The following is a 115,343-nucleotide window of genomic DNA, read 5'->3' on the forward strand; positions in this document are numbered from 1 at the left end:
TGATTGTTTTCGGAGGAGCATCTGTTGGAGGCTTTTTATTGGTCAGTGCTTTGAGTGAAAAATTGTTTTTCAAGGGATTAATGGGGAACTTTGAGGAAAAGGGAAGAGGCAGTAATGTAACGGAAGAAGAAATAAAGAAGGGATTTTCAAAGATAAGGCCTCAATATATGGCGGTATTTTCAAAAGAAATGAAAACACTTGTAAGAACTCCCATATACCTCTTTAATTCCATCGGCGGAGTTATAATAGTCCCTATAATTCTTGTAATGACTACCGCGATGGATAATGGAAACTCGTTAAAGGTATTAACGGTCTATGCACAAAAATTTTCTCATTATATAACATTGTTTGGAACGGGGCTTATAGTTTTTTTGGGGATTGCCAACAGCGTAGGGGCTACTACTTTTTCACGAGAAGGGAAAAACCTTTGGATAATAAGATCCGCTCCTTCAAAATACAGTGATCAAATAATTGGCAGATTGTTATCTTCTTTGATGGTACAGGCAATTGGTATTGTATGTTTAATTGTAGTTTTGCCGTTTTTAATCAAAATTAATTTGGAAAACATAATAGGGATTATTGCATTAGGGATGCTGGGAAGTATTCCGGTTACTCTTTTGGGAATGATTGTTGATATATTAAGGCCTCTTCTTGACTGGGATAATCCCCAGAAGGCCATGAAAGAAAATTTAAATGTGTTAATAGGCATGGGAATAGGAGCGTTATATATTTTAATAGTGGGTTTTTTAGTATATTTATTATTAAAGATAGATTTGAATATTTATTTAATATATCTTTTGATGGGCTTAATATTTTGTTTATCATCTTATTTTTTATTTAAAATTCTCACTAAATTAGTTGAAAGACAATTTATTAATTTAGAATAAAAGAAAAAGGTTGATAGAAAATTATAAAACTATCAACCTTTTATATCTATAACCCATAAGAAAATCATATTTTCCTTAACTTATTTATGTTTCAATAGGAGCTTTTTATTTGTGAGATTTTTTATAGTTTTCCTTAGCCTTTTCTATCATTGAAAAAGCTTCTTTTTTCCCTGCCCATCCGTTTATTTGAACTTCCTTTTTTTCTAAGTCCTTATAATGAGAGAAAAAGTGTTCGATTTCTTTTTTCAGGTGGCCATTTACGTCGTCTATAGTTTGAACATTTTCATATCTTGGGTCCCCTACAGGTACGGCAATTATTTTTTCGTCTCCTTCCCCTTGATCTATCATGAGAAGCATTCCGATAACTCTGCTTTCAATGGTACACCCCGGGAATGTGGGATAAGCCGTAAGAACCATTATATCAAGAGGATCTCCGTCATCTCCGAGAGTTTCAGGAATAAATCCGTATTCTGTCGGATAAAACATCGGAGAGTATAATGTTCTGTCTAAGAAAAATTCTCCTTTCTCCTTGTCATATTCATATTTGTTACTGCTCCCTCTCGGGATTTCAATAAAAGCTTTTACTGTATTTTCCATTTTAATTCACCTCTATTTAAATATTTAAAGTTTCTCTGCTCTTAATCGAGTGTTCCTTTCTTCTTCATCGGCAGGTTCATCCAACACTATATGGTGAGGGGTAGGCCGCCTATTTTCTCCTACAAAAACAAATGTTATAAATCCGTCTGAAAGAATATCGGAAGAATTATTTCTGGTTATTTTACAATAGACTGTGAAACTTGTCCGTTTGGCTCTGGCTATGTAAACTTCCATATTGATTACATTTCCCAGATCCGCGGGATGGGAAAAGGTAAGCCCGTGAATGTTTACACATAATATGCTTTCAGGTTTTTCTGTTTTTTTCGCGGCACATATAAAGCATGCTTCAACGAACCATTCTGCCATTCTTCCGGCAAACAGAGTACCGTGATGGTTTAAATCCTCAGATTTCACTAGATGAGCTACTTTAATTCTTTCCATAAATATTTTACCTCCCTTAAAATTAAAAGGTAATGAATTATACAACTTATTATAACACATTATCGTTAAGTCAAACTCTTTTTGTTTTCCATTTCCCGTTTTTGTATAATAATATGATTATGAGCATTTCCGATATATCCGTTACCATAAAACTTATCCATAAAAAAATTATAGGAAGTTGAAGCAAATTTGTAACTATAAAAAGCATGGGAACCTGAACCAGCCATCTGGATATAAAGCTTGAAATAAGATAAGGGATATTATAGCCTGAACCGGAAAAGGCCGAACTTATCCCCATAGATATTCCGCCGAATATTAAAGAAGGTATAATTATTCTTATCATCAATATCCCTATTTCTATTACATTTTTATCCGATATAAACAGTTTCATAATGTTTTCCGGAAATATTATGGCAACTACAGATACTAAAATCATCATTATTAAATTAAATTTAACAGAAAATTTTACGGTTTCTTCAGCTTTTTCCACACATTCCCCGCCGAGACATTGACCTATAATAGTACTTGAACTTATAGCTATCCCTGAGACAGGCATGAAACAAAAATTTAAAAGTTTTGCTCCTATTCCCATAGCGGCAACTGCATCAGTTCCATATAAAGATGCAAATTTAAGGGCGAGGACTCCGGCAAAATTTCGTGAGAAAATTTGAAGACCTGATGGAATTCCTATGGCTAACAATTTTTTATCGATATTCCAATCCAATTTAAATAAACCCTTAACTGAAATTTTAAGCTTTTTTTTACCCTTCAAAAGAATATAAAAGCCTAAAAGAAAAGCAATCGAAGTAGAAATAACGGTAGCAACGGCTGCTCCAAATACTCCCATATTTAATCCGGGTATTGAAGTTCCGGGAACAGTTTTAAACATGAGAAAAGGATCAAGTATTATATTTGTAACTGCTCCGACAATCATTATATACATTGGAGTTTTAGAATCTCCCAAGCACCTTAAAGCAGTATTTACAGAATAAGATGAGAAAGTTATGGGAAGAAAAAATATTCTTATATATCCAAAGTCCAATGCCGCCTTTATAACTATGTCGTCTTTGGTAAAATAGGAAAGTAGAGGTTTCAGGGATATTATCATTATACCTGCTGCTATGAATGCCACCAATGCTTTAAAGGTCAATGTTTGTTCTACAATTTTCTGAGTCTTTTTTTTGTTTCCCATTCCATAGCTTTGAGAAATAAGAGAAATGGAACTTGTCCCAATTATTTCATTCAATACTGTTACAAGTAAGAAAATTGTAGAGAATATAGTTATTCCCGCTACTGCAGAAGAGGATATTCTGCCTACCCACATCATATCTATGATATCATAAACATATTGTAGGAAATACCCTATCATTGTAGGAAAGGACAGCTTAAGCAAATTTTTTTTCAAGTCTCCCTCTAAAAGTTCACCGTTCTCCATATTTATACACCTCTTCGTGAAAATTTAGGCTTTCTAAATATACATCATAATATATTAGTAATGTTTTTACAATAGATTGAATGGATTTAACGCTGTATATAAAAATTAAAAATTTTTAATCTTTATATATAGAAAAAGTATGTAATATTAGTATAGAATAATAGTTAAGTATATGATAAGGAGGATTTATAATAGATGAAAATATTTATAAGTGCAGATATTGAAGGGACTACAGGAATTGCCCATTGGAGTGAAACGGAGAAGTCAGAGAAGGATTATCAATATTTTCAGGAACAGATGAACAGAGAAGTAAGAGCTGCCTGTGAAGGAGCTATAGAATCGGGGGCAAATGAGATATGGATAAAGGATGCTCATGATTCGGGAAGAAATATTGAACCGAATAAGATGCCGAGAAATGCAGACTTGAAAATCATAAGAGGCTGGTCCGGACATCCTCTTTCTATGATACAGGAACTAAATGAAACGTTTGATGCTATAATATTTACCGGATATCATTCCTGGGGGGGTTCGGACGGCAATCCTCTTGCTCATACCATGAACACCTCTTCCGTAAACATGATTAAAATAAACGGAGAATATTGCAGTGAATTTATGCTCCACGGTTATGGAGCTGCATATTTGAAGGTACCTGTGGCATTTTTGAGTGGAGATAAGGAATTATGCAGAGAAGTTAACAGAATAAATGAAAACATAGCAACTGTCGGAGTGAATGAAGGAGTTGGAAATTCATCCATCAGTATTCATCCGGACATGGCCGTTGAATTGATAAAGAAAGGAGTAAGCAAGTCCCTTAAAAAGGATTTGAGTAAGAATATTATTCAGCTTCCCGATAAATTTAAATTAGAGGTAGACTATACTACTCACGGGAAAGCTTATAAATCAAGTTTTTATCCGGGAGCAAGACTTGTTTCACCTAAAAAGGTAGTATTTGAAACTGAGGATTATTTTGAAATTATGAGAGCTGCAATGTTTATACTTTAGTACTTGTTTAGACTGTCTAAATATTGTACAATATAATACGTACATATTTAAATGGCAAAGGAGATTATTATGGCTGCGGAAATTGAAAGGGAAGAAAACAAAAGGATACGAAACAGAATACTTGCTATGATCATCCCTATCACTATTGAAAATATTCTCCAGATGATGACTGGTTTTGTTTCCATGGCAATGATAGGAAGAATAGATGCTATAGCAGTAGGGGCTTTGGGAATAAGCAATAGAATCACTCAAATAATATGGGCGCTGTTTAATGGAATAGCTACAGGGGTAACCGTGTTTGTTGCTCAGGCTTATGGTTCCAATAATAGGGAGAAGATAAAAAAAGTTGCAATACAATCGCTGATGGCATCTGTAATTTTAGTGGTGATACTTCAACAGATTATATTTTGGAATGCTTCAAATATTTTAAAAATTTTTGATCCCAACGACGTTCTTCTCCAAAATGGAACGATGTATTTAAAAATTTCATCTTGGGGTCTTCCCTTTATTACAATAGTATTGATTGTAGCGGGAATTCTTCATGGCGTAGGAAATACTAAAACTCCCATGCAAATAGTTCTTATCATGAATATAATGAATATATTTTTCAGTTATATTTTGATATTTGGGAAATTTGGAATTAGTCCTCTTAAATTGAAGGGAGCGGCCATTTCTATTGTGTTAGCTCAAATTATTGCTGCTTTTTTAGGAATTTGGGTATTGTTTGGGAAAGATGGAATTTTATCTAATCATTTTAATAAAAAGTCTTTTAAATTAGATAAAGAGGAAATCATTTCGATATACAAAGTAGGATTACCTACTTCTTTTGAGTCGATATTTTGGCAGATAGCTGCCATTATAATTACAAAGGCTATACTTACTTATGGGGAATCGGCTTTAGCAGCTTATCAATTAGGTCTTCAGGCAGAATCGATTTCCTATATGCCTGCAGCAGGATTTTCCGTAGCGGCTACTACTTTTATAGGTCAGACCTTGGGCTCGGGGGAAAAAGATTTGGGAAGAAAATATTTAAAACAGTTGGTAATAGGAACATCAATTATCACTATATTTACGGGAGGTACTTTAACGTTTTTCCCTCAGCTGATAATGAGACTTCTTACAAATAATAAAGAGCTTATCAGTATTGGAATCGGATATTTGGTAGCTATGGGAGTTGTCCAAATTCCTCAAAACATAGCAGGAGTATTAAACGGTGCTTTGAGAGGGGCAGGTTTTACAAGAGTACCCATGATTGTAGCAGGAGTCGGATTGTGGCTTATTAGAGTACCTTCAAGTCTGTTGGCGGCTTATTATTTTAAAACAAGTATTTCTGTTATTTGGATTATTATAGGTGTGGATATGTTCTTTAGATTTTTATTAAGTTTTATAATATATAAGACAAAAGATATTTATAATATGAATTTAATTATAAATAAATAATGAAATAACCTCAAACAGTTCTACAGTTTGGGGTTATTTTTGTGATATAATTTTGCTAAGAATTGAATTGGGAGGTATGTAAAATGTTGACATTGATAGAAGGTATTAAGTTGCTTTCTATGGGAAGTTCCAAAGAAATTATTAATGATACGAATATTTATATTCAGGATGACAAAATTGTTCATATCGGAGACCTAAAAAGGGAAATGAATCCTGACAGAATAATAGATGGGAAAGATAAATTAGCTATGCCCGGCCTTATAAATGCACATACTCATATATCCATGTCTCTTATGAGAAATTTTGCAGATGATTTACCCCTTCAAGAATGGCTGACTCAGAAAATATGGCCTGTAGAGTCTCATCTTACAGCAGAGGATGTATATTGGGGTGCAATGTTAAGTATTGTGGAAATGATTCAATCAGGGACTACTTGTTTTGCAGATATGTATTTCTTTATGGACGAAGTGGGAAGGGCAATAGAGGAAAGCGGAATAAGAGGGATGATTTCAAGAGGGATTACGGAAGAAGACGATGAAGAAAAAAACGAGGAAAAGATAAAGGATACAAGAAATCTTTATAATAATTGGAACGGTAAAGCCGACGGAAGGATAAAAGTATTTGTGGCACCTCATGCACCTTATACCTGCGGTATAGGATTTTTGGAGAAAGCCTTGAATTTGGCAAAAGAACTAAATACGGCAATACATATTCATCTTTCGGAGACAAAAAGAGAAGTGGACGACAGTTTAAGAATATATGGAAAATCTCCGATAAAACACGTATACGATATAGGTTTATTTGATGTGCCTATATTAGCTGCCCATTGCGTTCATGTTTCCCCAGAGGACATAGAAATCCTTAAAGAAAAGAATGTGAACGTAGTAAATAATCCCGGAAGTAATCTGAAGCTGGCAAGCGGATTTGCTCCGGTAGTTGACATGCTTAAGGCCGGTGTTAATGTGGCTTTGGGAACAGACGGATCTTCCAGTAACAATAATCTTAATATGTTTGAGGAAATTAATTTGGCTGCTATTATAAATAAGGGAATCACGGGAATTGCTACGGCAGTACCGGCGATAAAGGCAGTTGAAATGGCGACTGTAAATGGTGCTAAATCATTATTGTGGGAAAATGAAATAGGGACTATAGAAGCTGGGAAAAAGGCCGATATAATACTTATAGATATGGACAAACCCCATCTTTATCCCATACATGATATCATATCTTCTCTTGCCTATACAGTACAGGGATCAGATGTGGATACAGTAATAGTAAACGGAAAGGTTATAATGGAGAAAAGAGAAATGAAAACCATGGATGTAGAAAAGATAAAATATAATGCGGAGAAATCCGCTGAGAGTTTAATAAGGAGATAGAAGATTAATAAAGATAGCAGAGTATTTCTACTGTCTTTGTTAATAAATTAAGAATAATTGACAAAGTATTGACTACTGTATATTTAATGAAGGATTATGTCGATTTTTTAGTTTAAATGGGTAGTTATAATAAATAGTTATGTTTTTTATATTGCTTTCTTAATATATTAAAATGGTGGTGATAAAATTGCTTGATGTTTTAACTGAGATAAAAGGAGCAGAAGATACTGCTGATAAAATTGAGGCAGATGCTCAGTTGAATGCGAAGAAATTGATTAAGTCTACAGAAGAAAAAGCAGATGTAGAAATACAAAATGCAGTAAAGAAAGCTAAAACTATAGAAGAAGATATAATAAAAAGAAAGGAAGACGAAGGAAGAAGGGAGGCTGAAATCATACTAAAATCAGCAGAAGAGGAATGTAAAAAAATTAAAGAAATACAAGATGACAAAATTGAAAAAGCAGTATCTCTTGTAATTGAGAGGATAGTGAACGGCTATGGCAATAGTTAAAATGAAAAAGATAATAATAGCGGCACCGGAAAGTGATAAAGATAGTATGTTGAGTACAATTCAGTCTGAAAATTGTATTGAAATTGTAGATTTAAAAAGCAGTGTCGAGATTGAAGAATTAGATTATACTAAAAGCGGTAATACTGTAAGCCAAATAGAAGTTGATTTAAATAATATAAAGTTTACATATGATTTCCTTAAGCAGTACAATAAGAAGAAGCATGGAATTTTAGATAAAAAGGAAACATTAACGGAGAAAGAATTTAAACAATTAGGCAGTTCTTTAAGATGGAAGGATATATATTTGCAGTGTAAGGAAATAAAAGAAAAATTGGAATTAAATAAAAATGAAATTTCTAAATTATATTCTCTGATAGAACAATATACTCCGTGGATAAATTTAGATATAAATGATGAAAAACTTAAAGGTTTAAAGAAAATATCTTATTTTTGGGGAAGTATATCAAAAAAGTTTGAAAACCAGATGTATGATGAGTTGAAAAGTGAATTTAATGATATATACATTGAAAGAATTTCTGAAAAAGGGCAAAGCATAAATTTGTTTTTATTAGGATATAAGGATGATGAGCATAATATTTCAGATGTGCTGAAGAAATACGGTTTTACAAATAATAATTTAAATTTAAGTGATATGCCAAAAGATAAAATAAATGAATTCAATGAGAAGATACACAGCCTTGAGAACGAATGTCAGAAAATGAAAACTAAGGCTGAAAAATTAGCTGAGGATATCGGCTATATAGAGAAATTGTGCGATTATTTCAGCAGCAAATTGGACAAACAAAAAGTACTGTCAAATCTTATAGAAACAAAAAAGACTTTTATCCTTGAAGGATGGATTACCGAAAATAATTCGGAAAAAATGAAGTCATTTTTGAAATCTAAATATGAATATATATATATTGAGCTTAAAGATGTATCTGAAAGTGACAATCCGCCTATCAAATTAAAAAATAATTTTTTGGTAGAGCCTTTTGAGACCATCACATCCCTTTATGGACTTCCCAATTTTAGCGAGGTTGATCCTACTCCGGTTCTTACACCCTTTTATATGATATTTTTCGGAATGATGATGGCGGATATAGGATATGGACTGGTTATGATTGCTGCATCATTATTTATGCTAAAATTCATTGATATGGCAGATGGAATGAAAAAGATTGTAAAATTAATATTTTATTGTGGATTTCCTACAATCTTGTTTGGCTTTTTATATGGAAGTTTCTTTGGAGGTATAATTAGTTTAAAACCATTATGGGTTAGTCCGGTAGACAATACTGTAGAGGTACTGATAGCTTCTCTCGTTATGGGGATAATTCATATTTTTACGGGTTTGGGAGTTAAAGCATATATGCTTATCAAAGATAAAAAATACAAAGATGCTTTTTATGATGTTTTTTCTTGGTATGGTCTTATAATAGGGCTTATATGTATGCTTTTAAAGGTAGGAGGAAAATTTCCCAAGATATTGGCGGGAGTAAGTGCTTTAGTTCTTTTGTTAACTCAGGGCAGAAATAATAAGTCCATAGCAGGGAAATTCTTTGGTGGGCTATATGGTCTTTATGGTATAACGGGATATCTGGGAGATACTCTTTCTTATTCAAGGCTTTTAGCCTTAGGGCTTTCTTCAGGTCTTATAGGATGGGCTTTTAATATTCTTGTCGGGATGGTTGGAGGCAAGGGATTTGTTTCCATGATATTTGCGGCATTAATATTTATAATAGGGCATACTTTCAATATTTTGATAGGAGGTCTGGGGACCTTTGTTCATACATGCAGACTCCAGTATCTTGAATTTTTCGGAAAGTTTTATGAAGGCGGAGGCAAAGCTTTTTCACCTTTAAAATTCAATACAAAATATGTAAAAATTAAAACAGAATAATAAATAAGGAGGAACTATAATGAGCACATTAGTAAATTTTTTTCAGGAATTCGGAGGGGTATTATTGGCTTTGTTGGCGGCAGTTTTAGCTGCTTTAACATCGGGAATAGGTTCGGCTCGAGGAGTTGGCATCGTAGGGCAGGCATCCGCAGGATTGATTGCAGAGGAGCCGGAGAAATTTTCTAAAGCTCTTATACTTCAAGTTTTACCGGGTACTCAAGGATTTTATGGTTTTATTACAGCGTTAATTATTGTTTCCAGAATAGGTTTTCTTTCGGGAGAAGTACAAACATTAACTATTGGACAGGGTTTTTCATTTCTTTTGGCAGCACTTCCAGTAATATTTGTTGAATATAAGTCGGCAATCTACCAAGCTAATACGGCAGCATCAGGGGTGGAAATATTGGCGAAACAGCCGGAAAGGTTTTTTGATGCCGTAATATTTACCGTAATGGTTGAAACTTATGCGGTGCTTGCACTTATAGTATCTGTACTTATGATAGTTAATATAAATCTGTAAGGAGATATATAATATGGCTGAAATTGATAGCTTGAAAAATAGAATATTGAAGGAAAGCAAGGATAAGGCTGAGGCTAAGGAAAGGGAAGCAGAAGCTCAAGTTCGGGAAATGCTGAAAGAATCGGAAGAAAAAATACAGGTTATATTAAATGACGGAAAAATTAAAGGAGAAAAAGAAGGAGATGCATTAAAAAATAGAATAATTTCAAAAGCACACATGGACTACAAAAATATGATTCTTGAAGCGAAGCAGGAAGCCTTAGAGAAGATTTTTGAACTTGTTTTACAGAGAATTAAAGAAATGAATAAGGAAGATTATACTCATTTTTTGGAAAGACTTCTTATACATAATACGGAGACAGGAACAGAAGAGGTTATATTGTCCAAAAATGATGAAGAAGGAATAGATGCGGAACTGCTGAATAAGGTAAATAAAGAGCTTATTTCTCAGGGAAAAGAAGGAAAATTGATACTGAAAGGTTATAGAGATAGTATAAGTTCAGGGTTTATTCTTCAAAGAGACGGTATAGAAATTAACTGCTCTCCAAAGTCACAGCTCAGATTATTAAGGGACAACCTTGAAGAAGAATTAGTGGATATTCTTTTTAAATAAGTATACCTCTTAAGGAGGATTGTATAATGGATAATAGTATTTTTATTAATAGTATCAGCCATATGAGAGTTCTGGAAGCAAGGATGTTCAGCAAAGCAAAGCTTGATTCCTTAGTAGATTCAGAGGACTTTTCAGACTGTGTAAGGATGCTTCAGAATTCTTATTATGGGAAATATGTAAATATGATTTCTTATGAGAAAGGGTTAAAGTTAGCTGTTGAAGATTTCTATAAGGATATGTATAAGCTTTTTCCTTTAAGAGAAGTAGTGGATATAATGGCTGTAAAATATGACAATCACAATCTAAAGGCAATTATAAAGGGAGAAATTTATAAAAAAGATTTTCGGGATATGATTATTGATGCTGGGAGCATTCCTGTGGATGTTTTAATGAATGGAATAAAAAAGAGAAATTTTGCTGATATACCGGAAACAATTTCATTGATGATAGAAAGAATATTTGACAGTTATAATCATAAAAAAAATCCTCAGGATATTGATATGGAAATAGATAAAGAAATTTATAAATACATGTTTCAAATAGCTGAAAAAAGTGAGATGCCGTATCTTTTTGATTTTACTAAATGTTCGATAGATTTATCTAATATAAGAATGTTTATTAGAATAAAGGCCCAAGGGAAAGGAGAGGAATTTTTAAAGAGAGCTTTTATATATGGAGGAAAATTGAATTTAGATCTGTTTGTATCCTACATAAATGAGCCGCTAGTTAGATTTTCAGATAAGATCATGTATACTCCATATGGAAAATGGTCTGAAGGATGTATAAAAAAATATATCGAAACTAAAGACTTGTCATTAATAGATAAGTTCAGTGATGACTTCATGACTAATTATTTAAAGAAAGCAAAGCTGATAAGCTTTGGGCCGGAACCAATTATTGCATATATATTTGCAAAGGAAAATGAAATTAAGGCTGTGAGAATAATTTTAACAGGTAAAAAGAACGGTGTAGACCCGGATATTATAAAAGAAAGGCTGCGTGAAAGATATTATGTATAAGATAGGTGTCGTAGGCGAAAAGGATATAGTAACGGCTTTTCTTGCTCTTGGGATTACGATAAAGCCTGTGGAAAATTCCGGGGAAGCGGTAAAAGCTGTGAATAATATGGCGAAAGATGGATACGGACTGATATTTGTAACTGAAACTATGGCACAGAATATGAAAGAAACTATAGAAAGGTATAAAAGCGAGATGCTCCCTGGAATTATTCTTATACCAGGAGTTCAAGGAAGCCTTGGAATAGGTCTTGAGGCAATAAAAGACAATGTAGAAAAAGCAGTAGGAGTTGATATTTTAACAAAGAAAGAAGGTTGATGATTTGAGTAATGGAAGGGTTGTTAAAATTTCAGGGCCTCTGGTTATAGCAGAGGGAATGGATGGATCGAAGATGTTCGATGTTGTCAGAGTAGGGAAGGCAAAATTAATTGGTGAGATAATAGAGATGAGGGGAGATAAAGCATCCATACAAGTATATGAGGAAACTTCCGGTTTAAAACCGGGAGAAGACGTTGTATCCTCCGGTTATCCCCTTAGTGCAGAATTAGGGCCCGGCCTTATTGAAGGAATATTTGACGGGATACAAAGACCTCTTAGAGATATAGCTGAGATAGCAGGGAGTTTTATTTCAAGGGGAATAGATGTAGTATCCCTTGACAGAAATAAAAAATGGCATTTTCATCCTGTAAAAAAGCCGGGAGACCATGTGGTGCCGGGAGATGTTATAGGAACGGTACAGGAAACTTCAATAGTGGAGCATAAGATAATGATTCCCTATGGGATAGAAGGAGAGTTAGTTGAGATAAACGAAGGAGATTATACAATTATAGAGCCTGTCGGTAAGATCAGAGTTAAAAGCGGAGAAATAAAGGATGTTATAATGCTGCAGAAATGGCCTGTAAGGAAGGGAAGACCATATAAAAGCAAACTTGCACCTGAGGAGCCTATGATTACGGGACAGAGAATAATAGATACATTTTTTCCTGTAGCAAAGGGAGGAACTGCCTGCGTTCCGGGACCTTTCGGAAGCGGAAAAACCGTTGTTCAGCATCAGCTGGCGAAATGGGCAGATGCGGAAATAGTTGTTTATGTAGGCTGCGGTGAGAGGGGCAACGAGATGACGGATGTTCTGATGGAATTTCCGCAGCTTAAAGATCCTAAATCCGGAGAAGCATTGATGAAAAGGACGGTACTTATTGCCAATACTTCCAATATGCCTGTTGCTGCCCGTGAAGCTTCAATATATACGGCTATTACTATAGCTGAATATTTTAGAGATATGGGGTATTCTGTTGCTCTTATGGCAGATTCTACATCAAGATGGGCTGAGGCCCTTCGTGAGATGTCGGGGCGTCTTGAAGAGATGCCAGGTGAAGAAGGTTATCCTGCTTATTTGTCGTCGAGACTTGCCGAGTTTTATGAAAGAGCAGGTAAGGTTATATGTCTTGGAGATGATGACAGAAAGGGAGCATTGACTGTTGTGGGAGCAGTGTCTCCTCCTGGAGGAGATTTGTCTGAACCGGTAGTTCAAGCAACTCTGAAAATAGTTAAAGTGTTTTGGGGACTTGATTCTAATCTTGCCTATAAAAGACATTTTCCGGCTATAAATTGGCTTTTAAGCTATTCACTTTATCTTGATAAAATTGGTGAGTGCATAGAAAAATCAGGAGCCGAAGGATGGATGAAATTAACAAGGGATGCAATGAAGGTTCTTCATGAGGAATCGGAGCTAAATGAAATTGTTAGATTAGTCGGAATAGATTCACTGTCACAAGAGGATAAACATACTTTAGAATCGTCAAGATCTTTGAGAGAAGATTATCTTCATCAAAATGCCTTTGATGATATAGACACTTATACATCTATTAAAAAACAGTATAAAATATTAAAGCTGATAATGGACTTTTATTCTCTCGGACAAAAAGCTATCAAAAATGGAGTTCCTTTCGATAAAATTGCTTCTTTACCCATTAGAAATGAAATATCCAGAGCAAAATATATTCCAGAGAATAATATTGAAAAAATTGATGAAATGGATTTATCCCTCAGACAGGAAATAGAAGATTTGATGGAGGGGAGAGTATAAAATGGTTAAGGAATATAAAACAATAAAAGAAGTTGCAGGACCTTTGATGATTGTGGATATGGTAGAAGATGCGGCCTATGATGAGTTAGTTGAAATTGAAACCCAGTCGGGAGAAGTGAGAAGAGGGCGAGTTCTTGAAATAAATGGAAATAAAGCATTGATTCAGCTTTTTGAAAGTTCCATGGGAATAAATTTAAAGAACAGCAAAGTGAGATTTCTTGGGAAATCCCTTGAACTTGGAGTTTCCATAGATATGCTCGGAAGAATATTTGACGGCTTAGGCAGGCCAAAGGATGGAGGGCCTAAAATAATCCCTGACAAAAGAGTAGATGTTGAGGGAGAACCTATAAATCCGGTTTCAAGAGATTATCCTTCGGAATTTATACAAACGGGAATATCTGCAATAGATGGGTTAAATACATTGGTAAGAGGACAAAAACTTCCTATATTTTCAGGCTCGGGTCTTCCTCATTCTCGCCTTGCTGCTCAAATAGCAAGACAGGCAAAAGTTTTAGGTTCTGAAAGTGAATTTGCCGTTGTATTTGCAGCTATGGGAATAACATTTGAGGAAGCAAATTTTTTTATGGAAGATTTTAAGAAAACGGGAGCCATAAACAGGGCGGTTTTGTTTGTAAACCTTGCCGATGATCCTCCGATTGAAAGAATTGCAACTCCGAGAATGGCACTTACATGTGCAGAATATTTAGCATATGAAAAGGACATGCATGTTTTAGTTATAATGACAGATATGACAAATTATGCAGAGGCTTTAAGAGAAATTTCCGCAGCCAGAAAAGAAGTACCGGGAAGAAGAGGCTATCCGGGGTATCTATATACAGATCTTTCTACTTTGTATGAAAGGGCAGGAAGAATAATCGGGAAAAAAGGCTCAATAACTCAGATACCTATTCTTACGATGCCGGAAGATGACATAACCCATCCTATTCCGGATCTTACGGGGTATATAACGGAAGGACAGATAATATTAAGCCGTGAACTTTACAGAAAGGGAATTATACCTCCGGTTAATGTTCTTCCATCTCTTTCGAGGCTGAAAGATAAGGGTATAGGTAAAGGAAAAACAAGGGAGGATCATGCAGATACTATGAACCAATTATTTGCAGCTTATGCTCAAGGAAAGCAGTCTAAGGAGTTGGCTATAGTATTGGGAGAATCGGCTTTGTCTGATATGGATAAGATATATGCTAAATTTGCCGATGAATTTGAAAATAGATATGTTTCTCAGGGAGAATATGAGGAAAGAAGCATAGAAGAGACTTTAAACCTTGGATGGGAACTTCTCAGAATGATTCCTGTTTCAGAACTAAAGAGAATAAAAGATGAATATATAGAGAAGTATCTCCGAAAGGATGAGAAAGAATGAGATTGAATGTAAATCCGACAAGAATGGAACTTACTAACCTTAAAAAAAGGCTTAATGTAGCAGAGAAAGGCCATAAACTCTTAAAGGATAAACAAGACGAGCTTATGAAAAAATTTATTGATATGATCAGGCTGAACAATGACCTTAGAGTAAAGGTTGAAAATGAACTTTCTCAATCTTTGAAGGATTTCATGATGGCAAAAGCTGTTATGGGAACAGAAGTTCTTGAGGAATCCATAATGATTCCTATTGAAGAAATAAGCCTTGACATATCTAAGAAAAATATAATGGGTGTTAGTGTTCCTGAAATGAATTTTGTAAAAAAAGGTAAAGACAATTTTAGTATTTATCCCTATGGTTTTGTTCAGACTACCGGAGAACTGGATATGGCAATAAAAAAATTTTATGATATCCTTCCCTCTTTACTTCGATTGGCCGAAATAGAGAAATCATGCCAGCTTATGGCAGATGAAATCGAAAAGACAAGAAGAAGAGTCAACGCATTGGAATATATAATGATACCCCAATTAGAAGAAACTATAAAATATATAACTATGAAGTTGGAAGAAAATGAAAGAGGAAACATCGTAAGGCTTATGAAAGTTAAATTAATAATAGAAAATGAATAGTTTTGAAGGTAATTAAAAAGTAACTTTTGCTTTTTATTTAATATGGCGGAAGTTACTTTTTTTAGGTTGATATCGTATTGAGATGAAGTTTATTTGTGATATAATGGTTATAGTATGAGAATATTTCTATTCTTTGGGAGGAAAGAGGATTATGTTAAAGGCTATAATTGGTGGTACGGGAGTATATGATATAGGGGATAAAATGAGTGAAAAAGCTGTGTGGACTGAATATGGTGAAGTTTTAATAGATGTAGTGGAAGTTCAGGATGAGGAAATAGCTTTTTTAGCAAGGCATGGTAAAAATCATTCTGTTCCTCCTCACTTGATAAATTACAGGGCAAATATGAAGGCACTGAAAAAGGTCGGAGTAAAATATGTATATTCGACGGCAGCCGTAGGTTCAATGAATGAGAAATATAAACCGGGCAGCATAGTAGTAATTAAAGATTTTATGGATTTTACAAAATCGAGACCCTCTACTTTTTATGAAGGCAAAGAAAAGGGAGTAGTTCATGTCGATATGAGGGAACCCTACTGTAGAAATTTAATAAAACTTTTCTATGAGGAAGCAAAGAAAGAAAATCTTCCTATTGCTGGAGAAGGAGTTTATGTATGTACTGAAGGTCCGAGATTTGAAACCGCTAGTGAGATTAAAATGTATAAGTCCTTAGGAGGAGATGTAGTAGGTATGACTAATGTTCCGGAAGTAGTTTTGGCAAAGGAATTAGGAATGTGCTATAGTACTGTAGGGATTGTAACAAATTGGTGCAGCGGAATAGATAATCTTGATACGGCAATCCATGATATTTCTCAGGCAATAGGAGATAAGAAGGAAAAAATAACAAAGATATTTACAGAAATATTTAAAAGAGAATTGGATCAGGAAAACTGTAAATGTAATAAATCTTTTATTAGATTAAAATAGGTTTTCTCATCGGTTGCAAAAAATAAATTTAAAATATTTTTTGTTGAAAACATTATCCTCTGAAATATCACCTTGACTTTTTCATGGTAAAGAGATAAAATTAAAAAATATTTATTGAAATATGAATAAGGAGGATCAGCATGAAAGAGTTGAAGGGTGAAAAAGAAAATCAGATTGAAAATATCAGAAGAATTATTAAAGAAAAAGAGATCAGATTTATAGTTCTTCAAATTACAGATATTTTTGGAAAATCTAAAAAAGTCACTTTACCTTCCAGTCAATTGGATAAAATACTTGCTAATGAAGTCATGTTTGACGGTTCATCAATTGAAGGTTTTACCAGAATAGAAGAATCAGACATGTACTTATATCCTGATTTATCCACCTTTGTGGTACTTCCTTGGAAAACTCATGGAGGAGAAAATACTGCCCGTATAATATGTGATGTATATACTCCTCAGGGAGAACCATTTGTTGGCTGCCCAAGGCACGTTCTTAAGTCAGCTTTGAAAAAAGCAGAAGATATGGGATATGATTTTTATGTAGGACCTGAACCGGAATTTTATATATTTGGCTTGGATGAAAACGGAAATCCTATATTAGATAGTAATGATAAGGCAGGATATTTTGACATCGCCCCGTTAGATGAGGGAGAAGAAGTAAGGGAAGCTATAGTTCTTACTTTAGAAGGATTAGGCTTTGAAGTGGAAGCTTCTCATCATGAAGTAGGGCCGGGACAGCAAGAAATTGATTTTAAATATGCTGATGCCTTAACTACTGCAGACAGAATTACTACATTCAGATATGTGGTTAAAAAGGTAGCAGATGATTTAGGGCTCTTTGCCACCTTTATGCCGAAACCTGTGACAGGAATTGCGGGTTCGGGAATGCATTTAAATATGTCACTTTTTAAAAACGGAGAAAATATATTTTATGATAAAAACACAGAAGATCACATCAGTCAAGAAGCTCTCTATTTTTTAGGAGGAATTCTCAAACATGTTAAAGGATATCTGGCTATAACAAATCCTTTAATTAATTCTTACAAAAGGTTGGTTTCAGGATTTGAAGCTCCTGTCTATATAGCTTGGTCCGAAAGAAACAGAAGCCCGTTGGTTAGAATACCCGCAAAAAGAGGTTTGTCTACAAGATTTGAACTTAGATGTCCTGACCCTTCATGTAATCCCTACTTAGCTTTAGCAGCTGTTCTTACTGCTGGCCTTGACGGAATAAAGAATAAAATTGTTCCCCCTGCACCTATTAATGAAAATATCTATTCAATGAGTTCGAAGGAAAGAGAAGAAAAAGGAATAAAGTGCTTACCCAAAAATATTTTTGAAGCAATAGATGAGTTTTCAAAAGATGAATTAATAAAAGATGCATTGGGAGCGCATATAACTAATAAATATATTTCCGCTAAATTAAAGGAATGGGAAGAATACAGGCAGATAGTTCAGCCTTATGAGATTAAGGAATACCTTAAGGAATATTAATTAGCCCCTGATTGCCAAATTTTTAATAGATAAAAAATTAAGATAAGAATTAATTCTTATCTTAATTTTTTTTGTTTTAATGTTATTTCATATAGTACTACTGTTGCTGCAATAGCCACATTTAATGAATCACAGTCTCCGAACATGGGAATGGAAACGGAAGTATGATTTGTGCTGTACCATTCTTCCGATATACCGTATTTTTCGCTTCCCATTACTACTGCTATTCTTCCAGTGTAATTCGATTCGTAAAAATTTAAATTTCCTTTAGTATCTGTAAGGATTATCTTAAAATTATTTTTATTGAGCCATTTTATGGTTTCGTCGAAATTCGAGTCGATAACCGGTACCTTAAAAAAACTGCCCATACTGCTTCGTATAAGCTTAGGATGATTTAGCCGAATTTTTCTGTTAGTAAAAATTACTCCGTCTACATCGGTAGCATCTGCCGATCTTATTATAGTTCCTACGTTTCCCTGTATTTCCAATCCATCAAGGATGACCAAAGTGCTGTTATTTTTTAATGGAATGTCTTCTAAACTTTTAATGGGTAAATAACATACTGCAATGAGACCTTGAGAATTTACCTTTTCACTTATAGCTTCAAATACTTTCTTTGAAATTGCAAATATTTTTTGAGTACTTTCGGCATAGCTGTTAACTAATTCTTGGGCTTCTATGGTATATATTTCTTCAATGGATATTAAAAAATATTTTATTTTAATATTATATTTTTCAACCATGTTTAATTCCCATATTCCTTCTACAACACCTAATTTTTCGGGATTTGGTTTTGTGTTTTTATTCAGAGCCCTTATAATATTTATTATTCTATTGTTTTTGCCTATGAATTGAATTTTATTTCCGTATCTTTCTTTAAATATATTTTCTTTTTCTTCCAAAGTATAAGATTTTAAATCTGTAAAATGGTTCATATCATTTTCCTTTCATTAATATTTTTATATTCCATAGGAAAATCATAATTTCCTTAATATATTAATGCTTCAATAGAGGCCTTTTTTATGAGACTAAATTCCTATTTTTTTGATTTAATAAAAATTGTTTTTTGAATAAAATTCTTATATTCAGCTATAAAGGCATTTTTAAACCCTATTTAATAATATCATACATTCCGTAAAAATTTAACATCTAAAATACTTTTTAATTAATAGCCCTGTTTATAGTATAATTAAATTAAGGGGGTATGGAAATGATTTTAAAACAAATAAATATAGATGATGATATAATGGTAAAAAATAAAATTCCAATATTAATTGAAGATAAAAATTGGATTAAGCTATTCGAAGACGTAGATTGTATAGATATTCAAAAATTAAAAAAGAAACTTGAAGAGTCTTTAGAATCTGAAAGAAATTTATTTAAAGAAATAGATGATCTTCAATATAGAAAATCACAGATCATGAAGAAGATCCTTGAAGTGTCTAATGCGGTTAATAATAAAGAAGAATTTGAAGAAGTTGATAAATTGGATGATTATAAGGAAGAGATTTTATCAATTAATGAAAGGGCAGATGAATTATCTCTTGATTCCGAAGCGATTTCTAAAGAAATTGAGGAGATAAATTTTCAGCTTTTGAAATCTACAATAGAATATGGATATAATATTTTAAAACAGGAAAAAGAAAGATTTAATTTTTTAGTAGAGGAAATAGATAGAATGAGAGAAGAAACTAAAACCCTTATAAATGAAAAGTATGATCATGAAGAAAGAATAAATGGCATATATATATTTCTGCATAATATGTTGGGAAATGACGAAATAGAAAAATTAGATAAAAGAATATTAGATAGAGAGGGTTAATATGCTTATTAAAGTTATATTTTTGATACTATTGTTATTAGGAGTTTTAGAAATATTTTTTGGATTTTTTACGATGATAATTGAAAGATATATTCGAAAGAAAAAATTAGATGATAAATCAAAAGGAAAAATAAAGTTATTTTTTGTTTTAATATTTTTTATAGGAGTTATATATTTTCTGTTTCAGTTTGTTATAGTTATGGCTAATTTATTAGGAATAAATTTAGGCAAAAGATTTACCGACATATTCAGATAAAGGAGATATTAATTATGATCGTGAATGTTGGTACCGATATTGTAAAGGTGGAAAGAATAAAAAATATATTAGAAAGATATGATGAAAAATTTTTAAATAGGATTTTTACTAAAGAGGAAATAGAATATATCAGATACAAGAATAAAAGTTTTACTACTGTAAGCGGAATGTTTGCCGGAAAAGAAGCTGTATTAAAGGTCTTAGGCATAGGAATGGGGAAAATTTCATGGAAGGATATAGAAATAATTCATGATAAGAAAGGTAAACCGTCAGTCAGATTGAGAGGAAAGGGATATTCTATCTTTAGTGGAAAAACTATAGACAATATTCATATCAGCATAAGTCATGAGAAAGATTATGCTATAGCCTATGCTGTAGGAGAAAGAAATTCCTGCGGCGATGAAATTGTTGTTGATGAAAATATGATTTCTATATTACCTAAGAGAAAGAAGGATTCCTATAAAGGAAATTACGGAAGAGTAGGAGTGATAGGAGGAAGTTTGAAATATACCGGAGCTCCTTTTCTTTGCAGCAAATCTTCTTTAAAGACCGGAAGCGGATTGGTATATTCTATAGTTCCCAAATCAATAAGAGACATTCTTTCCGTTAAATTTACGGAAGAAATAGTAATTTCTGTTGAAGATGATAAAAAAGGATTTTTTAATTTGTCTTCAATGGATGAAATGTTAAATCAAATAAGTGAAATGGATGCTTTGGCTTTGGGACCGGGCATTGATCGAGACGAGGAAACAAAGGAAATGGTATTTGAAGTACTGAAAAACTTTAAAGGCCCTATAGTACTGGATGCAGATGGACTTTACTTTCTATCCTTTGATTTGGATGTTCTTTATGAAAGAAAAGGACCGACCGTTATTACACCCCATATGGGAGAATTTTCAAGGCTTATTAAACTCTCTCCGGAGGATATAAAACTTAACAAAATTAAGTATTCTAAAAATTTTTCTGCAAAATATAATGTAATAACTGTTCTTAAAGGGGTAAATACTATTGTTGCAAGTCCGCAAGGAAATGTTTATGTGAACAGAACAGGAAATCCGGGCATGGCTACAGCAGGAAGCGGAGATGTCTTGACGGGCATAATATTGAGTTTGTTAGGGCAAGGTATTGATGAGTTTCATAGTAGCATGTTGGGGGTATATGTTCATGGACTTTCGGGAGATCTTGCCAAATTATCAAAGGGAGAATACGGCATGACCGCAGGAGACATAATGAATAGTATACCTTCGATATTAAATATTATGGAAAAAAGGTTGGGATAATTTTAATGAAAAAATTATTTGTTGGTAGTATAATTATATTGATACTTTTACTACTTTTATTTAAGATACCAACAGATAAAGATAATTTGTATGAATTACAGAAGACCATCAATAATTTTGAAAATTACTCGACGATTTCAAACATTACAATAATGAATCAAAATAAGAAATCTACATATAAAATAGAAGAAACGTTTGTAAAACCGGATAAATTTAAATTGAAAATTATTGAGCCAAAAGAAACAAAAGGGTGTATAATTATATATAATGGAAATAGGCTTTTTCTAAATCAGCCTATTATAGGTCAGTCTATTTCTATTGATAAAGTGGATAGCCTGGATAAAGAACTTTTTATGGGAGATTTTTTTAGAAACTTAAACCTTTTGGAAGAATCACATATTACCCAGGAAACCATTGAGGATGAAAAGTATATAGTAATTAAAATTCCTATGATTAATAAGAGCGACTTGAGGTATTACCAAAAGGTATGGTTTAACATAAAGGATTTTACTCCTTATAAGCTGAATTTGCTGGATAAACATGATAATGTAAGCGTAGAGATACTATATGAGAATTTTTGTTATGATACTGTAATTGAAGAAGAATTTTGAGGAGGGAATCGTAAGATGAAAGAATTAGAAGAAACAAGGCCTGTATGGGCGGAGATAAATCTTGATAATTTAGCCCATAATATTAAAGAGGTGAGAAGATTAACTAAAAAAGGAACTATGGTTACTGCTGTAGTAAAGGCAAACGCTTATGGTCATGGGGCCGTTGAAGCTTCAGAGGTATTTTTAAATAACGGAGCAGACAGATTGGCTGTTGCAACTTTATCAGAAGGTATAGAATTAAGAAAAGCAGGGATAAAAGCTCCCATCCTTATATTGGGATATACTCCGGGTTCTCAAAATCATACGGCAATTGAATGGGATATTATACAAACGGTTTATAGTTATAAGGATGCAGAGAATATTTCTAAGGAAGCCAAAAAACTTGGGGAAAATGCCGTAATCCATATAAAAATTGATTCCGGTATGGGTAGAATCGGATTTCTTCCCAATGATGAAAGTGTTAAAGAGATAGAAAAAATATCTCATTTGCCTTATATTACAATGGAAGGAATATTTACTCATTTTGCAAAGGCAGACGAAAAGGATAAAAGCTCTGCAAGGGAACAATACAAAAAATTTAATTGGGTGATGGAAGAACTTGAGAAAAAGAAGATAAACATTCCCATAAAGCACGTATCCAATAGTGCTGCTATAATAGATCTGCCGGAATATAATCTTGATATGGTAAGAGCAGGAATAATTATATACGGTTTATCTCCGTCTAAAGAAGTAAACTTAAATAAAATTGATCTTAAACCTGCATTGACCTTAAAAGCCAAAATATCAAATGTAAAAACAGTCCCTGAAGGAACAGGAATAAGCTATGGGCAAATATTTGTGACAAAAAGAGAAAGTAAAATTGCTACTGTACCAATAGGATATGCCGATGGCTTTACAAGACTTTTAACAAATAAAGGAGAGGTTGGGATTAAAGGTAAAAGAGCTCCTATAGTAGGGAAGATATGCATGGACCAATGTATGATAGATGTAACGGATATAGATGATGTAAAAGTAGGGGACGAAGTGATACTATTTGGAGATGGGAGAGACAATTCTCCTCATACTGATGAAATAGCGGAGAAACTCGGCACTATAAATTATGAAATAGTGTGTATGGTAGGAAGACGTGTTCCCAGAGTATATATAAAAGATGGAGAAATAGTAAATATTGTAGATTATTTATTGGAATAATATAAATATATGGCTTACCGTTGACATGGCGAAGATAAAATAATATACTTATTTTAAGTGTATCTTGCGAGGGGATTATTTTGTAAGGCTTCAAAGCTTGGGGGTGCGATTAATAAATATGGCTGGGACTAAAAAAATTATGATAAGTTTACCTGATAGCTTATTGGAAGAAGTAGATTTTATAGTATCAATTGAAAAAAAGAATAGAAGTGAATTTGTACGAGAGGCTATGAAACTGTACATTAGGGAAAAGAGCAAAGTGGAAATAGAAGAGAAGTTAAAGAACGGATACAAAGAAATGAGTAAGATTAATTTGTCCATAGCTGAAATAGGTATGGAACAGGATATGAGAGAATTGTATGTTTACGAAGCAAAATTAACAGGGTGTGAACAATGGTGATTATAAAAAGAGGAGATATTTTTTATGCGGACTTAAGTCCGGTTATAGGTTCCGAACAAGGAGGGGTTCGGCCTGTTTTAGTAGTTCAAAATGATATTGGGAATAGATATAGCCCTACAATTATTATAGCTGCGATTACATCTCAAATAAATAAGGCTAAATTGCCTACACATGTGGAAATTAATGCGGAATATGGTCTTCCAAGAGATTCTGTAGTACTTTTAGAACAAATAAGAACTATAGATAAAAAAAGGCTTAGAGAAAAAATTGGAAGGTTCAGCGATGAAATGATGGTTAAGGTTGATGAGTGCATAAAAATAAGTTTAGGGTTAGTGGACCTTTGAAATAAGCATGAAAAAAAACATGCTTATTTTTTGATGTAATTTTTTGTTTTACATAATAGAAATGTATAGTATAATCAATAGAAGGAGGAATTTTTTTATGGAAAGAAAAACAAAAATAGATATATTTTTGTTAAGTGTATTGATATTAGCATTAGTGTTAGTATCTTTGGGGACAAGAAGTTTTTCGGAGCCGGGAACAGAAGAAGATCCGTTGGTTTCTCAAACATATGTAGAAAAGAGGATAGATCAGCTCAGATATTATATAGATGAAAAGGTATCAGGAAAGAATAAGTTAGAAATAGTAGAAGTAGAAGAAGGTCAATCAATAATAGGTAGTTCGGGGACAGAAATAATACTTAGAGGTGGAAAGGGTAAAGTTATAGCTGGGCAACTGGGAGGAATTTGTGATGTTACCGACGGAAAAGATCTTCAAATGGATGAAAACGTGCCTGCAAATCATATGATTCTTATACCAAGAGACGATGGGAGAGGAATATATGCAGCAGACAAATTGATTCTTATGGTTATGGGAGAATATGAAATCAAATAGATGAGAAGAGGGATTTAATTGGCGGAATTAAGACCTTACAAAATAGGAGACGAAGAAGGAATAGTCAAACTTTTTAATGAGGTATTTAATAAAAATAGAAATGTAGAATATTGGAAATGGGAATTCCTTAAAAACCCTTATGGACAAGGAGTAATGGCTTTGGAAGATGAAAATGGCCGAATAGTGGGACAATGTACTCTTCTTCCTTCCAAAATGCAGTTGGGAGGCAGAGAAGTTTTGGGAGGACAATCAATTGATGCCATGGTTCATAAGGATTTTAGAAGAAGGGGATACTATGAGCATATGGCATTTTATTCCTATGAATTGGGAATAAAAAGAGATATTAAATTTAGATACGGGTTTCCGAGTAAACCAGCTCTTCAGGGAATACTTGAAAAGCTGGGAGGAAGCTTGGTTTGTGATATTCCCCTATATATGGATGTATACAGGATAGATAATTTAATGGAGGACTTGATTAAAAATAAAATTTTAAGTAAAATATTAGCTGTACCTGCAATGCTCATGGTAAAAATATATAGAGGAAAAGTTATCAAAAGCAAAAATACTTATGAAATAGAAGAAATCACTTCTTTTGATAACAGATTTGATGAATTTTGGAAAGAGGTAAAAGATAAGTATCCTACAATGACTGCAAGAGAAAGTGTATTTTTAAATTGGAGAGTGAAGGACCATCCTACCATACCTTATAAGACTTTTGCAGCAGTCAAAGACGGCAATATTAAAGGATACATAATTTTTAAAGTTGAGGAAAAATTTGTCAGAGGAAAATATCCTTTAAAATTTGGGAGTATTGTAGACTTGGTTGGAGAAAATGAAGATGTTATAGTGTGCTTATATGAAAAGGCTAAAGAATATCTGAAAACTGACGGAGTTAATTTTACTGTATGCTGGATATTGAATGGGATGATATATGGAGAAACGATTAAAAAATTGGGATTTATTAAAACTAAAAGTACCATTCCCTTTGCAGTGAAAAATTTGACTGAAAATCATGAAATAGACCCTTATATCTTTGAAGAAAAAAATTGGTATTTAATGCCAATAGAATCGGATATATATTGAGGTGAGAATATGATAAAAAGAATAATAAAGATATTATTGAAATATCCCATTATCCTATTTAATAAAATTTATACTTATTATTATTATAAAAACAGTTCTAAAAATGATAATATTGATGTGGATGATATGTTTAAAAGAGGGAAAAATGTTCTTGTATTTTCACCTCATGTGGACGATGAGACGATAGGATTGGGAGGAGCCTTATTAAAGCATAAAGATAACTCTGATGAAGTATCTGTCGTATATATAACAGACGGGAGAGGAAGCACATCAGAATTTTCTGAAGACAGAACGATAGAACTGAGAAGAAAAGAAGGAGAAGAATTAAAGAAAGTTTTAAACATAAAGGAAATGTATTTTTTAAATGAAGAGGACGGACAAGTAGATTCAAATAAAATTGAATTAATCAATGAAATATGTGAAATACTTAATTCAGTTAAACCGGATATTATCTATACTCCATTTTTGATTGATGGGCATAGGGATCATGTAGAGACTACTAAATTACTTATAAATGCCTTGAGCAAAGAGGGAGGAAATTTTGAAAATATATATATGTATGAAGTTAACTGTCCTATTATGCCTGAAATTATAAACAGTATGAATATTATGGAAGATGATATATTTAAAAAGAAGGAAAAATTATTTTCAATATTTAAATCTCAATGGGCAATGGGTTTCGACGCCTTTATCCTTTTGAACCGGAGAAAAAAGCTTATATTAGATAAGGGAGCCGCGGCAGAAGTATTTGTTAAGGGAAATTATGAGGAAGTCAAAAAAATTAAAGAGTTTCTTGAAACAGAAAAATTTGATTGCAACAACTTTAGACAATTAAGTAGTGAATACAATCTTTTTTTATCATTTCGAAAGGGGAAAGCTTATAAAAAAAAGTACAGCCACGTAGTAAATGAATTTATTGAAAGAAAGGCAGTATCACAATAAGGAAATCAGAAGGGAGGAAAGCTCCATTGAGGAGCTGAAGAATAATGAAAGTACTTCATCTTATAAGCGGTGGAGACACTGGTGGGGCTAAAACTCATATTATATCTTTGCTTAAGGGTTTAGGGAAAAATATTGATGCCAAGGTTATTTGTTTCATAGAGGATACATTTTATGAAGACGGGTTAAAAGCAGGTATTAATATAGAAGTTTATAAGCAAAAAGAAAGATATGATTTAAGTGTAATTACAAGACTTGAAGAAGAGATTGAAAAGGAAAATTATGATATTATCCATTGCCATGGAGCAAGGGCCAATACTATCGGTATGCTTTTAAAGAGAAAAATTGATAAACCTTTTGTTACTACTATACATAGTGATTATAAATTGGATTTTAAAGACAATGTTTATAAAAGAATAGTGTATACGGCAATTAATTCTATTGCATTAAAAAAATTCGATTATTATATTGCCATTTCCAATAACTTTAAAAAAATGCTTATCGATAGAGGTTTTGATGAAAAAAAGATATTTATTGTCTATAATGGAATAGATTTAAATGAAAAAATAGAGTATGTTAATAAAAAAGAATTTCTTGAAAGATATAATATTTCAGGAGAGAATAAAATTTTAGTTGGAATAGCGGCAAGGCTTGATGCCGTAAAAGATCATGAAACCTTTATAAAAGGGGCCGCTGAAGTTTTGAAGAAGAGAGATGATGTTATATTTCTCATTGCAGGTGAGGGAAATGACCAAAAAGAGCTCGTCTCTTTGACGGAAAAATTGAATATATCGGATAAGGTATATTTTTTAGGATTTGTAAAGGATCAATATTCGTTTTTTAATGCAATTGATATTAATGTCCTTACTTCTTTAAGTGAAAGCTTTCCTTATGTAATATTAGAAGGAGCGAGGGTTAAGAAACCTGTAATAAGTACTAATGTAGGAGGTATAAAAGATTTGATAGAAAACGGATACAATGGTTTTCTTATCGATGTGGGAGATTATCGTGCTCTTTCAAAATATATACTTAATCTTTTGGAGGATAAGAGTATAATAAAAACTATGGGAGAAAATCTATATAATAGTGTAGAAGAAAAATTTTCTTCTGATAAAATGGTAAAAGATCATATTAAAACTTATAATGAAATTTTGAAAAACAGGAGGCAAAAATAATGAAGATAATAAATGAAAAGGGAAAATTATTTGGAATAATAAATATAATTGATTTGGTGGTAATAGTTGCTCTTGTATTATTAATAGTAGGCGGGGTTAAAAGATTTGTAACAACAAGGCCTGAAATGGTTTCGGATTCTAAAAAGGCAATTATAACGATAGAAGTTTCCGAAATAAGAACTCCTACAGTAGAGGGGCTTGTAGTTGGAGATCCTTTGTATCATTATGACAAGGGAACTTATCTTGGAAAGATAGTAGATAAAACCGTTGAGGATTACAGAGAACCTGTGGAAAGCGGAGACGGACGATGGGTTAATGCAGTGGTTCCCGACGAATATGTAGCGATACTTACTGTTGAAAGTGATGATGCAAAAGAAACACAGGATGCGGTAATAGCAGGAGGAGAACAGATTAGGATAGGTGCTCAGTACAGACTTAAAAATAAAAAAGTTGCGGTATTTGGGACTATTTTAGGTGTTGAAGTAAAATAGATTCTTAGGAGTGGTAATATGTACAGTAGTATATTTGTAGGCATACTTTCAAAGATATGGAACTTTATTAGAAAAAATTACGAATATAGTATATTAAAAAGAATTTTGAATTTTATAGGAAGAGGAATTAAAGCTTTATTTAAAGGTTCTGTATTTGCAGGTATTTTTATTTCAAACAGAAAGCTTATAGAGGAAAGCTTATTATATAAAATTTATAGGATATTTATAAAAGGCATTAATAAATTCATCGAGTTTATTAAGAAAATAGTTACTAAAGACAAGAAAGGAAGTATTATAAGTAATTGTTGTTCCGTGTTATTTAAAGATGATGTTTCTATAATAAATACTTTTTCCTTTTTCTTTATTTCCTTTGGAATATTTATTATTATAAATGATATGGTCAGAGGGAAATTTACAGGTAAATCCTATATTGTATCTTTTATTTTAATTATTTTTTCTTTAATGAGCTTAAAATTGGAAAAAAATTATAAAGAAATATTGGAAAACAGCTTTATGTTTAATTTTGTAAAAAATTTATTTTTAATAGATGAGGAAAGAGGGGAGAAATGGTGGTAGAAAAAATTCATAAAAAAGAACTAGTCCTCCCTATAGCTTTGGGAATAATTTTTTCTCTAATATATTTTGAATTGCCTTTGAAATATTTCGCCGCTTTATTTATGGGAACGGTAGTAGGAATATTGATACTTCATGATATAAAAATAGGAATATTTTTGGCTCCTCTTTTCATTCCATTTTTGCCTGATATGGCAGGATTGATTTATTTGATTTTCATTTTTGCTGCTTTTTTGTATAAAGGTACTTTTAAAAGAATAAATCCTTTAACTACGAATTCCATAGATACTCCTATTGCTCTTTTTGTTATTGCGATAACTATTTCGACTATTACAAGTTTAAATCCAATGGGAAGCTTCAGGGATTTTGCTATTCATATTTCTGCTATTGCTTTTGCTTTTACGGTAATGAATAGTATAGATAATAAAAAGGATTTGAATATATTATTAACGGTAATGGTATTTTCTGCAACTTTAATAGCCCTTTACGGATTTTATCAATATAAGGTAGGAGTCAAGATGGAGGATAAATGGCTGGATATGGCCAATAATCCGGGTGTAACCACTCGAATATTTTCCGTATTCGGTAACCCTAATATATTGGCGGAATATTTAATAATGTCTACGCCTGTATCTATAGGATTATTTTGGTATAATAAAAGGTTTTATAAAAAGGTCATGTTTTTAGTCACTTCTTTAATATTGATGCTGGCATTGATTTTGACTTTATCCAGAGGAGGTTGGCTCGGATTTGCCTTTGGAATGTTGGTGTTTGTTTTATTGGTGGAAAAGAGGCTTTTGCTTTTGCTGATTCCTCTAGGAATAGGAGGAGTATATTTACTTCCTGAAACGATAATGAACAGAATAATGAGTATAGGGAATTTAGCAGATTCATCCAATGCTTACAGAATTAAAATTTGGAAGATTGCTATTGATATTATAAAAGATTTTCCCATTGCCGGTGTAGGATTTGGCTATATTCCTTTTAAACAAGTTTTTGAAACTTATATAAGAACTATGCCTGCTTATCATGCCCATAATACATATCTTGAAACTTTGGCTGAAATGGGGATAGGAGGATTTATTATATTTATAATATTAATATTCATTTTGTACAAATATTCAATAAAGAAACTTATAGTAAATCAAAAGGATAGATATATCCGTACTGTGTCGGCAGGGGTTCTTTCAGGGCTGTCAGCTATATTGGCCCATGGAGCTGTGGAAAATGTCCTATATCTTCCTAAAATAATAATTACATTTTGGTTCTTAGTATCTTTTATTTTAGTACTCATGCGTATATCAGATAAATCTGTAGGATTAGATAGGTAAGAAGGAGAATATATATGAAAGCAGATAAGAAGGTACTTATTTCCGGATACTATGGATTTGATAATAGCGGAGATGACGCTATACTCAAAGCCATAGTAAAGGATTTTCAAAAAATGGATGATAAGGTGAAAATACTTGTTTTATCCAAGCGGCCGAGCCATACGGAGAAGATGTATGGAATAAAAGCTATAAACAGATTTCAAATTCATGATATTGTAAAGGAAATGAAAAATTGTGATCTGTTTATAAGCGGCGGCGGAAGTCTTCTTCAGGATGGAACAAGTACCAGATCTATTATATATTATCTGACTTTAATAAAGTTAGCGTTAATGAATAAAAAGCCCGTTATGATCTATGCCAATGGGATAGGGCCCATAAATAAGAAATTTAATAGAAACTTTACAAGGAAGATACTTGATAAGGTGGACTTGATAACCTTAAGAGATGAAGACTCTCGGTATTATTTAAAGGAATTGCAGGTAAAAAATCCAAATATATATGTGACTGCGGATCCGGTTTTTACCCTTGAGCCTTCCAACAATGAAAAGATAGAAAATATATTTAAAGCTGAAAAAATACCTTTAGACAAACCTCTCATAGGGGTATCCGTAAGAGAATGGAAAAGTGCGAAAAATTTAATTTCAAATATTTCTCAGGCCATAGAATATATGATAAAAAAATTTGGAGTTAATGTGGTACTCATACCTATGCATTACCCCGAGGATTTGGATATAAGCAAGAAAATTTATGAAAAAATTACGATAGAAGGTTGTTTTGTTGTATCCGAAAAATACAGCGTAGAGGATATTATGGGAATAATCAGGAGGTTGGATATGATTATTGCCATGAGGCTTCATTCTCTTATATATGCGGCTACTCAGAAGGTTCCCATGGTAGGATTGATTTATGATCCTAAAATAGAGGGCTTTTTAAAATTTATTGAAATGAAATACATGTGTAATGTAGAAAATGCAGAAGTAATAGAACTTTGTTCAATTATTGATAAAGCGTGGAACAATAAAGGTAATCTCAAAACCAAATTAAAAGAAAAAGAAGACGTATTTAAAGAAAAAGCTCTGGAAAATGTCTACATGGCATTAAGATTGATAAATGGTAGGTGATTTCATGGGGAAGATAAACATATTAGGAATAGGAGTGGATAATCTTACTTCAGAAGAAGTAGTGAAAAATATTAAAATCTTTCTAAAGGAAAACAAGCCTAAAATTATATATACTCCGAATACAGAAATGATAATGATGGCGCAAAAAGACAAGGAATTGATTAAAATAATAAATTCGGCGGATTTGGTTATTCCTGATGGGATAGGACTTATTTATGCTTCAAAGATAAAGAAAAATCCATTGAAGGAGAGAGTCACAGGATTTGATACATCCCTAAAAATGCTTGAAGTAGCAAATGAAGAAAAGTTAAAGGTTTTTCTTTTGGGAGGAAAAGAGGGAGTAGCCAAAGCTGCTGCTGAGAAAATAAAAGAAAGATATCCTCATTTATATATATCAGGTTACAATAATGGATATTTTAAGGGAGCTCATACAGGATTTCCGGGAAATGATGAAGAATTAGAGGTAATAAGGAAGATAAATGATTCTGAGCCGGACATCCTGTTTGTCGGTTTGGGAATACCTAAACAAGAGAAATGGATAAACTTATATAAAGACAAGCTTAAGTGTAAAGTGATTATAGGAAATGGAGGAACAATGGATATTATTGCAGGTAATTTAAAAAGAGCGCCGGAGGTATTCCAGAGATTAGGCTTGGAATGGTTCTACAGGCTTATTAAAGAACCATCGAGGATTAAAAGGCAGATAGTTCTTCCTCAATTTATATTAAAGGTTATTTTTAATAAGGATGCTGTAAAATAGGTAAGGAGATATGTATGGTATATATTGAAAAATGGTATAAAAAATTTATTTCATACTCAGGGATTACAATAGGTGTCGCTATAATGGCCGTATCATTAAATTTTTTCTTGGAGCCCAATACTATAGCTCCTGGTGGAGTTACAGGACTTGCCATTGTTATTAAGAAGATTACAGGCGCTCCGGTATATATCACAAATTTAGTTATTAATATTCCTTTATTTATATTAGGAATGTTGATGTTAGGAGGAATATTCGGAGCCAAGACTCTTTTTGCCACAATCGGTCTTTCGTTTTTTTTAAAAATTGTTCCTTATAAGGTTGTAACTACTGATTTGCTTTTATCATCAATATTTGGAGGAGTACTGATGGGAATAGGTCTGGGAATTGTATTCAGAGAAGGAGGAACAACAGGAGGTTCCGACTTAGCCGGTGCAATCCTTAATAAAAAATTCCCGGCTTTAAGTACTTCCGTATTTATGATGGTTATAGATACGTTGGTAGTAATAATTGCCGGTGTAGCGAATAAGAAAATAGAAGTTTCTCTTTACTCTATTATATCCTTATACGTAAGTGTTAAAGTAATAGATTTGATGCTGGAAGGATTCGGATATTTAAAGGGATTTATGATTATAACGGATAAACCTTTAGAAGTAAGTGAAACAATAATGGAAAGATTGAATAGAGGAGTGACTTTGTTTAAGGGAAAGGGTATGTATACTAAGGAGGAGAAGGATATACTTCTCTGTGTAGTAAACAGATCTCAGTTTGCTAAAATAAAAGAAATTGTTCTGGCCATTGATAGGGATGCGTTTATTATGATTACTGAGATGAATGAAGTTATAGGAGAAGGTTTTAAAGAGATAGAAAAAAAGTAGGAGGGATTTTATGGAAAATTATAACGAACTAAAGTCCGTTGCAAAAAAATTGAGAATTGACATTATTAAAATGCTGGAGAAATCAAAATCCGGCCATCCGGGAGGGTCTCTTTCGGCATGTGAAATATTGACGGCTTTGTATTTTAAAGAAATGAAAATAGATCCTAAAAACCCAAAATGGGAAGACAGGGATAGGTTTGTCCTTTCCAAAGGCCATGGTGCTCCCGTACTTTATGCAGCTTTAGCCGAGAGGGGATATTTTCCTAAGGAAGAGTTGATGCATTTGAGACAAATTAATTCAATGCTTCAGGGCCATCCGGATATGAAGGGTACTCCGGGAGTCGATATGACGACAGGCTCTTTAGGGCAAGGCTTTTCTGCAGCGGTAGGAATGGCATTGGCAGGTAAAATTGATAAAAAGAATTATAGAGTATATACTCTCATCGGAGACGGAGAATCTCAAGAGGGAATTATATGGGAGGCATCCATGTTTGCCAGCCATAACAAATTGGATAATCTGACTGCTTTTATGGATCACAACGGATTGCAGATTGACGGAAAAAACGATGAGGTAGTAAGAATAGAACCGATAGATGAAAAATTTAAAGCTTTTGGATGGAATGTTATAAATATTGACGGACATAATTTTGAAGAAATATTTTCTGCAATTGAAAAGTCAAAAAACACTAAAGGAAAACCTACAATGATTATAGCCAAAACGATAAAAGGAAAGGGAGTTTCCTTCATGGAAAATCAAGTAGGTTGGCATGGAAATGCTCCCGATAGAGAACAGGCAGAAAAAGCATTAATTGAACTTGGAGGTGAAATAGATGACTAAGGCAATGGCGACAAGAGATGCATACGGAGAAGCATTAAAAGAACTCGGAAAACTCAATAAAAATATAGTAGTCCTTGATGCGGATTTGTCTAAATCCACCAAGACTATAGTTTTTAAAGAAGAATTTCCGGAAAGATTTTTTGATGTGGGAATATCTGAACAAAATCTTATGGGAATTGCAGCAGGGTTATCGACCTGCGGGAAGATACCTTTTGCAAGTACCTTTGCTATGTTTGCGACAGGGAGAGCTTATGAGATAATCAGAAATTCAATTTGTTATCCCAAATTGAATGTAAAGATAGCGGCAACTCATGCAGGACTTACCGTAGGAGAAGATGGAGCAACTCATCAAGCTATAGAAGATTTAAGCCTTATGAGATCTATTCCTAATATGGTAGTATTGAATCCGGCTGACGGAGTGGAAGCCCGTCAGTGTATATTTAAAGCAGCGGAACATAAAGGGCCTGTATATATTAGACTGGGAAGAAGTAAAGTACCGACTATATTTGACGACAGTTATAAATTTGAAATAGGAAAAGGAGTAGAGCTTAAAAAAGGTAAGGATGTAACCATTATAGCTACGGGGATAATGGTAGAAAAAGCTTTGAAAGCCGGAGAAATGCTGGAGAAGGAAGGGATATCCACAAGAATAATTGATATTTCTACAATTAAACCTATAGATAAGGATATTATAATCAAGGCTGCGAAAGAAACCAAGAAAATAATTACTGCCGAAGAACACAGTATTATAGGGGGATTGGGCAGTGCAGTAGCTGAAGTTCTTTCTGAGAATTACCCTGTTTTATTGTCAAGAATAGGAGTGGAGGACACCTTCGGAGAATCCGGTACAGTAGATGATGTTCTTGAAAAATATGGGTTTACCGCAGAAAATATTTATAATAGAGTAAAGAAGATTATATAAGAACTTTAAATTTAACGGATAGATAATTATTAGTATGTTATCTATCTTTTTTTTTACATAAACCATTTCGATATAGAATAATATTATGGTAGAGATAAAGTGGAGGGGGTACAGGTGAAGAGAGCCATAGTTATTATTGGAATAATAGGGATAATCATATCAGGAATGATTTTTATTCCAAAATATTTGAATGAAGGTGATAAAAGAGTGAAATTCAAAGTTTTGAAATCTGATGAAGTTCCACAAAAGTTAGAAGATATCCTTCCTAAGTATTTAGTTCAGGAAAAAGCATTAAGCTGTAAAATTGGTGATGAGGTTTATGTTGTAGTAACAAGAGGTGAAAAGATGTCAGGAGGTTATAGTGTATTTATTGATAGAATTGAAAAAATCACAGATAGGAAAGGCACATCTGAGTTGATAGTATATGCCAAATATGTTGATCCAAAACCTGACGAAATGGTAACCCAATGTATAACTTATCCTTTTATTGTTGTTAAGACCAATATGGATGATATTCCTGACAGTATAAAATTGGAGGTGGAAAGAGAATAATAGGGCATATTTTGATTTAGCACCATAAATTGCTTAAAGGAAATAAACAATTTGTATAGAACCCTTATTGAGTTTTAAATTTTATCTGAAGGGAGAAATACAAATGAGAAAACTTAAAAAGAAGGTGGGCATAGTAATGTTGGCTTCAGTGGTGGGGCTGACATCTACATCTTTTGCTACACCTTATACTATTAAAGAAGGAGATTCCTTTTGGAAAGTAAGCCGGCAGTATAATGTAAGTTTAGAGGACATGCTTAAAGAAAATAAAGCTAATAAAAATACGGTGATATATCCGGGACAGATTATTCAGATTCCCGGCAAAGAAGAAGTTAAGATAAGCAGCAGAGGGGGAATAAAAAGAGATGTGCCGGATTTGACCGAATATACTGTGGTTGACGGAGATAATATTTGGGACATATGTAAAAAATACGGCGTTACTATAGAAAGCATTTTTGAGGCAAATAAAGGAATAGATGAGAATACAGTACTTAAAGTAGGGCAGAAATTAAACATAGCAAAACAAAATAAAGAACAACAGAACATAAGCGAAGGTTCCAAAAAAGATGAAACTAAAGTATCAAGTCAAAATGTCAATGAAAGTGTAGAGAAGCCATCCAACCAAAAAATTGATACGGAAGGAAAATATGGAGAGTATTTAGACTGGAGCAAAGTAGACGGGCTGATTCCAAGAGGTACAAAATTTAAGGTAATAGATTTTTATACAGGAAAATCTTTTATGGTTCAGAGGTCTGTAGGCAGCCTTCATGCGGATTGTGAAACCTTGTCTTTAGAAGATACAAATATAATGAAAGATATATGGGGAGGATTCAGTTGGGTAAGAAGACCTGTTCTTGTTCAAATAGGGGACAGGCTTATAGCCGCCAGTGCTACTGCTATGCCTCACGCAGGAAATGATAAAGCCGAGGGAGGAGCTTATACTACTTGGAGAAGCGGAGGATATGGAAAAGGGATAAATTTTGATTATGTAAAGGGTAATGGAATGGATGGACATTTTGATATTCATTTTTTGGGAAGTAAAAGACATATGGATGGACAAACAGATCCCCAGCATCAGCAATGTGTTAAAATTGCAGCAGGCTTGAATAAATAATAAAGTTGCTAAATAAATGATTTTAGTGTATCCTTGAAAGTAAAGAATACACTAAAATTGTTTTTAATCAGGATCTTTGCAGTTGATTAATTCTTTATTTGTAATTACATAATCTACAGGTAAATCATATTTTCCGGCTGGAACCTCAGGAATGATTTGGATATCAAAAGCAAGGCCTAACTTTATGGTATGAGAATCTAATTTTTCAAAAAATCTGTCGTAATATCCTCCTCCATATCCTATTCTATAGCCCTTCCTGTCAAAGGCAACAGCTGGGACTAATACTAAATCAATTTCTTTGGGAGATATTTCTCTTATGAATTCTTTTTTGGGAGTTAATATGTTATAAACCCCGTTTTCTAACTCTTTATCGAAATCGAATAGCTCAGAGATTATTAATTCTCTTGTTTTGGGAATAGAAATGGGAACTCCTATTCTTTTAGATAATTTTAATGAATATTTAATTATTTCTTTTGTTTCCACTTCATTCCTAAAATCAATATAAGCCATAATAAATTTGGAATTCTTATAGATGCCTGAATCATACAATCTTTCTTTGATTAATTTATTTTTTTCTTTTATATCGTCGGTGTTCATATTTCTTCTTTTTTCTAAAAGTTTTTTTCTGAGCAAAATTTTATCCAAAAATACCACTCCTCATAGTTTATTTATTGTTTCTTTTATATTATAATAATATCATTGTATGGATATATTTTGTTGAAAAAAATTATATAAAAATAAAGGAGTTATGAAATTTACATAGAAAGTATTAATATGTTGTATTTTAAATTTTAATTATAAATTATCTATGATATGTGCTAACAGAGGTGATATAGTGATTAGATTCGTTAATGCAAGCAAAACTTATGATAATGGAGTAAAGGCTTTATCAAATATAAATGTTAAGGTAGATAAAGGAGAGTTTGTTTTTATAGTGGGGCCAAGTGGTGCCGGAAAATCAACTTTGATTAAGCTCCTTTTAAAAGAAGAGGATTTGACTTCAGGAAGTGTATTTTTGAATGAGATGGATATAACGAAAGTGAAAAGCAGAAGAATCCCGTATATAAGAAGAACCATAGGGGTAGTTTTTCAGGATTTTAGAATTCTTCCCAATAAAACTGTGTATGAAAATATAGCTTTTGCTATGGAAATATTAGGTGCACATCCAAAGGAGATACGAAGGAGGGTACCTATGGTGTTAAGTATGGTTGATTTAAGCAATAAAGCAAATTGTTATCCCAATCAGTTGTCGGGAGGTGAACATCAGAGGGTTTCCATTGCAAGAGCAATAGTTAATAATCCGCCTGTACTTATTGCGGACGAGCCTACCGGAAATCTTGATCACGATACAGCATGGGGAATAATGGAAATATTTAAAGAAATCAATAGAAGAGGTACTACAGTTTTAATGGCTACTCATGCCAAGGAAATAGTTGATTTAATGAAAAAACGCGTAATAGCTCTTGAATCAGGAAGAATAGTAAGGGACGAAGAGAAGGGTGTGTATAACCATGAGACATCGCATATTTAAGAATATAGTCAAACAAGGTTTTCAGGGTATGTGGAGAAACAGAACAATGGGTTTGGCTTCCGTAGGCTCCATAACGGCAGTTCTTGTAATACTTGGTATGGTTCTTATTATTGTATTGAGTATAAATAATGTGGTAATTGAAACTAAGAATAAATTTGATGAGATACAGGTATTTTTAGATGATAATGCAGATGAGGAACAATTAACTAAAATTGAAAACCGTATTAAAGAAACAGATGGGGTAAATTCAGTAGTATTCCAATCTAAAGAACAAGCTTTAAATATAATGAAAAAAGAATGGGGAGACGAAGGGTATCTCCTTGAAGGACTGGAAGAAAATCCTCTTCCTAATTCTTACGTAATTCAATTGAAGGATATAAAATATGCTGATAACGTAGTGGACAAGATAAAAGGAATGAGCGGGATAGAGGAAATTAAATATTATAAGGATATTATAGATAAGATGTTGACTGTATCAAGGTATATAAAAATAGGCGGTATAGCAATAATTGCTATATTAATGTTTATTTCCGTATTTATTATCTCAAATACCATTAAAATTACTGTTGCAGCGAGAAGAAGGGAAATAAGCATTATGAAATATGTTGGAGCAACTAACGGATACATAAGAGGACCATTTATTATTGAAGGCATCCTTCTGGGAGTTGTAGGAGCCGGATTATCCATATTAATAGTCAATTTCGGGTACAAATATTTGTTTAAAGTAATAAACGAAAGGCTGTATATCATATTTACGGTATATTTAGTTTCTCCTTATGTTTTATTTCAGGATATAGTCATAATATTTCTTGCCATAGGTATAGGTATAGGGGTTCTGGGGAGCTTGTTATCACTTAAGAGATTTTTGGATGTATAACGGTAAGGAGGTAATTTGATGAAAAAAAGAATAATAGCTATACTTTTAATCGGAATTTTTCTATTTTCTTGTTCCGTATCCGGAGCGGAAAAATCCTTAAATGATTTAATGAAAGAAAGAGATAGTTTAAAGGAAAAAAGAGAAGAAAATCAAAAAAATATGAAAGAGACCAAAAAAAATATTAGCAATGTCGGTGAAGAAATAGCAGAGTTGGACAAGCAAATCAATGATGTAAGTAAAAAGTTAGGTGATGCTGAGGAAAATTTAACTAAAATAAATGCCGACATAGGAAAAGTTAAAAAACAATTAGAAAAATCCGAAAAAAACATTTCGGAAAAAACCGATACTTTTAATTCACGGCTTAGGGTGATGTATAAAAATGGTAATGTCGGATATTTGGAAGTTCTCCTTTCTTCGGCAAATATCAGAGATTTTCTTCAAAGAAAGGATATGATTCAGTCTATAGTAAACTATGATAAAAATCTTTTAAAGTATATGAAATCCCAAAGGGACATTATCCAAACAAGTAAAACAAAATTGGAAGCTCAGAGAGCCTCGGCAGAAGTTGTAAAAAATGAGATTAAATCCAATAAAAAAGACTTGGAACTTGCTTCAAGAAGCAAAGGGGATTTTATGAAAGAGTTAAGTTCAAATCTTGAAGCACAGAAGAAATTTGAAGAACAATGTGCGGAAGATGAAAAGAGAATTCAAGAGGAAATAAGCAAAAGGCAAGTAAAGACCGGTCCTTATTCGGGAGGAGTAATGGGTTGGCCTGTTCCTGGCCATTCAAAAATAAATTCTGGATTTGGATATAGGATACACCCTATTTATAATGTGAAAAAATTACATACTGGCATTGATATTCCTGCACCTACCGGGACTAAAGTAGTTGCGGCGGCAGATGGTACCGTTATTTTTGCCGGAAGTCTCGGAGGATATGGAAAGGCCGTAATGATTGATCACGGAGGAGGAATCGTTACTCTTTATGGACATAATTCATCTCTTCTGGTAAGCGAAGGAGAGGAAGTAAAGAAAGGTCAGGGAATTGCAAAGGCGGGAAATACAGGAACTGCAACAGGTTCTCATTGCCATTTTGAAGTTAGAGTAAACGGCAAGTATGTGGATCCTATACCTTATCTTAAGGGAAAATAATCATATAAATGAATTTCAAAAAGGCTTCTTTTAACATGTTGATGTTTCAGCAGAAGCCTTTTTTCATGTGTAAAAGATTATAATAGATTACGTATACTGTAAACATTTTTTGAAAAGTGGAAATGCTAATGGTATAATGTTTACATGAGTTTAATAAAATAGATTACATAATGTTTTATAGATAAGGTGGGAATACAGAATGTCTAAAAAGAAAAAAATTATAGGTATAATCCTCTTATTAGTGGTTACTAATGTGTTGACTTTTATTTTTTCCAATGTTTTATCTTTAACTTATGATAATAAAGTGATTCTTCCGAAGGACGAATACAATCAGTTGAGTGATATGTATAAGAAATATTCCAAGAATTTAGCTTTAGAGGATTTTATCAAAAAAAATTATTTAAAAAATGTAGATGAAGAGACTCTTGCTAACGGAGAATTAAAAGGAATGTTTCAATCTCTAAATGATCCCTATTCTACATATATGACAAAAGATGAGTTTGAAGATTTCACGGAACATACAAAGGGAATATACGGAGGAATAGGGGTAATAGTTACTCCGGGGGATGATAATTTAATTACAGTTGTGTCTCCTATAGATGGAACTCCGGGAGAAAAAGCAGGAATCAAAACGGGAGATAAAATAACTAAAGTAAATGGAAAAGAGTTTAATGCAGATACTATGGATCAAGCAGTAAAAGTTATGAAAGGAGATCCCGGAACAAAAGTAAATATAACGATAGTCAGAAAGGATAAAGAAGGAAACAACAAGGAAATGGATATAACTATAGTAAGAGAGGAAATAAGGCTTCAAACGGTAAGCTCGGATATTATCGAAGGCAATATAGGGTATATAAATATAACAAGTTTTGATGATTTGACTTATAAGGATTTTAAGAAAGAAATTAATGGTCTAATGGATAAAAATATTAAGGGGATAATATTGGACTTAAGAAATAATCCGGGAGGACTATTGGATGTATGTGTAGATATTGCAGACGAATTCTTAGATAAAGGTATTGTAGTATATACGCAAACTCGAGACGGGCAGAAAGAATATTTAAGATCTGATAATGATAAAATAGATCTTCCTTTGGTAGTTCTTGTTAATAAGGGAAGTGCCAGTGCATCTGAGATATTAGCCGGGGCTATAAAGGACAGAGGAAGAGGAACCTTAGTCGGAACAACTACTTTTGGGAAAGGGATAGTTCAGCGGATAAAACAACTTTCAGATGGCTCGGGATTTAAGCTAACAGTATCTCAGTATTTTACTCCGAAGGGAATTAACATTCATGGAGTGGGAATAAAACCTAATGTAGAAGTTGAACTTCCGGAGAATGTGGAAACGATAGGTGTGGAAAATTTGAAAAATGATACTCAGCTTCAAAAGGGATTAGAGATATTAAAGGGAAAAATAAATCAGTAGATGGTGTCAATAGGGGAGTTGCATATGTTTGAGCTGAAAGAAATATTTAAGTCTTCTTTATATACTGTACTTTCTTCTGTGAAATTACCGTTATATTGGATAGTTATAATAATAATATTTTTTCAGTATTATAAACAAAACAAAATAGAAAAAACAATATTAAAACAGTCTAAGCAGCCGTTATTTTTAAAAGTAGTATCATCGGCTGCTTTTGGCCTCTTTGGAGGAATCATAGGAAGCGTCATAATTATTCTTTTGAGGATTACTTTGAATCCTAAGGATTTTGAGATGATATTTTTGTTGGCATTGGTCCTTGCATTATTTCATCCAAGATTTTTATGTTTTTCTTATGGAGGAGGAATTATTTCTCTTATAAGTCTTATATTTGGATATCCTCATATCAACGTTGAAAATGTACTATCAATAGTTGCCGTTTTGCATATGGTAGAAAGTGTTTTAGTAATACTTGACGGGCAAAGTTCGAAGATTCCTATATTTATGGAAAGAAATGATCAGATAGTGGGAGGATTTTCAATGAGCAGATTTTGGCCGGTACCTTTCTCGGTATTTGTCAATGGATATGGAAATTTTCCTCTTATTACAATTGCGGCTTTGGGGTACGGAGATTATGCTTTAACGAAATATCCGTCTCAAAAGGTAAAAGAAACGGCAGGGCGGCTTTTCCTTTTCAGCTTTATTTTGCTTTTTCTTTCTCAAATATCTAAGAACAGTTTGCTGTTTAAATATATAGGTTCTGTTTTTTCTTTTTCTGCCCATGAATTTATAATCCAATGGGGAAGAAGAGAGGAAAGTAGGGGAATACCTATATTTAAGCCTTCCGAATTTGGAATAAAAATTTTATATGCTCTTCCTAAGGGAATAGGAAAAAAGATGAAGTTGAAAACCGGAGATGTTATTATTTCAATCAACGGCCATAAGATTTTATCAAGGGATGATTTAACCAGAGTTATGAGCCTATGTCCTAACTATATCCGGATGGAAGTATTTGATAGAAAAAGAGGAGTTGTTGTTAAAGAGTATAAGGATTATAAAAATCGAATAAAAAATCTGGGTATTTTTATCATACCTAAGGATCCGGAGTATGCCTTTGTGATGGAGGAGGGAGAACCCAGGATCAAAAAAATCATAAAAAAACTTATATTAAAAGAGAAAGAGAGAGAATATCTTAGAAGATAATTAGAGATGTATTTAAAAAGAGGCTTATTAGGCCTCTTTAATTTAATCCTATGTTGGATTTATTGAAATTGATAGAATATATGATATTCCTTTTGGATTCATTTATTGAAGGACTTAAATTTAAATATCCGGTATTTTGATTACTGTCATAGAATAAGTTATCTCCTACTATTTTGGCTATGGAAGTTTCGGAATAGTTATCCATATCCAATTTTACAAGAGTATAATCGTTATTATAAGTGTTTCTTGTTATAAGTACCAAATCGCTATTGTTGATCAGTAAATAATTTTTAATATCCAGCTGATCTTCCACAATCTTTGAATCCTTATTTAATGTGTAAGAACATAATATGTTGTTATCATTCTTCTGAATATTTTTTAAGTAAAGCACATCTTCTTTACCGGCAAAGTTGATGTTAAATCCCTCATCTATTTTTTTAAGATCTGATCCTTCTTTTGTAATGTAAATATTTTTGTTTAAATCTTTATCATCAAATTCCGTAAAGACAAAATATTCTCCGTTAAAATCGAAGCTTGATACATTTTTATTTATGGAAAACAGCCCTTCTGTTTTTCCCACATTCAATGTATACTTTGAAAATAGCGATGATTTTTCGGAACTGTTATTTACGAAGTAGAGGTGATTTTTATCTGCCCATTTCATCAGCCAAATGTGATACTGACCTGACGGAGTTATATTTTTTGATGATTTGTCATTTATATTGATTAAGTATATACTTGAATTTTCATTATGGTTTTCAATTAAGGACAGATTTTTATAATCCGGACTAAATTTAGCATCATATATTAAATTGGTTGTAGAAAAAATTTTTTCCTTTTCTTTAGTCTTAATATTATATAACCAAAGAATTTCATATTTTCTTTTGTCAATTAAAACTTCCTGCTTATAAAGAAGATATTTATTTTGGCTATAGTCAACAACAATTCCATCATCTATATAATCAGATATTACGTTTTTTTCAGAAGAAATTATTTCCCCTGTATCGGCATTTGCTTTAACTTTTAAATTTACAAGGGGAAGTTTGGAATTTTCTTTGTCAAAGATACTGTTAAAGGTTATGGACCATATATAATCATCTTTATATCTTAAAAGATTTACATCGGGTATTGTATTAGGCGATATTTTAAATTGAGAATATATTTTGTTTAATATTTGGGTTTTGCCAACAGCTATATTAATGGGTGTGTAATTTTCATTTATTATGTTGAATTTTAAAGTATCCAATTTCTCAGATACATTTTTATCAAAGGATAGTAGTATTTGTGGTATTGACAGTTGAATTTTATCTTCTTCCAAAAGACGGTTAATATATATATTTACTTCGTTATCTACTTTTGTTATTTTATCGATTGTTACTCCCGAACACTCTACTAAACCCAATGAAACCAATACCGTATTATCGTTATTTTTTTTCGTTATTTCTACGTTAGGTTCTATTGATTGATAACCCTTTGAAAGAACAATATGTTCTATTTTATATCCTATAGGTTCTTCTTCATTTTTTTTGGAAGTTTTAGATTGAGAATTATTTGTATTATTACAGCCGACAAGCATAATCCAAATAATCGCTGTAAATATGAATAAAGATATTTTTTTCATATCATATCCTCCTTATATATCAGTTTATAATATTAATTGCATAATATCAACTTTCTTTTTTCAAAAAATAAAAAATCTATTTATTTTTTATATGATATATATTATAATAGTATTATTGCATACGAACATGCGTTCAATGAGAGGTGATAAGTATGGGTAAATTTAAAATAAGATCGGATTTTAAACTTGAAGGAGATCAACTAAGGGCGGTAAATCAGATTTCCAAGGGAATTATAGATGGAACAAAATATCAGACTCTTTTGGGAGTTACCGGTTCGGGAAAGACTTTTACTATGGCCAATATCATTGAAAGAGTTCAAAAGCCTACTTTGATAATTGCACATAATAAAACCTTGGCATATCAACTTGCTAGTGAATTCAGAGAGTTCTTTCCGGATAGTGCGGTAGAATATTTTGTAAGCTATTATGATTATTATCAACCGGAAGCTTATGTGCCTCAGACGGATACTTATATTGAGAAGGATGCATCCATCAATGATGAAATAGATAAATTAAGACATTCAGCCACTGCAGCTTTATTTGAAAGAAGAGATGTGATAATTGTTGCCAGTGTATCATGTATTTATGGATTGGGAGATCCTATAGATTATGAAAATCTTGTTGTTTCTTTAAGGCCGGGAATGGTAAAGGATAGAGATGAAATAATCAAGAAGTTGGTAGATATACAATATATAAGAAATGACATTAATTTTACAAGAGGGACATTTAGAGTGAGAGGGGATGTTTTGGAAATATTCCCCGCATCATCCAGTGAACATACTATAAGAGTAGAATTCTTCGGAGATGAAATTGACAGAATAGTGGAGGTAAATTATATTACAGGAGAAATTATAGGATTGAGGTCCCATGTATCAATATTTCCGGCATCTCATTTTGCCACTTCGGAAGATAAAGTAAAATCTGCGATTATAAGGATTCAAAATGAGCTGGAGACAAGGCTTAAAGAACTCAGGAGTGAAAATAAACTTTTGGAAGCTCAAAGACTTGAACAGAGAACTAAATATGATTTGGAGATGCTTAAGGAGATGGGGTACTGTCAAGGAATAGAAAATTACTCCAGACATTTAAGCGGAAGGGGAGCAGGAAGCAGGCCTTTTACTTTAATAGATTATTTTCCCAAGGATTTTCTTATGATGATAGATGAATCTCATGTAACGATACCCCAGATAAGGGGTATGTATGAAGGGGATAAATCGAGAAAAACCACTTTGGTAGAATATGGTTTTAGACTTCCTTCGGCATTGGATAACAGACCTCTTAAATTTAATGAGTTTGAAGATCATATTAATCAAATAGTATTTGTAAGTGCAACTCCCGGACCTTATGAGATTAAACATTCGGCAAAAGTTGTAGAACAGATTATAAGGCCTACGGGATTATTGGATCCGGAATTGGAAGTAAGGCCTACACAACATCAGATAGATAATCTGATTAAGGAAATAAGGATAAGAGCTGAAAGGAAGGAAAGAGTTCTTGTTACGACTTTAACTAAAAAGATGGCAGAGGATTTAACAAATTATTTTAAAGAGATAGGAATAAAAGTTACTTATCTTCATTCTGATATAAAAACCATAGAAAGAATGGAAATCATCAGGGATTTAAGAATGGGTAAGTATGATGTCTTGGTAGGGATAAATTTGTTGAGAGAAGGATTGGATTTACCGGAAGTATCATTAATAGCCATACTGGATGCGGACAAAGAAGGATTTTTAAGAAGCGAGACCTCCTTAGTTCAGACTATAGGGAGAGCTGCAAGAAATGTGAATGGAAAGGTAATAATGTATGGAGATGTTATTACGGAATCAATGAACAAAGCAATAACTGAAACTTACAGAAGAAGAAAGATACAAGATGAATATAATAAAGAACATCACATAATTCCTAAAACTATAAAGAAAGGGATACGGGATATTATAGAAGCTACAAAGGTCGTGGAGGAAGACGGTAAATATGATACAAAGGTATCCAAGGTTGAAGCTTTAGATATGATCGAAAATTTAAGAGAGGAAATGCTGAAAGAAGCAGAAAACTTAAACTTTGAAAAAGCGGCAGAATTAAGAGATAAAATGATAGAGCTAAAGAAAAAGGTAAACCAGAGGTGATAAAATGTCAAAGGAAAATATAATAATAAAAGGGGCAAGAGAACATAATTTAAAAAACATTGATGTAGAACTTCCAAGAAACAAGTTGATAGTTATTACAGGGCTAAGCGGTTCAGGAAAGTCTTCTCTTGCTTTTGATACCATTTATGCAGAAGGACAAAGAAGATATGTCGAAAGCCTTTCCTCTTATGCCAGACAATTCTTGGGACAAATGGAGAAGCCGGATGTGGATTACATAGAGGGACTTTCTCCTGCCATATCCATAGATCAGAAGACGACCAATAAAAATCCCAGATCTACAGTAGGAACCGTAACTGAAATATATGATTATCTGAGACTGCTGTTTGCACGAATAGGAACTCCTTATTGCTATAAATGCGGAAAGGAAATTTCAAGTCAGACGGTAGACCAGATGGTAGATAAAATAATGAGTCTAAATGATAAAACAAGAATCCAAATTCTTTCTCCCATAGTAAGGGGAAAGAAAGGAGAGCATCAAAAAATCATCGAAAATATAAAAAAGGACGGTTTTTTAAGGGTAGTAGTAGACGGTCAAACCTATGAAGTATCGGATGAAATAAAAATGGAAAAGAATAAGAAACATACTATTGAAGTAGTAGTTGATAGGGTGGTAGTAAAAGAAGGAGTAGAAGGAAGACTTACGGATTCCCTTGAAACGGCTCTTAAATTATCCGACGGCCTTGTAATAATTGATATTATAGGGAAAGAAAAAATAATGTTCAGTGAAAAACTTGCATGTCCTGACTGCGGAGTTGTTATAGAAGAACTTTCTCCGAGGATGTTTTCTTTTAACAGCCCCTTTGGAATGTGTCCGGAGTGTAATGGAATAGGATATTATAAAAAAATTGATCCGGACCTTATAATTCCAAATCCCTCTTTAAGTATAAATCAAGGAGGGCTTGCTCCTTACAGTGGTTCTGCAGAAGATACTTATTATTATCAGATATTTAAAACAATAGCCGATTCCTATAACTTTAACATGGATGCTCCATTAGATACTGCTCCCAAAGAATTTTTGAATGAGATTTTATATGGAACTAAGGGGTCAATTAGTTTTGAATTTAACAGCCATTTTAGCGGAAGACGAAGTTTTAACGGAAGATTTGAGGGTATCGTTCCGAATTTGGAAAGAAGATATAGGGAGACCAATTCAGATTATATAAGGGATAAGATTAACGATTTTATGGCTGAAAGGCCGTGTACCAAATGTCACGGAAAAAGGCTTAAAGATGAAATATTGGCGGTAAAAATTAATGGTCTGAATATATGGGATGTTACCAATCTTTCTTTAAAATCGGCTCTTGATTTTTTTAACAACATAAAGCTTACGGAAAGACAAGAACTCATTGCTCATCAGATTTTGAAAGAAATAAGATCAAGGTTGAAATTTCTTCAAGATGTAGGCCTTGAATATTTGACGTTGTCAAGAAGCGCCTCAACATTATCGGGAGGGGAGTCTCAGAGAATCCGTCTAGCTACTCAAATAGGGTCAAGCCTTGTGGGAGTTGTATATGTATTGGACGAACCGAGTATAGGGCTTCATCAGAGAGATAATGAAAAGCTTCTAAAGACGCTGAAAAATTTAAGGGATCTGGGCAATACCCTTATAGTTGTGGAGCATGATGAAGATACAATGAGAAATGCCGATTATATCGTAGATATCGGTCCGGGAGCGGGAATTCACGGAGGATATTTAGTTGCCGAAGGGACGGTAAAGGACATAGAAAAATGTAAAGAATCCATAACAGGACAGTATTTATCGGGGAAGAAAAAAATCGATATTCCTGATAAGAGAAGAGAACCAAATGGAAAATGGATTGAAATTGTAGGAGCTAAAGAAAATAATTTGAAAAATATTGATGTCAAGATACCTCTTGGAGTACTTACCTGTGTTACCGGAGTGTCAGGTTCGGGCAAAAGTACTTTAATAAATGAAATATTATATAAAAGCCTTGCTCAGAAATTGAACAGATCGAAGGCAAAGCCCGGAAAGTACGACGAAATAAGGGGAGTAGAAAATTTGGACAAAGTAATTGTTATAGACCAGTCCCCTATAGGAAGAACTCCCAGGTCTAATCCTGCTACTTATACAGGAGTTTTTGATTATATAAGGGATGTATTTGCTATGACTCCAGATGCTAAAATGAAGGGGTATAAAAAAGGAAGATTTAGTTTTAATGTAAAAGGCGGAAGATGTGAGGCGTGTAACGGGGACGGAATAATTAAAATTGAAATGCATTTTCTTCCCGATGTGTACGTGCCTTGCGAGGTGTGCAAAGGAAAGAGGTACAATAGAGAAACTCTCCAGGTAAAATATAAGGGAAAAAGCATATCGGATATTTTGGATATGACAGTGGAAGAGGCAGTTGGATTTTTTGAAAATATCCCTAATATAAAAAGAAAAATTCAAACCTTATATGATGTAGGGCTGGGATATATAAAATTGGGGCAGCCTTCAACCCAACTTTCAGGAGGAGAAGCACAGAGGATAAAGCTTGCCACGGAATTGAGCAAAAGAAGTACCGGAAAAACTTTGTATGTTTTGGATGAGCCTACGACAGGTCTTCATGTAGCTGATATTCATAAATTAATAAATATATTGGAAAAATTGGTGGAGGGAGGCAATTCCGTAGTGGTAATCGAACATAATATGGATGTAATTAAAGCTTCTGATTATATACTGGATTTAGGACCCGAAGGTGGAGATGAGGGCGGAAGAGTCATAGCCCAAGGAACTCCCGAGGAGGTAGCGAAAGTAAAGAATTCTTATACGGGACAATTCTTAAAGAAAATCCTTGAATAAATTGAGTTTAAAATCCTCAAATTTTGTCTATAATTCCTTTAAAGGAGGGGTTATAGATGAAAAAGAGGATTTTTTTATTTATTGTTGTTATGGTTATGGCTTTTATGATATACTCAATGGCATTTTCTCAAGGGGAATCGGTAAAGATAAATGTGTTCTTTAAGGAGTTTGTATTGAAAGTAAAGGACGAATGGACGAATTTGGGCAGAAGTGTATTTATATATAATAACAGGATATATGCACCTATTTCCGAAATAGTGAGAATCATGGGAGGAGAGGCGGCCTTAGATGAAGAGAACAAAACAGTAGAAATAAAAACATATAAGGATTTTTCCGAATGTGATTATCTTAAAGAAGAAAAATTTGTCTATGGCTTGATTACTGAAATAAATTATGAAAAGAATGAGGTGGAAATAGAACAGCATTTTGATGATAATTCCGTAGAAGTATTTCCGGTATTGAAAGTAAGAGAGAATGTAATAATTCTATTTGAGAGAAACGAAAATAAAATGAATATTTCATTTAAGGATTTAAAAGTTGGAGATGTAATAGGGGCGACACTGGATAAGGATGGATATGTGAGAGGAATTATCCTGTCAAGGTAATTAATTAATATTTGTTAAAATAAAATACTCTTATCTTGTGATATAATGAATGTAATATAATGAAATTACAAGGAGGTAAGAGGATGATCATTAATGAAAGAATTAAAAACTTGAGAAAATTAATGAAGGAAAAAGGGATAAATGCTTATATTATACCGACTTTTGATCCTCATCAGAGCGAATATCTTGGAGATCATTGGCAGGATCGGGTATGGATTTCAGGATTTACCGGTTCTGCAGGGACCGTAGTGATAACTGAAAGGAAAGCAATACTGTGGACTGATGGCCGATATTTTATTCAAGCGGAAAAACAAATTAAAGATAGTGAAATAGAGTTGTTTAAAATGGGAATGCCGGGAGTTCCTACTTATCAGGAATGGATTATCGATAATTTGAAGCTGGGAGATACTGTTGGAATAAACGGAAAAATATTTCCCCAGTCGGATGTAAAGAATATGGAGAAAAAGTTTTCTTCGAAAAATATAAAGATTGTCGATAGTGAGGATTTGATAGAAGAATTGTGGTCGGACAGACCTGAGCTTCCGATGGATAAAATATTTGTTCATGATGCCAAATATGCAGGGAAGACTCCAAGAGAAAAAATTGAAGAAGTAAGAAGGGAATTGAAAAAGAAAGGGGCAGACTATTATATACTGGGCAGTTTAGATGATATAGCATGGCTTTATAATATCAGGGGCAATGATGTCAGATGTAATCCTGTAGTTACCTCTTATGCTTTGATATCCATGGATAAGGCATTTCTTTTTGTTCATCAAGAAAAGGTTCCAAATGAAGTCAGAGAAGAGTTAAAGAAAAATGGAATCGATATAGAAGAATACAATGAAATAAGAAAATATGCAGAAGAAATTCCGAGAGGAAAAAATGTGTTTTTAGATCCTTCAAGAATCAACAGATGGTTATATAAAAGCATACCTAAGGAGTGCCATGTAATAGAAGGAATTAATATTACAACAACATTAAAAGGAGTTAAAAATTCCGTAGAGATAGAAAATCTAAAAAATGCTTATATAAAAGACGGAGTAGCTTTGGTAAAATTCATCTATTGGCTTAAAAACAATATAGGAAGAATTTCCATGACTGAAATATCTGCTGAGAATAAATTGGAGGATTTCAGAAAACAACAGGAATTATTTGTTGAACCGAGTTTTGATACCATATGTGCCTATAAGGATCATGCTGCAATGATGCACTATTCAGCTACAAAAGAATCTCAGTATACTTTAGAAAAAGAAGGTATGCTCCTTATAGATTCGGGAGGTCAATATTTAGACGGAACTACGGATATAACCAGAACCTTTATTCTCGGAAATATTTCCGAAGAGGAAAAAAGAAGTTATACACTGACCTTGAAAGGGCATATAGATCTGATAAAAACCAGATTTTTATATGGGGCCACAGGTTCGAGTTTGGATATTATGGCAAGATTTCCTTTATGGCAGGAAGGAATAGACTATAAGTGCGGCACAGGTCATGGAGTAGGATTTTTCTTGAATGTCCATGAAGGCCCTCATACAATAAGCCCTGTTCCTAACAAGGTTAAGATGGAAAAAGGTATGGTGGTGACCGTTGAACCGGGAGTATATAAGGAAGGAAAATATGGTATAAGAATAGAAAACGATGTTGTAGTCGAGGAAGATATAAATACCGATTCAGGACAGTTCATGAAATTTGAAATTCTGTCTTACTGTCCTATAGATTTGGAAGGAATAATTCCGGAACTTCTTGATGAGAGTGAGAGAAAATGGCTGAATGATTATCATGAGAAGGTATATGATAAATTATCTCCTTACCTAAATGGAGAAGAAAAAAGATGGCTTAAGGAAGTAACAAGGAATATATAATTATATATGGATTTAAGAAAGATCAGCTGTAAAAATCAACTGATCTTTCTTGTTTCTATTTTGTTTTTTTTAAGAACAGATATTATTTTATTTATTGTGTTCTTATCTTCTTTTAATACTAATTTTCCCTGCTCGTATTGAATAAATATCTGAATTTTATCGGGGCAGGAAATATAACTGTCTATTGCATTATAAGGATAGTACCCTTCCAGATTGTCTATAGGTTTTCCGAGAGGGATATATAATCTTAAGTCCAATCCGAAAACTATTATTCCATTTTCCGTGAAATAAGTTTTCAAACTATTTTTTGAAACCCTTAACAAAAGTTCAAATATTACAATCGAAGGGAAAAACATAAATATATTAATTAAAGGAACGTTTTTGAACGATAAATCCCTTATAAGAGGGGTAAAATATATAAGAAATACTAATAAATAAATCCAAAGTTTTTCTGACAATGTAAATTTATCGATGTTTGCGGAAAGAAGTACCTTTTCCTTTAGTAACAGTTTTTTATTCCATCTTTTATTTAAAGAGCCTTGAAAAGTTATAAAAAACATAAGACCTAATGTCAATATGAGGTTTATTAAAATAGTTCTGGTGTTTTGGTTATTTAAATTGAAAAAAAGGCTCATGGTATTGGAAAGAGCATATATAAATATTATAGTTACTAAAATGGATATAAAAAAGGATAAAGATTTTTTAACTGATATCATTCATTTACCTCCCGATTTTCTGTATTAATATTATTATACAATAATAAAAAAATCTGTTCAATTGTATACTGATAATGTGATAATATATTTTAGAAGATTAAAACTTATATTTTAATGACAAAGGTGATTTTATGTTTAATATAGAAGAGGAATTAAAGAAGATGCCGGATAAACCCGGAGTGTATATAATGAAAAGCATAAACGACGAAATAATATATGTGGGGAAGGCAATTTCATTAAAAAGAAGGGTGAGACAATACTTTCAATCTTCACGCAATAATACTCCCAAGGTAAATGCAATGGTGAAAAATATCAGTGAATTTGAGTATATAATAGTAGATAATGAGGTGGAAGCCCTGATTTTGGAGTCCACTTTAATAAAGAAGCATAAGCCTAAATACAATATACTTTTGAGAGATGATAAGTCTTATCCCTATATTAAAATAACAACTAATGAGAAATTTCCTCGGATAATAAAGGTAAGAAGGGTTTTAAAAGACGGGGCTAAATATTTTGGACCATATCCAAGCGGATATGCGGTAAACAATACATTAGAAATAATAAATAACCTTTATCCTATCAGAATGTGTAATTTAAACTTGGAAAAGGATATGGGAAAGAAGAGGCCTTGTTTAAATTATTATATAGGAAGATGTCTGGCACCTTGTCAAGGCAATACAGATGAAACGGAATATATGAGATATATTGACGAGATAATAATGTTTCTCAACGGAAAGGAAGAGAAATTAGTAGAGATTATAGAAAATAAGATGAAGGATGCTTCGGAAAAACTTGATTTTGAAAGTGCTGCAAGGTATAGAGATCAGTTAAATTCTTTAAATATTATATTGGAAAAACAAAAGGTAGTATCCACAAACGTAACGGATCAGGATGTAATAGGAATGGCCAAAGGTACAGACGATTCATGTGTTCAGATATTCTTTATAAGAGGCGGAAAGATAATAGGACGGGAACATTTTATATTGGAGGATACTTTTGAAGAAGAGAGAGGAAGGATATTGAGTTCCTTTATCAAACAGTTCTATATCGGAACAGCATATGTTCCAAAGGAAATATATGTAGAAACAGAATTTGAAGATATGGAGCTTATATCTAAATGGCTTGGTGAGAAAAGAAGTTCTAAGGTTAAGTTTAAAATACCTCAGAGAGGAGAAAAAAGCCAGTTAATGGAAATGGTGAAGGATAATGCTCAGGATATGTTAATTAAACATAGCGAAGAAATAAAAAAGAAGAAGATGGAGAAAGAAGGAACTTTGCTGGAGCTTAAAAATATTTTATCTATGGATAAAATTCCTATGAGGATAGAAGCTTATGATATTTCTGATATTCAGGGGATAGAACCTGTTGGTTCTATGGTGGTTTATGAGAATGGCGAGGCTAAGAAGAGTGATTATAGGAGATTTAAAATAAGGACGGTCACAGGCCCTAATGATTATGCAAGTATGGAGGAAATAATAAAAAGAAGATTTAAGAAAGGGGTAGAAGAAAGAGAAAACTTTAAGGAGAATGATATAAGATTCGAGGGATTTTCATCCTTTCCCGATTTGATAATGATAGACGGAGGAAAAGGACAAGTATCTATAGCCGAAGAAGTTATAGACAACATGGGAATAAGGATTCCCGTATGTGGATTGGTAAAAGATGACTACCACAGGACCAGAGGAATAGTGTATAATGGAAGAGAGATATATATAGAAAAAAATTCTCCCCTTTTTAGGTTTATAACTCGTGTTCAAGATGAAGCCCATAGGTTTGCAATAAGTTACCATAGGAGCTTAAGAAGTAAGGATATATTTAAATCACAGTTAGACGATATAAGAGGAATAGGTAAAAAAAGAAAGGTTTCTCTTTTGAAACATTTTGGTTCTGTTGAAAATATAAAGAATGCATCTTTGGAAGAGTTAAAAAAAGCAGAGGGAATGAATATAAAAGCTGCAGAAGAAGTATACAATTATTTTAGAAAATAAGGGGGATTCAATATGACAAAAAGGTTGTACAGGTCGGCAAATGACAGGAAGATATGCGGGATATGTGCAGGAATAGGTGAATATTTGGATGTTGATCCTACCATCATAAGATTAGTCTGGATATTGTTTACTGTTTTTTCTGCCGGCATTGGCGGAGTTTTAGCATACTTTTTAGCTTGTTTGGTTATACCGGAGCAATAGAAGGGAGATAAAGGCAATTTATGAATTATATTACTTTGGATAAATTGGTTGAAGACTTAAACTTGGAAATTATATATGCTTCAGATGACATAAGTCAGGTGAAAATCAACAAAAGCGATGTAAATAGACCGGGGCTTCAAATGGCAGGCTATTTTGAACATTTTGCCTTTGAAAGGCTTCAGGTAATCGGCACTGTAGAATGGTACTACAGTAATAGCCTGGAAGAAAAGATAAGGGTTGAAAGGATGAGAAAAATTTTTTCTTATCCTATTCCTGCTGTAATTATTTCACGAGGATTACCTGTTTTTCCTGAAATGCTGCAGTTTGCCAAGGAAAAAAATGTATCAATATTTAGGACGGGCATTTCCACTACTAAGCTCATCAATGTATTGATTAATCACCTTGACTATGTTTTAGCCCCAGAAATGACGGTTCACGGAGTATTGGTGGAAGTATACGGCCTGGGTATACTTTTAATGGGACAAAGCGGAGTAGGAAAATCGGAAACTGCATTGGAGTTAATAAAAAGAGGCCATAGACTTATAGCAGACGATATAGTGGAAATTAAAAGGATGGAAGATGAAATAAGAGGAGTATGCCCTGAAATAATACGGCATTTTATGGAGATCAGAGGTATAGGAATTTTAGATATTGAAAGACTATATGGTGTAGGTTCGGTAAAGAGCTGGGGTTTTATAGATTTAGTCATACAATTGGAATATTGGGATGAAAATAAGGAGTATGACAGAGTAGGGCTGGATGAAGACTATACGGAAATATTGGGTAAAAAGATTCCCAAATTGGTTATTCCGGTACGGCCGGGCAGAAATACGGCAACTATAGTGGAAGTTGCTGCCAGAAATACCAGGCAAAAACTTTTGGGATATAGTGCAGCCAGAGAAATGGATAAAAGAGTAAAATCGGAAATTGAAAGAAGAAAAAAAGAAACTCAAGGACATTGATACAAAATAATCAAATTTATTTAAATTAATTTTAATTATAATAATACAAGAATAAAAATGTTTTCAATTAAAAGCATTGGCAGTTAGATGTTGACTTTACTATTAATGTTTACTATACTTAAATTGTGAATTGTTTGAGAAACTAAAAAAGTATTATATTTCATTTATAGTGTTAGTTTTTCTACAAAGTATTTATTTAGGGGGGTTTATTTAATGTCAAAAGTTATGAAGACCATGGACGGAAATACGGCAGCTGCATATGTAGCCTATGCATTTACAGATGTGGCGGCAATATATCCTATTACACCTTCTTCTACAATGGCGGAATTGATTGATGATTGGTCGGCCCATGGCAAAAAAAATATTTTCGGACAAAGAGTAAAGGTTACAGAAATGCAATCGGAAGCAGGAGCAAGCGGGGCAGTCCATGGCTCACTTTCAGCCGGAGCATTAACTTCGACCTTTACCGCATCTCAAGGCTTGTTGCTTATGATACCTAATATGTATAAGATTGCAGGAGAATTGCTTCCGGGAGTGTTTCACGTTTCCGCAAGAGCATTGGCAAGTCATGCATTGTCTATCTTTGGAGATCACCAGGATGTTATGGCTACAAGGCAGACAGGATTTGCATTGCTTTGTTCGGGAGGAGTTCAGGAAGTAATGGATTTGGCAGGAGTTGCACATCTAAGTGCAATAAAGGGAAAGGTGCCTTTCTTGCATTTCTTTGACGGTTTTAGAACAAGTCATGAAATTCAAAAGATAGAAGTAATAGATTATGATGTATTTAAAAATTTAATTGATATGGATGCAGTTAATGAATTCAGGAATCGTTCTTTAAATCCTGAAAGACCTTATGTAAAAGGAACTGCTCAAAATCCTGATATTTATTTTCAGGAAAGAGAAGCCTCAAATACATTTTATGAAAAGATACCTGATCTGGTTAACGATTATATGCAGGAGATAAACAAAGTTACAGGAAGAGATTATAAGCCTTTTAATTATTACGGAGATCCGGAAGCTGAAAATATAATAATAGCTATGGGGTCAGTAACGGAAACTATAGAAGAAACAATTGACTATTTGAGAGCAAAGGGTGAGAAAGTAGGAGTAATAAAGGTACATCTATACAGACCTTTCTCAGCAAAATATTTCTTCGATGTTCTTCCCAAGACTGTTAAGAAAATATCCGTGTTGGACAGAACTAAAGAGCCGGGAGCAATAGGTGAACCCTTATATATTGATGTGAAATCATTGTTCTATGGAAAAGGAAATGCTCCTTTAATTGTAGGTGGGAGATATGGATTAGGATCAAAGGATACTACTCCGTCACAAATAAAAGCGGTTTATGACAATCTTAAATCTGAAAATCCAAAAGATGGTTTTACTGTAGGCATAGTAGATGATGTAACTCATTTGTCCTTAGATGTAAAGGATATAATAAAGACCGCTCCTGAAGGAACGATCAGATGTAAATTCTGGGGTTTAGGCTCAGACGGTACAGTTGGAGCCAACAAGAGTGCTATAAAAATTATAGGTGATGAAACAGATCTTTATGCTCAAGGATATTTTTCCTATGACTCCAAAAAATCCGGCGGAGTAACTATATCCCATTTAAGATTTGGGAAGAAACCTATAAAATCGACTTACCTCATTGAGGAATCAGATTTTATATCATGTTCAAAACAGGCTTATTTGCATCAATATGACGTTTTAGACGGACTAAGAGACGGAGGTACATTCCTTCTTAATTGTACCTGGAAAAATGAAGAATTGGAAGAGAAGCTCCCCGGAAATGTAAAAAGATATTTAGCAGAACATAATATAAATTTTTATACAATAGATGCTACAGATATAGCAAGTAAAATAGGCCTTGGAAACAGAACAAACATGATTATGCAGTCGGCTTTCTTCAAACTTGCCGATGTTATTCCTATGGAGGATGCGGTTAAATACCTGAAGAAATCCATAGCTAAAACTTACGGCAGAAAAGGTGAAGAAGTAGTTAATATGAACTATAAGGCTGTAGATAAAGGAATTGAATTGTTAAATAAAGTTCAGGTGACATCTTCATGGAAAGACGCTAAAGATGATAAAGAAGTTTCCAAGAAAGAAGTTCCGGATTTTATAAGGAATATTTTGGAACCTATGAATAGACAAGAGGGAGATAAACTTCCGGTAAGCACGTTTGTAGGAATGGAAGACGGAATATTCCCCAGCGGAACTGCTGCTTATGAAAAGAGAGGAATAGCAGTAAATGTTCCCGAATGGCAGATAGATAAATGTATTCAATGTAACCAATGTTCTTTCGTTTGTCCTCATGCAGTAATAAGGCCGTTTTTGCTAAATGAAGAAGAAGTTAAAAATAAACCTGAAAGTTTTAAAACCAAAAAAGCTTTAGGAAAAGGCCTTGAAGGATTGGAATACAGGATTCAGATAAGTCCGTTGGATTGTACCGGCTGCGGAAATTGCGCGGATATTTGTCCTGCCAAGGGTAAGGCTTTAGTTATGAAGCCACTGGAAGAACAAGCAGAAACTCAAATTCCGAATTGGGAATATGCAATGAAAGTATCAGTTAAAGATGATTTGATGTCTTTAAACAGTATTAAGGGAAGCCAGTTTTCACAGCCTCTGCTTGAATTCTCGGGAGCTTGTGCCGGATGTGGAGAGACACCTTATGCAAAACTTACAACTCAGTTGTTTGGAGACAGGATGATTATAGCTAATGCTACAGGCTGTTCATCAATATGGGGAGCAAGCGCGCCTTCAATGCCTTATTGTACTAATAAAGAAGGTAAAGGACCGGCTTGGGCAAATTCCTTGTTTGAAGATAATGCCGAATATGGTTATGGAATGGCTGTAGCAGTTAAACAAATGAGAAGCAAAATTGAAGATTTAATGAAGGAGTTTATTGCGTTAAATATAGACCAAGAGATATCAAATGTATTTGATGAGTGGATAAAGGGAAAAGAAGATGCAAGAAGCTCAAAAGCTGCGGCTCTTAAGATGCTTCCTCTTTTGAAAAAAGAAGTGTCTGATGAGAGAGGCAAGGAAATACTTGCAGAAATTACGGAATTAAAGGATTATCTAATCAAGAAATCCGTATGGATCTTCGGCGGTGACGGCTGGGCATATGATATAGGCTTTGGAGGACTTGACCATGTGTTGGCATCGGGAGAAAATATCAATGTATTGGTATTTGATACAGAGGTATATTCAAATACAGGAGGTCAGTCTTCAAAATCTACTCCGACAGCGGCTGTTGCTAAATTTGCTTCTTCGGGAAAAAGGATTAGAAAGAAAGATTTAGGAATGATTGCAGCATCTTATGGATATGTATATGTGGCACAGGTATCCATGGGAGCGGATAAGAACCAGTTCATTAAAGCTCTGACCGAAGCGGAAAATTATGACGGACCATCATTAATAATAGCTTATGCTCCATGTATTAATCATGGAATCAGAGCAGGGATGGGAACTACTCAAAATGAAGAAAAGAAAGCAGTAGATACAGGATACTGGCATCTGTACAGATATAATCCTCTTCTTAAAGAAGAAGGAAAGAATCCGTTTATATTGGATTCCAAGGAACCAAAAGAACCGTTTATGGATTTCATCAACGGTGAAGTAAGATATACTTCTTTAAAGAAGACTTTCCCCGAATCGGCAGATGAGCTATTCAAGAAAGCCGAGGAAGATGCTAAGGAAAGATATGAGAAATATAAAAAGATGGCTGAATAAATTTGAATCAATAAAAGATGGAGAAGCTCAGCTTCTCCATCTTTTACATAATAACAGAAAGTTTTATAAAAATACAGGATATAATGTAATAAATAAAGGCAGGGCCTGTGGAAAAATATTGGGAGGGAATCTATGTACTTTAAACTTACTGCAGGGAACTGAGTTCATGCCGGATTTAAAGGATGCAGTATTGTTTATTGAAGATGATGAGTTGACTTTCCCGGAGAATTTTGATAGAGATTTACAATCCTTAATACATCAGCCGGATTTTGAAAGAGTAAAAGGAATTGTTATAGGAAGATTTCAACTTGCATCCGGAATGGGAGACGAAAAATTAGTTAAAATAATAAGATCTAAAAGGGAATTAAAGAATATACCCGTAATTTCAAATGTGGATTTTGGACACACAACTCCCAATATGACTTTTCCTATTGGAGGTTATGTGGAATTAATTGCAGATAAAGAAGCTGAGATAATGATTAAAGACCATTAATTTGTATTTAAATTTAATGTTAAACTTTTAAAAGAAATATCCGATATGAGTTTTTATGACGGATATTTTTTTTAAGTTTTTTGTACATAAAGATTTTTGAATTTGAATATTTATAGTTAGGAGGTGAGTCTTATGAGTGTAAGAGTAATTAAAATATTATCGGGAATTATTTTAATTATTTTCATGATATTTTGGAGTTATAATATGATTTTTAAGGATATAAAAAGTTTAATTCCTGCTGAAGAAGAACTTTATTCCGGAATTATAAATATTGGGGATTTTCCCCGGTTAACTGCTGAGACAGGAAGTAAATACGGGTGGATTCAGGAAAGAATAAAAAGATTTGAAAAAAGATATCCGGGAATATACATTGAATTTACTCCAATGGATGAAAAAGAAGGATATAGTAAAATGAAGGAAGAAATGGATAAAGGAAATTTTCCCGATATTATTCCGGTGAACAATATGTTTCCTTATTTTGATAAACTGCAGCCTTTAAACGGGTACTTTACGGAAGAAGAGTTGGAAAGTTTGAGAATTCAGGCAACGAATGAAATTAAGGAAGAAAATGATTTTCTGTCTCTTCCCGTAATGCTTACTACTTATACTATGTATCTCAATTTAGATTTATTTAATGAAAGAGGGGTATCTCCTCCTCTGGACGGAAATTGGACCTATGAAGAATTTGTTGACGTTCTTAAAAAGCTCACTTATGATTCTGACGGAGATGGAATAGTCGACAGATATGGTTTTTTATCATTTGTAGAAGAAGACAGCTATAATATTTGGGGAATGATTATCAGTGACGGAGCTCAAATAATTGATCCGAAAAGGGATAGATATGCTTTTTATGGGGAAAAATCTATGAAGGGGTTAGAAAAGGTAATGGACTTGAAAACCAAATATGAGGTAGCTCCGGGGCTGTTCGGATATTTAGACGAAAGTGAATGTTGGGAAATGTTTACAAAGGAGAAGGCTATTGGGGTATATCCCGGAGGGAGCTGGCTGATTCCCACACTTCAAAGATTAAAGGATTCGGGAGAGGGATTTAACTTTGATATTGCAAATTATCCTATGGGGGATGAAAAGCTTCCGACCGTGCTAAGCAGCGGAATAATTTCTTATGGAATAATGAAAGGGGAAGATGAGAAAAAAACGGATATGTGTGTAAGGTTCTTAAAGTATCTGTTAGAAGAAAGTTCTCAAAGATCATTGGAATCTATAGGAACATTTCCGGTAATAAGGGGAATAGAAGGGATGTATTCAGACGATATATATATGCAGAGAATAGAAGACAGTCTGTCTTATACAAGGTATATTCCAGTAAGTGAAGAATGGATTGGAATAGAGAAGGTAATACAGCAGGAAGTTAAGTTTGCAATACAGGGGTATAAAACTTCTTATGAGGCTATAGAGGATGCTAAAAATAGAGTGGAATTATTACTGCAATAAGGTATAATAATTAATATGAGATGAATATTGTTATAGGAGTGGTTTTCTTGTTGGAAAATATCAAAAATATTTTTAACGATGTTATAATTAAAGGAAGCGTGCTTATTGATGAACCGATGAAAGCTCATACTTCATTTAAAATAGGGGGACCGGCAGATTTAATGGTTATACCGGGAAATGAAGGAGAACTTTTAAATGCTGTAAACATATGCAGAAATAATAAAATTAACTTTTATATAATGGGAAATGGAACTAATTTGTTGGTGAGCGACAAGGGAATAAGGGGAGTAGTCATAAAGGTCGGAGATGGGTTAGGTGAGATAAGGATAGAAAACAATATTATTAAAGCGGGAGCCGGAGCATTGTTGAGTACTGTAAGCAAGGTTGCCATGAAGAATTTACTTGAAGGGATGGAATTCGCAAGCGGGATTCCCGGGAGCATAGGCGGAGCCGTAATGATGAATGCGGGAGCTTATGGCGGTGAAATGAAAGATATAATAAGCCGAGTGAAATGCTTAAATGAAGATGGAGATATAGTATATTTTAACAGAGATGAGATGAATTTCAGGTATAGAAAAAGTCGAATAGGAGATGAAAATTTAATAGCATTGGAAGCAGAAATTGAACTTGATTGCGGAGATAAAGAAGAAATTGAAAAGAAAATGAATGAATTAAGAGACAGAAGAAATTTAAAACAACCTCTGAATGTTCCCAGCGGGGGAAGTACTTTCAAAAGGCCTGAAGGATTTTTTGCGGGGAAACTTATTGAAGATTCGGGGCTTAGAGGTTTGAGATTCGGAGGAGCACAAGTTTCGGAAAAACACTGCGGATTTATTGTTAATATAGATAATGCAACATGTGAAGATGTTAAGAAATTAATAAGAATAGTACAGAAAGTTGTTCAAGATAATTTTGATCTTACATTAGAACCTGAGATAAAAATAATTGGAGAAGAGTAGAGGACATTTTATGAAAATATACGGAGACTATCATACTCATACTGTATTCAGTCATGGAAAAGGTACTATAAGAGAAAATGCGGAAGCAGGGATTAAAAAAGGACTTAAGGAAATTGCCATAACAGATCATGGATTTAGGCATATATCTTATGGAGTAAAGCGAAAGAATATCAAGGTAATGAGAGAAGAAATAAATGCCTTGAATCGGGAATATGAGGGAAGAATAAGAATATTGCTTGGAATAGAAGCAAACGTAATAGGATATGATGGGAAAATAGATGTAGATGATGAGATGCTGAGTTATCTTGATATTATGCTTTTGGGATATCATTTTGGAGCAATCCCGTCTACATTTTCCGACGGAAACAAGTTATATTTTTTAAACCTTTTGGGGAAAATATCTTTATCAATTAGGGAGAAAATGGCAGAGCAAAATACGGAGGCTCTTATAAATGCTATGAATAGATATCCCGTAGATATTATTACTCATCCAGGCTCAAAAGTACCGGTGGATATTAAGCGGCTATCTCGTGCAGCTGCTGAGAGAGGAGTTTCTCTGGAAATAAATTCTCACCACAGTCAGCTTTCTGTGGAAAATATCAGAATTGCAATGGAAGAAGAAGTTACATTTTATATAAACAGTGATGCTCATATACCGAAAGATGTAGGAAATATTGATGAAGGTATAGAAAGAGCATTAAAAGCGGGATTACCTTTTGAGAGGATATTGAACATAAGAAAATAGAAAAGAGGTGAAGAAATATGACGATGGAATTTTTGATAATAACAGGCCTTTCCGGCTCAGGAAAAAGCCAGGCTATGAAAGCCATGGAGGATATTGGTTATTATTGTATGGACAACCTTCCGCCTCAACTTCTTCCTAAATTTGCGGAATTATGTTATCAGTCTAAGAGTAATATACAAAAAGTAGCGGTAGTTGTTGATATCAGAGGAGGAATATTTTTTGATGATTTATTTGAGAGCCTTAATACACTGAAAATTCAAGGGTTTAAATACAGAATTTTGTTTTTGGATACGGCAGACAGTGAATTGGTAAAAAGATATAAGGAATTGAGACGTCCTCATCCTTTAAGTCCTACGGGAAGAATAATAGATGGAATTTCTAAGGAGAGGGAACTTTTTAGGGAAGTTAAAAGGAGGGCTGACTATATTATTGATACCACCAATTTAACTATTGGTATGCTTAAGAGGGAAATAGAAACCATATTTCTTGAAGGAAAAGAATCTAAAAAGCTTACAATTTTGGTAGTTTCTTTCGGATTTAAGCATGGTATATTGCTGGATGCGGATTTGGTCTTTGACGTGAGATTTCTTCCCAATCCTTATTATATTCCGGAGCTTAAGAACTTTACAGGAAATGATGATAATGTAAGGGATTATGTACTGAAGTGGGAACAGACAAAAATTTTTATTGAAAAGTTGAAAGATATGCTTGACTTTCTCATACCATATTATATAAAGGAAGGAAAAACTCAATTGGTGATTGGAATCGGATGTACCGGCGGGGTCCATCGCTCGGTGTCCATTGCCAATGTTATATACAAAGAATTAAAAGAAAAAGGAAACAGAATTATTTTGCGCCATAGGGATTTAAAGTAAGGGGGAAGATATATAGGTATGAATACTGGAAAATCGGTAAGAAAAAAATTTTTGTCCAAGGGACCTAAAATTGTGGCTATAGGAGGAGGAACGGGACTTTCCATATTATTAAGAGGAATGAAAGAATATACATCTAATATAACCGCTATAGTAACGGTAGCAGATGACGGGGGAGGTTCTGGAATATTAAGAGAAGATTTGGATATGCTTCCTCCGGGAGATATAAGAAGTTGTATTCTGGCTCTTGCAAATACGGAACCGACAATGGCAAGATTATTACAGTACAGGTTTAAAGAAGGAAGTCTCAAGGGACAGAATTTCGGGAATCTTTTTATTGCTGCAATGAATGAAATATATGGAAGTTTTGAAGTAGCAGTGAGGGAAACCTGTAATGTTTTGGCGGTAACCGGAAAGGTTCTGCCGGTAACTCTGGAAAAGGTAAAGCTTCATGCGGTTCTTAAAAACGGGGAAAAAGTTCACGGGGAGTCAAATATTCCTTTGATAAATAAAGCAATGTCCAGCCAAATTGACCATGTATATATAGAACCGGAAATCAGTTTTCCCATGAAAGAAGCTATTGATGCTATAGAAGAAGCGGATGCTATTGTACTGGGACCCGGAAGTTTATATACCAGTGTTATACCGAATCTTTTAATAAAGGATATGGCCGATACCATATCGGCTGCAGATGGAATTAAAATTTATATTTCTAATGTAATGACTCAGCCTGGAGAAACTGACGGATATTCCTTATGGGATCATGTAAATGCAATAATTTACCATAGCAGAGAGGATTTAATAGATTATGTAATTGCAAATGTAGAAGAGATACCTGAAGAGACTCTCAAAAAATACAGTGAAGATGGGGCTACTCCTGTAATTTTTTCAAAGGAGGATGAAGAAAAGTTGAATTCCATAGGAATTGGGATAATAAAGGAAAATCTTATTGATATAAAGAAAAATTATATTCGCCATGACAGCATAAAATTATGTGAAATAATTACAAGAATGGCAAAAGAAAAGAGAGCGAAAAAGGCTTTTGATTAGATTTTAATTTAATGTTTTCTGCTTTTTTCATTGATCATCTTTGATATGAGATTTCCGGCGGATTTTTTAGTTAAATTTTCATAGGCGATGTTCATATTCAGTTCATCGGATAATTTTTTAATTGTGTCAATCTGCCTTTTTGTGGGCAATTCATCGATAAAATCCGTAACCTCTTTTTTATCTTCCGAGGGAACATCTTCATTAAACAATATTTCTTCAAAAGCGGTCATTCCTATATTTGTTAAATCTCTTAAAGCTCTTGCTTTCGCCCTGGTAGAAGCTATTCTGATTAGATGAGGTACTAAGTTAGAATTTACCGATTGAGGATTAGCATCTCCTATGTCTGTAAATTTTTCTTTATCTGTAAATGCGGTAGCTTTACAAATAGCAGTATAATTATTTTCCTTCTGTGGAAATTGAATTAATTCCACATCCATGGATTTTAAATTTTTTTGGTGAGCCAGGTCTAAAAGGCCTTCATAAGTTACAAAATTTTTTCCGTTAATATTTATTATGAATTTTTCATTTATATTCATTATTATCATCCTCTATAAAATATTTAGGTTTTAAGATACCTATAAACTAAACTGTAAAATCAATTAAATTAATAAAATTTGTTGACTTATCGTAAAAATCCTTTATAATATATTGTTATAAAATTTATTTAAAATAAACCAAGGAACTTATGACAAATGGACCATTATATGATAAACTTAAATAAAAAATAACTGAGTGCTTTAATTTGTTAAAATATTTTGTTAAAATTATTTTTTTTATAGTTTAATTAATTTAAATGATATCATTGCAATTTATCTTTATTTATATATAGAATTAGGAGTGAAGAATATGTTGCAGGAGATAAGTGCTGGAGGTGTAGTAGTGTTTAGCAATACTATTCTTCTTTTAAAAAAATTCAATGGCGATTGGGTATTGCCTAAAGGGAGAATTGAAAAATCAGAAAAGATAGGAGATACGGCTTTAAGAGAAGTATTTGAAGAAGGTGGGGTAAAGGCACAAATACTAAAGTATATTGGAAAAGTAAGTTATAAATTTAGCAATGTACGAGAAGATGAAATTATTTATAAAACCGTCCATTGGTATCTTATGACTACGAAGAGTATGGAGTGCGTTCCGCAGAAAAGTGAGGGATTTGCTGAAGCGGCTTTCGTTTATATGGGCCGGGTTCCGGACATAATTAAATATAAAGATGAAAGAAATATTGTTTTAAAAGCAATATCTTTGATTAATGTATAGATGGGGGAGATGAATATGTCTTTTTCCACGCTGACAAAGAATGAACTTTCAAGAATTCCTATTAAAAATAACTGTTGCATGAAGGCAGAATTAGCTTCTCTTTTGAAGACCAATGGATCAATTCAAATAAATGGCAGAAAAAAAATACATTTAAAATTGATAACTGAAAATGCCGCTATTGCGAGAAGGATATTTACATTATTGAAAACGTTATATAATAGTGAAATTGAAGTAATGGTAAGAAAAAACAGGCAGCTTAAAAAGAATAACAGTTATTTCATAGTAATTTCAAATAGTCAGCAGACGATAGAAATATTAAAGGACTTAGGATTGATAGAAGATATTTTATCAAAAAATTGTTTGACCACTTATAAAATACCGAAAAAATTAGTAGAAAAGAGGTGCTGTAAGAGGGCCTATATCAGAGGGGCTTTTTTAGGGGGTGGTTCTATTAGTAATCCGGAAAAAACATATCATTTAGAGTTTGTTGTAAATTCTCTGGAACATGCTGAAGGACTTTCCCGTTTAATTAACAGTTTTTCTTTAAATTCCAAAATTGTCTTAAGAAAAGAGAATTATGTTGTATATTTAAAAGAAGGAGAACAGATAGTGGATCTCCTGAATATAATGGGTGCACACTCTGCCTTGCTGGATTTGGAAAATATCAGGGTGATTAAAGAAGTGCGAAATAATATTAACAGAATAGTGAATTGTGAGACTGCTAATCTGGGAAAAACTATAGATGCTTCTTTAAGGCAAATTGAAAATATAGAATATATTAAAAGTACCATTGGATTAAATAAAATTCCTAAAAGTCTTTCCGATTTGGCATATGTGAGATTGAGCCATAAAGATTCAAGCCTTAAAGAATTGGGAAAGATGCTTGATCCTCCGGTAGGTAAATCCGGAGTCAATCATCGGTTTAGAAAAATAGAAAATATTGCAGAAGATATCAAAAGAGAAAGGAGAAATTAGAATGTATTCAAAGAAGGTTATTATAAATAATGAGGTTGGGCTCCATGCAAGACCTGCAGCGCTGTTTGTTCGAGTTGCAAATAAGTTTTTAAGTCAGATAAATATTGAATCAAAAGGCAGAAAAGTAAACGGCAAGAGTATAATGGGAGTGATGTCCTTAGGAGCATTCCAGGGAGAGGAGATAATTATTACAGCCAGAGGAGAGGATGAAAAAGAAGCTGTTGAAGCTTTGGTAGAATTGCTTTCAAAGAAGTTGGAAGATATATAGAGTAGGGTATCCTACTCTTTTTATTAGCATAGAAATTTTTTCTACATGTTATATGTTTATATGTTAAAATATAATTAATAAAATTGTTGGAAAGGATAATAGATATGTCTGAAACGGGGAAATTTGTCCACCTCCATGTTCATACGGAATACAGTCTTCTTGATGGGGCAAACAGGATAAAAGATTTGATAAACAGAACAAAGGAATTAAATATGGATACTATAGCTATTACCGATCATGGGGCTATGTTCGGAGTAATAAATTTCTATAAGGAAGCTGTGGAAAATGGTATCAAGCCTATATTGGGCTGTGAGATATATATATCAAGGGGAAGGTATACTCAGAAAGATCCTAAAGGAAGGGAGCAGTACCATCTGATTCTTCTTGCGGAAAATAATGAAGGGCTTAAAAATTTGATGAAAATTGTTTCGGAAGGATATGTAAATGGTTTCTATTATAAGCCGAGAGTGGATAAAGACGTACTTAGAAAATATTCCAAAGGAATAATTGCATTAAGTGCATGTTTGGCAGGAGAAATCCCTCAAAACCTTCTTGAAGGTGATTTTCAAAGAGCAAGGGAAATTGCTCTGGAATATAGAGATATATTCGGAGAGGATAATTTTTTCTTAGAGTTGCAAGATCATGGTATGAGAGAAGAAAAGCTGGTAGATGAAGAAATAATAAATTTAAGCAGGGAAACGGGGATACCTCTTGTTGCAACAAATGATGCCCACTATTTAAAAAGAGAAGATGCTAAGATTCATGATGTACTTCTCTGTATACAAACAGGGAAGAAAGTCGATGACGAAGACCGAATGAAATTTCCTACAGACGAGTTCTATATAAAATCCTATGATGAGATGAAAGAAATATTTGGAAATGTAGAAGAGGCATTAGACAATACAGTTAAAATTGGGAAACGATGTAATGTAACATTAGATTTTGGGCATTTACATTTACCCAGATATGATGTACCCAAAGGATATACTAATGTAGAGTATTTGAGAAAACTTGCTGAGGAAGGGCTTAAGAAGAGATATGGACAAATAGATGAAAATATAAAAAAGAGATTTGAATTTGAATTTAACACCATAGTTAATATGGGATATACGGACTATTTTCTTATAGTATGGGATTTTATAAAATATGCTAAGGATAATGGAATAATGGTAGGGCCGGGGAGAGGCTCGGCCGCCGGAAGTATAGTTTCCTACGCATTAGGAATAGTAGATATTGATCCCACTAAATACGGACTTCTTTTTGAGAGATTTTTAAATCCCGAAAGAGTTACTATGCCCGATATTGATGTGGATTTTTGCTATGAGAGAAGAGAAGAAGTTATAGATTATGTAATAAATAAATATGGGAAGGACAGAGTAGCTCAAATAGTTACCTTTGGAACTATGCAGGCGAAGGGAGCCATAAGGGATGTAGGAAGGGCTATCAATATGCCCTATGGAGAAGTTGATTATATTGCAAAACAAATTCCTATGGAGTTGGGAATGACTATAGATAAAGCTCTTGAAGTTAATAAGGCATTGAAGGATGAATATGAAAATAAGCCGGAAATAAAGGAACTCATAGATTTAGCGAGAGCGGTGGAAGGACTGCCGAGGCATACTTCTACTCATGCTGCGGGGGTTGTTATATCCAAAGATCCTATAACCGAATATGTTCCTCTGTCTAGAAATGGTGATTCCATTACTACTCAATATACGATGACGGAATTGGAAGAAATGGGATTATTAAAAATGGATTTTCTTGGGCTTAGAACTCTTACGGTAATAAGGGATGCGGTAAATTTAATTGAAGAGAATCACAAGATTAAAATAGATTTTTCTAATTTTTCTTATGATGATGAAAATATATACAATATGTTTTCCAAAGGAGATACTTTGGGAGTGTTTCAGTTTGAAAGTGCAGGAATGAGAAGATTCCTTAAGGAATTGAAGCCCACGATGTTTGAAAATATAGTGGCTGCCAATGCCCTATTCAGACCTGGTCCTATGAATCAAATACCAATGTATATTGAAAATAAGAATAATCCTTCTAAAATAGAGTATCCCCATATAAAATTGGAACCAATATTGAAAGTTACCTATGGCTGTATTGTATATCAGGAGCAGGTAATGCAGATAGTCAGGGATATAGGAGGATATTCCATGGGAAGGGCCGATTTGGTCCGCAGGGCTATGAGTAAAAAGAAAATGGCCGTAATGGAAGAAGAAAGAAAAAATTTTATATATGGGAAGACAGATTCTGACGGTAATATAGAAATACCCGGGGCTATAAGAAATGGTGTAGATGAAAAAAGTGCCGGGAAAATATATGATTTGATGATTGATTTTGCAAAATATGCTTTTAATAAATCTCATTCTGCCGCTTATTCTATGATTGCCTACAGAACGGCTTGGCTTAAATATTATTATCCGGTGGAATTTATGGCAGCACTTATTTCCAGCGTTATGGGAGATACGAACCAAGTTTCCCTTTATATTCAAGAGTGTAAAAGACTTAATATAAAGGTACTTCCTCCCGATATAAATGAAAGTGATAGAAAATTTACTGTTTCTAATAATGAAATACGATTTGGATTGTCAGCAGTTAAAAATGTGGGGGACGTATTAATAGATGTTATAGTTAAAGGAAGAAAAGATGGCGGCAGATATAGAAGTTTTACAGATTTTTGTCAAAGGGTTGAAAAGATAAATTCTTCTGTAATGAACAAAAGAGCCATTGAGAGCCTGATCAGATGTGGTGCCATGAAAAGCCTTGGAGGAAATAGAGCGCAATTGATAAAGGTATTTGAAAGAATAATGGATAGAGCCCATAAGGATAAACGCAATAATATAGATGGGCAGACTTCATTTTTTGATGTAAACAATAGTGATATCCTAAAGGATGATCTTCCTGATGTCAAAGAATATTCCCAAGATGAACTTCTCACCATGGAAAAGGAGATGCTGGGGATATATGTCAGCGGACATCCTTTAGCGCCTTATGAGGAAGATTTAAAGAAAGTTTCTAATATGTCCACAATAGATATATTGGGAACGAAAGAAGAAGGAGAAATGTCAGCAGGCGGAATTTCAGACGGGCAGGCTGTTACCTTAGGGGGTATAATAATATCTAAAAAGAACAAAATAACAAAGAATAATAATATGATGGCATTTATAACATTGGAAGATTTATACGGGGTAATTGAAATAATTGTTTTTCCTGCTGTTTATGATAAATTTAATAAATATATAATTGAGGATAGCGTGGTGGTAGTTAAAGGAAGAATTTCTTTAAGCGAGGATGAGGATCCTAAAATAATATGTGAATCTGTTAAACCGCTACAAAGATTTAATAAGGATAAATTATATATAAAGATACCTAATATAAACAATAAAGATATATTTAATGAGATCAAATCTATTCTTATGAAATATAAGGGGGAAACTCCTGTGTATATTTACATGGAAAAAAAGAATAGGACTATTATGGCGGACAGAGATCTTTGGGTTGATTCCCATGACAGTGATTTGATCGAAAAATTGGAAGATGTACTGGGAAAAGATTGTATAAAAATTTGCTAAAACGTTTATAATATCAAGTATTTATAATTGTGCTATAATATTTTTATAACGAATAGGGAAGTCCTTACATATAATATTGATTAAAAAAGACTTTCCGTAAATGAGTTTCAAGAAAAGCCACATTATAATGTTTCAATAGAAGCTTTTCTTATAATACTTAATTAAGGAGTGCGAAAGGTATGTGGACAGCGGTGTATGTAATAGAAGGAAAGGGAAATGCAGCGGAATTGGAAAAGAAGCTGAAGACAGAAGGATTTTTAATAAAAGTAAAACCTTTTGCAAAAGAAGGAGAAGAGATGCTTTATGAAATATTAGCACCTGAATTTGAGGCTGAGGAAGTACAAACTGTATTAATTGATTTAGGTTATATGTAGTTTTATATTTTGTTATTATATAAGGGAGGGTCTATCTATAATGAAAACTATAGGAATATTAACAAGTGGTGGAGATGCACCTGGAATGAATGCAGCAATCAGAGCAGTTGTAAGAACCGGAATATTCAATAAGATGAAGGTAATGGCTGTAAAACAGGGATACAACGGGCTTATAAATGGCGATATTGATGAGATGAACCTTTCTTCTGTAGCAGATATTATTCATAGAGGAGGAACTATAATCAGAACTGCCAGAAGTGAGGAATTCATGACTGAAAAGGGTTTAAAAAAAGCATTGAATGTAATCGATGTTTTTGGAATTGATGGTTTGATAATACTTGGAGGAGACGGTTCTTTTAGAGGAGCTCAAACTTTAAACGAGAGAGGAATTGCCTGCGTAGGGATACCTTGTACCATAGACAATGATATGGGATATACTGATTATACTATCGGATTTTTTACAGCGGTAGAAACCGTAGTAGATGCTATAAGTAAAATCAGAGATACATCTGCTTCTCACGGAAGAGCCAATATAATAGAGGTCATGGGAAGAAGATGTGGCGATATTGCTTTATATTCGGGAATGGCAGGCGGAGCTGAAAGTATAATTGTTCCGGAAGAAGAATTGGATGTAGACAAAGTTTGCAAGAGACTTATACAAGGTCGAAACAGAGGAAAACTTCATAGTATTATTATTTTGGCTGAAGGAGTAGGCAATGCTTATGAGTTATCTAAGAGCATTGAAGAAAAGACGGATATAGAAACAAGAGTTACAATATTAGGCCATATTCAAAGAGGAGGAACTCCTACTGCCTTTGATAGAATAGTAGCAAGCAGGATGGGCTTTAAAGCTGTAGAACTTTTGATGGAGGGAAAATCCGGGGTTGCTGTTGGAATAAAGGAAAATAAAATATATTCTATACCTCTGGAAGAAGCTTTAAATGTCGAGAAGGCTTTTGATGAGAAGATGTTTGATATTGCAAGAGTACTTTCAATTTAAAAGGGAAATGGGAGGAAAAATAATGAAAAAAACTAAAATTGTTTGTACTATAGGACCTTCATCTGAAAAAGAAGAGGTATTGAGAGAGCTTATAATTAATGGAATGAATGTTGCAAGATTAAATTTTTCACATGGAAGTCATGAAGAACATCAGAAAAGAATCGTCACTATTAAAAAATTAAGAGAAGAACTTGATTTACCTATTGGGATTATGCTGGATACAAAAGGGCCTGAAATTAGAATTAAGGAATTTGAAGACGGAGTATGTGAATTGGAAGAGGGGCATGAATTTATTCTTACTTCAAGAGATGTCCCGGGAAATAAAAATATTGTAGGAATCAGTTATGCCGAACTTCCAAAGGATGTTAAGAGGAAAGACACTATACTTATAGATGATGGACTTATAGAATTAGAGGTAGAAGATATAATTGATGGTAAGGATATTAAATGCGTTGTTAAAAACGGGGGAACTTTATCAAACCATAAGGGTGTTAATGTCCCGGGTGTAAAAACAAATCTTCCTGTTCTTACTGATGAGGATATAAAGGATATTAAATTTGGAATTAAAAATGAAGTTGATTTTATAGCAGCATCTTTTATAAAAAAAGGTAAAGATGTTATAGAAATAAGGAAGATACTTGAACAAAATGGAAATAATAATATAGAGATAATTTCAAAGATTGAAAGCCGTGAAGCGGTGGAAAATATTGACGAGATAATAAATGTATCAGACGGGATAATGGTGGCACGGGGAGATTTGGGAGTGGAAATACCTACTGAAGAGATTCCCCTGATACAGAAAAGTATTATCAGAAAATGTAATTTGGTTGGAAAGCCTGTAATTACAGCAACTCAAATGTTGGATTCCATGATCAGAAATCCGAGGCCTACAAGAGCCGAAGCTACAGACGTAGCTAATGCTATATTGGACGGCACCGATGCTATAATGTTGTCGGGAGAGACGGCATCAGGAAAATACCCCATAGCAGCAGTAAAGACTATGAGAAGAATCGCTGAAAGAATAGAGTCTTCTTTGGATTACAGACAATTATTTAAAGTTAAATCCATGAGAAATGAAATAACAAGTACTAACGCTATCAGCAGAGCTACATGTGCCACTGCTGAAGACTTGGGAGCAAGTGCTATTATTACAGCAACGTCTTCCGGATATACGGCCAGGGCTGTATCAAAATTCAGACCTAAAGCTCCTATTATTGCTGCCACACCTTCTGAAAAAATAATGAGAAAATTATCATTGATATGGGGAGTGTATCCTGTATTATCGTTGAGAAGTGTATCTACAGATGAAGTAATAGATTTATCAATTCACTGTGCATTGAAGAAGGGATACATAAAAGAAGGAGATCTGATAATCATAACGGCAGGCATACCTGCAGGTGTTCCCGGTTCCACTAATCTTATTAAGGTTCATACAGTAGGAAAAATCCTCCTTAGAGGAACAGGAGTCGGAGCCAAAGCGGTAACGGGAAAAGTTTGCATAGGAAACAGCCCAGAAGAACTGAAAGGGAAATTTGTAAAGGGCGATATATTGGTAAGTAAAGCTACGGATAAGGATATAATTGAATATATAAAAATTGCATCGGCCATTATAGCGGAAGAAGGCGGGCTTACTTCCCATGCTGCTATAGTAGGGTTGAACTTAGGGATACCAACTATTGTGGGAGCAAAGAATGCAACGAGTATACTTAAAGACGGCAGTGTCGTTACTGCAGATAGTATTACCGGATTGATATATAACGGTGAAGTGAAAGTTCTATAAACCAAAATAAAAAGGGAAACGGAGAGTGTTATATGAATAAATTAGTATTATTCTTAGTTATAACACCCATACTTGATTTGTTCATACTGATTAAGCTTTTTAAAAATATGGGGTTTTGGACTACTGTATTACTTATAATTCTTACAGGAATCGCAGGATGTTATCTGGCAATAACTGAAGGAAAAGTAACTGTTATAAAAGTAAATAAAGAATTGGGTCAAGGTAAAATACCGGGTAATGACATCATAAGTGCTTTATGTATATTTTTAGGAGGAATATTTCTTGTGATGCCGGGAATTATTACGGATATTATAGGGATAACTCTTGTAGTCCCCCCTACGAGAGATTTTTACAGGGAATATTTGATAAGAAGATTTACGAAAATGATTAAAAAAGGAAATGCACATTTATTTTTAAAATGGTAAACAAATAAGGTATAGAAAAAATTTTTTTGGTCGATAATTGATTTTAAGAAGGAAAAAAGGGATACTGATTCTTTTTGGGGCATTTTAAATGCCCCTATTTTTTTGGAAAGGAAGAAACATATGAAGGAAGAATTTTGGAAAGGCAAAGAAATAGAATTAAAAATACGGGATATGACAAAAGAAGGACAAGGAGTAGGAAAGGCAGATGGGTTTACGATATTTGTTGAAGGAGCTATTTTGGGAGATCAAGTGATTGCCAAAATAGAAGATATAAAAAAGAATTATGCCTTAGGAAAAATAGTAAAAGTAATTTCTCCCTCTGAATACAGAACGGATTCAAAATGTATATACGACATGGATTGTGACGGATGTCAATTTCACAGATTGAATTATAATAAGCAACTGGAGTTAAAGACAAGCATAGTGAAAAATGCATTGGAGAGAATAGGAAAAATTCAAGGAGCAGTAATACATCCGACTATAGGAATGAAATTTCCATATAGGTATAGAAATAAGGGGGAATTTAAAGTAAAATCAGTAGGAGGAAAATCATCTGTCGGCTATTTCAAAAGAAGAAGCCATGATATAATTAATATAGAAAGATGTATTATACAGGATGAGTTATCTGATAAAATAATGAATAGTATAAGAGATATATTAAAAAATGAAGATACTTCCGAATTAAAGAATATAACAGTCAGAACAACGAAGCATAAAGAAGCAATGATAATACTTACTACAACGCGCAAAGGATTTTCGTTTAAAGAAAAATTAATAAAAAGGCTTTCAAATATAAAAGAAGTGAAAAGTATTTATCAGAATATAAACCCGAGGGCAGATTCGGAAATGATGGGAAGCAGAAACATTAAATTATACGGACAAGATACCATAACAGATTGTATAGGAGGTTTCAGATATAGTATTTCTCCCAACTCCTTTTTTCAAGTAAACAGAGAACAGGCGGAAGTATTATATGAAAAAGCAGTGGAATACCTTGATTTGAAAAAAGATGAGGTAGTCGTAGATCTTTATTGCGGTATAGGTACTATAAGTTTATATCTGGCCCAAAAGGCCGGAAAGGTCTACGGAGTCGAAGCAGTAGAAGAAGCCGTAAAAAACGGGCAAGAGAATGCGGTACTTAACAGAATAGAAAACGTAGAATTTATACAAGGCCTTAGTGAAGATGTGTTTCCCAAGTTATTAAAAAGAGGAATAAAGGCAGATAAATTAGTAGTAGATCCTCCAAGAAGAGGATGTGAAAAAGAAGTATTAGAGACAATAGCTCAGATGAAGCCCAAACGCATAGTATATATATCCTGCAACCCTGCAACCTTAGCGAGAGATTTGAGATACTTAGAGGAAAGAGGATATAAAACTTTAGAAGTGCAGCCTGTAGATTTATTTTGCTGGACGGGGCATGTGGAGACGGTTGTATCGCTCTCCCACAAAAAAGCAGACACACATATCAACATAAATGTGGAGTTTGGTGATGAGGAAGGACAGATTCCTATTGATGAGATAGCGAGAAAGGCTGAAGAATATAGACCAAGCGAAAGAGTAACCTATAAAATGATGCAAGAGTATATAGAAAGCAAGTATAATTTCAAGGTGCATACCGCCTATATTGCAGAAGTAAAAAGAGACTTGGGATTACCTATGTACGATGCTCCCAATGCTGTAGAAGAATTAAAACAAGAACGGAAACACCCAACACCCGAAAAGGTAGAGGCAATAAAAGATGCCTTAAAACATTTTGGAGTTTGCCAATAATTAAAATTAAATAGGAAAACAAAAAGTTGTTTGCTCTTATTTAGAGTAGACAACTTTTTTATATAGATAAAATTGAATAATGCCATTTTCTAAAAAGGAGTTAGTTTATGTGAATAGCTCTTTTTTTGTACCCAAAATTGAAAGGAGGAACAGAATTGAACGCAAAAATCATTGCCGTAGCCAACTAAAAAGATGATGCTGGCAAAACAGCTACCTGTGCTAATTTAGGCATAGATTTAGCTATGGAAAATAAAGAAGTAAAAAGAGACTTGGGATTGCCAATGTATGATGCTCCCAATGCTGTAGAGGAACTAAAACAAGAACGGAAACACCCAACAACCAAAAAGGTGTAAATTGTACCACTTCGGTATTTTTATTTTACAACAAATAGGAACTTTGATTTTATCACAACGAAAGGAGGCTTAGAGCAGTTTGAAGATACTAAAAAACCGGATATTTCTAAGCGCCCTCTGTATTGGTGTTGCAGCAGCTATATCCTTTGGGCTTTTACCAAGGTTTTATGAGGATAAAAGTGCAACGATTATGGTACTTAGGGCATCAGAGGACATTCCAGTGGGAACGGAGATTAAAGATAATCACCTTACTACCGTGGAAGTGGGAAGCTATGGACTACCTGAAGGTGCTATCAACGACAAAGATACGGTTTTAGGTAAGGTTGCACAGACCAATATTATCAAGGGAGATTATTTCTTTCCACAAAAACTGGGAGGATTTCTTGCAAATGAGCTATTAGACCGCATTACTAAGAATAACCAGCGTCTTGTTACCATCAGCGTACCAAGTATTGCGGCAGGACTTTCCTCCCACCTTCAAAACGGAGATATAGTAACTGTGGCAGTATTTTTAGAGCAGGCATCAGATGGTCAGAATTCTTCTCCACAAGTTATCATCTATCCCGAACTAAAAGGGTTGGAGGTTTACAGTGTTGAGAATGCCAGAACGCAAGATACAGCAGAAATGCGAGAACAGCAAAAAAGCGGTCAGTCACCTAATGGTGATACTGTTCCTAAAGCTATTACGCTAATCGTTACCGAGGCACAGGCTGAAAAACTTATCCAAGCCGAATATACAGGCAAGCTACACATAGTTTTTGAGAAACGAGGTGTTATGAACTATGAGTAATAAAATCTATGCCGTTTGGGGCGGCAATAACAGCGGTAAAACAACCTTTGCAGTTAATCTTGCTTGCGCTCTTTCTAAGCGTGATGTATTGGTGGGGCTCATTTCCACTAACCTTATCTATGGAGACCTGCAAGTCTTTTTTGGTCAAAGTGTTCTTGAAGAAAAGGGGCTTTTTCAAGCGTTGAACGATGATAACCCCAACATTGGAGAAAAGTTTATGGAATATGAACAAAGCAAAAACCTGTTTTTTCTATCATTGCCTACGCATTATACAGGGCTTCTTTGTGACACCGTAGCCATTCAGGAAGTAGAGAGGATGATTAATGCCGCATCTTTGGTATTTGATATTCTCATTGTGGATGGAGCAGCAGATATGACTAATCCCATATCTGGTGTTGGCCTTTGGATGGCAGATAAGGTATTTACCCTGCATAAGCCATCTATAGCAGCACAAATGTGGCAAAAGGGTGTTTCAGACTTTGTAAAGGGACTTCATATTGCAGAGAAACAAACCCATATACTGCAGACCCCTAACGGTGAATTTGACGACAAGACCTATAAGAGCATGATGGAACTTTCCTTTGACTATGAGCTACCCTATGTAAAGCAGGCAAGTGAACTGGAAAATGCGGGAACTCCACTGTGTTTATTCCATGATCGACATTGCAGACGTTATAGCAAGGTACTGGAGAAAATTGCAGATGAAATCTACAGAGGTATAGAGTCATGAACAACAGATTTTCCGTTAATGATCTGATTTACCGAGCTAATAAGCGACGTTCTGACAGTGGGGAAAGTATAAAAGCTCAGGACTATGGAGAAATCCTTGATAAGCTTCAGCGGCTCATTGCTAAGAACCATTCAGCAGAGCTTGCCCAGGTATTGTATTCTGAGGAAGCAGAGGAAAAACTTAAAGACCTTATTATGCGATATTTAAACAGTGAGCAGTTGGTGGCTAAAAATCTTAACAATATCTCCGAACTGGTAGACGCTGTATATTATGATATGGCTGGTATGGGACTGTTATCTCCTTATCTTAAGGATGGTGACGTAGAGGAAATAAACATCAATGGCTTTAGTGGAATTTGGGTGCTATACAAAGACAAAAAGGTGAGACTTAATGAAATCTTCACCAATTCTGAAGCCTGCTCCAACATCGTAAGAAAGATGAGCCGATTCGGTAATGTTATTCTTGATGGATCAAAACCTATTGGGGATAGCTTTATTGCACGAGGCATCCGTATGTCAGGAGCCATTACGCCTTGCGTTGACCAAGATTCAGGAGCTATTGCCTCCATCAGAAAGCAAAAGCCCTCCTATATCACAAGGGAAAACCTGATTGAATGGGATACAGCAACAGCGGAGGAACTGGACTTTCTCACCCTTTGCGTTAACAATGGCGTATCAGTAGCTATTGCTGGAGCCACCGGCAGCGGAAAAACTGCCGATATGGGATACATTCTAAGCTGTGTATCTTTGGATAGGCGTATTGTCACTATAGAAGATACCCGTGAGCTATCGTTAGCACAGTTTGATGAAAATGGTATGATGATAAACGATGTAATTCATCTTTTGACCAAGGAGGAACCTAATCCAATCAGCATGTTGGATTTATTAAAACTCTCATTAAGACTGCACCCACAAATCCTTGTACCAGCTGAGATGCGAGGTAAAGAAGCCCTCACAGTGCAGGAAGCCGGACGAACAGGACACACCATCGTTAGTACGCTACATGCTAATAGTGCAAGGACGGCTTATGATAGAATATTGACCATGTGCTTGGAGGCTGGGACTTCTTTGTCAGAGGAAAGGCTTCTAAAGAATATTGTAGAGGCCTTTCCGATTATGCTCTTTAAAATGCAATTACCTGATATGTCAAGAAAGTATATGGAAATCTTTGAAGCCAAAGGGGTACAAAATGGTGAAGTTATCGGCAACACCCTTTTTAAATACGTAGTTGATCATTATGAACGAGATGAGTCTGGGAAGATTACAAAGGTTGTGGGAGTCCATAAGCGTTTAGGCTGTATTTCTTCTACTCTTGCAGAAAGGCTCCTAATTGGTGGTGTTCCTAAAAAGGAGATTCAACGCTTTGCGGAAGGAGGAACTCAATGAATCCAATTTATCTATCCCATATTCTTATTTTCGCATTTATCAGTTTTGCAATGTTACTACTGCTAAAACTAAACCCTTTTGCTATAGAACAAAATCCTCTGAAAAAACGCCGCCTATACCTTACAGGAACAAAATTGAAAATTACCGAGAAAATTGCTATACGGTTTGAAACATTATTTCGGCAGACACGATGTACACACAAAAAATTCATTGTAATGGTATTTGTATCAGTAGTAGGTGGCTTTGTGGCCGGGATTATACTCTTTGGCAGTACTGAGCTGGCAGCAGTTATGGCAGCGTGTATGCTTCCTGCTCCATACTTTTACCTAACTGTAAAAAGCTCTGGGGCAGCAAGAGAGGAAATTGAGGGATTGGAAAATATGTCCATTATTACCAATGCCTATGCTGGAAATGACGATATTATTAAAGCAGTGGAGACCTATGTGGAAGAAAAGAACCGATATATTCCAGCTCATTTAAGAACTCCCACACCATTTGATGAGTTTGTATCTGAAATCAGGCTCATCAATCCTAATGTGGAGCATGGTCTATACCGTCTATCTGCAAAAGTTAAAAATCGCTATTTTACCGAGTGGGTAAAAACTCTTATCCTCTGTTACCATGACAGAAGATTAAAATTCGCTTTGTTTCCTATTATTAAAGCTATGAATGATGCAAAATCCATGCAGATTGAGAGTGACAGCATGATGGTGAGAGTATGGCGGGACTATCTTATGACAGCAGGTCTGATGTTTTCCATAATTCCTATGATGCGCTTTTCCAATGCCGAATGGTTTTTTATTCTTACAAAAACACCCATCGGTAAACTGCTGATTATCATTATGTTACTGACTGCCCTTGGCACAGCCTTTTATGTAATGAAGGCTACAAAACCATCAAACAGATAAGGAGGTTTTCCGTTGTTTTATCAAGTTATTATATTCGTCCTGCTGACTGCGGCAGGATTTTTAATTTGCAGGCAACTTCTTAAAATTCCAAAGATGAGTATGAAAAAGAACATCAAGCATCTGCAGGATAAAAAAGAAAAGACAGGGAGTCGATTGTTAAACCGATTTGTAATGCCCCTTGTAAAGCCCGTCTCACGGCTAATACCCCTTGATCCTGTAAAGGAAGCAAGGATGGCATCTACACTCCGTCGCGGAGGATTAGAGCTTACCCCAAAGGAGTATTACGCAAGGGCTATTATATGCGCCATTTTTACATTACCTCTTGCTCTGCTATTGTTTGCAATCGGTGCTACAAATCTTGTGCCTATTGTACTCATCTTTTCCATAGTGGTATATTTCCACTTCATGACCGACCTTAAAGACAAGATGAAGGAAAAAAAGATGCGCATTGAAATGGAGCTTCCAGGCTTTGTGCGCTCTATATTGTATAAGCTGGATGACATCAAAGCTGACAGTAAAAAAGCCGTCGTACAGGTGGATTTAATTCAGATATTTGAGGATTACCTTAAGGTAGCCAGTGATATATTCTACTATGATGTTTCAGTTTTAGTAGTGGAGATGAAAGCAAAGGATATTGAAACCGCCCTTAGAAATTTCAATGAACGCATCGGCCTTGCAGAAGTATCCTTTCTGGTGAATGCCCTTATAGGACTTCACCGGGGAGAGCATCAAGGGGAGGCACTGGCGTATCTTGCAAGAGATATGGACATTAAAGCTAAAGAAGCTTTAAAGAAAAAACTAAATAAGCTGCCCCGCAGGATTAAGATTGCATCCATACCCCTTGTGGCTGTAACTCTTGCAAGCCTGCTCTATGTCATAGGCTCCCACCTTATAAAGTCAATGGGGGGCCTTTTTTAATGTGAAAATGGGGAGACCCTTTTCAAAATAAATTTTTAGGAGGTATTAACCATGCAAAACAAAACAACCGCAATCCAAATTATCGAGGGAAGGAGAGAAAATTCTATGAAGAAAAGAATGGTAAATGCTCTTTTAAAGGCAAGAAATGTTTTAACAAGCAAATCCGGAGATCAGATGACAGGATGGCTCATTGTCGTATTGATTGTCGTAGTCGTGGGAGCAGTGTTTATGACACTGTATCAGGACTCCATCTCTACCATCTGGAACAGCATTGTTACCAAGATTACCAGTCTCTTGAACTAATTTTAGCCAAAAGGCAGTGGTACAAGGGGGAGAAATTCGCCCTTTTTTAAAACTAAAATCTAAAAATAAACGGAGGTATTTTCTATGTTGAAAGCAACAAAAAGCAAAATGCAAAGTATGGCACTAAAGGCAAGAAGGGTACTTACAAACCAATCCGGCGACCAAATGACAGGCTGGCTTATTGTGGTCTTGATCGTGGTAGTTGTAGGTGCAGTATTCATGACGCTGTATCAGGATTCAATCTCGCAGATATGGAACAGTATCGTAGCTAAAATCACCGGCTTAATAAACTAAAGGCAGAAAACTCAAAGATAGTAATATAGGGGGAGCATCGCTCTCCCTTTCCCTTTAAACCAAATAAAATATGGAGGTATTTATTATGATGAAAACTTTAAAAAACAAAATGCAAATGGTAGGTCTTAAAGCCAGAAATATACTTGCGAGCAAGTCCGGAGACCAGATGACTGGCTGGCTTATTGTGGTCTTAGTTGTGGTAGTTGTAGGTGCGGTATTCATGACACTTTATCAGGGCTCTATCACACAGATCTGGAATAGCATTGTTAATAAGATTACTGGCTTAATAAGCTAATGACAGTCATTTCGAATATATCCGCTGATGCGGGAGGTGCAAGAAGATGAACAGAAGGCACCGAGGTATATGGGGGAGAAATTCTCCCCCGTTTCCTTTTATGAAACTACTTTTTAACAGGAAAGGTAGCAGCTATTTTGACTTGATGGTCAAAACGCTGGTGGTCATTACGCTCATGGTTACGGTTATGAGTTTTTTAAGTATCTTTACTACCTACCTCAACTTAAACCATATCTGCCGACGTGTTGTTCGGGTAATTGAGCTTGAAGGACAGGTATCGGACAGAGCCTATGATGTTTTCTACCGGCTAAAACAGCAGACCAGTCTATCCCCGGAGATGACTGTCGAGGATGTGGAGTATCAGGGAGGACAGAAAATCCAATTGAGAGATACCTTTACAGTCACTATGACGTATAGTCATCCCTTTACCATCTTTACACCATCCTTTGCGCCCCCTGTTAAAATTGATATTCCTATGCGGGTGAGTATCACCGGCATGTCGGAAAAATATTGGAAGCTCTTAGAGTGAGAGCGCCGGAAAGGAGAAAGCTGTGGGGAATTTTAAACGTATTTTACAAAATCGCAGGGGCGACACCTTCATATTCATCTTGATACTTGTATTCTTTATCCTAACCCTATCCGCTATTCTGATTGAGTATTTCCGTATGGAAAGCCTGTATCAGCAGGTGGAATATGTAATTCAGCGGGGCGTAAACAGTTCTGTGGAATATGCAATGATGGATGAATATCGTAGGGACGGCTATGCTCAGCTGGACAGCTCCCTTGCGAAAGAAAAGCTTTATGAGTACCTACACGAAAATATGAAGCTGGATGCGGGACTTAATAAATATGCTGATGAAGAATGGGTTTATGAGCTTGAAATCAAAAACATTAACGCAACTGATAATCCACCTCGGCTGACGCTGGACGGGGTACTAAAAACCCACAGTATTTTCAATTTTCTAACCGGCGAGGTTAAGCTCCCCTTTAGCATATCCAGCGTCAACAATAGAATCGAGGAAGGAGGTTTCTAATGAAATGCAAATTTATCTTTGTCATTCCCCTTATGCTTGTATGCTGCCTGCTCTTATCAGGTAAAGCCTTTGCTGCTCAGATTAGCGACATTGAAATTAGTATTACTTCTCCCATAGACAGTCTGAAAAATGAAAGCGGTATGGTAGCCGTAGAACAATTCCCCGCAGAGATTCCTATTAGGGTAATGGCTAAAACCGGTAATCTTACGGATATCCAACTGGAGTACGACGGTCAAAGCAAAAAGATAACACCGGAATATATCCTGACCGTTGAAAGCAAAGAAGCTTGTGGTCCCTATACTATTACAGCAAAAACAGACCAGAATGCAGTCCTTACCATTACTGCAAACGTCATATTCCAAGTCAAAGCTACCTATGACACTCGATACCGCATCATCGGCATGAATGTTAAAGAAATCTATGAAGGTGAAACATTGCTAAAATCCTTTAAAGAACCCCAGCGTATTGACCTTGTAAATGCCAATACTGTTGCCGATTATGAGCAGGAGCGAATCGCTGATTGGATTGGTCGGTATGACGGTGGAACCTATAACTTAAAGGGAAGCAATGTGGTAGAAATCTATGGTTTTAGTTCTGGCAAACTCTATGGAACCTATGACACTGATAGGGATTTTGAATCGCTGACCACCCGTTACGGCTGGACACCAAAATCATTGATTGCTTTTGAAACCATGAGAGATACAGCCCTATCCTATCAGGCTCCAGTCAAAATTGATGTAGAGGCTACATGGTGCGATGAAAAAAAGCAGGATGTATACGGTAAAATAACTGCTCAGGATAAGGGAGTGCCAGAACTACTCTATCCTTATCAGACCACATCCGTGACCTTTACCAAGGATGATATTTTATTGTCCCGAAACTTCATATACATGGGGCTTGAATGGGATTACACACCGGAAACAGAAGAATTTACAGATGGAGAAAGCAAGACACTTACCTCTGTCACACAAAAAATCCATTATCAAATCCCTACTGTAGACTTCTGTTTTAAGTTTAAGGCTCAGGATGGAAACGACTTATCGGTTGTTATCCGTGCACCTTCCACAGTGTATCGGGGCAATAACTATACTTTTACCGTTATTTATATGAATAGCGGAAACAGTCCAGCCTATGACGTGCCATTAAAAGGTACAGTAGATGATATTTTGGTTGAAGAAATACCTAAAGTGCAGGATTTTTCAGCTAATATAAGCAAAACCTACACCATTAAGCGTACTGCTGATACTGTAGCTAATGAAATTCATCTATGGGCTAATATTGGTGTACCGGAAGGCTTTATTGACGGGAATCTTTCCAATAACACTGCCACGGCAGTTATCAAAGTGATTGACCCTGAACCAGAGTCAACACCCGACCAGCCTGATATACCGGATAAACTCGATGATCCAGTAAATTCACCGGAAGAGCCACCAGTTCCTCCAAAACTTTGTGACCTTACGGCAAGTATTCTTGTGCCCCGTACAGTCTATGAATATGAGGATTATAGCTATACCGTGAGCTTCACAAACAATTCTGACGTAGAACTAAAAGACGTACTCTTACAGGGGAAAAACAATGATAATATCTTGCCTGAAATTCCCAAAACAGCAAGTTTTAAGCCCCAAGAAACAAAATCTTTTACTATCACAGGTACAGCAGGAGACGCAGGTGAAGTTTATCGCCTATGGGCAAATGTGAAAGCACCAGAAGGCTTTAGGGATGAAAAACCAACTAACAATACTGCTATTTCGAGCATTACGGTGGTAAAACACACTTTTGATGATCCAGATGACCCCGAAAACCCTGACAATCCTGACGACCCGGATAACCCAGATAACCCAGATAATCCAGATGAACCTGACAACCCAGATGATCCAAGTGATCCCGACAATCCATCGGATACCCCGGACAATCCTGAAAATCCAGAGGTACCCCCGGTAGTAAATCTCTGCGACGTATGGGTAAATTTATCATCGCCGCCTACGGTGTATGAACGGGATGAATACAGCTTTACTGTATACTTTGCCAACTCTACAGATAAGGAACTATCTGATGTGGGTCTAAATGTCACCATCAACGGTAAGATAGTTTCAACTATACCGCCTAAAGCCAATTTCAAATCCTTTGAGAAGAAAGCATTTCTTGTTACTGGCATAGCAGGAGCAAAAGGCGTACCTATCAAGCTATCAGCACAAGTATCACCACCTAAAAGGTATAGGGACATCAATACAGGTAACAACCAGGTTTCATCTGAAATCATGGTGTTGGAGCATCCTTATGATTTAGATGTGCAAAGAATCACGCCGGATGAGTACAAGGAAAATCAGTCGGTCATTACCACCGTCAAGGTATCAAACAAAGGAAGCCTTGACTTTGCACCAGGACAAAACGTTACTGTATTGTTTCAAATTCCTGAACTGTCTTTATCAAAACGTATTGATGCGGTAGTGATGGAAAGGGATACATGGAATGTTGTGTCCATACGATGGGATACACCCAATGTAAAGGCCGATAAAGATATTACACTGATTGCCATTATCAACCCTGAACAGTTATTAGGGAATGAAGGCACCAATGATAACAACACCTATACCCAAAAGGCTATTATACAAAATATATCCTATGGGGAACCAGAGGAAAGCCGGGTATTACCCGACCCACCGAAAAGAAATGAACAGCCAAGGGTAACATGGTGGGAACAACGGTACGAAAATAATAAGTTTATATGGCGAGAATTCTACGCTGAACTAAAGGTAAGCACTATGTTGGATTATGATACAAAAGCAAAGGGCTACTTAAAATCGGGTTACGGCTATTTTATTCGTGTTACAGCCACGGTAAGCACCAACTATGACAGGTCAGAAATGATTACTGCTCCACAGACAGCAGAAGTATATCTGCCGGAATACCACTATGAAACTGCCATTCCTTTAGTCAAGGAGGGCAGTCAATTTACCTTTAAAGAAAATCCATCATCACCTTTCCGCTACAGAAAACAGTATATTCCGGTGTGGTTCCCAGATAACAAAGATTATATCGTACAGCTTCTTGTCACCGACGTACACACTCCTGGAGGAACACTGTCTAAGTGGATTACCGGAGGACAACTTAAAATCAATGTGGTAGATAGCATGTATTCCGATGATGTCACTACGGGTAATTGATATGGTACTACTATTTTGTGCCGTTCCCATACTGTGGGCGGCTATCACAGACTTTAGAAAGCGGATTATCCCAGACTGGACATGGATAGCTATTGTCCTATTTGGCGGTATATCCGCTTTTCTTTTACCCCATCCTACGTTACCCCAACGGATTGTGGGTTTTTTACTGCCGGGTGTCTGCCTATTTATCCTTGCTTTAAAATACGGCGGTGTGGGCGGTGGTGATATTAAACTTACGTCGGCAATAGGCTTTTGCTTTGGACTATACGGTCTTGCAGCCATTCTCTTTTTCGCACTGCCTCCTGCCTACATTTATGCAAAGGCAACACGGCAAAAAAGTGTTCCACTGGCTGTATTCTTATGTATCGGATTTTTTGTCTATATGGGTGTTTTTATATGTTGATTTGCCTTTGTACTCTGTATGGTGTTGGACATTGAGTGTGTAGATATGTTTACACATCGTTTTACTTAAAGTGTTCAGGGATGTCTATATTATGAAATGTTGAGCAAATTTAAGGTTAATAAATAATGGGAGGATGTCGTTTTTTACTGACATTCTCTTTTATATTAAAAAAGTAAAAAGCCGTTTTCTTTATTGAATGATAAAGTAAGCGGTTTTTTGTGTGAAAGGAGGAACAGAATTGAACGCAAAAATAATTGCCATAGTCAATCAAAAAGGAGGCGTTGGCAAAACAACCACCTGTGCCAACTTAGGCATAGGCTTGGCTATGGAAAACAAGAAAATCCTGCTTGTGGATACCGACCCTCAAGGAAGTCTGTCTATCAGTTTAGGATACCAACAGCCGGATACGCTCACTATTACCCTTGCTACGGTCATGGGAAAAGTGATTACCGACACAACTATTGAAAATAAGGAGGGTATTTTACATCATCACGAGGGAGTAGATTTACTTCCTGCAAATATTGAGCTATCGGGTATGGAGGTATCGCTCGTAAATGCCATGAGCCGAGAAACTATCTTAAAGCAGTACCTTGATACGGTGAAAAGGCAATACGATTTCATACTTTTGGACTGTATGCCCTCTTTGGGTATGCTGACAGTCAATGCCCTTGCCGCCGCAGATAGCGTAATCATTCCTGTGCAGGCACAGTATTTGCCCGCCAAAGGCTTAGAACAGCTTTTACAGACCATTGGAAAGGTACGCAAACAGATAAATCCAAAGCTAAAGATAGACGGTATTCTGCTGACAATGGTGGATAACCGTACCAACTTTGCAAAGGACATCAGCTCCTTGCTTAGAGAAACTTATGGAGGAAGTATCAAGGTATTTGCCACTGATATTCCCCATTCCGTAAGAGCTGCCGAAATCAGTGCGGAGGGGAAAAGTATCTTTACCCATGATCCGAAAGGCAAGGTTGCAGAGGGATATAGAAATCTGACAAAGGAGGTGCTAAAAATTGAAAAGCTCCGCCAAAAACATAAAGCTGACATCAGTAGATGATTTGTTTTCCACTGAGGAAAGCAGAGCTGATGAGAGCCGAGAAAAAATAGTGGAACTTCCCTTAACGGAATTGTTTCCGTTCAAAGACCACCCATTTAAGGTAATCGACAACGAGGCTATGTTTGATACAGCCGAGAGTATCAAGCAGTATGGTGTGCTTGTTCCTGCTATTGCTCGTCCCCGTGATGAGGGTGGATATGAACTTGTGGCAGGACACCGCAGACACAGGGCAAGTGAACTTGCTGGACTTGAAACAATGCCTGTCATTGTCCGTAATCTTGATGATGATGCTGCCACCATTATCATGGTAGACAGTAATTTACAGAGAGAAAATATCTTACCGAGTGAACGTGCTTTTGCTTTTAAGCTAAAATTAGAGGCTATCAAAAGACAGGGTGCGAGAACAGATTTAACTTCTGTTCAAGTTGGACAGAAGTTAAATGCAAGAGATGTAGTGGCAAAAGAGGCTGGTGCAAGTGCTGTTCAAGTACAACGCTACATTCGCCTAACTGAACTTATCCCTGAACTGATTGCTATGGTAGATGAGAAGAAAATTGCTTTTAATCCTGCTGTAGAATTGTCTTATCTTAAAAAAGGGGAACAGACCGACTTGCTTGAGGCTATGGATATGGAACAGGCTACCCCCTCTCTTTCACAGGCACAGCGGTTAAAAAAATTCAGTGCCGAGGGCAAATTAAGCCTTGAGGTTATGAGTGCCATTATGAGTGAGGAAAAGAAAGGCGAAATCGACAAGGTAACTCTTACAGGCGATAAAATTAAAAAATATTTTCCTAAAAGCTACACTCCACAGCAGATGGAGGCTACTATCATTAAACTACTTGAAGGCTGGCATAAAAAAAGGACACAGCAACAGGAGCGATAGAAAGGAGTTTCCCTATGAATAAGAATAAACCCATTTTTGAGCTGATTGACGAGGCTCGCAGGCAATCAGGAGAACCGAAACTTGCTGGACACGATATTATGGCTTTGGAACGCTTTGACCCTGATGTTACACACATGGTTGTATTTGATGTGTTGAGCCATTCTTCCCCTGTGGGAAATAAGGGAGAGCGTATGCGATTGTTTTTGACCGATATGGGGTATCAAAAGGCACTGGAGAGCCAAAAGTGTGAGGAAATTAAAATACTTAGACACGCCAAAATAGCAAGAGGTCATATCCTCTATGACAGAGGAAATGAGCCAATACGCTGAGATAACCGCAAAATTGCTTGCGATTTTTTTATTTTTCAGTAGGAAAGGAGTGATGTGATTGGCAGTATTCAGAGTGGAAAAGACAAGAGATTACACGGTTATGGCAAATCATCACTTGCGAAATACCGAACTTTCCTTAAAGGCAAAAGGCTTATTATCTCTTATGCTTTCCCTTCCGGAGAATTGGGATTACACCACAAAAGGACTTTCCTGTATCTGCAAGGACGGAATCGACAGTATCAATGCCACGGTAAAAGAACTTGAGGCACATGGGTATATAACCCGCAGGCGTATTCGTAATGAAAAAGGGCAGCTTACCACAATAGAATATACGATTTTTGAACAGCCACAAAGCCTTGATACTACTGATGTTCCACCTAAACGGGAAAATCCAATCTTGGATAAGCCAATGTTGGAAAATCCAATACTGGAAAACCCAATCTTGGAGAAACCTAAACAGGGCGAACCTATCTTGGGAAATCCCCACCAATTAATTACTAATAAATCAAATACTGATTTATTAAATAACGATATATTAAATCCTCATCAATCAAATCCTTATCCATCAAGTGCAGGGGCGAAAAAGAAGATGGGATATGATACAATTGCATGTGACAGATTAGAAGAAGTAAGAGAATTGGTATTAGAAAACATTGAGTACGAGTATATCAAGCACAATCATGACCGTGAACAGCTTAACGAAATTGTTGACCTTATGGTGGAAACACTTTGCTCCACAAAGGACATTATCAATGTTTCAGGAGATGATTATCCGGCACAGCTTGTTAAGGAAAAACTGTTACGGATCAACAGTCTGCATATTGACTATGTGTTTGAGTGCCTAAGAAAGACTACCACCTATATCCGCAATATCAAGCGTTATTTGCTGGCTACTCTTTTTAATGCACCATCAACGATTGGCACTTATTATTCGGCACTGGTAAACCACGATTTATATGGAGATAGATAATGGCATTTTGCACCTGTTATACAGGAATAGCAAGATGCCTTTTTTTGTACCCAAAATCAGAAAGGAGTTTTAGAAGATGAAAAGACCTATGGCATACATTACTGCGGCTTGGGGAAAGAACGAGTTTGAAAATACCGAGCTGGCTGTTAAATATTGCAGGAAAATCTACGAGGCGGGATTCACTCCCATGTGTCCCCTTTTGTTCCTGCCCCTTTATCTCAACGATGAAATTCCGCAGGAGCATAAAGATGGGGTTGATATGGCAAGGGATATGCTGCGGCGTTCTCATGTGCTTGTGGTATGTGGCGATGTGGTGGACGAAAATGTGAAAAATGATATTGCCATCGCTGAACGTTTACACATTACAGCTACTACTCTTGAGGGTATTTTAACCGTCAAGGGGCAAGGGAGGGATAAAAACAATGGCTGATTACTTGATAAGGCGGCTGGCTGTTCCGCCGTAACGAGTATTTTAAAACCCATGAAAGGAGGTACTTATCATGCAGGAAGAAGTAGAAAACAGAACCGTTGCACTGGCTATTAACGGAGGTAAACTGACAGGGCATGTGCTAAAGGCGGCAATCCTTAAATTTTTAGCGGCACAGAAAAATAAAGGCAGGGATAGTCCTGAAATTCCTCATGGCAAGCAGAGTATCAAAGATCTTGCCAAGCAAAATCAAGGATTAAGTAACATTGAGGTAACGGATAAGAATATCAAAAGTTTTGAACGTGTGGCAAGGAAATACGGTGTAGACTTTGCGATCAAAAAGGATAAGTCCGTCACACCGCCGAAATACCTTGTTTTTTTCAAAGGTAGAGATGCTGATGCCATTACTTCTGCTTTTACTGAGTTTACCGCAAAGACCATGAAGCAAGCGGCAAGACCCTCTGTGCTGGCACAACTTAAAAAGTTTACCGAGCTTGTGAAGAACACCATTACCGACAGGGTAAAAAACAGGGAGAAGGAGCAAAGCCGATGAATACAAAACTTAAAAAGCTCCTTATCCTGAATATCCCCTACCTGTTTCTTGCTCTGTTCTTTACAAAGGTATCACAGGCATGGCAGCTTGCCGCAGGCTTTGAGATGGCGGACAAAATCTTGAATCTTATGGACGGTTTTTCGGTTGCCTTTAGCAGTCTACTTCCGAGCCTGTATCCACGGGATTTATTGGTTGGTATCGTGTTTGCCGCTATAATCCGTCTTGCTGTCTATATCAAAGGGAAAAACGCTAAGAAATACAGAAAAGGTGTAGAGTATGGCTCTGCAAGATGGGGCAAAGCCGAAGATATACGACCTTTTGCAGACCTCGTATTCCGAAACAATGTAATACTGACACAGACAGAACGTCTTATGATGTCAAGCCGCCCCAAAAACCCTAAGAACGCACGAAATAAAAATGTGCTGATTGTGGGCGGTTCCGGCTCTGGTAAAACAAGGTTTTGGCTGAAACCCAATCTGATGCAATGCCACAGCTCCTATGTGGTAACTGACCCAAAAGGCAGCATTGTTGTGGAATGTGGGAAGTTGTTACAGCGTGAGGGATATAAAATCAAAATCCTTAACACCATCAACTTCAAGAAGTCCATGCACTACAACCCTTTTGCTTATATTAGGAGTGAAAAGGACATTTTAAAGCTTGTTACCACCCTCATTGCCAATACCAAAGGCGAAGGTAAGGCAGGTGATGACTTTTGGGTAAAGGCAGAAACCCTGCTCTATACGGCTCTCATTGGATACATCTATTTTGAAGCTCCTGAACATGAGCAGAACTTCTCCACCCTCATTGAGTTTATTAATGCCTCTGAGGTGCGTGAAGATGATGAGGACTTTAAAAATCCTGTGGACTTAATGTTTGATGCCTTAGAGGAAAAAGACCCACAGCACTTTGCCGTAAGACAATACAAGAAATACAAACTGGCGGCAGGCAAAACCGCAAAATCTATTCTCATCTCCTGTGGGGCGAGGCTTGCTCCTTTTGACATTAGAGAACTGCGTGAGCTGACTGCTTACGATGAAATGGAGCTTGATACCTTGGGCGATAAGAAAACCGCCCTGTTTATTATCATCAGCGATACAGATGATACCTTTAATTTCTTGGTATCTATGGCATACACACAGCTTTTTAATCTGCTCTGTGATAAAGCAGACGATGTGTACGGCGGCAGACTTCCTGTTCATGTCCGCTGTCTGATTGATGAGGCTGCAAACATCGGGCAGATACCAAAATTGGAAAAACTGATGGCTACAATCCGTAGCCGTGAAATTTCTGCCTGCCTTGTGTTACAGGCACAAAGCCAGCTAAAGGCTTTGTATAAAGACAACGCCGATACCATTATCGGTAACTGCGACAGTATGATTTTTCTTGGGGGCAAGGAAAAAACTACCCTCAAGGATTTATCAGAAACCCTCGGTAAAGAAACCATTGATATGTTTAACACTTCCGACACCAGAGGGTCACAAAGAAGTTACGGGCTTAATTATCAAAAGCTGGGAAAGGAGCTTATGAGTATGGATGAGCTTGCTGTCATGGATGGAGGCAAGTGCATTTTACAGCTAAGAGGTGTTCGCCCATTTCTCTCCGAAAAGTATGACATTACACAGCACCCCAATTATAAATACTTATCGGACTTTGATAAAAGAAACACTTTTGATATTGAAAAGTATCTGTCCACAAAACTAAAACCAAAGCCTAATGAGGTGTATGATGTTTATGAAATCGACCTCACAGACGAACCCGAAACCGCACAGTAGCGGTTATTTTTTACCCAAAAACAAAATAACAAATTAGGAGGATTTAATTATGGCATTTTTTAATGAGGCAGTTGATGTATTGCAGACACTTGTTATCGCTCTTGGAGCAGGACTTGGTATTTGGGGTGTTATTAACCTTTTGGAAGGTTACGGCAACGATAACCCTGGTGCAAAAAGTCAAGGCATGAAACAACTCATGGCAGGCGGTGGCGTAGCACTGATTGGCATAACCCTTGTACCTTTGCTTTCCGGCTTGTTCGGTTAAAAGGTAACACTTTATGCAAAGTATCATCGACAGTATTACCCAATGGCTCAAAGAGATGTTAGTCGGTGGTATTACGGGAAATTTGTCGGGGATGTTCGATAACGTCAACCAAAGTGTTGGCGAAATCGCAGGGGAGGTAGGAAAGACACCGTCAACGTGGAATGGCGGTGTCTTCTCTATGATACAGTCCCTCTCCGACACCGTAATTATCCCCATTGCCGGCATTATCCTGACCTTTGTGATGTGCTACGAACTGATACAAATGGTCATTGAGAAAAACAATCTCCATGATATTGAAACTTTTATGTTTTTTAAGTGGATTTTCAAAACCTTTGTGGCTGTGATGATTATTACCAGCACCTTTAACATCATTATGGGGATTTTTGATGTATCACAGCACATCGTATCTAACGCCGCAGGCGTAATTATTTCCGACACCAGCATGGACATTGCCACTGTCATAGCAGATATGGAAACTCGCCTCATGGAAATGGAACTTGGCTCACTGCTTGGAATATGGCTGCAAAGTATGTTTATAGGACTAACCATGCACGCCCTGACCATCTGCATTTTTATCGTCATCTATGGGCGTATGATAGAAATTTATCTCATGACTTCCCTTGGAGCAATCCCCTTTGCCACCATGACAAACCGTGAATGGGGCAGTATGGGACAGAACTATTTGAGGGCAATGCTGGCTCTTGGTTTTCAAGCCTTTCTCATTATGGTATGCGTAGGAATCTATGCAGTATTAGTACAATCCATTGCCACGGACAGCGATATTATGGGTGCTATTTGGACTTGTGTAGGGTACACGGTACTCTTGTGCTTTACCTTATTTAAGACAGGCTCACTGGCAAAGAGCATTTTTAATGCCCACTAAGGGCAGAACGAAAGGAGGATTTTATGGCTTATGTACCTGTACCAAAGGATTTAAGCAATGTGAAAACAAAGGTCATGTTCAACCTGACGAAAAGGCAGCTCATCTGCTTTTCCCTTGCTCTGTTGGTTGGATTGCCTTTGTTTTTTCTGTTAAAGGACAGAACGAATACAAGTGCTGCAACGCTTATTATGATTTTTGCTATGATGCCTTTTTTCATGCTGGCTATGTACGAAAAACATGGGCAACCCCTTGAAATAATCGCAAAGCATTACTTAGAGGTTCGTTTCTTAAATCCAAAACAAAGACCCTATAAAACAAACAATTTTTATGCCGTTATCATGCGGCAAGCAATGCTGGATAAGGAGGTAAAGTACATTGTTACACGCAAAAAAACCAACCCGTCCAAAGCTGACAAAGGCAGACAGACGGGAAATTAGCACCGCTATTTTACGGGCAAGGAATACCAATAAAAAGGAAAAATCAGCACAGGACAGTATCCCCTATCTGCGTATGTTCCCCGATGGGATTTGCCATGTTATGGATCGGTTCTACACAAAAACCATACGCTTTCAGGACATCAACTACCAGCTCGCCCAAAATGAGGATAAGACCGCAATTTTTGAAAGCTGGTGTGATTTCCTTAACTATTTTGATAGCTCCATTAAATTTCAGTTTTCCTTTCTCAACATGACCGCCAACGCAAAGGATTATGAAAGCAGTATTTCCATCAAGCCACAGCAGGACGATTTTGACAGTATCCGTACTGAATATGCAGATATGCTCCATAATCAACTTGCAAAGGGTAATAACGGTTTGACGAAAACGAAATATCTTACCTTTGGAATTGAAGCAGACAGCATTAGAATTGCAAAGCCGAGGTTAGAGAGGATTGAAAATGACCTGTGGAATGGACTAAAACGGATTGGAGTATCGGTGGAGTCCCTTGACGGAAAGGAACGCTTAAAGCTCTGCCATAATATGATTAGAATGGACGGGAATGAGCCTTTTCGCTTTGATTGGAAATGGCTTGTGCCATCAGGATTGTCTACAAAAGATTTTATTGCTCCGTCCTCTTTTGAGTTTCATGAGGGCAGGACATTTAAAACAGGCGGTAAATATGGTGCAGTTTCCTTTTTGCAGATACTTGCACCCGAACTCAATGACAGGGTACTTGCTGACTTCCTCGATATGGAAAGCAACCTGTTAATTACCATGCACATTCAGTCCGTTGACCAAACAAAGGCAATCAAGACCATCAAGCGAAAGATTACAGACCTTGATAAAATGAAAATTGAGGAACAGAAAAAGGCAGTTCGTTCCGGCTATGACATGGACATTATCCCCTCTGACCTTGCTACGTATGGTGGAGAGGCGAAGAAACTCCTTGCAGATTTACAGAGCAGAAACGAGAGAATGTTTCTTATGACCTTTCTTGTAATGAACACTGCGGACACCAAACAACAGCTTGAAAATATCGTATTTCAGGCATCGGGGATTGCCCAAAAACATAACTGCACTTTGGTAAGATTGGACTTCCAGCAGGAGCAAGGCTTTATGTCCTCTCTGCCCCTTGGATTCAATCAGATAGCCATTCAGCGAAGTCTAACTACTTCTGCTACCGCAATTTTCGTTCCCTTTACCACACAGGAGCTATTTCAATCAAGCGGCGAGGCTTTGTATTATGGCTTAAATGCTCTAAGCAACAACCTTATTATGGTAGACCGAAAACGGCTGAAAAATCCTAACGGCTTAATTTTAGGAACGCCCGGCAGTGGCAAGTCCTTTTCTGCAAAACGTGAGATTGCAAATATCTTTCTCATTACTACCGATGACATCATCATTTGTGACCCAGAGGCAGAGTATTATCCTCTCGTCAACCGCCTAAACGGACAGGTGGTAAAAATCTCTCCCACAAGCACGGACTATGTAAATCCAATGGACATTAACTTAAATTACAGCGAAGATGAAAACCCTTTATCGTTGAAATCTGACTTTATCCTGTCCTTGTGTGAGCTGATTGTAGGCGGGAAAGAGGGACTACAGCCTGTGGAGAAAAGTATTATAGACCGCTGTGTCCGTCTTATTTATGCTGACTACCTTGCCGACCCCGTACCCGAAAAGATGCCGATTTTGGAGGATTTGTATAATGCCCTTGAAAGTCAAGGAGAAAAAGAGGCACAGCATATCAGAGCCGCCCTTGAAATTTATGTGACAGGTTCGCTTAATGTATTTAACCATCGTACCAACGTGGACATCACAAACCGCCTTGTCTGCTTTGAAATCAAGGAGTTGGGTAAGCAGCTTAAAAAGTTAGGTATGCTTGTAGTGCAGGATCAGGTTTGGAACAGGGTAACGGTAAACCGTGCTGAGAAACGTGCGACCCGTTACTACATGGATGAGTTTCATCTGCTGCTGAAAGAAGAACAAACGGCGGCTTACAGCGTGGAAATTTGGAAAAGGTTTAGAAAGTGGGGAGGGATTCCTACAGGTATTACGCAGAATGTCAAAGACCTGCTATCCTCTCGTGAGGTGGAGAATATCTTTGAAAACTCTGATTTCATCTATATGCTCAATCAAGCGTCGGGGGATAGACAAATTCTTGCAAAGCAGCTTAACATCTCTCCTCATCAGCTTTCTTATGTGACCCAATCGGGCGAGGGAGAAGGACTACTGTTTTACGGCAATGTGATTTTACCATTTGCTGATAAATTCCCGAAAGATACGGAGCTTTACCGTATCATGACCACGAAGCCGAATGAAACGGAAAAGGATTAGGGGGTGCTTTATGAGCCGAAAGAGCAAAAGACCATTTCGTCCTGCGGGTAAAGTGTCAAGGCTTACCTTTACCGAGGAAGAACGCTCCGACCCTATCCTTGAAAAGCCGCTAAAAAAAGCAGAAAAAGCGGCAGATAAGTTAGAAAAGGCACAGGCAAAAGTCCCAAAGATAAAAAGCCTTGCAACAGAACGCACCTTTGATGCCAAAACAGGCAAAGCAAAGGTGCGTTTATATTTTGAAGAAACGGATAAGCCAAAGCCACCCTCTAAGCTGTCCCATGCTGTTAAAACCATTCCACAAAGGGAGCTGCTTAATAAAATTCATAAGGAAATCCGTGAGAGCGAACAGGATAATGTTGGTGTGGAGGCGGCACATAAGACGGAACAAGGGATAGAGTTTGGAGCAGGGCGGGTATTAAGTGCCTACCGCAGCCATAAATTAAGACCCTACCGTCAGCTTGCCAAAGCAGAAAAACAGACGGTCAAAGCCGAGGTCAATTATCTGTATCATAAAAGTTTAAGAGATAATCCTGATTCCATGACCAATCCCATTTCCCGTTGGCAGCAAAAGCAGGCGATTAAGAAACAGTATATTGCCAACCGTTATGGAAAAGGTGCTAAGACAGCTCATCAGGCGGCTAAGAATACAAAAGTGGCGGTTCAAAAGACAGCAAGTGCCGCTGAAAAAATCACACAGTTTCTTGTCAGAAATAAGAAGGGAATCTTGATTGCTCTTGGAATTGGGGCAGTTATTATGTTTTTGATAAGTGCGGTTTCTTCTTGCTCCATTATGCTGGAGGGCGGCTTTCAAAGCGTGGTAGGTACTTCCTATACTTCCGAGGACGAGGACATTGTTGCCGTAGACGAGGATTACGAGGCACTGGAACGAGCATTGCAGGAACGCATTGACAATATTGAAAGCCAGTATTCAGGTTATGACGAGTACCAATATCATTTAGATGAAATCGGACATAACCCATTCACCCTTGCCTCTTACCTGACAGCAAAGCTACAAGTCTATAAAAGGTCTGAGGTGCAAGCAGAATTAAGAGCCTTGTTTGACCAGCAATATACCCTTACTGTCCGGGAAGAAGTACAGGTGCGTTACCGCACAGAAACACGCACCGATACATGGACAGATGAGGACGGGAATACCCATAGTGATACCTATACCGTAGAAGTCCCTTACGATTATTACATTCTTCACGTCACGCTGAAGAATAAGGACATCAGTATTCTTGCCGAGAGCCATTTGACTGACGAACAGCACAAAATGTTTGGCGTGTATATGGAAACACAAGGCAACAAGCCTTACTTGTTTGAGGGCAATATCTATGCTCCCAACAAGGGCGAATATACTGATTATGACATACCGCCCGATGCACTGACTGACCCTGACTTTGCCGCCCTTATCAAAGAGGCGGAAAAATATTTAGGCTATCCCTATGTGTGGGGAGGCAGCTCTCCCAGTACCAGTTTTGACTGTTCCGGCTTTGTGTCATGGGTATTAAACCAATCGGGTGTATACCCGATGAGCCGGACAACGGCACAGGGCATTTTCAATCAAGCTGCTAAAATCCCCCCAAACGAGGCAAGACCCGGTGATATTATCTTTTTCACTGGAACTTATGCAAGCAGCGGTGCAGTATCCCATGTGGGCATTTACGTTGGAAACGGAATGATGATTCACTGCGGAAATCCCATACAGTATGCCTCTGTAACCACTCCTTATTGGATAGAGCATTTCTATGCCTATGGGCGTTTGAATTAAGGAGGAATATCATGAGTAAAAAAAGAGAAAAAATCCTTTTGGAAATCTCAAAGACTAAAGAAAAGATTGCGGAATTACAAGAAAAGCTCCGTGAACTGGAACAGCAGAAAATGGGGATTGAAAACACAGAGATTGTGGCACTTGTCCGCAGTACAAAAATGAATACCATCGAGTTATCTGAATTTTTAAAGGCGTATCGTGAGAAAAACGATGCGTCTTTTTTCAATCAAAAACAGGAGGAAACCATCCATGAAGAAAAGTAATATTCGTATTTTTGCTGCTTTGTTTGCAGTTGTCCTTTGCTTTACCATCTTTCCTGCTACAGCCTTTGCAGGAGGTGGCGAAGAAGAAATCCCGCTTATACCCGAAGTAACGGAAATACCAAAGTCTGACCCTGTTCCCCTCACTCCCGACGGTAATCTGACCCTTGTAGATGATGTTGCAGGGGAAAACGCCGAGGATAAACAGTTTGTAACCCTTGTTTCCAAAAACGGAAATTACTTTTACTTGGTAATTGACCGAGCAGGTGATAAGGAAAATGTCTATTTCTTAAATCTTGTAGACGAGGCAGATTTGCTTGCACTCATTGAGGGAGAAACCACAAAACAACCTCAAGTGCCACAGGTATGTAATTGTACCGACCTTTGCGAAGATGGAAAGGTAGACCCGAATTGTCCTCTTTGTAAAAATGACCTGACCAAATGTACCGGAAAGACCACAACGCCGACCCATGCTCCTGAATCAAAAGAAAAAAAAGATGGAGGTACAGGCGGTACGTTACTCCTTTTACTAATTGTGGGCATGATCGTAGGCGGTGCGTTTTACTATTTCAAGGTGCTAAAAAATAAGCCGAATACCAAAGGTAATACCGCACTGGAGGAATATGACTTTGAGGATGATGAGGACACTGACGAGGGCGAATATGAGAAAGAGTATGAAGTCGAGGGAGCGGAAGAAAGTGAGGCTGACAGCCTATGACCTACTTCACTGACAGTGTTTATGAAAAAATGATGGTGCAAAAGCCTAAGTGCGAGCAGGAGAAAAAAACTCCCGCCCCTAATGATAAAAAAAGTGAGAAAAGGGATAAGACAAATAACGAACCTATCCCCAACCTCGAAGAAAGGAGCGTGAAAGAATGAAATTAGTAATAGCGGAAAAACCATCTGTGGCACAGAGCATTGCTGCTGTTATCGGTGCTACGGACAGAAAAGACGGATACATGGAGGGAAAGGACTTCCTTGTATCGTGGTGTGTGGGGCATTTGGTGGAGCTTGCCTCTGCCGATTCCTACGATGAGAAATATGCTAAGTGGCAATATGAGGATTTGCCTATCCTGCCCCCTGATTGGAAGTATGTCATTTCAAAAGGCAAGGAAAAGCAAATGAAAATTATTGGAGAGCTGATGAAACGCACTGAGGTTACACAACTTGTAGCTGCTACCGATGCAGGGCGTGAAGGAGAACTTATCTTCCGATTGGTATATGAAAAGCTCTCCTGCAAAAAGCCTGTTAAAAGACTTTGGATTTCCTCTATGGAGGAAAGTGCCATAGCCGAGGGATTTCGTAATCTCCGCAATGGATCAGATTATGAACTGCTGTACCAGTCCGCTCTGTGCAGAGCCAAAGCAGACTGGATTGTAGGCATTAACGCCACTCGCCTGTTTTCCGTCCTCTATGGTCAGACTTTAAATGTAGGCAGAGTGATGTCCCCGACCCTTGCCATGATGGTGGAGCGTGAGGAAAATATCTCTGCTTTTCGTACAACACCATTCTATACCGTACAGCTTGATTTAGGTGGTTTTATGGTATCGGGAGAAAAACTTCAAGACAAAAAAGAGGCTGAGATTCTGTGCAATGACTGTGACGGTCAGAATGTTACCATTGAAACGGTGGAACAGAAGGAAAAGTCAGAAAAGCCGCCGAAATTGTATGACCTCACTACGCTCCAAAGAGAGGCTAACAGACAGCTTGGTTTTACCGCAGAGCAGACCCTCGAATATGTTCAGAACCTTTATGAAAAGAAACTTGTAACCTATCCCCGTACAGACAGCCGCTACTTAACGGAGGATATGAAAGATACTGTTCCTGCTGTGGTAGAAACCGCCGCAGGATTTTTTTCGCTCCAAAATCCGTCTGTGAACATGAAACAGGTCATAGATAACAGCAAGGTATCCGACCACCATGCCATTATCCCTACTATGAGCGTAAAGAATTGCGACATTCAATCTCTGCCTTATGGAGAACAGGAAATTTTAAGGATTATTGCTCTGCGTTTGGTTTGTGCTGTGGGCGAAAGCTGCCGTTATGCGGAAACCGTCATAACAGCAAAGTGTAACAGTTCTGTATTTAGTGCAAAGGGAAAAAGCATTCTTGATGATGGGTGGAAATCGGTTGAAAAACTCTACCTTGCTGATAAAAAGGAACAGACGCAGGAAGAAAAAGATGCAGCCCTGCCACATGCCTGCCAGGGCGAAGTTTTTTCTGCTAAAGCAACTATTAAGGAGGGCAAGACCAGTCCACCTAAACATTTCACAGACGATACACTGCTTTCCGCTATGGAAAATGCTAACAACGCAATGGAGGATGCGGAACGTAAAGGGATTGGCACTCCTGCCACTCGTGCAGGGATTTTAGAAAAGCTCATTAAAACAGGACTGGCAGAGCGTAAAGGAGAGAAAAAGACAAAGTATTTTATTCCGACACCAAAAGGCATTTCCCTTATCACTGTTTTACCGGAGGCAATCAAGTCCGTACAACTTACCGCCGAATGGGAGGAACAGCTAAAACAGATTGAACGAGGAACACTTTCCCCCAAGACCTTTTTAGAAAGTATATCCTACATGACAAAAGACCTTGTATCCACCTATGAAGTCATCAAAGAGGCGAATACTCTTTTTCCATCAAAAATCCAAAGCATTGGGCAATGCCCTCGTTGTAAAGGTTCGGTTATAGAAAATAAGAAAGGCTTTTGTTGTGAAAACAGGAATTGCGGTTTTGCCTTGTGGAAAGAAAGCAAGTTTTTTACGGCGAAGAAAAAGGCTTTGACAAAAGCCATTGCTACAGAACTGCTGAAAAAAGGCAAAGCCATTCTTACAGGCTGCTATTCAGAAAAGACAGGCAAGACCTATGATGCTGTTATCATTCTTGATGATACGGGTGGTCAGTATGTAAACTTTAAAATGGAGTTTCCTGCAAAGAAAGGAGGCAAGAAGTAAATGAGTAAAGAAATCAAAGCATTTGCCGTAAACACCAGAGCTTATGACGAGGGAGATCGGGACTTAGGAGAATGGGTATCATTCCCTGTTACCAAAGAAGAAATAAAGGCTGTCTATGACCGTATTGGCATAGATGGAACACACTTTAAAGAAATATTTCTTGATGATTTTAAAACAGATGTAGCCGGACTGGATAAGATTTTATCCGTTCATACCGATATTGACGAGTTGAATTACCTCGCTCTCTGTCTATCAGAGCTGCCCCAATCGGAACTGGCTAAGTTGGAGGCCATTGCGGAAATATCCCCTTTTAAGGATATAAAGTCATTCATCGACTTTGCCCCAAACGTGGATTATTATGTTTTGATTGACGGTGTAAAAAATGCGGAGGACTTAGGTAACTACTATCTTTACAAATCCGGTATGGTACAGATGCCCGAAGAATGGAAAGCCGGAATCGACCCGAAAGCCTTTGGCGAACATATCTTAAAAGACGAATTAGGGAACTTTACAAAAACCGGATATTTGATAAAATCCGATGATTTCTGGCTTGATGATTACTGTGGAAAAGGAGATATTCACAAGGATTTTCTTGTATCCCCTCAAGCAATTTTTAAGCCATCTGCAAAAGAGAAACCCTCTGTTATGGAGCAGCTTGGAAAAACCAAAGAACAGGCAGTAAAACTTCAAAGTCCTATGAAAAAATCAGAGTTAGAACGATGAAAGGAGCATGATATGGCAGATAACAGTAAAACCAAAGAACGGTTAAAAGAGATTACGGACAGCATAGAAAATGGCATAAAAGAGCTTTTTGAAAGCGATAAATATCAGCAGTACCTACGCACCATGTCTCGCTTTCACAGCTATTCCCTGAATAACACTGTACTCATTGCTATGCAAAAACCCGATGCCACCCTTGTGGCAGGATTTAATAAATGGCGTGACCAATTTTCCCGGAATGTAAAAAAGGGAGAACGGAGCATTAAAATCATTGCCCCTACACCCTATAAGGTAAAAAAGGAACAAGAAAAAGTTGACCCTGTGACAAAGGCTCCTATGCTTGATACAAATGGTAAGGTATTGACGGAGGAAGTGGAAATTAAAATTCCAATGTATAAGGTGGTATCGGTGTTTGATGTTTCCCAAACAGAGGGGAAACCACTGCCCACCCTTGCGGAAAATCTGACCGGAGATGTAAAGTATTTTGAGATTTTCATGGAGGCATTAAAGCGTTCTTCCCCTGTGCCTTTATTCTTTGAAAAAATGCCGGAAGATACAGACGGATACTTTCATACCACGAAACAGCATATCGCCATTCGTGAGGGCATGAGTGAAATACAGACGGTTTCAGCTACAATCCATGAGATTGCCCATTCAAAGCTACACAACTATGAAAAGGAAAGACAGGAAAAGGTACAGTCTGATGAAAATGACGAGCCGATAAAACCCATAAGCAGACAGACGGAGGAAGTTGAGGCAGAAAGCATTTCTTTTGCTGTCTGCTCCTACTATGGAATTAAGACCGATGAAAACAGCTTTGGATATATTGCCGCTTGGAGTAAGGGTAAGGACTTGCCGGAACTGCGTGCCTCTTTGGAAACCATCAGCAAAACTTCCTCTGCTCTCATAGAGGATATTGACAGGCACTTTGCAGAGATTGTGAAAGAAAAAGGTATTGACCTGTCTGCTGAAAAAGAAAAACTTCCTGCCTACTACCTGACAGCTGATAAGGTAAACGCCATCGTGACTGATTATGGAACAGAGGGGAAATTGGTGTCAGGGGAACTGGAATTACTGATACAGAATGTAGGTACTCTCGCCAACAGCATCAATAATAAGCTGATTATGTGGCAAAGTGACCATATGGGAGAGGGTGTTCCTGCTGATGTGGAGCAGAATATCGTGGAACAGCAGATTTCAGCTTTAAGCAAGGAGTTAGCTCCCAAAGAACTGGCTTACCAAATGGGGGATTTCTATTTTTCCATTCAGACCATCGAAGATGGCTATGATTACTCTATCTATGATAAGGACTACAATCTCCTTGACGGAGGCGTGTATGATGACCCCGATATTTCTATCTATAAGGCAATAGATTATATCTTGGAGGATGAGCCTGCAATGGATTTTTCCACTGCCAAAGATATTGACTATGAAGAATTGACGGAAAAGGCAGATCAGGCTTGGCAAGAAAGTGTTGCAGTTAAAAAGGCTGAGGTTTTATCTGATGAACCAATGCAGGAACACACCTACCCTCTGCCCGACCCTGATATAAGTATTTTAGACCGTAATTCTTATGGTTACTTATATGATGAAATGCTGCCCCTCACAAAAGAACGGGCAACCGAATTGTTTGAACAGGACTTAACAGTGTACTTGCTTTATGAGGACAATACGGAGGCTATGGCATTTGACCTGAAAGATATAGACAACCATGGCGGAATCTTTGGCATGGAACGTACTGACTGGATTGCCTCTAAAGACTTTGAGGAATTGAACGCGGCTGAAAGATTCTCTGTATTAGAGTTGGAGCAGAGATTTTTAGAAAGTCCTGCTGATGCCTATGCCATTTATCAGCTCAAAAGCGGTGACAAATATCGTGATTACAGCTTTGAGGGACTGAAATCATTAGAAAACCGTGGTCTTTCAGTAGAGCGTGATAACTACAACATTGTATATTCAGATAAGTTTACAGGTTTTGCATCTACAAGAGAGCGGCTTGAAGAACTTTGGGAGCGTTTCAATATTGACCACCCCGACAACTTCAAAGGTCATTCCTTATCGGTCAGTGACATCATTGCCATTAAGCATAACGGCATTGTAACATACCATTACTGTGATAGTTTTGACTTCGTAAAGCTGACAAAGTTTTTAGAGTCTGTACCACTTGTGCCGGACAGTTTCTTGACGGGAGATAGGATTGATACACCACGAGGGAGTTTTTCCTTGACTTCCATGACAAAGGAGCAGATGTCGGCAGCCGGATATGGTGTTCATCACACTTCGGATAACGGCAGCTATTACATCATGGGAAACGGTACTCATGCATTTGCCGTTAGAAATGAGGACAATCCACTCCGTACTGCCGAGATGTCAACCGAGCGGAACTACAATCAGATTGATGGCATTATCAATAATCAGCCTACTGTGGCAGAACTGGAACAGACAGTCAAGGCAGGCGGCCAGATTTCCCTTTTAAATCTCTCTCGTGCAATTCGGGAAGATAAAAAGGAAAAACGGATTTCTGTGGTGGAACAGCTTAAGAACCAATCTGTTGCAAACAAAGAAAAGCAAAAAACAGCACCCTACACGAGTGCAGAAATGGAGCGATGAAAGGAGCATTGAAATGAGTATCAAAAATTTAATTAAAACCCTTTTGGATATAGAAGTGAGTACGGAAGATATGATTGCGTTACATGAAAATCCTCATAAATATACCAATAGTGAAGATGATGCGGAAAAGCTGAAGGATTTATTTTTACTCATGGATTTAGCAAGTAGTCAGGCGGTGGGCAAAGATGCCAGCCTTTGAAGAACTTCGCTATATTCAAGCATTTGCGAGAATTATAGGAGTAAAAGAGGACGCTGCAATAGAATATGCACAAAGAAAGGGCTTAAATGCTTTAGTGGATAATGCTACACAACTGCTTACTACTCCGGTTCAGCGAGAGAAACATCAAGCATTTTTGGATCTATATAGAATGAGCAGCTCCATTAATACTCGAAATCCAATAATCAGTTCCCCTAATGATGCCTCTGCCTTTTTCCATTCAATTATGGAGAAAATATATGATAAGGAGGCTTTCGTGGTTGCATTTCTAAACACTAAAAATCGTATAATCGACCATGAAGTAGTGTCGGTTGGAACCATTAACAGTTCTATCGTACACCCCAGAGAAGTTTTTAGAAATGCCATTATAAACAAGGCAAATTCTGTTATTCTATGTCACAATCACCCATCTGGAGATATAAATCCAAGTGCTGAAGATATAACCATTACACGTAGATTAAAGGAGACTGGGGAGATATTAGGAATCAGTGTTTTAGACCATTTGATTATAAATGGAATCAATCAGAACAAAATGTATTCATTCAAGGAAAAAGGAGTGTTAGAGCAGGTAGGAGATTATATTACATCTAACTCAGATGGCATTGCAGTAAAGGAAGCTAAAAAGGAAAAGAAGATTTCCGTTGTGGAGCAGCTCAAAAACCAATCGACTATAAGCAAAGAAAAACAAAAAACAGCACCTATCAGTGCAGAAATGGAGAGATGAATATGAGTAAATTTAATGTAGAAGAAATTAATTTAATCTGCATTTACAACACAGGCACAAGAACAGGATTGCTATCTGAGCTTACTAAAATGCAGACACATTTGGCACAAGATGAAAAAGAGCTTTTCAATTTGACCCAATCCGTTGTAGATAAGCTGAGTACCATGAGTGATGATGAGTTTGATAGCATTACAGCAGAGCTGATTGCTGATTTTGAGGAACAGGAGGACTAAAATGTCAGACAAAGCACAGGCCTATGCACAGTTGGCAGAAGAAACCGCAAAAAGTCTTACCAAAAGTCTTGCGAACTGGACTGGTTTTCTTACCACTGTAGGAAGGCTGTATAAATACCCTTATCATGAACAGCTCATGATTTACGCACAAAGACCCGACGCTACGGCTTGTGCGGAATATGACCTGTGGAACAATACCATGAACCGATATGTTCGCCGTGGCTCAAAGGGAATTGCACTGCTTGACCCTGACGGCGATAGAATGAGGTTAAAATACGTTTTTGATGTTTCCGATACCGGCGGCAGGGAAAATTCCCGCCGCCCATTTCTTTGGGAAATGCAGGAGTATCACAAAGAGCCTATCTTAGAAATGTTAAAAGACAGATATGGAACAGAGCACAATACTCTTTCTGATGTCTTTTACAACATTGCAAGGAATATGTCCAAAGAGTATTATGATAATCACAAAGCCGATATTCGTTATCTTATAGAAAACAGCTTTTTAGAGGAATACGACGAGGACAATATCCGAGTGGCGTTTGAAGATGCCGCTACTGTAAGCACTGCATACGCTTTAATGAAACGATGCGGATTAGATACGGAAGGATATTTTGCACATGAGGATTTTTTAAGTATCTTTGATTTTAATACCGCCGATGCCGTTGCCCTGTTAGGAACGGCAGTCAGCGAACAATCAGAACAGGTATTTAGGCAAATTTCTCTTACCATTACCAAAACGGAGCGTGAAAGGAGCAAAGAGCATGAAGGAAATCACTTACAGCAGGAACGGGGATTATCTGATACCCGACCTCACATTGACACAGCCGACAGTGGGCAAGGAACAGATCTTGGGCAAATACGGGAGAATGAGGAAGCAATATCTTCAGGAACACAGGAAACCCCTATTTCATTCCCTGCTCCTGTCAGAGAAACTGTTTCCCCACTTGTTGGAAATCGACCAGACAGCCAACAGGAGGCTAACGCAGATAATGGCGGACTTACAGAAAGTACAGACCTCGCCCGACAAGATGAAACAGCAGATGGAATGGGTAGGCTACATGAACAATCTCAAATCACAGGCGGAGGAAATGATACTGACGGAACTTATATACAGTTAACACTGTTCCCCTCGGAGCAGGAACAGATACAAAGAATTGCGGAGAACGGCAGGCTTGATAAGCCTTTTCGTACCTCCGCTTTTTCTTTTCCACAAGAGGATATTGACAGTATTTTAAGAACAGGAAGTAATCGTAATGACAGCCTGCTACGAATTGTTGCTTTCTATCAAAAGGATAAAACACCGAAAGAAAAAGTTGACTTCTTACAAAAGGAATACCGAGGTGGAAAAGGGCTTTACATCAATGGAGAAAAGGTATCCGCATGGTTTCATACCGATGGGATTCATCTTGCAAAAGGAGATTCTGCCCTTTATGCTCCCTCCAAACAGGTAATCAACTGGACAGATGTGGCAGACAGAATTGAAGAATTGCTGACAGATGGGCAATTCGTTCCTCAAGATACTTTGGATATGGCAGAGAGTTTTGAAAAGCTGGAGCTTGCAAAAAGGCTTTGGTATCTGCATCAGGATTTTTCTGATAAAGCAAAAGAAGAATTTTTTGATGAGGAACTTTTTAAGGGTGGTTTTCCCGATTCTACCGAGCATATTGCGGAGCTGTTAAATGACCATCAAAAGGCGGATGCTTTGATAAAGGGATTACAAAGGTTCATTTCTGCCTATGAGAATGACAGGGAGATTTTGCGTTTTCAGTTCCACAAGCCACAAAAATTACTTTCGGATTTCATGGAGTTGAAATTGTCAAGGCGTGAATTTATTTCTGCAATCTCTGACTATACCGATTTTAAAATGTTCATCACACAAGATGAAGTTGATAAGCAGCTTGCAACAGGGAGTGGATTTGAAAATGGAAAATACCGCATTTATGAATACTTTACCCAACTTAACAGTCCAAAGGAAAAAGAAGATCTTGTAAAAAATGAATATGGTATTGGTGGGAGCAGTCATGCTCTTTCCGGAGCAGACAACAGTAACCAGTGGCATGATGCAAAAGGAATTTTATACACTCGCAGAGATAGTGACGATAAATTGCTTTTAAACTGGACTAAAGTTGCGAATCGGATTGATTATCTGATTTCCAATGACCGCTATCTGACAGCCCAAGAAAAAGAACGCTTTGCCCAAATGCAAAATGAGAAAGCAGGAATTGTGAAAACACCGCCTGCTCCCTCTCCCATAGCAGAGTCCGATAATTTGGTACCTGTCCATGAGCCACAAGCTGAAACAACGGTTGAAACTGAAAACGAGGTAGAATCAAAAGCCGATGCCGCACCACAAATAAAAGAAATTACACCGGAAGATATTGATACCGCATTACAGGCATGGAATGGCAATGCAGACAGTAAACAGCGTGTTGCGGACTACATGGAAACCCATGCCCGTGAGCGTACTACTGCTGAATGGCTAAAAAATGAGTATGGCGGCAATCTCCTGAACTTTCTCGTTAAAAAAGACGGACTATCCCTTGAACTACCTTGGACAAAGGTACAAAGGCGTATTGGTCAGCTCATAGCTGAAGGAAATTTTTCTGCTAAACAGGAACATATCCCATCTATCCATGATTTAGATGTTGAAACTGAAACCGAAGTTATACCAAAACAGATAGAAGAAAACAAAATAATACCATTTGAAAAGGGCGATACCGTCTATCTTGAAAATGGTACGCCCTTTATTATTGAGGAAATCACGGACTATCAAGTGACGCTGCTTGATCCATCTCTTTTCTATCCAGTCCTTAGAGCAGAGAGCAGGGAGAGTTTTTTAAGACTTTTGAAATGTTACCCGCAATCTGAAGTCCTACAGGAAAAGGCTGAGAACTTCCGCATTACAAATGATCATTTAGGCGAGGGCAGCAAGCGTGAAAAGTTTGCGGGAAATATAGCTGCTATTACTACCTTACAGACCATAGAAAAAGAACACCGCACCGCTACAAAAGAGGAACAGGAAATCTTATCCCATTACGTTGGTTGGGGCGGCTTATCCGAGGTTTTTGACAAGGACAACAACAGTTTCAGCAATGAATACACACAATTAAAATCCCTGCTGTCCGAAGATGAATACAATATGGCAAGAGCCTCTACCCTTAATGCCCACTATACAAGCCCTGTGGTTATCAAGGCGATTTATGATGCAGTAGAGAATATGGGATTTACCACAGGCAATATTTTAGAGCCTGCCTGCGGGACAGGACACTTTTTCGGTATGCTCCCTAACAGTATGCAAAGTTCCCGCCTATATGGAATTGAACTGGACAGCGTTACAGGCAGGATTGCAAAACAGCTATATCCCAAAGCCAATATTTCCATATCCGGTTTTGAAAAAACAGAACTTCCCGACAGCTTTTTTGACCTTGCCATCGGGAATGTACCTTTTGGAAACTATAAATTAAGTGAGAAACGGTATGACAACAAAAATTTTATGGTGCATGACCATTTCTTTGCAAAGGCGCTGGATAAAGTACGCCCCGGAGGTGTGGTTGCCTTTGTTACCTCAAAGGGAACGATGGATAAGCAAAGTACTGATGTCCGACGCTATCTTGCACAGAGGGCGGAACTGCTCGGTGCAATCAGACTGCCTAACAATGCTTTTCTGAAAAATGCAGGGACAGAAGTTACAAGTGATATTATTTTTCTGCAAAAGCATGACAGACCCATTGATGTGGATAGGGATTGGATGCACCTTGATACCAACGAGGATGGCATTGCCCTAAACAGTTATTTTGCCGACCACCCTGAAATGATTTTAGGAACAATGGAAATGAAAAGCGGTCAGTTTGGAATGGAAAGCACCTGTACGCCTATTCCTGATTCTGACCTTGCAGAACAGTTAAAAGCTGCTATCCACAACATTGAGGGCAACATACCCGAAACTGAGCTGCCCGACATGGAAGTCAGCACCGACACTTCCATTCCTGCCGACCCTACTGTAAAGAACTTTTCCTATACACTTGTAGATGGAGAAGTTTATTATCGTGAGAACTCCCGCATGGTAAAGCCGAATTTAAGCCAGACAGCAATGGAACGCATTGTGGGAATGGTAGAACTTAGGGAGTGCGTGGGCAATCTTATCCGCTATCAGCTTGAGGATTACAGCGAAGAAACCATTAAGCAGGAACAGGAAACGCTAAACCGCCTTTATGACAGCTTTACCGAAAAATACGGACTGATTAACAGCCGTGGGAACAGCCTTGCCTTTAGTGATGACAATTCCTACTATCTACTTTGCTCCCTCGAAGATATAGATGAAAACGGAAATTTAAAAGCCAAAGCCGATATGTTTACCAAACGCACCATTAAAAAGCGTGTGGCAGTCAATTCGGTGGATACTGCAAGCGAGGCACTGGCACTCTCCATTGCTGAAAAAGCAAAGGTTGATATGGAGTATATGGGCAGGCTGACAGGACTTTCAGGAGAACAGCTTGCCAATGATTTGAAGGGCATTATATTCCCCATCCCCATGCCCTATGACAGCAGTAGTCCCACTCGCTATGTAACTGCCGATGAATATCTTTCTGGCAACGTAAGGGAAAAACTGTATACCGCTAAACTGGCGGCACAAACCTCGGACAGATACATTCCCAATGTGGAGGCTTTAGAAGCGGCACAGCCAAAAGACCTTGATGCTTCTGAGATTGATGTCCGACTTGGAGCAACGTGGATTGACAAGGAATACATTCAGCAGTTTATGTATGAATTGTTTGATACCCCATACAGACAGCAAGGAGAAATCGAGGTAAAATACGCCCCCTTTACTGCCGAATGGAGCATTACCAATAAAAATGCTATTGGCTATAACAATGTGGCGGCATATGTCACTTACGGTACAGACCGTGCCAATGCCTACCGTATTTTAGAGGACACCTTAAATCTGCGTGATGTGCGTATCTATGACACTGTGACAGATCCCGACGGTAAGGAAAGGCGTGTGCTGAATAAAGATGCCACCACTTTGGCACAGCAAAAACAACAGGCTATCAAGGGCGAATTTCGGGATTGGATTTGGAGAGATGCAGACAGACGGCAGACTTTAGTAAAAACCTACAATGAGAAGTTTAATTCTATTCGCCCCCGTGAGTATGATGGGCAGCACATCAACTTTGTGGGGATTAATCCTGAAATATCGCTCCGACCACATCAGGTCAATGCCATTGCTCATATTCTTTACGGAGATAATACATTACTTGCCCATGAGGTAGGTGCGGGCAAAACCTTTGAGATGGTAGCCGCCGCTATGGAAAGCAAGCGGCTTGGACTTTGCCAAAAGCCTCTCTTTGCCGTACCAAACCATTTGACCGAGCAATGGGCGAGTGAGTTTTTAAGGCTTTACCCTGCCGCCAATATTTTGGTGGCCACGAAAAAAGATTTTGAAACAAAGAACAGAAAGAAGTTCTGTGCAAGGATAGCCACAGGCGATTATGATGCGGTTATTATCGGACACAGCCAGTTTGAACGTATTCCCATGTCCTTTGAACGGCAGGAACGCCTGCTCCGTGAGCAGATTGATGAAATCATAGACGGAATTGAGGAAGTCAAGGCAAGCGGCGGAGAAAGGTTTACCGTCAAGCAGTTGGAACGGACAAAAAAGGGATTAGAACAAAGGTTGGAAAAATTACAGTCACAGCAAAGGAAAGATGATGTTGTAACCTTTGAACAGCTTGGCGTTGACAGGCTTTATGTAGATGAGGCACATAATTACAAGAATCTATTCCTATACACGAAAATGCGGAATGTGGCAGGACTGTCCACCACTGATGCCCAAAAGTCCAGTGATATGTTTATGAAATGCCGTTACATGGATGAACTGACAGGAGGCAAGGGAATTGTATTTGCTACAGGTACGCCTGTTTCAAACTCTATGACTGAACTTTATACCATGATGCGGTATCTGCAATATTCCACACTCCAGCGTAACGGATTGGTTCACTTTGATAGTTGGGCAAGTACATTCGGAGAAACTGTGACCGCCATCGAACTGGCCCCTGAAGGTACAGGGTATCGGGCAAGGACAAGATTTTCAAAATTCTTTAATCTGCCCGAACTTATGGCAATGTTCAAAGAGGTTGCGGATATTAAAACTGCCGACCAGTTAAACCTGCCTACTCCAAAAACTAACTATCATACCATTGCAGTAAAGCCTACGGAGATACAGCAGGAAATGGTAAAGGACTTATCGGAAAGAGCCGCCGAGGTTCATGCAAACAAGGTTGACCCCTCTGTTGACAATATGCTGAAAATCACTTCTGATGGACGGAAGTTAGGACTTGATCAACGTATCATTAACCCACTTCTTCCCGATGACGAAAGTAGCAAGGTAAATGCCTGTGTCGATAATATCTACCACATTTGGGATAAGGGTATATCAGAACGGCTGACACAGCTTGTATTCTGTGATATTTCTACTCCAAAGGGCAAGGCTGCGGCACAGGAACAAAAAGCGGCAAAGGCAGGAAACCAAACCATAAATGGTGTGGAACTCCATGCTTTGGAGAATAGCTTGCCTGATGAGGTAGTTACCCATGATACTTCATTCAATGTCTATGATGATATACGGGAGAAATTGATTAAAAAAGGTGTCCCTGCCCATGAGGTAGCATTTATCCATGAGGCAAATACGGAAGTCAGAAAAAAGGAGTTATTTGCAAAGGTGCGTAGCGGTGATGTCCGAGTGCTGATTGGCAGTACCGCAAAATGCGGTGCAGGCACGAACATCCAAGACCGCCTTGTGGCACTCCATGACCTTGACTGCCCTTGGCGTCCGGGGGATTTGACACAGCGTTCCGGAAGAATTGAACGACAGGGAAATTTAAACGAGGAAGTGAACATTTACCGCTATGTGACAGAGGCAACCTTTGATGCCTACCTGTGGCAGACCATAGAAAATAAGCAGAAGTTTATCTCGCAGATTATGACTTCCAAAAGCCCTGTCCGTTCTTGTGAAGATGTAGATGAAGCGGCATTGTCCTATGCGGAAATTAAGGCTCTGTGTGCCGGCAATCCAAAAATCAAGGAAAAGATGGACTTGGACATTGAGGTGTCAAGGCTCAAGCTCTTAAAAGCAAGCCACCAAAGTAATCAGTACCGTTTGGAGGATAACTTATTAAAATATTTTCCTGAAAATATTGAGAAGAACAAAAGCTTTATCAAAGGCTTTGAGCAGGACTTAAAGACCCTTGCCGAGAATACGCCTGCCGAGGGTGTATTTTTGCCGATGATAATTAAAGGCGATACCCTGACGGATAAGGACAATGCGGGAGCTGCTCTCCTTGAGGCTTGCAAAGAAGTGAAAGGAAAAGACCCTATGGAAATTGGCAGTTACCGAGGATTTACTATGCACCTGTCTTATGACGGTTTTTATAATGAATTTCAGCTTATCTTAAAGGGTGCGATGAGCCATATAGCAAAGCTTGGTATGGATGCAAGGGGAAATCTCACTCGTATTGACAATGCTCTTGCCGCTATGCCTGACAGGTTAAAGGCTGTTATGGATCAGCTTGACAATCTCTACAAACAGCAGGATGCGGCAAAATCTGAGGTCGGCAAACTGTTCCTACAGGAGCAGGAATTAAAAGATAAGGTTTCTCGTCTTGCTGTCCTCGATGCGGAGCTGAACATGAGCGTTTCTAAGCCGCAGGAACAGGCTGACAGGCGGGTTTCCAAAAGAGAGCGTCCATCGGTATTAGATAGCCTGAAACAGTCCTCACAGGTCAGCAGAGAGGGCAAGGAAAAACAAAATAGATATATGGAGGTTTTATAATGGCAAAGCGAAAAAGAAATATACAGTTGCACTTCATGGTATCAGAGCAGGAACGAAAGCTGATAGAGGAAAAGATGGAACAGCTTGGCACAAAGAATTTGGGAGCATATCTGCGTAAAATGGCAGTGGACGGCTATGTTATCCATCTTGATTTGTCCGATATACGGGAGCTTGTTACCTTGCTTCGCCGCACCAGCAACAGTCTAAACCAACTTACAAAGCGTGTTCATCAGACAGGCAATATTTATATTGAGGACTTGGAGGCACTGCGGGAAAGCTATGATAAACTTTGGGATACGTCAGATGAAATATTATCCCGACTTTCCACTATTTAAAATTTCTATCATAGACAATGTTTCTTTTCTCTGGTATCTTTTCCCTATACAACGTACCAATGGAAAAGGAGGATTTCATTATGCGGATACTGCTTAAAATATTATTATTCCCTATTACCCTAATATTGACTGTTATTTTGCTCATCTGTGAGTTCATTTGTATGTTTGGAACAATGCTGCTCTCTATCCTGGCATTAATCCTATTTGCCTTAGCACTTGGTATTATGATTTTCTTGGGCGAGTTACAGGACGGAATAAAAGCAATGGTACTTGCCTTCCTTATTAGTCCTTATGGAATACCCTTGTTTGCCGGATGGCTTATCGGAAAATTACAGTCAGTCAATGAACGGTTAAAATCTATTTAATGATGAAAGGGCGAAAGCACTTTTAGGCTTTCTCCCTTAGTTGCCACAAAGCAGAAGTACCAGCGTAGAACAAGGGCGGCAAAGCCGTTTATCTTGACCCTTGTTCTATGTGGGCTCTTTTGCTATTTCTTATTAAAAACTATTGATGATTTTGAAGATATTGTATAGTATAATTATTTTTGAAAATTGGAATTTAAGTGCAGAACGTTAAAACATATTAAATTGTTTTATTTTGGAGGAAAGAAAATGAGAAATCAAAAAGATAGTGAAATACTCTATTTTCAAAGCAAGTTATCAGAGGTAACCTACAATTCAAATCGTTTTAAGGTAATGATTGGTGAAGATAGATTTTTGTTTGGAGTAGTTTCTGCAAATGATAATGAAGCTCCCTTTGGAAAACTGATGCAGTACAAAACGATATATGATACTCTGAAAGATTTGGACTGGAAAATTAAAATGTCATTTGATGAAGCTATCAAATATGCATATTCTGACTCCATGAAAAATGACTTTAGTCTGATTAG

109 protein-coding genes (2 of these 109 running past the window's edge) are annotated in these 115,343 nt (G+C 36.4%); 101 read left to right on the top strand and 8 right to left on the bottom strand.

Annotated features, from left to right (window positions below; genetic code table 11):
- A protein-coding gene (locus tag EQM13_RS04400; protein ID WP_128752040.1) for a putative ABC transporter permease subunit crosses the window boundary here: on the top strand, positions 1-887 show its 3' portion. It extends 796 nt beyond the left edge of the window; only the last 887 of its 1,683 coding nucleotides appear in the window; the start codon falls outside the window, past its left edge; the stop codon is at positions 885-887.
- Positions 888-992: 105 nt separating this feature from the next.
- Here the strand turns inward: EQM13_RS04400 and EQM13_RS04405 are convergent, their stop codons facing one another.
- The 3 genes from EQM13_RS04405 to EQM13_RS04415 all read right to left on the bottom strand — a co-directional run bounded on the left by EQM13_RS04405 (position 993) and on the right by EQM13_RS04415 (position 3,360).
- Entirely contained in the window at positions 993-1,484 is a 492-nt protein-coding gene (locus tag EQM13_RS04405) for an inorganic diphosphatase (RefSeq protein ID WP_071140292.1), read from the bottom strand.
- A 24-nt stretch (positions 1,485-1,508) separates the two neighbouring features.
- Positions 1,509-1,925, bottom strand: coding sequence for an acyl-CoA thioesterase (locus EQM13_RS04410; protein ID WP_071140293.1), 417 nt, complete (start codon positions 1,923-1,925; stop codon positions 1,509-1,511).
- Between the two features lie 70 nt (positions 1,926-1,995).
- On the bottom strand, positions 1,996-3,360 hold the full coding sequence (locus EQM13_RS04415; RefSeq protein WP_071140294.1) for an MATE family efflux transporter: 1,365 nt from the start codon (positions 3,358-3,360) through the stop codon (positions 1,996-1,998).
- 195 nt (positions 3,361-3,555) lie between these two features.
- Here EQM13_RS04415 and EQM13_RS04420 point away from each other — a divergent pair, with 195 nt between their 5' ends.
- From EQM13_RS04420 to glnA, 14 genes are all read left to right on the top strand, one after another.
- Positions 3,556-4,362 carry a M55 family metallopeptidase gene (locus EQM13_RS04420; RefSeq protein WP_071140295.1) on the top strand — a complete coding sequence of 269 codons (807 nt, stop codon included), beginning with the start codon at positions 3,556-3,558 and terminating at the stop codon, positions 4,360-4,362.
- Positions 4,363-4,431: 69 nt separating this feature from the next.
- Positions 4,432-5,802, top strand: a complete 1,371-nt coding sequence (locus EQM13_RS04425) for an MATE family efflux transporter (RefSeq protein ID WP_128752042.1) — start codon at positions 4,432-4,434, stop codon at positions 5,800-5,802.
- A gap of 83 nt (positions 5,803-5,885) precedes the next feature.
- Positions 5,886-7,181, top strand: coding sequence for an amidohydrolase (locus EQM13_RS04430; protein WP_128752043.1), 1,296 nt, complete (start codon positions 5,886-5,888; stop codon positions 7,179-7,181).
- Positions 7,182-7,368: 187 nt separating this feature from the next.
- Positions 7,369-7,692: an ATPase gene (locus tag EQM13_RS04435; protein ID WP_128752044.1), complete on the top strand. Its 324-nt coding sequence runs from the start codon at positions 7,369-7,371 to the stop codon at positions 7,690-7,692.
- Positions 7,679-9,595 carry a V-type ATP synthase subunit I gene (locus tag EQM13_RS04440; RefSeq protein ID WP_128752045.1) on the top strand — a complete coding sequence of 639 codons (1,917 nt, stop codon included), beginning with the start codon at positions 7,679-7,681 and terminating at the stop codon, positions 9,593-9,595. Before EQM13_RS04435 ends, EQM13_RS04440 begins: the two co-directional genes overlap by 14 nt.
- 19 nt (positions 9,596-9,614) lie before the next feature.
- Complete coding sequence (locus EQM13_RS04445; protein WP_114217943.1) at positions 9,615-10,115, top strand: V-type ATP synthase subunit K; 501 nt, start codon at positions 9,615-9,617, stop codon at positions 10,113-10,115.
- A 13-nt stretch (positions 10,116-10,128) separates the two neighbouring features.
- Complete coding sequence (locus EQM13_RS04450) at positions 10,129-10,728, top strand: V-type ATP synthase subunit E (RefSeq protein WP_071140301.1); 600 nt, start codon at positions 10,129-10,131, stop codon at positions 10,726-10,728.
- A 26-nt stretch (positions 10,729-10,754) separates the two neighbouring features.
- A complete protein-coding gene (locus tag EQM13_RS04455; protein WP_071140302.1) occupies positions 10,755-11,747 on the top strand; it encodes a V-type ATP synthase subunit C in 993 nt (330 codons plus the stop codon).
- Entirely contained in the window at positions 11,740-12,063 is a 324-nt protein-coding gene (locus tag EQM13_RS04460; RefSeq protein ID WP_071140358.1) for a V-type ATP synthase subunit F, read from the top strand. The genes EQM13_RS04455 and EQM13_RS04460 overlap by 8 nt, the downstream gene beginning before the upstream one ends.
- Before the next feature lie 4 nt (positions 12,064-12,067).
- The gene (locus tag EQM13_RS04465; RefSeq protein WP_071140303.1) at positions 12,068-13,831 is read left to right on the top strand and encodes a V-type ATP synthase subunit A; all 1,764 of its coding nucleotides are present in this window, start codon (positions 12,068-12,070) and stop codon (positions 13,829-13,831) included.
- Between the two features lies 1 nt (position 13,832).
- Positions 13,833-15,215: a V-type ATP synthase subunit B gene (locus EQM13_RS04470; RefSeq protein ID WP_128752046.1), complete on the top strand. Its 1,383-nt coding sequence runs from the start codon at positions 13,833-13,835 to the stop codon at positions 15,213-15,215.
- Positions 15,212-15,844: a V-type ATP synthase subunit D gene (locus EQM13_RS04475; RefSeq protein ID WP_071140305.1), complete on the top strand. Its 633-nt coding sequence runs from the start codon at positions 15,212-15,214 to the stop codon at positions 15,842-15,844. Before EQM13_RS04470 ends, EQM13_RS04475 begins: the two co-directional genes overlap by 4 nt.
- 151 nt (positions 15,845-15,995) lie before the next feature.
- The gene (locus tag EQM13_RS04480) at positions 15,996-16,769 is read left to right on the top strand and encodes an S-methyl-5'-thioinosine phosphorylase (protein WP_114217942.1); all 774 of its coding nucleotides are present in this window, start codon (positions 15,996-15,998) and stop codon (positions 16,767-16,769) included.
- A gap of 140 nt (positions 16,770-16,909) precedes the next feature.
- Positions 16,910-18,262 carry a type I glutamate--ammonia ligase gene (gene glnA / locus EQM13_RS04485; protein ID WP_128752047.1) on the top strand — a complete coding sequence of 451 codons (1,353 nt, stop codon included), beginning with the start codon at positions 16,910-16,912 and terminating at the stop codon, positions 18,260-18,262.
- 56 nt (positions 18,263-18,318) lie between these two features.
- Here glnA and EQM13_RS04490 read toward each other — a convergent pair whose 3' ends face one another.
- Positions 18,319-19,197: a TrmH family RNA methyltransferase gene (locus EQM13_RS04490; protein WP_128752048.1), complete on the bottom strand. Its 879-nt coding sequence runs from the start codon at positions 19,195-19,197 to the stop codon at positions 18,319-18,321.
- A gap of 275 nt (positions 19,198-19,472) precedes the next feature.
- Here EQM13_RS04490 and EQM13_RS04495 point away from each other — a divergent pair, with 275 nt between their 5' ends.
- From EQM13_RS04495 to EQM13_RS04595, 21 genes are all read left to right on the top strand, one after another.
- Positions 19,473-20,084, top strand: a complete 612-nt coding sequence (locus EQM13_RS04495) for a hypothetical protein (RefSeq protein ID WP_071140309.1) — start codon at positions 19,473-19,475, stop codon at positions 20,082-20,084.
- A 1-nt stretch (position 20,085) separates the two neighbouring features.
- Positions 20,086-20,340 carry a hypothetical protein gene (locus EQM13_RS04500; protein ID WP_071140310.1) on the top strand — a complete coding sequence of 85 codons (255 nt, stop codon included), beginning with the start codon at positions 20,086-20,088 and terminating at the stop codon, positions 20,338-20,340.
- 14 nt (positions 20,341-20,354) lie between these two features.
- Complete coding sequence (locus tag EQM13_RS04505; RefSeq protein ID WP_071140311.1) at positions 20,355-21,620, top strand: NAD(P)H-hydrate dehydratase; 1,266 nt, start codon at positions 20,355-20,357, stop codon at positions 21,618-21,620.
- A gap of 5 nt (positions 21,621-21,625) precedes the next feature.
- The gene (locus EQM13_RS04510) at positions 21,626-22,231 is read left to right on the top strand and encodes a LolA family protein (RefSeq protein ID WP_071140312.1); all 606 of its coding nucleotides are present in this window, start codon (positions 21,626-21,628) and stop codon (positions 22,229-22,231) included.
- Positions 22,232-22,246: 15 nt separating this feature from the next.
- Complete coding sequence (gene alr / locus EQM13_RS04515; protein WP_071140313.1) at positions 22,247-23,422, top strand: alanine racemase; 1,176 nt, start codon at positions 22,247-22,249, stop codon at positions 23,420-23,422.
- Between the two features lie 118 nt (positions 23,423-23,540).
- Complete coding sequence (locus tag EQM13_RS04520) at positions 23,541-23,822, top strand: CopG family ribbon-helix-helix protein (RefSeq protein WP_071140314.1); 282 nt, start codon at positions 23,541-23,543, stop codon at positions 23,820-23,822.
- Entirely contained in the window at positions 23,819-24,166 is a 348-nt protein-coding gene (locus tag EQM13_RS04525) for a type II toxin-antitoxin system PemK/MazF family toxin (protein WP_071140359.1), read from the top strand. The genes EQM13_RS04520 and EQM13_RS04525 overlap by 4 nt, the downstream gene beginning before the upstream one ends.
- Positions 24,167-24,263: 97 nt before the next feature.
- The gene (locus EQM13_RS04530; RefSeq protein WP_071140315.1) at positions 24,264-24,716 is read left to right on the top strand and encodes a hypothetical protein; all 453 of its coding nucleotides are present in this window, start codon (positions 24,264-24,266) and stop codon (positions 24,714-24,716) included.
- An 18-nt stretch (positions 24,717-24,734) separates the two neighbouring features.
- Positions 24,735-25,799: a GNAT family N-acetyltransferase gene (locus tag EQM13_RS04535; protein ID WP_071140316.1), complete on the top strand. Its 1,065-nt coding sequence runs from the start codon at positions 24,735-24,737 to the stop codon at positions 25,797-25,799.
- A gap of 9 nt (positions 25,800-25,808) precedes the next feature.
- The gene (locus EQM13_RS04540; protein WP_071140317.1) at positions 25,809-26,741 is read left to right on the top strand and encodes a PIG-L deacetylase family protein; all 933 of its coding nucleotides are present in this window, start codon (positions 25,809-25,811) and stop codon (positions 26,739-26,741) included.
- A 44-nt stretch (positions 26,742-26,785) separates the two neighbouring features.
- Positions 26,786-27,913 carry a glycosyltransferase family 4 protein gene (locus EQM13_RS04545; protein ID WP_071140318.1) on the top strand — a complete coding sequence of 376 codons (1,128 nt, stop codon included), beginning with the start codon at positions 26,786-26,788 and terminating at the stop codon, positions 27,911-27,913.
- Positions 27,913-28,404: a DUF4330 domain-containing protein gene (locus EQM13_RS04550; protein WP_071140319.1), complete on the top strand. Its 492-nt coding sequence runs from the start codon at positions 27,913-27,915 to the stop codon at positions 28,402-28,404. The genes EQM13_RS04545 and EQM13_RS04550 overlap by 1 nt, the downstream gene beginning before the upstream one ends.
- 18 nt (positions 28,405-28,422) lie before the next feature.
- Positions 28,423-28,980, top strand: a complete 558-nt coding sequence (locus tag EQM13_RS04555) for a hypothetical protein (RefSeq protein ID WP_071140320.1) — start codon at positions 28,423-28,425, stop codon at positions 28,978-28,980.
- Positions 28,971-30,308: an O-antigen ligase family protein gene (locus EQM13_RS04560; RefSeq protein ID WP_128752049.1), complete on the top strand. Its 1,338-nt coding sequence runs from the start codon at positions 28,971-28,973 to the stop codon at positions 30,306-30,308. The genes EQM13_RS04555 and EQM13_RS04560 overlap by 10 nt, the downstream gene beginning before the upstream one ends.
- A 14-nt stretch (positions 30,309-30,322) precedes the next feature.
- Positions 30,323-31,429: a polysaccharide pyruvyl transferase CsaB gene (gene csaB / locus EQM13_RS04565; RefSeq protein ID WP_071140321.1), complete on the top strand. Its 1,107-nt coding sequence runs from the start codon at positions 30,323-30,325 to the stop codon at positions 31,427-31,429.
- Positions 31,430-31,433: 4 nt separating this feature from the next.
- The gene (locus tag EQM13_RS04570; protein ID WP_071140322.1) at positions 31,434-32,189 is read left to right on the top strand and encodes a WecB/TagA/CpsF family glycosyltransferase; all 756 of its coding nucleotides are present in this window, start codon (positions 31,434-31,436) and stop codon (positions 32,187-32,189) included.
- 14 nt (positions 32,190-32,203) lie between these two features.
- The gene (locus EQM13_RS04575) at positions 32,204-33,064 is read left to right on the top strand and encodes a YitT family protein (protein ID WP_071140323.1); all 861 of its coding nucleotides are present in this window, start codon (positions 32,204-32,206) and stop codon (positions 33,062-33,064) included.
- Between the two features lie 10 nt (positions 33,065-33,074).
- A complete protein-coding gene (locus EQM13_RS04580; RefSeq protein ID WP_071140324.1) occupies positions 33,075-33,902 on the top strand; it encodes a transketolase in 828 nt (275 codons plus the stop codon).
- Entirely contained in the window at positions 33,895-34,824 is a 930-nt protein-coding gene (locus EQM13_RS04585; RefSeq protein WP_128752050.1) for a transketolase family protein, read from the top strand. Before EQM13_RS04580 ends, EQM13_RS04585 begins: the two co-directional genes overlap by 8 nt.
- A 114-nt stretch (positions 34,825-34,938) precedes the next feature.
- Positions 34,939-35,376, top strand: coding sequence for a protease complex subunit PrcB family protein (locus tag EQM13_RS04590; RefSeq protein WP_071140326.1), 438 nt, complete (start codon positions 34,939-34,941; stop codon positions 35,374-35,376).
- Positions 35,377-35,479: 103 nt separating this feature from the next.
- Positions 35,480-36,487, top strand: coding sequence for a LysM peptidoglycan-binding domain-containing protein (locus tag EQM13_RS04595; protein ID WP_071140327.1), 1,008 nt, complete (start codon positions 35,480-35,482; stop codon positions 36,485-36,487).
- Between the two features lie 63 nt (positions 36,488-36,550).
- Here EQM13_RS04595 and EQM13_RS04600 read toward each other — a convergent pair whose 3' ends face one another.
- Positions 36,551-37,132: a 5-formyltetrahydrofolate cyclo-ligase gene (locus EQM13_RS04600; protein WP_128752051.1), complete on the bottom strand. Its 582-nt coding sequence runs from the start codon at positions 37,130-37,132 to the stop codon at positions 36,551-36,553.
- Between the two features lie 190 nt (positions 37,133-37,322).
- Here EQM13_RS04600 and ftsE point away from each other — a divergent pair, with 190 nt between their 5' ends.
- The 5 genes from ftsE to EQM13_RS04625 all read left to right on the top strand — a co-directional run bounded on the left by ftsE (position 37,323) and on the right by EQM13_RS04625 (position 42,670).
- A complete protein-coding gene (ftsE, locus tag EQM13_RS04605; protein ID WP_128752052.1) occupies positions 37,323-38,018 on the top strand; it encodes a cell division ATP-binding protein FtsE in 696 nt (231 codons plus the stop codon).
- The gene (gene ftsX / locus EQM13_RS04610; protein ID WP_071140330.1) at positions 37,999-38,895 is read left to right on the top strand and encodes a permease-like cell division protein FtsX; all 897 of its coding nucleotides are present in this window, start codon (positions 37,999-38,001) and stop codon (positions 38,893-38,895) included. The genes ftsE and ftsX overlap by 20 nt, the downstream gene beginning before the upstream one ends.
- Before the next feature lie 18 nt (positions 38,896-38,913).
- Complete coding sequence (locus EQM13_RS04615) at positions 38,914-40,047, top strand: murein hydrolase activator EnvC family protein (protein ID WP_128752053.1); 1,134 nt, start codon at positions 38,914-38,916, stop codon at positions 40,045-40,047.
- Positions 40,048-40,246: 199 nt separating this feature from the next.
- Positions 40,247-41,473, top strand: coding sequence for a S41 family peptidase (locus EQM13_RS04620; protein WP_071140332.1), 1,227 nt, complete (start codon positions 40,247-40,249; stop codon positions 41,471-41,473).
- 24 nt (positions 41,474-41,497) lie between these two features.
- Positions 41,498-42,670: a PDZ domain-containing protein gene (locus tag EQM13_RS04625; RefSeq protein ID WP_128752054.1), complete on the top strand. Its 1,173-nt coding sequence runs from the start codon at positions 41,498-41,500 to the stop codon at positions 42,668-42,670.
- Between the two features lie 37 nt (positions 42,671-42,707).
- On the opposite strand, the gene EQM13_RS04630 is transcribed toward EQM13_RS04625, so the two are convergent.
- The gene (locus EQM13_RS04630; RefSeq protein WP_071140334.1) at positions 42,708-44,291 is read right to left on the bottom strand and encodes a TolB family protein; all 1,584 of its coding nucleotides are present in this window, start codon (positions 44,289-44,291) and stop codon (positions 42,708-42,710) included.
- Between the two features lie 152 nt (positions 44,292-44,443).
- Here EQM13_RS04630 and uvrB point away from each other — a divergent pair, with 152 nt between their 5' ends.
- The 4 genes from uvrB (at position 44,444) to EQM13_RS04650 (ending at position 51,705) form a co-directional block, all read left to right on the top strand.
- Positions 44,444-46,414, top strand: coding sequence for an excinuclease ABC subunit UvrB (uvrB, locus tag EQM13_RS04635; protein WP_128752055.1), 1,971 nt, complete (start codon positions 44,444-44,446; stop codon positions 46,412-46,414).
- 4 nt (positions 46,415-46,418) lie between these two features.
- Positions 46,419-49,238: an excinuclease ABC subunit UvrA gene (gene uvrA / locus EQM13_RS04640; protein ID WP_128752056.1), complete on the top strand. Its 2,820-nt coding sequence runs from the start codon at positions 46,419-46,421 to the stop codon at positions 49,236-49,238.
- Positions 49,239-49,294: 56 nt separating this feature from the next.
- Positions 49,295-49,843, top strand: coding sequence for a hypothetical protein (locus EQM13_RS04645; protein ID WP_128752057.1), 549 nt, complete (start codon positions 49,295-49,297; stop codon positions 49,841-49,843).
- An 83-nt stretch (positions 49,844-49,926) separates the two neighbouring features.
- Positions 49,927-51,705, top strand: a complete 1,779-nt coding sequence (locus tag EQM13_RS04650; RefSeq protein ID WP_128752058.1) for an aminopeptidase P family protein — start codon at positions 49,927-49,929, stop codon at positions 51,703-51,705.
- A gap of 35 nt (positions 51,706-51,740) precedes the next feature.
- Here EQM13_RS04650 and EQM13_RS04655 read toward each other — a convergent pair whose 3' ends face one another.
- Positions 51,741-52,421 carry a hypothetical protein gene (locus tag EQM13_RS04655; RefSeq protein ID WP_128752059.1) on the bottom strand — a complete coding sequence of 227 codons (681 nt, stop codon included), beginning with the start codon at positions 52,419-52,421 and terminating at the stop codon, positions 51,741-51,743.
- 131 nt (positions 52,422-52,552) lie between these two features.
- Here EQM13_RS04655 and uvrC point away from each other — a divergent pair, with 131 nt between their 5' ends.
- From uvrC to EQM13_RS04705, 10 genes are all read left to right on the top strand, one after another.
- Positions 52,553-54,409, top strand: a complete 1,857-nt coding sequence (uvrC, locus tag EQM13_RS04660) for an excinuclease ABC subunit UvrC (RefSeq protein WP_128752060.1) — start codon at positions 52,553-52,555, stop codon at positions 54,407-54,409.
- A gap of 12 nt (positions 54,410-54,421) precedes the next feature.
- A complete protein-coding gene (locus EQM13_RS04665) occupies positions 54,422-54,610 on the top strand; it encodes a PspC domain-containing protein (RefSeq protein WP_128752061.1) in 189 nt (62 codons plus the stop codon).
- A gap of 20 nt (positions 54,611-54,630) precedes the next feature.
- The gene (gene hprK, locus EQM13_RS04670) at positions 54,631-55,572 is read left to right on the top strand and encodes an HPr(Ser) kinase/phosphatase (RefSeq protein WP_128752062.1); all 942 of its coding nucleotides are present in this window, start codon (positions 54,631-54,633) and stop codon (positions 55,570-55,572) included.
- A gap of 213 nt (positions 55,573-55,785) precedes the next feature.
- A complete protein-coding gene (gene nifJ, locus EQM13_RS04675; protein WP_128752063.1) occupies positions 55,786-59,310 on the top strand; it encodes a pyruvate:ferredoxin (flavodoxin) oxidoreductase in 3,525 nt (1,174 codons plus the stop codon).
- Positions 59,282-59,803: a S66 peptidase family protein gene (locus EQM13_RS04680; RefSeq protein WP_206172805.1), complete on the top strand. Its 522-nt coding sequence runs from the start codon at positions 59,282-59,284 to the stop codon at positions 59,801-59,803. Before nifJ ends, EQM13_RS04680 begins: the two co-directional genes overlap by 29 nt.
- A 132-nt stretch (positions 59,804-59,935) precedes the next feature.
- Positions 59,936-61,255 carry an ABC transporter substrate-binding protein gene (locus tag EQM13_RS04685; RefSeq protein ID WP_128752065.1) on the top strand — a complete coding sequence of 440 codons (1,320 nt, stop codon included), beginning with the start codon at positions 59,936-59,938 and terminating at the stop codon, positions 61,253-61,255.
- A gap of 50 nt (positions 61,256-61,305) precedes the next feature.
- Positions 61,306-62,214 (top strand): UDP-N-acetylmuramate dehydrogenase, encoded by a 909-nt coding sequence (gene murB / locus EQM13_RS04690; protein ID WP_128752066.1) that lies wholly within the window; start codon positions 61,306-61,308, stop codon positions 62,212-62,214.
- Between the two features lie 10 nt (positions 62,215-62,224).
- A complete protein-coding gene (locus EQM13_RS04695) occupies positions 62,225-62,959 on the top strand; it encodes a PHP domain-containing protein (RefSeq protein WP_128752067.1) in 735 nt (244 codons plus the stop codon).
- 23 nt (positions 62,960-62,982) lie between these two features.
- On the top strand, positions 62,983-63,834 hold the full coding sequence (gene rapZ / locus EQM13_RS04700) for an RNase adapter RapZ (RefSeq protein WP_128753449.1): 852 nt from the start codon (positions 62,983-62,985) through the stop codon (positions 63,832-63,834).
- An 18-nt stretch (positions 63,835-63,852) separates the two neighbouring features.
- Positions 63,853-64,881 (top strand): gluconeogenesis factor YvcK family protein, encoded by a 1,029-nt coding sequence (locus EQM13_RS04705; protein WP_083381902.1) that lies wholly within the window; start codon positions 63,853-63,855, stop codon positions 64,879-64,881.
- 8 nt (positions 64,882-64,889) lie between these two features.
- On the opposite strand, the gene EQM13_RS04710 is transcribed toward EQM13_RS04705, so the two are convergent.
- Entirely contained in the window at positions 64,890-65,417 is a 528-nt protein-coding gene (locus tag EQM13_RS04710; RefSeq protein ID WP_071140346.1) for a hypothetical protein, read from the bottom strand.
- Between the two features lie 310 nt (positions 65,418-65,727).
- Here EQM13_RS04710 and EQM13_RS04715 point away from each other — a divergent pair, with 310 nt between their 5' ends.
- The 46 genes from EQM13_RS04715 to EQM13_RS04940 all read left to right on the top strand — a co-directional run.
- Complete coding sequence (locus EQM13_RS04715) at positions 65,728-66,135, top strand: NUDIX hydrolase (protein ID WP_128752068.1); 408 nt, start codon at positions 65,728-65,730, stop codon at positions 66,133-66,135.
- A 15-nt stretch (positions 66,136-66,150) separates the two neighbouring features.
- Positions 66,151-67,110, top strand: coding sequence for a DNA-binding protein WhiA (whiA, locus tag EQM13_RS04720; protein ID WP_128752069.1), 960 nt, complete (start codon positions 66,151-66,153; stop codon positions 67,108-67,110).
- Between the two features lies 1 nt (position 67,111).
- A complete protein-coding gene (locus tag EQM13_RS04725; protein WP_071140349.1) occupies positions 67,112-67,378 on the top strand; it encodes an HPr family phosphocarrier protein in 267 nt (88 codons plus the stop codon).
- Positions 67,379-67,482: 104 nt separating this feature from the next.
- Entirely contained in the window at positions 67,483-70,959 is a 3,477-nt protein-coding gene (locus tag EQM13_RS04730; RefSeq protein WP_128752070.1) for a DNA polymerase III subunit alpha, read from the top strand.
- A gap of 179 nt (positions 70,960-71,138) precedes the next feature.
- Positions 71,139-71,333: a hypothetical protein gene (locus EQM13_RS04735; RefSeq protein ID WP_071140351.1), complete on the top strand. Its 195-nt coding sequence runs from the start codon at positions 71,139-71,141 to the stop codon at positions 71,331-71,333.
- A gap of 40 nt (positions 71,334-71,373) precedes the next feature.
- On the top strand, positions 71,374-72,333 hold the full coding sequence (gene pfkA / locus EQM13_RS04740) for a 6-phosphofructokinase (RefSeq protein WP_128752071.1): 960 nt from the start codon (positions 71,374-71,376) through the stop codon (positions 72,331-72,333).
- Between the two features lie 22 nt (positions 72,334-72,355).
- Complete coding sequence (pyk, locus tag EQM13_RS04745) at positions 72,356-74,113, top strand: pyruvate kinase (protein WP_128752072.1); 1,758 nt, start codon at positions 72,356-72,358, stop codon at positions 74,111-74,113.
- A 32-nt stretch (positions 74,114-74,145) separates the two neighbouring features.
- A complete protein-coding gene (locus EQM13_RS04750) occupies positions 74,146-74,538 on the top strand; it encodes an FxsA family protein (RefSeq protein WP_071140353.1) in 393 nt (130 codons plus the stop codon).
- A gap of 120 nt (positions 74,539-74,658) precedes the next feature.
- Complete coding sequence (rlmD, locus tag EQM13_RS04755; protein ID WP_128752073.1) at positions 74,659-76,308, top strand: 23S rRNA (uracil(1939)-C(5))-methyltransferase RlmD; 1,650 nt, start codon at positions 74,659-74,661, stop codon at positions 76,306-76,308.
- A gap of 432 nt (positions 76,309-76,740) precedes the next feature.
- Positions 76,741-77,451 (top strand): Flp pilus assembly protein CpaB, encoded by a 711-nt coding sequence (gene cpaB / locus EQM13_RS04765; RefSeq protein ID WP_128752074.1) that lies wholly within the window; start codon positions 76,741-76,743, stop codon positions 77,449-77,451.
- Positions 77,444-78,181: a P-loop NTPase family protein gene (locus EQM13_RS04770; RefSeq protein ID WP_128752075.1), complete on the top strand. Its 738-nt coding sequence runs from the start codon at positions 77,444-77,446 to the stop codon at positions 78,179-78,181. The genes cpaB and EQM13_RS04770 overlap by 8 nt, the downstream gene beginning before the upstream one ends.
- Positions 78,178-79,566, top strand: a complete 1,389-nt coding sequence (locus tag EQM13_RS04775; RefSeq protein ID WP_128752076.1) for an ATPase, T2SS/T4P/T4SS family — start codon at positions 78,178-78,180, stop codon at positions 79,564-79,566. Before EQM13_RS04770 ends, EQM13_RS04775 begins: the two co-directional genes overlap by 4 nt.
- Positions 79,563-80,474 carry a hypothetical protein gene (locus tag EQM13_RS04780; protein ID WP_128752077.1) on the top strand — a complete coding sequence of 304 codons (912 nt, stop codon included), beginning with the start codon at positions 79,563-79,565 and terminating at the stop codon, positions 80,472-80,474. The genes EQM13_RS04775 and EQM13_RS04780 overlap by 4 nt, the downstream gene beginning before the upstream one ends.
- Positions 80,475-80,486: 12 nt before the next feature.
- Complete coding sequence (locus tag EQM13_RS18455; protein WP_206172807.1) at positions 80,487-81,392, top strand: hypothetical protein; 906 nt, start codon at positions 80,487-80,489, stop codon at positions 81,390-81,392.
- A 51-nt stretch (positions 81,393-81,443) separates the two neighbouring features.
- On the top strand, positions 81,444-81,695 hold the full coding sequence (locus EQM13_RS04790) for a hypothetical protein (protein WP_206172808.1): 252 nt from the start codon (positions 81,444-81,446) through the stop codon (positions 81,693-81,695).
- Positions 81,696-81,779: 84 nt separating this feature from the next.
- The gene (locus tag EQM13_RS04795; protein ID WP_128752079.1) at positions 81,780-81,989 is read left to right on the top strand and encodes a hypothetical protein; all 210 of its coding nucleotides are present in this window, start codon (positions 81,780-81,782) and stop codon (positions 81,987-81,989) included.
- Positions 81,990-82,074: 85 nt separating this feature from the next.
- Entirely contained in the window at positions 82,075-82,284 is a 210-nt protein-coding gene (locus EQM13_RS04800) for a hypothetical protein (RefSeq protein ID WP_128752080.1), read from the top strand.
- A 160-nt stretch (positions 82,285-82,444) separates the two neighbouring features.
- Positions 82,445-82,813, top strand: a complete 369-nt coding sequence (locus EQM13_RS04805; RefSeq protein WP_206172809.1) for a DUF4320 family protein — start codon at positions 82,445-82,447, stop codon at positions 82,811-82,813.
- A 22-nt stretch (positions 82,814-82,835) separates the two neighbouring features.
- On the top strand, positions 82,836-83,318 hold the full coding sequence (locus EQM13_RS04810) for a TadE/TadG family type IV pilus assembly protein (RefSeq protein WP_128752082.1): 483 nt from the start codon (positions 82,836-82,838) through the stop codon (positions 83,316-83,318).
- On the top strand, positions 83,318-86,482 hold the full coding sequence (locus tag EQM13_RS04815; protein ID WP_128752083.1) for a hypothetical protein: 3,165 nt from the start codon (positions 83,318-83,320) through the stop codon (positions 86,480-86,482). The genes EQM13_RS04810 and EQM13_RS04815 overlap by 1 nt, the downstream gene beginning before the upstream one ends.
- Positions 86,460-86,885, top strand: coding sequence for a prepilin peptidase (locus EQM13_RS04820; RefSeq protein WP_206172810.1), 426 nt, complete (start codon positions 86,460-86,462; stop codon positions 86,883-86,885). Before EQM13_RS04815 ends, EQM13_RS04820 begins: the two co-directional genes overlap by 23 nt.
- Before the next feature lie 238 nt (positions 86,886-87,123).
- On the top strand, positions 87,124-87,945 hold the full coding sequence (locus tag EQM13_RS04825) for a ParA family protein (protein WP_128752084.1): 822 nt from the start codon (positions 87,124-87,126) through the stop codon (positions 87,943-87,945).
- Positions 87,902-88,828, top strand: a complete 927-nt coding sequence (locus EQM13_RS04830) for a ParB/RepB/Spo0J family partition protein (protein WP_128752085.1) — start codon at positions 87,902-87,904, stop codon at positions 88,826-88,828. Before EQM13_RS04825 ends, EQM13_RS04830 begins: the two co-directional genes overlap by 44 nt.
- Positions 88,829-88,842: 14 nt before the next feature.
- Positions 88,843-89,157 carry a DUF5720 family protein gene (locus tag EQM13_RS04835; RefSeq protein WP_128752086.1) on the top strand — a complete coding sequence of 105 codons (315 nt, stop codon included), beginning with the start codon at positions 88,843-88,845 and terminating at the stop codon, positions 89,155-89,157.
- 58 nt (positions 89,158-89,215) lie between these two features.
- Positions 89,216-90,127, top strand: coding sequence for a DUF6017 domain-containing protein (locus EQM13_RS04840; RefSeq protein WP_128752087.1), 912 nt, complete (start codon positions 89,216-89,218; stop codon positions 90,125-90,127).
- A gap of 76 nt (positions 90,128-90,203) precedes the next feature.
- Positions 90,204-90,557, top strand: coding sequence for a DUF7768 domain-containing protein (locus EQM13_RS04845; RefSeq protein ID WP_128752088.1), 354 nt, complete (start codon positions 90,204-90,206; stop codon positions 90,555-90,557).
- A 70-nt stretch (positions 90,558-90,627) separates the two neighbouring features.
- Complete coding sequence (locus EQM13_RS04850; RefSeq protein WP_128752089.1) at positions 90,628-91,107, top strand: PcfB family protein; 480 nt, start codon at positions 90,628-90,630, stop codon at positions 91,105-91,107.
- Positions 91,104-92,879, top strand: coding sequence for a VirD4-like conjugal transfer protein, CD1115 family (locus EQM13_RS04855; RefSeq protein WP_128752090.1), 1,776 nt, complete (start codon positions 91,104-91,106; stop codon positions 92,877-92,879). The genes EQM13_RS04850 and EQM13_RS04855 overlap by 4 nt, the downstream gene beginning before the upstream one ends.
- Before the next feature lie 49 nt (positions 92,880-92,928).
- Positions 92,929-93,144: a Maff2 family mobile element protein gene (locus EQM13_RS04860; protein ID WP_128752091.1), complete on the top strand. Its 216-nt coding sequence runs from the start codon at positions 92,929-92,931 to the stop codon at positions 93,142-93,144.
- A gap of 13 nt (positions 93,145-93,157) precedes the next feature.
- Complete coding sequence (locus EQM13_RS04865) at positions 93,158-94,027, top strand: VirB6/TrbL-like conjugal transfer protein, CD1112 family (protein ID WP_128752092.1); 870 nt, start codon at positions 93,158-93,160, stop codon at positions 94,025-94,027.
- Between the two features lie 23 nt (positions 94,028-94,050).
- Positions 94,051-94,464: a PrgI family protein gene (locus EQM13_RS04870; protein ID WP_128752093.1), complete on the top strand. Its 414-nt coding sequence runs from the start codon at positions 94,051-94,053 to the stop codon at positions 94,462-94,464.
- Positions 94,436-96,802, top strand: a complete 2,367-nt coding sequence (locus tag EQM13_RS04875) for a VirB4-like conjugal transfer ATPase, CD1110 family (protein WP_454665257.1) — start codon at positions 94,436-94,438, stop codon at positions 96,800-96,802. The genes EQM13_RS04870 and EQM13_RS04875 overlap by 29 nt, the downstream gene beginning before the upstream one ends.
- Before the next feature lie 10 nt (positions 96,803-96,812).
- Complete coding sequence (locus EQM13_RS04880) at positions 96,813-98,573, top strand: C40 family peptidase (protein ID WP_170177306.1); 1,761 nt, start codon at positions 96,813-96,815, stop codon at positions 98,571-98,573.
- An 11-nt stretch (positions 98,574-98,584) separates the two neighbouring features.
- Positions 98,585-98,836, top strand: a complete 252-nt coding sequence (locus tag EQM13_RS04885) for a DUF4315 family protein (RefSeq protein WP_128752096.1) — start codon at positions 98,585-98,587, stop codon at positions 98,834-98,836.
- Positions 98,823-99,551, top strand: a complete 729-nt coding sequence (locus EQM13_RS04890; protein WP_128752097.1) for a DUF4366 domain-containing protein — start codon at positions 98,823-98,825, stop codon at positions 99,549-99,551. The genes EQM13_RS04885 and EQM13_RS04890 overlap by 14 nt, the downstream gene beginning before the upstream one ends.
- Positions 99,548-99,712: a hypothetical protein gene (locus EQM13_RS18165; protein ID WP_161567170.1), complete on the top strand. Its 165-nt coding sequence runs from the start codon at positions 99,548-99,550 to the stop codon at positions 99,710-99,712. Before EQM13_RS04890 ends, EQM13_RS18165 begins: the two co-directional genes overlap by 4 nt.
- Complete coding sequence (locus EQM13_RS04895; RefSeq protein ID WP_128752098.1) at positions 99,709-101,787, top strand: type IA DNA topoisomerase; 2,079 nt, start codon at positions 99,709-99,711, stop codon at positions 101,785-101,787. The genes EQM13_RS18165 and EQM13_RS04895 overlap by 4 nt, the downstream gene beginning before the upstream one ends.
- Positions 101,788-102,510, top strand: a complete 723-nt coding sequence (locus EQM13_RS04900) for an antirestriction protein ArdA (RefSeq protein WP_128752099.1) — start codon at positions 101,788-101,790, stop codon at positions 102,508-102,510.
- Positions 102,511-102,522: 12 nt separating this feature from the next.
- The gene (locus EQM13_RS04905) at positions 102,523-105,117 is read left to right on the top strand and encodes a YodL domain-containing protein (RefSeq protein WP_128752100.1); all 2,595 of its coding nucleotides are present in this window, start codon (positions 102,523-102,525) and stop codon (positions 105,115-105,117) included.
- A 13-nt stretch (positions 105,118-105,130) separates the two neighbouring features.
- Positions 105,131-105,316: a hypothetical protein gene (locus EQM13_RS04910; protein WP_128752101.1), complete on the top strand. Its 186-nt coding sequence runs from the start codon at positions 105,131-105,133 to the stop codon at positions 105,314-105,316.
- Positions 105,303-106,058, top strand: a complete 756-nt coding sequence (locus EQM13_RS04915; RefSeq protein ID WP_128752102.1) for a JAB domain-containing protein — start codon at positions 105,303-105,305, stop codon at positions 106,056-106,058. The genes EQM13_RS04910 and EQM13_RS04915 overlap by 14 nt, the downstream gene beginning before the upstream one ends.
- A 2-nt stretch (positions 106,059-106,060) precedes the next feature.
- The gene (locus EQM13_RS04920; protein ID WP_128752103.1) at positions 106,061-106,291 is read left to right on the top strand and encodes a transposon-transfer assisting family protein; all 231 of its coding nucleotides are present in this window, start codon (positions 106,061-106,063) and stop codon (positions 106,289-106,291) included.
- 1 nt (position 106,292) lies between these two features.
- The gene (locus tag EQM13_RS19105; RefSeq protein ID WP_128752104.1) at positions 106,293-114,119 is read left to right on the top strand and encodes an SNF2-related protein; all 7,827 of its coding nucleotides are present in this window, start codon (positions 106,293-106,295) and stop codon (positions 114,117-114,119) included.
- On the top strand, positions 114,119-114,454 hold the full coding sequence (locus EQM13_RS04930; protein WP_128752105.1) for a plasmid mobilization protein: 336 nt from the start codon (positions 114,119-114,121) through the stop codon (positions 114,452-114,454). Before EQM13_RS19105 ends, EQM13_RS04930 begins: the two co-directional genes overlap by 1 nt.
- A gap of 80 nt (positions 114,455-114,534) precedes the next feature.
- Positions 114,535-114,819 carry a CD1845 family protein gene (locus tag EQM13_RS04935; RefSeq protein WP_128752106.1) on the top strand — a complete coding sequence of 95 codons (285 nt, stop codon included), beginning with the start codon at positions 114,535-114,537 and terminating at the stop codon, positions 114,817-114,819.
- A gap of 246 nt (positions 114,820-115,065) precedes the next feature.
- A protein-coding gene (locus EQM13_RS04940) for a Cthe_2314 family HEPN domain-containing protein (RefSeq protein ID WP_128752107.1) crosses the window boundary here: on the top strand, positions 115,066-115,343 show its beginning. It continues 475 nt past the right edge of the window; 278 of the gene's 753 nt are visible here — the first part of the coding sequence; its start codon is at positions 115,066-115,068; its stop codon lies beyond the right edge, outside the window.

This window comes from Acidilutibacter cellobiosedens, assembly GCF_004103715.1.
Lineage (GTDB): Bacteria > Bacillota > Clostridia > Tissierellales > Acidilutibacteraceae > Acidilutibacter > Acidilutibacter cellobiosedens.

Bases quoted from the DNA above. Each gene is read 5' to 3' on its own strand.
- EQM13_RS04855 (WP_128752090.1), top strand. From the start codon at position 91,104: ATGAATACAAAACTTAAAAAGCTCCTTATCCTGAATATCCCCTACCTG.
- EQM13_RS04405 (WP_071140292.1), bottom strand. From the start codon at position 1,484: ATGGAAAATACAGTAAAAGCTTTTATTGAAATCCCGAGAGGGAGCAGT.
- EQM13_RS04440 (WP_128752045.1), top strand. From the start codon at position 7,679: ATGGCAATAGTTAAAATGAAAAAGATAATAATAGCGGCACCGGAAAGT.
- EQM13_RS04930 (WP_128752105.1), top strand. From the start codon at position 114,119: ATGGCAAAGCGAAAAAGAAATATACAGTTGCACTTCATGGTATCAGAG.
- EQM13_RS04680 (WP_206172805.1), top strand. From the start codon at position 59,282: ATGAGAAATATAAAAAGATGGCTGAATAAATTTGAATCAATAAAAGAT.
- EQM13_RS04570 (WP_071140322.1), top strand. From the start codon at position 31,434: ATGGGGAAGATAAACATATTAGGAATAGGAGTGGATAATCTTACTTCA.
- EQM13_RS04550 (WP_071140319.1), top strand. From the start codon at position 27,913: ATGAAGATAATAAATGAAAAGGGAAAATTATTTGGAATAATAAATATA.
- EQM13_RS04585 (WP_128752050.1), top strand. From the start codon at position 33,895: ATGACTAAGGCAATGGCGACAAGAGATGCATACGGAGAAGCATTAAAA.
- EQM13_RS04835 (WP_128752086.1), top strand. From the start codon at position 88,843: ATGAATAAGAATAAACCCATTTTTGAGCTGATTGACGAGGCTCGCAGG.
- EQM13_RS04630 (WP_071140334.1), bottom strand. From the start codon at position 44,291: ATGAAAAAAATATCTTTATTCATATTTACAGCGATTATTTGGATTATG.
- EQM13_RS04775 (WP_128752076.1), top strand. From the start codon at position 78,178: ATGAACAACAGATTTTCCGTTAATGATCTGATTTACCGAGCTAATAAG.
- EQM13_RS04595 (WP_071140327.1), top strand. From the start codon at position 35,480: ATGAGAAAACTTAAAAAGAAGGTGGGCATAGTAATGTTGGCTTCAGTG.
- EQM13_RS04890 (WP_128752097.1), top strand. From the start codon at position 98,823: ATGAAGAAAAGTAATATTCGTATTTTTGCTGCTTTGTTTGCAGTTGTC.
- EQM13_RS04705 (WP_083381902.1), top strand. From the start codon at position 63,853: ATGAATACTGGAAAATCGGTAAGAAAAAAATTTTTGTCCAAGGGACCT.
- EQM13_RS04625 (WP_128752054.1), top strand. From the start codon at position 41,498: ATGTTTGAGCTGAAAGAAATATTTAAGTCTTCTTTATATACTGTACTT.
- EQM13_RS04895 (WP_128752098.1), top strand. From the start codon at position 99,709: ATGAAATTAGTAATAGCGGAAAAACCATCTGTGGCACAGAGCATTGCT.
- hprK (WP_128752062.1), top strand. From the start codon at position 54,631: ATGAATTATATTACTTTGGATAAATTGGTTGAAGACTTAAACTTGGAA.
- rapZ (WP_128753449.1), top strand. From the start codon at position 62,983: ATGGAATTTTTGATAATAACAGGCCTTTCCGGCTCAGGAAAAAGCCAG.
- EQM13_RS04490 (WP_128752048.1), bottom strand. From the start codon at position 19,197: ATGAACCATTTTACAGATTTAAAATCTTATACTTTGGAAGAAAAAGAA.
- glnA (WP_128752047.1), top strand. From the start codon at position 16,910: ATGAAAGAGTTGAAGGGTGAAAAAGAAAATCAGATTGAAAATATCAGA.
- EQM13_RS04935 (WP_128752106.1), top strand. From the start codon at position 114,535: ATGCGGATACTGCTTAAAATATTATTATTCCCTATTACCCTAATATTG.
- pyk (WP_128752072.1), top strand. From the start codon at position 72,356: ATGAAAAAAACTAAAATTGTTTGTACTATAGGACCTTCATCTGAAAAA.
- EQM13_RS04575 (WP_071140323.1), top strand. From the start codon at position 32,204: ATGGTATATATTGAAAAATGGTATAAAAAATTTATTTCATACTCAGGG.
- EQM13_RS04665 (WP_128752061.1), top strand. From the start codon at position 54,422: ATGACAAAAAGGTTGTACAGGTCGGCAAATGACAGGAAGATATGCGGG.
- alr (WP_071140313.1), top strand. From the start codon at position 22,247: ATGAAAGAATTAGAAGAAACAAGGCCTGTATGGGCGGAGATAAATCTT.
- EQM13_RS04445 (WP_114217943.1), top strand. From the start codon at position 9,615: ATGAGCACATTAGTAAATTTTTTTCAGGAATTCGGAGGGGTATTATTG.
- EQM13_RS04865 (WP_128752092.1), top strand. From the start codon at position 93,158: ATGCAAAGTATCATCGACAGTATTACCCAATGGCTCAAAGAGATGTTA.
- EQM13_RS04790 (WP_206172808.1), top strand. From the start codon at position 81,444: ATGCAAAACAAAACAACCGCAATCCAAATTATCGAGGGAAGGAGAGAA.
- uvrB (WP_128752055.1), top strand. From the start codon at position 44,444: ATGGGTAAATTTAAAATAAGATCGGATTTTAAACTTGAAGGAGATCAA.
- EQM13_RS04560 (WP_128752049.1), top strand. From the start codon at position 28,971: ATGGTGGTAGAAAAAATTCATAAAAAAGAACTAGTCCTCCCTATAGCT.
- EQM13_RS04420 (WP_071140295.1), top strand. From the start codon at position 3,556: ATGAAAATATTTATAAGTGCAGATATTGAAGGGACTACAGGAATTGCC.
- EQM13_RS04915 (WP_128752102.1), top strand. From the start codon at position 105,303: ATGCCAGCCTTTGAAGAACTTCGCTATATTCAAGCATTTGCGAGAATT.
- csaB (WP_071140321.1), top strand. From the start codon at position 30,323: ATGAAAGCAGATAAGAAGGTACTTATTTCCGGATACTATGGATTTGAT.
- EQM13_RS04735 (WP_071140351.1), top strand. From the start codon at position 71,139: ATGTGGACAGCGGTGTATGTAATAGAAGGAAAGGGAAATGCAGCGGAA.
- EQM13_RS04430 (WP_128752043.1), top strand. From the start codon at position 5,886: ATGTTGACATTGATAGAAGGTATTAAGTTGCTTTCTATGGGAAGTTCC.
- EQM13_RS04410 (WP_071140293.1), bottom strand. From the start codon at position 1,925: ATGGAAAGAATTAAAGTAGCTCATCTAGTGAAATCTGAGGATTTAAAC.
- EQM13_RS04480 (WP_114217942.1), top strand. From the start codon at position 15,996: ATGTTAAAGGCTATAATTGGTGGTACGGGAGTATATGATATAGGGGAT.
- EQM13_RS04820 (WP_206172810.1), top strand. From the start codon at position 86,460: ATGATGTCACTACGGGTAATTGATATGGTACTACTATTTTGTGCCGTT.
- EQM13_RS04795 (WP_128752079.1), top strand. From the start codon at position 81,780: ATGTTGAAAGCAACAAAAAGCAAAATGCAAAGTATGGCACTAAAGGCA.
- EQM13_RS04425 (WP_128752042.1), top strand. From the start codon at position 4,432: ATGGCTGCGGAAATTGAAAGGGAAGAAAACAAAAGGATACGAAACAGA.
- pfkA (WP_128752071.1), top strand. From the start codon at position 71,374: ATGAAAACTATAGGAATATTAACAAGTGGTGGAGATGCACCTGGAATG.
- EQM13_RS04880 (WP_170177306.1), top strand. From the start codon at position 96,813: ATGAGCCGAAAGAGCAAAAGACCATTTCGTCCTGCGGGTAAAGTGTCA.
- EQM13_RS04850 (WP_128752089.1), top strand. From the start codon at position 90,628: ATGCAGGAAGAAGTAGAAAACAGAACCGTTGCACTGGCTATTAACGGA.
- EQM13_RS04655 (WP_128752059.1), bottom strand. From the start codon at position 52,421: ATGATATCAGTTAAAAAATCTTTATCCTTTTTTATATCCATTTTAGTA.
- EQM13_RS04545 (WP_071140318.1), top strand. From the start codon at position 26,786: ATGAAAGTACTTCATCTTATAAGCGGTGGAGACACTGGTGGGGCTAAA.
- EQM13_RS04415 (WP_071140294.1), bottom strand. From the start codon at position 3,360: ATGGAGAACGGTGAACTTTTAGAGGGAGACTTGAAAAAAAATTTGCTT.
- uvrA (WP_128752056.1), top strand. From the start codon at position 46,419: ATGTCAAAGGAAAATATAATAATAAAAGGGGCAAGAGAACATAATTTA.
- EQM13_RS19105 (WP_128752104.1), top strand. From the start codon at position 106,293: ATGTCAGACAAAGCACAGGCCTATGCACAGTTGGCAGAAGAAACCGCA.
- EQM13_RS04650 (WP_128752058.1), top strand. From the start codon at position 49,927: ATGATCATTAATGAAAGAATTAAAAACTTGAGAAAATTAATGAAGGAA.
- EQM13_RS04505 (WP_071140311.1), top strand. From the start codon at position 20,355: ATGATCGTGAATGTTGGTACCGATATTGTAAAGGTGGAAAGAATAAAA.
- EQM13_RS04475 (WP_071140305.1), top strand. From the start codon at position 15,212: ATGAGATTGAATGTAAATCCGACAAGAATGGAACTTACTAACCTTAAA.
- EQM13_RS04770 (WP_128752075.1), top strand. From the start codon at position 77,444: ATGAGTAATAAAATCTATGCCGTTTGGGGCGGCAATAACAGCGGTAAA.
- EQM13_RS04845 (WP_128752088.1), top strand. From the start codon at position 90,204: ATGAAAAGACCTATGGCATACATTACTGCGGCTTGGGGAAAGAACGAG.
- EQM13_RS04900 (WP_128752099.1), top strand. From the start codon at position 101,788: ATGAGTAAAGAAATCAAAGCATTTGCCGTAAACACCAGAGCTTATGAC.
- EQM13_RS04555 (WP_071140320.1), top strand. From the start codon at position 28,423: ATGTACAGTAGTATATTTGTAGGCATACTTTCAAAGATATGGAACTTT.
- EQM13_RS04500 (WP_071140310.1), top strand. From the start codon at position 20,086: ATGCTTATTAAAGTTATATTTTTGATACTATTGTTATTAGGAGTTTTA.
- EQM13_RS04530 (WP_071140315.1), top strand. From the start codon at position 24,264: ATGGAAAGAAAAACAAAAATAGATATATTTTTGTTAAGTGTATTGATA.
- EQM13_RS04725 (WP_071140349.1), top strand. From the start codon at position 67,112: ATGTATTCAAAGAAGGTTATTATAAATAATGAGGTTGGGCTCCATGCA.
- uvrC (WP_128752060.1), top strand. From the start codon at position 52,553: ATGTTTAATATAGAAGAGGAATTAAAGAAGATGCCGGATAAACCCGGA.
- EQM13_RS04815 (WP_128752083.1), top strand. From the start codon at position 83,318: ATGAAATGCAAATTTATCTTTGTCATTCCCCTTATGCTTGTATGCTGC.
- EQM13_RS04645 (WP_128752057.1), top strand. From the start codon at position 49,295: ATGAAAAAGAGGATTTTTTTATTTATTGTTGTTATGGTTATGGCTTTT.
- EQM13_RS04885 (WP_128752096.1), top strand. From the start codon at position 98,585: ATGAGTAAAAAAAGAGAAAAAATCCTTTTGGAAATCTCAAAGACTAAA.
- EQM13_RS04450 (WP_071140301.1), top strand. From the start codon at position 10,129: ATGGCTGAAATTGATAGCTTGAAAAATAGAATATTGAAGGAAAGCAAG.
- EQM13_RS04470 (WP_128752046.1), top strand. From the start codon at position 13,833: ATGGTTAAGGAATATAAAACAATAAAAGAAGTTGCAGGACCTTTGATG.
- EQM13_RS04870 (WP_128752093.1), top strand. From the start codon at position 94,051: ATGGCTTATGTACCTGTACCAAAGGATTTAAGCAATGTGAAAACAAAG.
- EQM13_RS04910 (WP_128752101.1), top strand. From the start codon at position 105,131: ATGAGTATCAAAAATTTAATTAAAACCCTTTTGGATATAGAAGTGAGT.
- nifJ (WP_128752063.1), top strand. From the start codon at position 55,786: ATGTCAAAAGTTATGAAGACCATGGACGGAAATACGGCAGCTGCATAT.
- whiA (WP_128752069.1), top strand. From the start codon at position 66,151: ATGTCTTTTTCCACGCTGACAAAGAATGAACTTTCAAGAATTCCTATT.
- EQM13_RS04715 (WP_128752068.1), top strand. From the start codon at position 65,728: ATGTTGCAGGAGATAAGTGCTGGAGGTGTAGTAGTGTTTAGCAATACT.
- EQM13_RS04460 (WP_071140358.1), top strand. From the start codon at position 11,740: ATGTATAAGATAGGTGTCGTAGGCGAAAAGGATATAGTAACGGCTTTT.
- EQM13_RS04860 (WP_128752091.1), top strand. From the start codon at position 92,929: ATGGCATTTTTTAATGAGGCAGTTGATGTATTGCAGACACTTGTTATC.
- EQM13_RS04780 (WP_128752077.1), top strand. From the start codon at position 79,563: ATGAATCCAATTTATCTATCCCATATTCTTATTTTCGCATTTATCAGT.
- EQM13_RS04520 (WP_071140314.1), top strand. From the start codon at position 23,541: ATGGCTGGGACTAAAAAAATTATGATAAGTTTACCTGATAGCTTATTG.
- EQM13_RS04920 (WP_128752103.1), top strand. From the start codon at position 106,061: ATGAGTAAATTTAATGTAGAAGAAATTAATTTAATCTGCATTTACAAC.
- EQM13_RS04905 (WP_128752100.1), top strand. From the start codon at position 102,523: ATGGCAGATAACAGTAAAACCAAAGAACGGTTAAAAGAGATTACGGAC.
- EQM13_RS04710 (WP_071140346.1), bottom strand. From the start codon at position 65,417: ATGAATATAAATGAAAAATTCATAATAAATATTAACGGAAAAAATTTT.
- EQM13_RS04620 (WP_071140332.1), top strand. From the start codon at position 40,247: ATGTCTAAAAAGAAAAAAATTATAGGTATAATCCTCTTATTAGTGGTT.
- EQM13_RS04615 (WP_128752053.1), top strand. From the start codon at position 38,914: ATGAAAAAAAGAATAATAGCTATACTTTTAATCGGAATTTTTCTATTT.
- EQM13_RS04685 (WP_128752065.1), top strand. From the start codon at position 59,936: ATGAGTGTAAGAGTAATTAAAATATTATCGGGAATTATTTTAATTATT.
- EQM13_RS04800 (WP_128752080.1), top strand. From the start codon at position 82,075: ATGATGAAAACTTTAAAAAACAAAATGCAAATGGTAGGTCTTAAAGCC.
- EQM13_RS18165 (WP_161567170.1), top strand. From the start codon at position 99,548: ATGACCTACTTCACTGACAGTGTTTATGAAAAAATGATGGTGCAAAAG.
- EQM13_RS04455 (WP_071140302.1), top strand. From the start codon at position 10,755: ATGGATAATAGTATTTTTATTAATAGTATCAGCCATATGAGAGTTCTG.
- EQM13_RS04750 (WP_071140353.1), top strand. From the start codon at position 74,146: ATGAATAAATTAGTATTATTCTTAGTTATAACACCCATACTTGATTTG.
- rlmD (WP_128752073.1), top strand. From the start codon at position 74,659: ATGAAGGAAGAATTTTGGAAAGGCAAAGAAATAGAATTAAAAATACGG.
- EQM13_RS04495 (WP_071140309.1), top strand. From the start codon at position 19,473: ATGATTTTAAAACAAATAAATATAGATGATGATATAATGGTAAAAAAT.
- EQM13_RS04510 (WP_071140312.1), top strand. From the start codon at position 21,626: ATGAAAAAATTATTTGTTGGTAGTATAATTATATTGATACTTTTACTA.
- EQM13_RS04730 (WP_128752070.1), top strand. From the start codon at position 67,483: ATGTCTGAAACGGGGAAATTTGTCCACCTCCATGTTCATACGGAATAC.
- EQM13_RS04580 (WP_071140324.1), top strand. From the start codon at position 33,075: ATGGAAAATTATAACGAACTAAAGTCCGTTGCAAAAAAATTGAGAATT.
- ftsX (WP_071140330.1), top strand. From the start codon at position 37,999: ATGAGACATCGCATATTTAAGAATATAGTCAAACAAGGTTTTCAGGGT.
- EQM13_RS04695 (WP_128752067.1), top strand. From the start codon at position 62,225: ATGAAAATATACGGAGACTATCATACTCATACTGTATTCAGTCATGGA.
- EQM13_RS04540 (WP_071140317.1), top strand. From the start codon at position 25,809: ATGATAAAAAGAATAATAAAGATATTATTGAAATATCCCATTATCCTA.